This window comes from Pseudomonas sp. S60 (assembly GCF_016647865.1).
GTDB classification, from domain to species: domain Bacteria; phylum Pseudomonadota; class Gammaproteobacteria; order Pseudomonadales; family Pseudomonadaceae; genus Aquipseudomonas; species Aquipseudomonas parafulva.
Window position 1 is genome coordinate 1 of sequence record NZ_JACVVH010000001.1, and the last position, 115,343, is coordinate 115,343.

The 115,343-nt window shown below is 64.0% G+C and carries 92 protein-coding genes, 1 pseudogene and 1 riboswitch (1 of these 94 running past the window's edge); of the genes and pseudogenes, 51 read left to right on the plus strand and 42 right to left on the minus strand.

Features of this window, described 5'->3' with window-relative positions; all coding sequences use genetic code 11:
- Window positions 1-83: 83 nt before the first annotated feature.
- The 5 genes from IAE33_RS00005 to IAE33_RS00025 all read right to left on the minus strand — a co-directional run bounded on the left by IAE33_RS00005 (window position 84) and on the right by IAE33_RS00025 (window position 6,794).
- The gene (locus IAE33_RS00005) at window positions 84-1,670 is read right to left on the minus strand and encodes an aldehyde dehydrogenase (NADP(+)) (protein ID WP_201161586.1); all 1,587 of its coding nucleotides are present in this window, start codon (window positions 1,668-1,670) and stop codon (window positions 84-86) included.
- Window positions 1,671-1,693: 23 nt separating this feature from the next.
- Window positions 1,694-3,247 (minus strand): galactarate dehydratase, encoded by a 1,554-nt coding sequence (garD, locus tag IAE33_RS00010; protein WP_201161587.1) that lies wholly within the window; start codon window positions 3,245-3,247, stop codon window positions 1,694-1,696.
- Window positions 3,248-3,325: 78 nt separating this feature from the next.
- Window positions 3,326-4,690, minus strand: coding sequence for an MFS transporter (locus IAE33_RS00015; protein WP_028633814.1), 1,365 nt, complete (start codon window positions 4,688-4,690; stop codon window positions 3,326-3,328).
- A 101-nt stretch (window positions 4,691-4,791) separates the two neighbouring features.
- Entirely contained in the window at window positions 4,792-5,703 is a 912-nt protein-coding gene (kdgD, locus tag IAE33_RS00020) for a 5-dehydro-4-deoxyglucarate dehydratase (RefSeq protein WP_201161588.1), read from the minus strand.
- Between the two features lie 281 nt (window positions 5,704-5,984).
- Entirely contained in the window at window positions 5,985-6,794 is an 810-nt protein-coding gene (locus IAE33_RS00025; RefSeq protein WP_028633816.1) for a gamma-glutamyl-gamma-aminobutyrate hydrolase family protein, read from the minus strand.
- 372 nt (window positions 6,795-7,166) lie between these two features.
- On the opposite strand from IAE33_RS00025, the gene IAE33_RS00030 reads away from it, so the two are divergent.
- The 9 genes from IAE33_RS00030 (at window position 7,167) to IAE33_RS00070 (ending at window position 23,089) form a co-directional block, all read left to right on the plus strand.
- Window positions 7,167-8,192, plus strand: coding sequence for an Ldh family oxidoreductase (locus IAE33_RS00030; RefSeq protein ID WP_201161589.1), 1,026 nt, complete (start codon window positions 7,167-7,169; stop codon window positions 8,190-8,192).
- 146 nt (window positions 8,193-8,338) lie between these two features.
- Entirely contained in the window at window positions 8,339-9,535 is a 1,197-nt protein-coding gene (locus tag IAE33_RS00035; RefSeq protein ID WP_201161590.1) for an amino acid aminotransferase, read from the plus strand.
- Window positions 9,536-9,744: 209 nt separating this feature from the next.
- Entirely contained in the window at window positions 9,745-11,025 is a 1,281-nt protein-coding gene (locus tag IAE33_RS00040) for a serine/threonine transporter (RefSeq protein ID WP_028633819.1), read from the plus strand.
- Between the two features lie 164 nt (window positions 11,026-11,189).
- Window positions 11,190-11,690, plus strand: a complete 501-nt coding sequence (tpx, locus tag IAE33_RS00045; protein WP_201161591.1) for a thiol peroxidase — start codon at window positions 11,190-11,192, stop codon at window positions 11,688-11,690.
- Between the two features lie 221 nt (window positions 11,691-11,911).
- The gene (locus tag IAE33_RS00050) at window positions 11,912-13,177 is read left to right on the plus strand and encodes an MdtA/MuxA family multidrug efflux RND transporter periplasmic adaptor subunit (RefSeq protein WP_201161592.1); all 1,266 of its coding nucleotides are present in this window, start codon (window positions 11,912-11,914) and stop codon (window positions 13,175-13,177) included.
- Window positions 13,174-16,269 (plus strand): MdtB/MuxB family multidrug efflux RND transporter permease subunit, encoded by a 3,096-nt coding sequence (locus IAE33_RS00055; RefSeq protein ID WP_201161593.1) that lies wholly within the window; start codon window positions 13,174-13,176, stop codon window positions 16,267-16,269. Before IAE33_RS00050 ends, IAE33_RS00055 begins: the two co-directional genes overlap by 4 nt.
- Window positions 16,270-16,300: 31 nt before the next feature.
- Window positions 16,301-19,408 (plus strand): efflux RND transporter permease subunit, encoded by a 3,108-nt coding sequence (locus IAE33_RS00060; RefSeq protein WP_201161594.1) that lies wholly within the window; start codon window positions 16,301-16,303, stop codon window positions 19,406-19,408.
- Window positions 19,405-20,892, plus strand: coding sequence for an efflux transporter outer membrane subunit (locus IAE33_RS00065; RefSeq protein WP_201161595.1), 1,488 nt, complete (start codon window positions 19,405-19,407; stop codon window positions 20,890-20,892). Before IAE33_RS00060 ends, IAE33_RS00065 begins: the two co-directional genes overlap by 4 nt.
- Before the next feature lie 109 nt (window positions 20,893-21,001).
- Window positions 21,002-23,089 carry a putative bifunctional diguanylate cyclase/phosphodiesterase gene (locus IAE33_RS00070; protein ID WP_201161596.1) on the plus strand — a complete coding sequence of 696 codons (2,088 nt, stop codon included), beginning with the start codon at window positions 21,002-21,004 and terminating at the stop codon, window positions 23,087-23,089.
- Here the strand turns inward: IAE33_RS00070 and IAE33_RS00075 are convergent.
- Both IAE33_RS00075 and IAE33_RS00080 read right to left on the minus strand, forming a co-directional pair.
- Window positions 23,086-23,346: a DUF1652 domain-containing protein gene (locus tag IAE33_RS00075; RefSeq protein WP_028633826.1), complete on the minus strand. Its 261-nt coding sequence runs from the start codon at window positions 23,344-23,346 to the stop codon at window positions 23,086-23,088. The genes IAE33_RS00070 and IAE33_RS00075 overlap by 4 nt on opposite strands.
- Window positions 23,347-23,618: 272 nt before the next feature.
- Entirely contained in the window at window positions 23,619-24,266 is a 648-nt protein-coding gene (locus IAE33_RS00080) for a DUF1345 domain-containing protein (RefSeq protein WP_201161597.1), read from the minus strand.
- Between the two features lie 158 nt (window positions 24,267-24,424).
- Here IAE33_RS00080 and pgm point away from each other — a divergent pair, with 158 nt between their 5' ends.
- The 4 genes from pgm to IAE33_RS00100 all read left to right on the plus strand — a co-directional run bounded on the left by pgm (window position 24,425) and on the right by IAE33_RS00100 (window position 30,082).
- Window positions 24,425-26,062 (plus strand): phosphoglucomutase (alpha-D-glucose-1,6-bisphosphate-dependent), encoded by a 1,638-nt coding sequence (gene pgm, locus IAE33_RS00085; RefSeq protein ID WP_201161598.1) that lies wholly within the window; start codon window positions 24,425-24,427, stop codon window positions 26,060-26,062.
- A gap of 79 nt (window positions 26,063-26,141) precedes the next feature.
- Window positions 26,142-26,654, plus strand: coding sequence for a sigma-70 family RNA polymerase sigma factor (locus tag IAE33_RS00090; protein ID WP_201161599.1), 513 nt, complete (start codon window positions 26,142-26,144; stop codon window positions 26,652-26,654).
- On the plus strand, window positions 26,651-27,610 hold the full coding sequence (locus tag IAE33_RS00095) for a FecR domain-containing protein (protein WP_201161600.1): 960 nt from the start codon (window positions 26,651-26,653) through the stop codon (window positions 27,608-27,610). Before IAE33_RS00090 ends, IAE33_RS00095 begins: the two co-directional genes overlap by 4 nt.
- Window positions 27,611-27,676: 66 nt before the next feature.
- Entirely contained in the window at window positions 27,677-30,082 is a 2,406-nt protein-coding gene (locus tag IAE33_RS00100) for a TonB-dependent receptor (RefSeq protein ID WP_201161601.1), read from the plus strand.
- Between the two features lie 13 nt (window positions 30,083-30,095).
- On the opposite strand, the gene IAE33_RS00105 is transcribed toward IAE33_RS00100, so the two are convergent.
- The gene (locus IAE33_RS00105) at window positions 30,096-30,512 is read right to left on the minus strand and encodes a RidA family protein (protein ID WP_201161602.1); all 417 of its coding nucleotides are present in this window, start codon (window positions 30,510-30,512) and stop codon (window positions 30,096-30,098) included.
- Complete coding sequence (locus IAE33_RS00110) at window positions 30,512-31,831, minus strand: flavin-containing monooxygenase (protein WP_201161603.1); 1,320 nt, start codon at window positions 31,829-31,831, stop codon at window positions 30,512-30,514. Before IAE33_RS00110 ends, IAE33_RS00105 begins: the two co-directional genes overlap by 1 nt.
- Window positions 31,832-32,130: 299 nt before the next feature.
- Here IAE33_RS00110 and IAE33_RS00115 point away from each other — a divergent pair, with 299 nt between their 5' ends.
- Window positions 32,131-32,808, plus strand: coding sequence for a DUF1028 domain-containing protein (locus tag IAE33_RS00115; RefSeq protein WP_201161604.1), 678 nt, complete (start codon window positions 32,131-32,133; stop codon window positions 32,806-32,808).
- On the plus strand, window positions 32,801-33,979 hold the full coding sequence (gene argE / locus IAE33_RS00120; RefSeq protein WP_201161605.1) for an acetylornithine deacetylase: 1,179 nt from the start codon (window positions 32,801-32,803) through the stop codon (window positions 33,977-33,979). Before IAE33_RS00115 ends, argE begins: the two co-directional genes overlap by 8 nt.
- On the opposite strand, the gene IAE33_RS00125 is transcribed toward argE, so the two are convergent.
- The 3 genes from IAE33_RS00125 to IAE33_RS00135 form a co-directional block, all read right to left on the minus strand.
- Window positions 33,963-35,231: a carbohydrate porin gene (locus IAE33_RS00125; protein WP_201161606.1), complete on the minus strand. Its 1,269-nt coding sequence runs from the start codon at window positions 35,229-35,231 to the stop codon at window positions 33,963-33,965. The genes argE and IAE33_RS00125 overlap by 17 nt on opposite strands.
- 168 nt (window positions 35,232-35,399) lie before the next feature.
- Complete coding sequence (locus tag IAE33_RS00130) at window positions 35,400-37,817, minus strand: glucose/quinate/shikimate family membrane-bound PQQ-dependent dehydrogenase (RefSeq protein WP_201161607.1); 2,418 nt, start codon at window positions 37,815-37,817, stop codon at window positions 35,400-35,402.
- A 211-nt stretch (window positions 37,818-38,028) separates the two neighbouring features.
- Window positions 38,029-38,640 (minus strand): LysE family translocator, encoded by a 612-nt coding sequence (locus tag IAE33_RS00135; protein WP_201161608.1) that lies wholly within the window; start codon window positions 38,638-38,640, stop codon window positions 38,029-38,031.
- 102 nt (window positions 38,641-38,742) lie between these two features.
- On the opposite strand from IAE33_RS00135, the gene IAE33_RS00140 reads away from it, so the two are divergent.
- Window positions 38,743-39,711, plus strand: coding sequence for a GlxA family transcriptional regulator (locus tag IAE33_RS00140; protein WP_201161609.1), 969 nt, complete (start codon window positions 38,743-38,745; stop codon window positions 39,709-39,711).
- A gap of 31 nt (window positions 39,712-39,742) precedes the next feature.
- Here IAE33_RS00140 and IAE33_RS00145 read toward each other — a convergent pair whose 3' ends face one another.
- The 6 genes and pseudogenes from IAE33_RS00145 to IAE33_RS24835 form a co-directional block, all read right to left on the minus strand.
- The gene (locus tag IAE33_RS00145) at window positions 39,743-40,594 is read right to left on the minus strand and encodes a CAP domain-containing protein (RefSeq protein ID WP_201161610.1); all 852 of its coding nucleotides are present in this window, start codon (window positions 40,592-40,594) and stop codon (window positions 39,743-39,745) included.
- Window positions 40,595-40,840: 246 nt separating this feature from the next.
- Window positions 40,841-41,758: an AEC family transporter gene (locus IAE33_RS00150; protein WP_201161611.1), complete on the minus strand. Its 918-nt coding sequence runs from the start codon at window positions 41,756-41,758 to the stop codon at window positions 40,841-40,843.
- 86 nt (window positions 41,759-41,844) lie between these two features.
- Window positions 41,845-42,693 carry an ABC transporter permease gene (locus IAE33_RS00155; RefSeq protein ID WP_201161612.1) on the minus strand — a complete coding sequence of 283 codons (849 nt, stop codon included), beginning with the start codon at window positions 42,691-42,693 and terminating at the stop codon, window positions 41,845-41,847.
- The gene (locus tag IAE33_RS00160) at window positions 42,690-43,706 is read right to left on the minus strand and encodes an ABC transporter substrate-binding protein (RefSeq protein WP_201161613.1); all 1,017 of its coding nucleotides are present in this window, start codon (window positions 43,704-43,706) and stop codon (window positions 42,690-42,692) included. Before IAE33_RS00160 ends, IAE33_RS00155 begins: the two co-directional genes overlap by 4 nt.
- A 72-nt stretch (window positions 43,707-43,778) precedes the next feature.
- Complete coding sequence (locus tag IAE33_RS24830) at window positions 43,779-44,534, minus strand: methyl-accepting chemotaxis protein (RefSeq protein WP_371262495.1); 756 nt, start codon at window positions 44,532-44,534, stop codon at window positions 43,779-43,781.
- A 102-nt stretch (window positions 44,535-44,636) separates the two neighbouring features.
- Window positions 44,637-45,923, minus strand: a pseudogene (locus IAE33_RS24835) (PDC sensor domain-containing protein); the annotation flags it as partial.
- A gap of 214 nt (window positions 45,924-46,137) precedes the next feature.
- On the opposite strand from IAE33_RS24835, the gene IAE33_RS00170 reads away from it, so the two are divergent.
- The gene (locus IAE33_RS00170; RefSeq protein WP_201161615.1) at window positions 46,138-47,457 is read left to right on the plus strand and encodes a Na+/H+ antiporter family protein; all 1,320 of its coding nucleotides are present in this window, start codon (window positions 46,138-46,140) and stop codon (window positions 47,455-47,457) included.
- 9 nt (window positions 47,458-47,466) lie between these two features.
- On the opposite strand, the gene IAE33_RS00175 is transcribed toward IAE33_RS00170, so the two are convergent.
- Window positions 47,467-48,471 (minus strand): FecR family protein, encoded by a 1,005-nt coding sequence (locus IAE33_RS00175; protein ID WP_201161616.1) that lies wholly within the window; start codon window positions 48,469-48,471, stop codon window positions 47,467-47,469.
- Window positions 48,472-48,748: 277 nt separating this feature from the next.
- On the opposite strand from IAE33_RS00175, the gene IAE33_RS00180 reads away from it, so the two are divergent.
- The 4 genes from IAE33_RS00180 to IAE33_RS00195 all read left to right on the plus strand — a co-directional run bounded on the left by IAE33_RS00180 (window position 48,749) and on the right by IAE33_RS00195 (window position 52,868).
- On the plus strand, window positions 48,749-49,222 hold the full coding sequence (locus IAE33_RS00180; protein ID WP_028633847.1) for a MarR family winged helix-turn-helix transcriptional regulator: 474 nt from the start codon (window positions 48,749-48,751) through the stop codon (window positions 49,220-49,222).
- A gap of 30 nt (window positions 49,223-49,252) precedes the next feature.
- Entirely contained in the window at window positions 49,253-50,446 is a 1,194-nt protein-coding gene (locus IAE33_RS00185; RefSeq protein ID WP_201161617.1) for an HlyD family secretion protein, read from the plus strand.
- The gene (locus IAE33_RS00190; RefSeq protein WP_028633849.1) at window positions 50,443-51,978 is read left to right on the plus strand and encodes a DHA2 family efflux MFS transporter permease subunit; all 1,536 of its coding nucleotides are present in this window, start codon (window positions 50,443-50,445) and stop codon (window positions 51,976-51,978) included. Before IAE33_RS00185 ends, IAE33_RS00190 begins: the two co-directional genes overlap by 4 nt.
- Window positions 51,979-52,121: 143 nt before the next feature.
- On the plus strand, window positions 52,122-52,868 hold the full coding sequence (locus IAE33_RS00195; protein WP_201161618.1) for an SDR family oxidoreductase: 747 nt from the start codon (window positions 52,122-52,124) through the stop codon (window positions 52,866-52,868).
- Here IAE33_RS00195 and IAE33_RS00200 read toward each other — a convergent pair.
- The 4 genes from IAE33_RS00200 to IAE33_RS00215 form a co-directional block, all read right to left on the minus strand.
- Window positions 52,852-54,468 carry an ATP-binding protein gene (locus tag IAE33_RS00200; protein WP_442967325.1) on the minus strand — a complete coding sequence of 539 codons (1,617 nt, stop codon included), beginning with the start codon at window positions 54,466-54,468 and terminating at the stop codon, window positions 52,852-52,854. The two genes, IAE33_RS00195 and IAE33_RS00200, sit on opposite strands and share 17 nt — an antisense overlap.
- A gap of 511 nt (window positions 54,469-54,979) precedes the next feature.
- Window positions 54,980-56,389, minus strand: a complete 1,410-nt coding sequence (gene mapR / locus IAE33_RS00205) for a GntR family transcriptional regulator MpaR (protein WP_201161620.1) — start codon at window positions 56,387-56,389, stop codon at window positions 54,980-54,982.
- A gap of 50 nt (window positions 56,390-56,439) precedes the next feature.
- Window positions 56,440-57,843 (minus strand): cytochrome c oxidase accessory protein CcoG, encoded by a 1,404-nt coding sequence (ccoG, locus tag IAE33_RS00210; RefSeq protein ID WP_201161621.1) that lies wholly within the window; start codon window positions 57,841-57,843, stop codon window positions 56,440-56,442.
- Window positions 57,844-57,963: 120 nt separating this feature from the next.
- Window positions 57,964-58,203 carry a DUF3203 family protein gene (locus IAE33_RS00215; protein ID WP_201161622.1) on the minus strand — a complete coding sequence of 80 codons (240 nt, stop codon included), beginning with the start codon at window positions 58,201-58,203 and terminating at the stop codon, window positions 57,964-57,966.
- Window positions 58,204-58,372: 169 nt separating this feature from the next.
- Here IAE33_RS00215 and IAE33_RS00220 point away from each other — a divergent pair, with 169 nt between their 5' ends.
- On the plus strand, window positions 58,373-58,891 hold the full coding sequence (locus tag IAE33_RS00220; RefSeq protein WP_028633854.1) for an MgtC/SapB family protein: 519 nt from the start codon (window positions 58,373-58,375) through the stop codon (window positions 58,889-58,891).
- A 534-nt stretch (window positions 58,892-59,425) separates the two neighbouring features.
- Here the strand turns inward: IAE33_RS00220 and IAE33_RS00225 are convergent.
- The gene (locus tag IAE33_RS00225; protein WP_201161623.1) at window positions 59,426-60,325 is read right to left on the minus strand and encodes a hydroxymethylglutaryl-CoA lyase; all 900 of its coding nucleotides are present in this window, start codon (window positions 60,323-60,325) and stop codon (window positions 59,426-59,428) included.
- Between the two features lie 17 nt (window positions 60,326-60,342).
- Complete coding sequence (locus IAE33_RS00230) at window positions 60,343-60,741, minus strand: MerR family transcriptional regulator (protein ID WP_060481093.1); 399 nt, start codon at window positions 60,739-60,741, stop codon at window positions 60,343-60,345.
- 192 nt (window positions 60,742-60,933) lie between these two features.
- On the opposite strand from IAE33_RS00230, the gene ggt reads away from it, so the two are divergent.
- The 3 genes from ggt (at window position 60,934) to sodC (ending at window position 64,290) form a co-directional block, all read left to right on the plus strand.
- Window positions 60,934-62,724 (plus strand): gamma-glutamyltransferase, encoded by a 1,791-nt coding sequence (gene ggt / locus IAE33_RS00235; RefSeq protein ID WP_201161624.1) that lies wholly within the window; start codon window positions 60,934-60,936, stop codon window positions 62,722-62,724.
- A gap of 66 nt (window positions 62,725-62,790) precedes the next feature.
- Window positions 62,791-63,672, plus strand: a complete 882-nt coding sequence (locus tag IAE33_RS00240) for a LysR substrate-binding domain-containing protein (RefSeq protein ID WP_201161625.1) — start codon at window positions 62,791-62,793, stop codon at window positions 63,670-63,672.
- 102 nt (window positions 63,673-63,774) lie between these two features.
- On the plus strand, window positions 63,775-64,290 hold the full coding sequence (gene sodC / locus IAE33_RS00245) for a superoxide dismutase family protein (RefSeq protein WP_060481090.1): 516 nt from the start codon (window positions 63,775-63,777) through the stop codon (window positions 64,288-64,290).
- Between the two features lie 58 nt (window positions 64,291-64,348).
- Here the strand turns inward: sodC and IAE33_RS00250 are convergent, their stop codons facing one another.
- From IAE33_RS00250 to IAE33_RS00260, 3 genes are all read right to left on the minus strand, one after another.
- Window positions 64,349-65,185, minus strand: a complete 837-nt coding sequence (locus tag IAE33_RS00250; protein WP_201161626.1) for a bifunctional allantoicase/(S)-ureidoglycine aminohydrolase — start codon at window positions 65,183-65,185, stop codon at window positions 64,349-64,351.
- Window positions 65,186-65,291: 106 nt separating this feature from the next.
- A complete protein-coding gene (locus tag IAE33_RS00255; protein WP_201161627.1) occupies window positions 65,292-66,683 on the minus strand; it encodes an LLM class flavin-dependent oxidoreductase in 1,392 nt (463 codons plus the stop codon).
- Between the two features lie 17 nt (window positions 66,684-66,700).
- Window positions 66,701-67,681 carry an aliphatic sulfonate ABC transporter substrate-binding protein gene (locus tag IAE33_RS00260; protein WP_201161628.1) on the minus strand — a complete coding sequence of 327 codons (981 nt, stop codon included), beginning with the start codon at window positions 67,679-67,681 and terminating at the stop codon, window positions 66,701-66,703.
- Window positions 67,682-67,878: 197 nt separating this feature from the next.
- Between IAE33_RS00260 and IAE33_RS00265 the strand changes: the two genes are divergently transcribed.
- Complete coding sequence (locus IAE33_RS00265) at window positions 67,879-68,760, plus strand: hypothetical protein (RefSeq protein ID WP_201161629.1); 882 nt, start codon at window positions 67,879-67,881, stop codon at window positions 68,758-68,760.
- Between the two features lie 96 nt (window positions 68,761-68,856).
- Window positions 68,857-69,528 (plus strand): TetR/AcrR family transcriptional regulator, encoded by a 672-nt coding sequence (locus tag IAE33_RS00270; protein ID WP_060481085.1) that lies wholly within the window; start codon window positions 68,857-68,859, stop codon window positions 69,526-69,528.
- A gap of 26 nt (window positions 69,529-69,554) precedes the next feature.
- On the opposite strand, the gene IAE33_RS00275 is transcribed toward IAE33_RS00270, so the two are convergent.
- On the minus strand, window positions 69,555-70,562 hold the full coding sequence (locus tag IAE33_RS00275) for a GlxA family transcriptional regulator (RefSeq protein ID WP_201161630.1): 1,008 nt from the start codon (window positions 70,560-70,562) through the stop codon (window positions 69,555-69,557).
- A gap of 160 nt (window positions 70,563-70,722) precedes the next feature.
- On the opposite strand from IAE33_RS00275, the gene IAE33_RS00280 reads away from it, so the two are divergent.
- From IAE33_RS00280 to IAE33_RS00295, 4 genes are all read left to right on the plus strand, one after another.
- On the plus strand, window positions 70,723-71,196 hold the full coding sequence (locus IAE33_RS00280; protein WP_028633866.1) for a hypothetical protein: 474 nt from the start codon (window positions 70,723-70,725) through the stop codon (window positions 71,194-71,196).
- Between the two features lie 58 nt (window positions 71,197-71,254).
- The gene (locus tag IAE33_RS00285) at window positions 71,255-71,467 is read left to right on the plus strand and encodes a PLD nuclease N-terminal domain-containing protein (protein ID WP_028633867.1); all 213 of its coding nucleotides are present in this window, start codon (window positions 71,255-71,257) and stop codon (window positions 71,465-71,467) included.
- A 170-nt stretch (window positions 71,468-71,637) separates the two neighbouring features.
- Complete coding sequence (locus tag IAE33_RS00290; protein WP_201161631.1) at window positions 71,638-72,069, plus strand: RidA family protein; 432 nt, start codon at window positions 71,638-71,640, stop codon at window positions 72,067-72,069.
- A gap of 88 nt (window positions 72,070-72,157) precedes the next feature.
- A complete protein-coding gene (locus tag IAE33_RS00295) occupies window positions 72,158-73,030 on the plus strand; it encodes a DMT family transporter (protein ID WP_201161632.1) in 873 nt (290 codons plus the stop codon).
- Here the strand turns inward: IAE33_RS00295 and IAE33_RS00300 are convergent.
- The 3 genes from IAE33_RS00300 to IAE33_RS00310 all read right to left on the minus strand — a co-directional run bounded on the left by IAE33_RS00300 (window position 73,027) and on the right by IAE33_RS00310 (window position 76,587).
- Window positions 73,027-73,746 carry a TorF family putative porin gene (locus IAE33_RS00300; RefSeq protein WP_201161633.1) on the minus strand — a complete coding sequence of 240 codons (720 nt, stop codon included), beginning with the start codon at window positions 73,744-73,746 and terminating at the stop codon, window positions 73,027-73,029. The genes IAE33_RS00295 and IAE33_RS00300 overlap by 4 nt on opposite strands.
- Window positions 73,747-73,863: 117 nt before the next feature.
- On the minus strand, window positions 73,864-74,883 hold the full coding sequence (locus IAE33_RS00305; RefSeq protein WP_201161634.1) for a branched-chain amino acid aminotransferase: 1,020 nt from the start codon (window positions 74,881-74,883) through the stop codon (window positions 73,864-73,866).
- A gap of 126 nt (window positions 74,884-75,009) precedes the next feature.
- Window positions 75,010-76,587 carry an ATP-binding cassette domain-containing protein gene (locus tag IAE33_RS00310; RefSeq protein WP_201161635.1) on the minus strand — a complete coding sequence of 526 codons (1,578 nt, stop codon included), beginning with the start codon at window positions 76,585-76,587 and terminating at the stop codon, window positions 75,010-75,012.
- A gap of 203 nt (window positions 76,588-76,790) precedes the next feature.
- Window positions 76,791-77,001: riboswitch (cobalamin riboswitch) on the plus strand.
- 100 nt (window positions 77,002-77,101) lie between these two features.
- On the opposite strand from IAE33_RS00310, the gene cobW reads away from it, so the two are divergent.
- The 4 genes from cobW to IAE33_RS00330 all read left to right on the plus strand — a co-directional run bounded on the left by cobW (window position 77,102) and on the right by IAE33_RS00330 (window position 83,614).
- Window positions 77,102-78,169 carry a cobalamin biosynthesis protein CobW gene (gene cobW / locus IAE33_RS00315; protein ID WP_028633873.1) on the plus strand — a complete coding sequence of 356 codons (1,068 nt, stop codon included), beginning with the start codon at window positions 77,102-77,104 and terminating at the stop codon, window positions 78,167-78,169.
- Between the two features lie 3 nt (window positions 78,170-78,172).
- Window positions 78,173-81,934, plus strand: coding sequence for a cobaltochelatase subunit CobN (gene cobN / locus IAE33_RS00320; RefSeq protein ID WP_201161636.1), 3,762 nt, complete (start codon window positions 78,173-78,175; stop codon window positions 81,932-81,934).
- Between the two features lies 1 nt (window position 81,935).
- Window positions 81,936-82,946, plus strand: coding sequence for an ATP-binding protein (locus IAE33_RS00325; protein ID WP_201161637.1), 1,011 nt, complete (start codon window positions 81,936-81,938; stop codon window positions 82,944-82,946).
- A gap of 110 nt (window positions 82,947-83,056) precedes the next feature.
- On the plus strand, window positions 83,057-83,614 hold the full coding sequence (locus IAE33_RS00330) for a vWA domain-containing protein (RefSeq protein ID WP_328804739.1): 558 nt from the start codon (window positions 83,057-83,059) through the stop codon (window positions 83,612-83,614).
- Between the two features lie 95 nt (window positions 83,615-83,709).
- Here IAE33_RS00330 and IAE33_RS00335 read toward each other — a convergent pair whose 3' ends face one another.
- Window positions 83,710-83,976 (minus strand): hypothetical protein, encoded by a 267-nt coding sequence (locus IAE33_RS00335; protein ID WP_060481078.1) that lies wholly within the window; start codon window positions 83,974-83,976, stop codon window positions 83,710-83,712.
- Between the two features lie 341 nt (window positions 83,977-84,317).
- Between IAE33_RS00335 and IAE33_RS00340 the strand changes: the two genes are divergently transcribed.
- Entirely contained in the window at window positions 84,318-85,640 is a 1,323-nt protein-coding gene (locus IAE33_RS00340; RefSeq protein ID WP_060481077.1) for a sigma-54 dependent transcriptional regulator, read from the plus strand.
- 16 nt (window positions 85,641-85,656) lie between these two features.
- Here IAE33_RS00340 and IAE33_RS00345 read toward each other — a convergent pair whose 3' ends face one another.
- Complete coding sequence (locus tag IAE33_RS00345; protein ID WP_201161638.1) at window positions 85,657-87,657, minus strand: peptidase U32 family protein; 2,001 nt, start codon at window positions 87,655-87,657, stop codon at window positions 85,657-85,659.
- A gap of 102 nt (window positions 87,658-87,759) precedes the next feature.
- A complete protein-coding gene (locus IAE33_RS00350; protein ID WP_201161639.1) occupies window positions 87,760-88,140 on the minus strand; it encodes a RidA family protein in 381 nt (126 codons plus the stop codon).
- Between the two features lie 132 nt (window positions 88,141-88,272).
- Here IAE33_RS00350 and IAE33_RS00355 point away from each other — a divergent pair, with 132 nt between their 5' ends.
- A complete protein-coding gene (locus tag IAE33_RS00355) occupies window positions 88,273-88,965 on the plus strand; it encodes a tRNA (adenine(22)-N(1))-methyltransferase (protein WP_201161640.1) in 693 nt (230 codons plus the stop codon).
- Window positions 88,966-88,991: 26 nt separating this feature from the next.
- Window positions 88,992-89,924, plus strand: a complete 933-nt coding sequence (locus IAE33_RS00360) for a LysR family transcriptional regulator (RefSeq protein ID WP_201161641.1) — start codon at window positions 88,992-88,994, stop codon at window positions 89,922-89,924.
- 18 nt (window positions 89,925-89,942) lie between these two features.
- On the opposite strand, the gene IAE33_RS00365 is transcribed toward IAE33_RS00360, so the two are convergent.
- Together IAE33_RS00365 and IAE33_RS00370 are read right to left on the minus strand one after the other, a co-directional pair.
- Window positions 89,943-91,094 carry an acyl-CoA dehydrogenase family protein gene (locus tag IAE33_RS00365; RefSeq protein ID WP_060481075.1) on the minus strand — a complete coding sequence of 384 codons (1,152 nt, stop codon included), beginning with the start codon at window positions 91,092-91,094 and terminating at the stop codon, window positions 89,943-89,945.
- 16 nt (window positions 91,095-91,110) lie between these two features.
- A complete protein-coding gene (locus tag IAE33_RS00370) occupies window positions 91,111-92,181 on the minus strand; it encodes an enoyl-CoA hydratase/isomerase family protein (protein WP_201161642.1) in 1,071 nt (356 codons plus the stop codon).
- A 226-nt stretch (window positions 92,182-92,407) separates the two neighbouring features.
- On the opposite strand from IAE33_RS00370, the gene IAE33_RS00375 reads away from it, so the two are divergent.
- From IAE33_RS00375 to qhpG, 5 genes are all read left to right on the plus strand, one after another.
- Window positions 92,408-93,802, plus strand: a complete 1,395-nt coding sequence (locus IAE33_RS00375; protein ID WP_201161643.1) for a hypothetical protein — start codon at window positions 92,408-92,410, stop codon at window positions 93,800-93,802.
- 84 nt (window positions 93,803-93,886) lie between these two features.
- Entirely contained in the window at window positions 93,887-95,797 is a 1,911-nt protein-coding gene (locus IAE33_RS00380) for a sigma-54-dependent Fis family transcriptional regulator (protein WP_201161644.1), read from the plus strand.
- A 3-nt stretch (window positions 95,798-95,800) separates the two neighbouring features.
- Window positions 95,801-97,534 carry an ABC transporter ATP-binding protein gene (locus IAE33_RS00385; protein WP_201161645.1) on the plus strand — a complete coding sequence of 578 codons (1,734 nt, stop codon included), beginning with the start codon at window positions 95,801-95,803 and terminating at the stop codon, window positions 97,532-97,534.
- On the plus strand, window positions 97,524-98,201 hold the full coding sequence (gene qhpE, locus IAE33_RS00390; protein ID WP_201161646.1) for a subtilisin-like serine protease QhpE: 678 nt from the start codon (window positions 97,524-97,526) through the stop codon (window positions 98,199-98,201). The genes IAE33_RS00385 and qhpE overlap by 11 nt, the downstream gene beginning before the upstream one ends.
- Complete coding sequence (gene qhpG, locus IAE33_RS00395; RefSeq protein ID WP_201161647.1) at window positions 98,194-99,486, plus strand: flavin-dependent monooxygenase QhpG; 1,293 nt, start codon at window positions 98,194-98,196, stop codon at window positions 99,484-99,486. Before qhpE ends, qhpG begins: the two co-directional genes overlap by 8 nt.
- Window positions 99,487-99,531: 45 nt before the next feature.
- On the opposite strand, the gene IAE33_RS00400 is transcribed toward qhpG, so the two are convergent.
- On the minus strand, window positions 99,532-100,845 hold the full coding sequence (locus IAE33_RS00400; RefSeq protein ID WP_201161648.1) for a hypothetical protein: 1,314 nt from the start codon (window positions 100,843-100,845) through the stop codon (window positions 99,532-99,534).
- Between the two features lie 80 nt (window positions 100,846-100,925).
- A complete protein-coding gene (locus IAE33_RS00405; RefSeq protein ID WP_201161649.1) occupies window positions 100,926-102,419 on the minus strand; it encodes an aldehyde dehydrogenase family protein in 1,494 nt (497 codons plus the stop codon).
- Between the two features lie 409 nt (window positions 102,420-102,828).
- On the opposite strand from IAE33_RS00405, the gene peaA reads away from it, so the two are divergent.
- The 4 genes from peaA to peaD are packed head-to-tail and all read left to right on the plus strand — an operon-like array spanning window position 102,829 to window position 107,352.
- Window positions 102,829-104,394, plus strand: a complete 1,566-nt coding sequence (peaA, locus tag IAE33_RS00410; RefSeq protein ID WP_201161650.1) for a quinohemoprotein amine dehydrogenase subunit alpha — start codon at window positions 102,829-102,831, stop codon at window positions 104,392-104,394.
- 48 nt (window positions 104,395-104,442) lie between these two features.
- Window positions 104,443-105,873, plus strand: a complete 1,431-nt coding sequence (peaB, locus tag IAE33_RS00415; RefSeq protein WP_201161651.1) for a quinohemoprotein amine dehydrogenase maturation protein — start codon at window positions 104,443-104,445, stop codon at window positions 105,871-105,873.
- A gap of 1 nt (window position 105,874) precedes the next feature.
- Window positions 105,875-106,198 carry a quinohemoprotein amine dehydrogenase subunit gamma gene (gene qhpC, locus IAE33_RS00420; RefSeq protein ID WP_014590799.1) on the plus strand — a complete coding sequence of 108 codons (324 nt, stop codon included), beginning with the start codon at window positions 105,875-105,877 and terminating at the stop codon, window positions 106,196-106,198.
- A 32-nt stretch (window positions 106,199-106,230) separates the two neighbouring features.
- Window positions 106,231-107,352, plus strand: coding sequence for a quinohemoprotein amine dehydrogenase subunit beta (peaD, locus tag IAE33_RS00425; RefSeq protein WP_201161652.1), 1,122 nt, complete (start codon window positions 106,231-106,233; stop codon window positions 107,350-107,352).
- Window positions 107,353-107,423: 71 nt separating this feature from the next.
- Here the strand turns inward: peaD and mobA are convergent, their stop codons facing one another.
- The 3 genes from mobA to IAE33_RS00440 all read right to left on the minus strand — a co-directional run bounded on the left by mobA (window position 107,424) and on the right by IAE33_RS00440 (window position 112,364).
- A complete protein-coding gene (mobA, locus tag IAE33_RS00430) occupies window positions 107,424-107,996 on the minus strand; it encodes a molybdenum cofactor guanylyltransferase MobA (protein WP_201161653.1) in 573 nt (190 codons plus the stop codon).
- 61 nt (window positions 107,997-108,057) lie between these two features.
- Window positions 108,058-111,177, minus strand: coding sequence for an efflux RND transporter permease subunit (locus IAE33_RS00435; RefSeq protein ID WP_201161654.1), 3,120 nt, complete (start codon window positions 111,175-111,177; stop codon window positions 108,058-108,060).
- 11 nt (window positions 111,178-111,188) lie between these two features.
- A complete protein-coding gene (locus IAE33_RS00440) occupies window positions 111,189-112,364 on the minus strand; it encodes an efflux RND transporter periplasmic adaptor subunit (protein WP_028633896.1) in 1,176 nt (391 codons plus the stop codon).
- 260 nt (window positions 112,365-112,624) lie between these two features.
- On the opposite strand from IAE33_RS00440, the gene IAE33_RS00445 reads away from it, so the two are divergent.
- The 4 genes from IAE33_RS00445 to ilvA all read left to right on the plus strand — a co-directional run.
- Window positions 112,625-113,326, plus strand: coding sequence for a response regulator transcription factor (locus tag IAE33_RS00445; protein ID WP_201161655.1), 702 nt, complete (start codon window positions 112,625-112,627; stop codon window positions 113,324-113,326).
- A 6-nt stretch (window positions 113,327-113,332) separates the two neighbouring features.
- Window positions 113,333-114,628 carry an ATP-binding protein gene (locus IAE33_RS00450; protein ID WP_201161656.1) on the plus strand — a complete coding sequence of 432 codons (1,296 nt, stop codon included), beginning with the start codon at window positions 113,333-113,335 and terminating at the stop codon, window positions 114,626-114,628.
- Between the two features lie 74 nt (window positions 114,629-114,702).
- A complete protein-coding gene (locus IAE33_RS00455) occupies window positions 114,703-115,134 on the plus strand; it encodes a PACE efflux transporter (protein ID WP_201161657.1) in 432 nt (143 codons plus the stop codon).
- Window positions 115,135-115,314: 180 nt separating this feature from the next.
- Window positions 115,315-115,343, plus strand: the beginning of a protein-coding gene (gene ilvA / locus IAE33_RS00460) for a threonine ammonia-lyase, biosynthetic (protein WP_201161658.1). It continues 1,534 nt past the right edge of the window; only the first 29 of its 1,563 coding nucleotides appear in the window; it begins with the start codon at window positions 115,315-115,317; the stop codon falls past the right edge of the window.

The window sequence follows — 115,343 nt, forward strand, 5'->3', positions numbered from 1 at the left end:
GGAGCGAGCGCAGCTCGCGATGCGCCGCGCGGGCGGCGCTCGATCTCACAGACGCAATTTCACCCGCTTCCCAACAGCCTCACCTATTGCTCAAGACCTACCTCACACCACTCCCCATTCACCAGCCGACGCAACCCCAGCGGGTTGTCGTCACGCAGCGCCTCGGGCAGCAGCGCCTGCGGATAGTTCTGGTAGCACACCGGCCGCAGAAACCGGTCGATTGCCAAGGTCCCCACAGACGTACCCCGAGCATCCGAGGTGGCCGGGTATGGCCCACCGTGCACCATGGCGTCGCAGACTTCGACGCCGGTGGGGTAGCCGTTGACCAGAATGCGCCCGACCTTTTCCTCAAGTAGCGGCACCAGCCAGGCAAACGCGGCAAAATCCTCTGGCTCGCCGATCAACGTCGCGGTCAACTGACCCCGCAGGCCCTGTAGGGCACTGCGCAACTGCTCATTGTCACGCGCCTCTACCGCCACCGTCGTCGGGCCGAACACTTCTTCCTGCAGCAGCGGGTCCGCCTCCACCAGCAGGCCGGCTTCGGCCTTGAACAACTGCGCCCACGCCTGGTTGCCCGCCTGCGGCTGGCCGGCCAGGTGTTCGATACCGGCATGGGCGTGAAGGTGTTCCAGGCCACTGACGTAACTGCGCAAGCCCCCGGCATTGAGCATGGTCTGGCCGGCCTGTTGCTGAAGGTGGCCGCCAAGGTCCGCAAGCAGCTGGCTGTAGGCAGGCGATTGCAGGCCTATCACCAACCCCGGGTTGGTACAGAACTGCCCAGCCCCCATGCACACCGACCCGGCCAGCTCGCGCGCAATGGCTTCGCCACGCTTGGCCAGCGCACCCGGCAGGATGATCACCGGGTTGATGCTGGACATCTCGGCAAACACCGGGATCGGTTGCGGGCGTTCGGCGGCCATGCGACACAGGGCATCGCCACCCTTGAGCGAGCCGGTGAAGCCCACCGCCTGAATGGCCGGGTGCTTGACCAGCGGTTCACCCACGCCAGCCCCGAACACCATGTTGAACACGCCCTTGGGCATACCGGTGCGGGCCGCCGCGCGCTCAATGGCGCAGCCGACCAGGTCGGCAGTGGCCATATGGCCGCTGTGCGCCTTGAACACCACAGGGCAGCCTGCCGCGAGCGCAGCGGCCGTGTCACCCCCCGCGGTAGAGAAAGCCAGCGGGAAGTTGCTGGCGCCAAATACGGCTACAGGGCCTACGCCAATGCGCATCTGCCGCAAGTCCACGCGCGGCAGTGGCTGGCGATCCGGCAGGGCCAGGTCGATGCGCGCGCCTAGAAAGTCGCCCCGGCGCAGCACTTGGGCAAACAGGCGCATCTGCCCGCTGGTGCGGCCCCGCTCGCCCTGGATGCGGGCAGGCGGTAACGCCGTTTCACGGCACACGATGGCGACGAAGGCGTCATCCAGCGCGTCCAGCTCTGCGGCGATGGCGTCGAGAAATTCGGCGCGGCGGGCAGGCGCCAGCTGGCGGAACGTTACGAATGCGGCCTGTGCGGCCTTGGCCGCCTGGTCCACTTCGGCGTCCGTGGCCTGGGCGAAGCTGTAGGGCAGGGGCTCGCCCGTTGTGGCGTCCAGGCTTTGCAGACGCTGTAGGCCGGCGGCGCTGCGCTGCCCGGCGATGAAGTTGTGGCCAAGAATGTCCGGCATCTGGAACTCCTAGAGGGGAAGGGTCAGGTAATGGGTGCGGGGTTGAACAGGGTGATGTCGTTGTGCAGGCGGTGCCGTTCAGCCCAGGTGCGCTTGCGCCCGCTGGCGACGTCCAGGTAGTAGTGGAACAGCTCCCAGCCCAGCGCTTCGATGCTGCTGCGCCCCGTGGCGATGCGCCCGGCGTCGATGTCGATCAGGTCCGGCCAGCGCTGCGCCAGCTCGGTGCGGGTGCACACCTTCACCACCGGCGCCATCGCCAGGCCATAGGGAGTGCCGCGGCCTGTGGTGAATACGTGCAGGTTCATGCCGGCGGCCAGTTGCAGGGTGCCGCAGACAAAGTCACTGGCTGGGGTGGCGCAGAAGATCAGCCCCTTGCCATTGACGCGTTCACCGGGGCCAAGCACCCCCTGGATCGCGCCGCTGCCAGACTTGACGATCGAGCCGAGTGCTTTCTCGACGATATTCGACAAGCCACCTTTCTTGTTGCCCGGTGTGGTGTTGGCGCTGCGGTCGGCTGCCCCCTGTTGCAGGTAGCGGTCATACCAGTCCATTTCGCGCACCAGGGCATCGGCAACCTGAGGGTCTTGGGCCCGGGAAGTCAGCATGTAGATCGCGTCACGTACCTCGGTCACCTCCGAAAACAGCACGGTGGCACCGGCCCGTACCAGCAGGTCTGCCGCGTAGCCTAGCGCCGGGTTGGCGGTGATGCCCGAGAATGCATCACTGCCACCGCACTGCATGCCCAGGATCAACTCACTGGCCGGTACAGCCTGGCGCCGGCGTTGGTCGAGTTTTTTCAGGCGGATTTCGGCCAGCGCCATGATCTGCTCGATCATTTCGGTAAAGCCCAGGCTTGCGTCCTGCAGGCGGTACAGCCAGGGTTCGCTCAGGTCGACGGAAGGGTCGTTGTCGTGCATCACCTGCCCGGCCTGGAGCTTTTCACACCCCAGGCTGATGACCAGCGCTTCGCCACCCAGGTTGGGGTTGCGCGCAAGGTTGCGCACCGTGCGGATCGGGATGTAGGCATCGCGGGCATTGATCGCCACGCCGCAGCCGTAGCTGTGGGTGAGGGCGACCACGTCGTCCACGTTGGGGTAGCGGGGCAGCAACTCGTCGCGGATACGCTTCACCGCATGCTCCAGCACCCCGGTGACGCACTGCACGGTGGTGGTGATGCCGAGGATGTTACGGGTGCCTACCGTGCCGTCGGCGTTGCGGTAGCCTTCGAAGGTATAACCTTCCAGGGGCGGCTGCGGCTGGGGTACGGCGTCGCAGCGGGGCAGGCTGGCCAGCTCGGGCGCGGCCGGCATGGCCAGCTGGCTTTCCTGCACCCAGCTACCCTGGCGCAGGTCCTCCAGGGCATAGCCAATGACCTGGCCATAGCGCCTCACCGCGTCGCCCCGGGCAATCGGCACGGTGGCCACCTTGTGGCTCTGCGGCACGGCTTCGACCAGGGTCAGGCCATCGGCAAAGCGTGCGCCTTCGCCCAGGCCACCGTCGTTGACCACCACCACGACATTGTCGTCGTCGTGCAGGCGCACGTAGCGGGGCGATTCAGAGTGTTCGATCAGCTGCATGTTCGGGCCCTACTGTTCAGGTTCTCAGGCTTTTGTACATCCGCCCGCGCCGGCATTGGCCGGCCCGGGCGTGTTCGCTCAGTGCGGCGGGCTGGCCAGTTGCGGATTGGCCGCAGGCTCTGGGCGTGGCTTGGGTGGGTCTTCGCGCAGCTCGATGCGCTTGATGGGGCCGACGATCACCAGGTAGCTGAATACCGCCACCAGTGCATTGGCCCCCACGTACACCAGTGCCCACTTGAACGAGCCGGTGGCGCTGATGATGTAGCCGATAACGATGGGGGTGGTGATCGAAGCGATGTTGCCAAACGTGTTGAACAGCCCGCCAGACAGCCCGGCGATCTGCTTGGGCGAGGTGTCGGCCACCACCGCCCAGCCCAGTGCACCAATGCCTTTGCCGAAGAAGGCGAGGGTCATGAAGCCCACCACCATCCATTCGGCGTCAACGTAGTTGCAGAACACCATGGTGGTCGACAGCAGCAGGCCACAGACGATGGGCAATTTGCGTGAAAAGGTGAGCGAGTTGCCGCGGCGCAACAGCCAGTCCGAGATTACCCCGCCCAGTACCCCGCCAATGAAGCCGCAGATAGCCGGTAACGACGCGATGAAGCCCGCCTTCAGAATGGTCATGCCGCGCTCCTGCACCAGGTACACCGGGAACCAGGTCAGGAAGAAGTAAGTGATGGCGTTGATGCAGTACTGGCCCAGGTACACGCCCAGCAGCATGCGGCTGGTGAGCAGTTGCTTTACGTAACCCCATTTAGGCCCGTCATTGCCACGCTTCTGGTCCATGTCCACCAGGCCGCCGTTCTGCTCGATGTGCTCCAGTTCGGCAGGGCTGATACGCGGGTGCTGGCGCGGGTTGTAGATGGTCTTGAGCCACACCATGGAGAACACGATACCCAGGGCACCCATGACCACGAACACGTGCTCCCAGCCGAAACTGAATACGATCCAGCCCATCAACGGCGCGAACAGTGCAGTGGCAAAATACTGCGCCGAGTTGAAGATCGCCGAGGCGGTGCCTCGTTCCTGGGTCGGGAACCAGGCCGCGACGATCCGCGCATTGCCCGGAAACGACGGCGCCTCGGCAAAACCGACCAGAAAGCGCAGGGTGAACAGGGTGACAACGGCCCAGGCCACCGGCAAGCCGCCGACAAACCCCTGCAGCAGGGTAAACAGTGACCAGGTGAAGATACTGAACGCATAGACGTTCTTCGAGCCGAAGCGGTCCAGCAGCCACCCCCCCGGGATCTGCCCGGCCACGTAGGCCCAGCCGAATGCGGAGAAAATATAACCCAGGGTAACGGCGTCGATGCCGAGGTCTTTCTGCAGGCTGGAGCCTGCGATGGCAATGGTGGCGCGGTCTGCGTAATTGATCGTGGTCACCAGAAACAGCATGAACAGGATCAGGTAGCGCACATGCGTCTTTTTAGTCGCTTGCATGCAGTTGTACTCCCACTAATTATTGTTGTGCGGGGTATTGAGATGTAGCCGGAGCGAGGTGTGCTCACTCCGGGTGCGGCGGAGGCAGGCCGCTAACGGGGTTACTGTGGTCCCATCTTGTCCATCAAGGCTGCCAGCATTTCATACTCGTCGGCGCTCAGGTCGGTCAGCGGTGTACGCACCGGGCCTGCGTCGTAACCGGCAATACGGGCGCCTGCCTTGACGATGCTCACGGCATAGCCGGCCTTGCGGTTGCGGATGTCCAGGTAAGGCAGGAAGAAGTCGTCGATCAGCCTGGCCACGGTGGCGTGATCTTCGCGGGCGATGGCGTGGTAGAAGTCCATCGCGGTTTTGGGGATGAAGTTGAACACCGCCGATGAATAAACCGGTACGCCCAGCGCCTTATAGGCCGCGGCGTACACCTCGGCGGTCGGCAGGCCGCCGAGGTAGCTGAAACGCTCGCCCAGGCGGCGGCGAATCGACACCATCAACTCGATATCACCCAGGCCGTCCTTGTAACCGATCAGGTTGGGGCAACGCTCGGCCAGTTGCTCGAGCAGTGTGGCGTTGAGGCGGCAGACGTTGCGGTTATAGACCACCACGCCGATGTTGACCGATTTGCACACGGCTTCGACATGGGCGGCTACCCCATCCTGACTGGCTTCGGTGAGGTAGTGCGGCAGCAACAGCAGGCCCTTGGCCCCCAGGCGCTCGGCTTCCTGTGCGTATTCAATCGCCTGGCGGGTGGCACCACCGACGCCGGCCAGAATAGGTACCGACGTTGCGCAGGTGTCCACGGCAGTTTTGATGACCTGGCTGTATTCACTGGCCGCCAGGGAGAAGAATTCGCCCGTACCACCCGCAGCGAACAGCGCGCTGGCGCCATAGGGCGCCAGCCATTCCAGGCGTTTGACATAGCCGGCCTGGTTGAAGTCGCCATGGGCATTGAAGTCGGTGACGGGGAAGGAGAGCAAGCCGTGGGAGAGGATGGATTTCAGTTCTTGTGGGTTCATTGTTATTGGCATCCAGACGCTTGGGTGAAAGAGGTGCTGTTTGTGAGAGGTAAGTTATCGTACAACCTAAACGATGACCAGTCCTTCTTTTAGATTTTCTCAGGCGGGGAGTGCGCGTCTTTTAGAACGCTCAGTGGACATGCGCTGGATGGGCGGGAGTAATTGGATACGCGGGTTCACCTGTGGTCAGGTGATCGTATGTCTATCAGCGTGGCAGCGAATCAAACGAACGGGGCGGCATTGCGCCGCCCCATGGTCATGTCCGAGCAGGATGCAAGTGCTCAGGCAGCCTGCTGACGCTTGCCCTGAGCTTTGCGTACCTGGGCGCGGCATGCATCACCGAACGCCTGGAAGATCTTGATCGAATCAGGGTTTTTCGCCGCCTGCCATTCCGGGTGCCATTGCACGGCGAACAGGAAGGGCGACAGGCTCGGTGCATGGATGGCCTCCACCAGGCCGTCTTCAGCCTGGGCAATGGCCTCTATACCCTCACCCAAATTGCGCAGGCCCTGGCCGTGCAGAGAGTTCACGCGAATTTCATCGGTGCCCAAGGTGTGCTGCAGCCAGCTGCCTGGCTGAATCTTCACCCCGTGTACCTGGGCGTATTGCACTTCAACCGGGTCTTCCGGGTTTTCCCGGTGATCGTTGAAACCAGGTTCTGCGTACACCTTCTGGTAGATGTCCCCACCCAGGGCAACGTTGATTTCCTGCATGCCGCGGCAGATACCGAAGATGGGCAGCCCGCGCTTGATGGCGGCTTTGACCAGGGGGATATCGAACAGGTCACGGTTCGGGTCCTGGCCTTTCCCCGGTGTTTCGTTCTGCTGGCCATACAGCGCCGGGTCGATGTTGCTGCCCGCGCCAGTCAGATAGACGCCGTCGGCCATGTCCAGGTAGGTGTCCAGGGCATCGGTACCGCAGCAGGTAGGTACCAGCACAGGGACGCAGCCTGCAAACTCAACCAGCGGGGTGATGTATTTATGGGTCATGACCTGGTAGTCATGGCCTTTGCGCTCTTGGGTACCCATGGTCATCAGGACGACGGGCTTGCGCAGGGAGGGTTGCTTGTTGCCAATGTTGCTGTTGGACATATGTCACCTTGGGACAGGCTGAACCTGTCGTTGTTGTGCAGGCGCACAGCGCGGGGCCTTGGGTGCAGCCTGTGGCCCCGAGCACTGCCGGCTCGTCATGGGCGACGATGCCGGTCGGGGCCTGTGGCTAGAGTGCCAGAGCCGTTCAATATGTCAAACGACCGATAAGGCGCATACCGCCCGTAATCGCGGGTCCAAGCGGTGTGAAAACGATCTAAACCCTGTGCCTGTGAGGGTTTTCCAGCTACGGAGGTCAATAATATTTAACGATGCAGTCGGCTCATTGCAGCCATGCAAAGAAGCCTGCCTGTGCATTGACCCACGCGCTGCGCCGCGCCAGCATGGCCTGACAATACCCACCAGGAGGTTCTGATGTCCGCACCCTCAGGCGGCGCCGTTGCGCGCATTCCGTTTACCGAGCTGCAGGCACTGCTGCAGGGCATTTTCGAGCGCCATGGGTGCAGCCAGGCGGTGGCGCAAGTACTGGCCAGCAACTGCGCCAGCGCCCAGCGTGATGGCGCCCATAGCCATGGCATCTTCCGCATGCCCGGCTACGTATCGACCCTGGCCAGCGGCTGGGTGAACGGCCGCGCCACGCCTCAGGTCAGCGACCTGGCGGCTGGGTACGTCAGCGTCGACGCCGGGGGCGGCTTCGCGCAACCGGCGCTTGCCGCTGCGCGGGAACTGCTGGTGAAAAAAGCGCAGACGGCCGGTATCGCCGTGCTTGCCATCCACAACTCCCACCATTTTGCAGCGCTGTGGCCTGATGTAGAGCCGTTCGCCGAACAGGGCCTGATCGCCCTGAGCGTGGTCAACAGCATGACCTGCGTGGTGCCCCATGGCGGGCGCAAGCCGCTGTTCGGCACCAACCCCATCGCGTTCGCCGCGCCCTGCGCGGGGCACCCGCCGATCGTCTTCGACATGGCCACCAGCGCCATGGCCCATGGTGATATCCAGCTTGCCGCCGCCGCAGCGCAGCCGTTGGCCGCGGGGATCGGCGTAGACAGCCAGGGCGACCCTACAACCGATGCCAAGGCAGTACTGAACGGGGGCGCCTTGCTGCCCTTTGGTGAGCACAAGGGCTCGGCCCTGTCGATGATGGTGGAGTTGCTCGCTGCGGGCCTGACCGGTGGGCATTTTTCGTGGGAATTCGACTGGGCACAGCATCCGGGCGCCAAGACCCCTTGGACTGGCCAGTTGATTATCGTCATCAACCCAGGCCTGGGCGCAGGCCGACCGTTTGCCGAGCGCAGCCGGGTGCTGGTGGAGCAGATGCAGGCGGCGGGCTTGACGCGCATGCCGGGCGAGCGGCGCTACCGTGAGCGCGAGGTGGCCGAGCGGGAAGGGGTGGCCATGACCAAGCAGGAGTTGCAGGGGCTGAAAGCCCTGCTTGGCTGACCCGGCCACCTCGCGGGCGAAAGCGCAGCGATAACATGCAGGGGTGCACACACAACCGTGCACGATAGTGGATGTTCCTGAGCACGCACTCCGGGTATGCTCAGGCCTGCCTTTTCGAACTGTCCTGATCCAAGGAGCTGCACGCTGTGTTCAAACATGTCGATGCCTACGCCGGCGACCCGATCCTCTCGTTGATGGAAACCTTCAAGGCCGACCCCCGCGCCGACAAGGTCAACCTGAGCATTGGCCTTTATTACGACGAGGCCGGCGTGGTGCCGCAGCTGGCTGCCGTGGATGCCGTCGAAAAACGCCTGGCCGGGCAGGACCACGAAGCATCGCTGTACCTGCCCATGGAAGGCCTGGCCAGCTATCGCCAGGCGATCCAGACACTGCTGTTCGGTGCCGACCACCCGGCGGTCACGGGCGGGCGCGTGGCTACCGTGCAGACGGTCGGGGGCTCCGGTGCACTGAAGGTTGGCGCGGACTTCCTCAAGCGCTATTTCCCTGAGGCTGAAGTGTGGGTCAGCAACCCTACCTGGGACAACCACCGCGCCATTTTCGAGGGTGCAGGCTTCAAGGTGAACAGCTACCCGTATTTCGACCAGAACACCCGCGGCGTCGATTTCGACGGCATGCTGGCCACCCTTCAGGGCCTGCCGGCCCACAGCGTCGTACTGCTGCACCCGTGCTGCCACAACCCGACCGGTGCCGACCTCGACCAGCGCCAATGGCAGCAGGTGGTTGAAGTGGTCAAGGCGCGGCAACTGATCGCGTTTCTCGACATTGCCTACCAAGGCTTTGCCGAAGGCCTGGTAGAAGACGCCCACGCCATGCGTGAAATGGCCAGCGCCGGTGTACCGTGCCTGGTCAGCAATTCGTTTTCGAAGATCTTCTCGCTGTATGGCGAGCGCGTAGGCGGGCTGTCGGTGGTTTGCGAAGACCAGGCCACCGCCCAGCGCGTGCTTGGCCAGCTCAAGGCCACTGTTCGCCGCAACTATTCCAGCCCGCCCAGCTTCGGCGCCCAACTGGTGGCCGGTGTGCTCGGTGATGCCGCGCTCAATGCCCAGTGGGTGGCCGAAGTAGAGGTCATGCGCAAGCGTATCCTCGACATGCGTCAGGCCCTGGTGGATGCCTTGGCCGTGCTGTTGCCCGGCCAGGACTTCCAGTTCTTCTTGCGTCAGCGTGGCATGTTCAGTTACACCGGCTTCAGCGTCGAGCAGGTACGAAGGCTGCGTGACGAGTTCGGTGTCTACCTGATCGACAGCGGCCGCGTGTGCATGTCTGGCCTGCGCCCGGCGAACCTGCAGCGCGTTGCCGAGGCGTTTGCTGCTGTGCAGAAGTAACGTTGCGGCGGGCGGCTCTGAAGTCTGCACGATCAGAGCCGCTCGCTACTGCGCTTGTACAGACAAGTGCAACCGCCCCTCCGAAAAAGGCTTCGCAAGTGCAACCTTTCAGTGCACAATCGCGCCCCTCTTTTCCGGTTGAGTTGGGCGGAGCCGACATTTCGCCATTCTCAGCCTGTTACAGTCTTGCGAGTGGAGCTTCACCCGGAATGAATGAGCAGGCCCAAGGCGTTCAGCAACGCCATGCAGAATCGACCGCCGCCACTCTTGGCAACTGGTCGCGTCACGACACTACCTGGATGCTGGGCCTGTTCGGCACAGCCATTGGCGCCGGAACCCTGTTCCTGCCCATCAATGCCGGTTTGGGCGGCTTCTGGCCGTTGCTGGTGCTGGCCGCACTGGCCTTCCCGATGACCTATTATGCCCACCGCGGGCTGACCCGTTTCGTGCTGTCCGGGCGCAACGGCGGGGACATCACCGAGGTGGTCGAAGAACACTTCGGGATCAAGGCCGGTGCCTTGATCACCGTGCTGTACTTCTTCGCCATTTTCCCCATCCTGCTCATCTACAGCGTTGCCCTGACCAACACCGTCAGCAGCTTCATGGAGCACCAACTGCACATGGCGCCGCCGCCCCGCGCCGTGCTCTCGCTGGTGCTGATCCTTGGCCTGCTGGCGATCGTGCGCTGCGGCGAGCAAGCCACGGTGCGCATCATGAGCCTGCTGGTGTACCCCTTCATCGTCGCCCTGGCGCTGCTGGGCCTGTACCTGGTGCCGCACTGGACGGGCGGCATCCTCGACAGCGCCCACCAGGTGCCGAGCGGGTCGGCGTTCTTGCACACCGTTTGGCTGGCTATACCGGTGATGGTGTTCTCGTTCAACCATTCACCGATCATCTCGGCCTTCGCCGTCGACCAGAAGCGCCGTTACGGTGAGCATGCCGACGCCCGCAGCGGCCAGATCCTGGCACGTGCCCACCTGCTGATGGTGGCGATGGTGCTGTTCTTCGTGTTCAGCTGCGTACTAACCCTCGACAGCGCACAGTTGGCCGAAGCCAAGGCCCAGAACCTGTCGATTTTGTCGTACCTGGCCAACCACTTCAGCAACCCGACCATTGCGTTCGCGGCACCACTGATTGCCTTCATTGCCATCGCCAAGTCGTTCCTGGGGCACTACATCGGCGCCAGCGAAGGCCTGAAAGGCATCTTCGCCAAGTCGGGTGCGCGCCTGGGCAGCAAGGCGCTGGACCGTGTGGTGGCCGCACTGATGCTGGTGGTGTGCTGGATCGTTGCCACGCTCAACCCGAGCATTCTCGGCATGATCGAGTCGTGGGGCGGCCCGGTGATCGCCGTGCTGCTGTTCCTGATGCCGATGTACGCCATCCGCCGCGTGCCTTCCATGCGCAAGTACAGTGGGGCGTTGTCCAACGTGTTTGTCACGGTCATCGGCCTGGTGGCGCTGACCTCGGTTGTGTACGGCCTGCTGGGCTAACCAGTACGCTGTAACCGTGCCTGGGCTGCTACAAGCGGCCCGGGCATTTTTTTGCCCGTACCCTTTGTGCGGCTATCGAACATTTTCAAGCCAACCCATAGGCACTCGGCTGCCTTCATGCTTAACTCACTGTCCTTTACACACCCTCCACAAAGGATTTCGTCATGGCTCAAGTGACTCTCAAAGGCAACCCGGTCCAGGTCAACGGCAACCTGCCACAAACTGGTGCCCAGGCGCCGGCGTTCTCCCTGGTCGGCGAAGGCCTGGCTGACAAGTCGCTGAAAGACTACGCTGGCCAGCGCAAGGTGCTGAACATCTTCCCAAGCGTTGACACGCCAACCTGCGCGACCTCGGTGCGCAAGTTCAACGCGCAGGCCAATGACCTGAACAACACCGTTGTGCTGTGCATCTCCGCCGACCTGCCATTCGCCCAGGCGCGCTTCTGCGGTGCCGAGGGCCTGGAAAACGTGAAGAACCTGTCGACCTTGCGTGGCCGCGAGTTCCTCGAGCAGTACGGCGTAGCCATCGCTGACGGCCCGCTGGCCGGCTTGGCCGCCCGCGCTGTGGTGGTGCTGGATGAAAACGACAAGGTGCTGCACAGCGAGCTGGTTGCCGAAATCGGCAACGAACCCAACTACGAGGCCGCTCTGGCTGCCCTGAAGTAAGGGGGCAGGGCAGGGTGGCTGCGCTTGTGCTGCCACCCTGCGCCACACGCAATACCCTGTAACGGCCCGGACCGCTTTCCGGGCCGTTTTCATTTAAAGTTCAGGGCCTTGCCAACGTCAGGCAAAGGTAAACCTCTGGTAAAGGCCCTTTGCTTAGTCGTCGATAGTGCTTATCGTTCACCCTCTCCAAGTCGTCACTCCGAACAAGGCTCGTTCAACCCATGCAAGCGCCCAAATCCCGCTCCTCCCGTCGCTGGCTCGTCGGCCTGCTGATCGTGTTGCTGATCGCAGCCCTGGCCTGGTGGCTCTGGCCAGCCTCGAGCGCGCCCGGTAAAGACGCCGGTCGGCAGGGCGGGCGCCCTGGCTTCGGTGGTTCCAGCGACCCGGTACCGGTACGTGTCGAACCCGTCAAGGTGGGTGATTTCCCGCTGTACTACAAAGCGTTGGGCACGGTTACGGCCACTAATACGGTCAACGTGCGCAGCCGCGTGGCCGGGGAACTGGTGAAGATTCACTTCAAGGAAGGGCAGCACGTCAAGGCAGGCGACCTGCTGGCCGAGATCGACCCACGCCCCTACCGCATTGCCCTGCAACAAGCCGAAGGTACGCTGGCGCAAAACCAGGCCCAGTTGCAGAACGCCCAGGTTGACCTGGCCCGCTACAAGGGCCTGTTCGCCGAGGACAGCATCGCCAAGCAGACGCTCGATACCGCCCAGGCACAAGTGGCGCAGTTTCAGGGCTTGGTCAAGACCAACCAGGCGCAGGTCAATGACGCTCGGCTGAACCTCGACTTCACCCAGATTCGTGCGCCCATCAGTGGTCGCGTCGGCCTGCGCCAGCTCGACCTCGGCAACCTGGTGGCGGCCAACGACTCCACCGCGCTGGTCATCATCACCCAGACTGAGCCGATCAACGTCGCGTTCACCTTGCCTGAAACCGAGCTGGGCACGGTGCTGGAACGCTACCGCAGCGGTGCCAGCCTGCCCGTGGAGGCTTGGGACCGCGGTGACAGCAAGCTGCAGGCTACCGGTGTGCTGGGCAGCATCGACAACCAGATCGACACCACCACTGGCACCTTGAAGTTCAAGGGCCGCTTCGAGAACAAGGACATGGCCCTGTTCCCCAACCAGTTCGTCAACGTGCGCTTGCTGGCCGACACACTCAAGCAAGTGGTAATGGCGCCTGCCGCGGCCATTCAGTTTGGCACCGACGGCACGTTTGCCTATGTGGTCAATGCCGAGAACACCGTGAACATCCGCAAGCTGAAAGTGGGCCCCAGCGACGGGGAGAACAGCGTGGTGCTCGAAGGCCTCGCCGCCGGGGACCGGTTGGTGCTGGAGGGCACCGACCGCCTGCGTGAAGGCACCAAGGTGGAAGTGGTTGACGACAGTTCCCAGGTACCGGCCACGCCTGGCCAGCACCTGCAGGGCCAGGACACCAAGGGTTCGGCGCAGTCCGCTGACACGGCAGGCAAGGCGGGCGCATGAACCTCTCGCGCCTGTTCATCCTGCGGCCGGTCGCCACCACCCTGAGCATGCTGGCCATCGTGCTGGCCGGTTTGATTGCCTACCGCCTGCTGCCGGTGTCTGCCTTGCCGCAAGTGGATTACCCCACCATCAGGGTCATGACGCTGTACCCTGGCGCCAGCCCACAGGTGATGACCAGCGCGGTCACCGCACCGCTGGAACGGCAGTTCGGCCAGATGCCGGGCCTTGAGCAAATGGCGTCGACCAGCTCCGGTGGCGCTTCGGTGCTTACCCTGCGCTTCAACCTGGACATGAACATGGACGTCGCCGAGCAACAGGTGCAGGCGGCCATCAACGCGGCCAGCAACCTGCTGCCGAGCGACCTGCCGGCACCGCCGGTGTACAACAAGGTCAACCCCGCCGACACCCCGGTGCTGACCCTGGCCATTTCCAGCAAGACCATGCCGCTGCCCAAGCTGAACGACCTGGTCGATACCCGCGTCGCGCAAAAGCTGGCGCAGATCAGCGGGGTGGGCATGGTGAGCATCGCCGGGGGCCAGCGCCAGGCCGTGCGCATCAAGGTCAACGTCGATGCCTTGGCTGCCAACGGGCTCAACCTGGAAGACGTGCGCACCCTCATTGGTGCCTCCAACGTCAACCAGCCCAAAGGCAACTTTGACGGCCCTACGCGGGTGTCCATGCTCGACGCCAACGACCAGCTGCGCTCGCCTGCCGAATACGCCAACCTTATCCTCACGTACAAGAACGGCGCGCCCCTGCGCCTGAAAGACGTCGCCGAAATCGTCGACGGCGCCGAAAACGAGCGCCTGGCCGCCTGGGCCAACGAAAACCACGCAGTGCTGCTGAACATTCAGCGCCAGCCCGGTGCCAACGTGATCGAGGTGGTGGACCGCATCAAGAGCCTGCTGCCGTCGATCACCGACAACCTGCCTGCCGGCCTGGACGTGTCGGTGCTCACCGACCGCACCCAGACCATCCGCGCCGCCGTGCGCGACGTGCAGCATGAGCTGCTGATCGCCATTGCCCTGGTGGTGATGGTGACGTTCCTGTTCCTGCGCCGGGTCAGCGCAACCCTCATCCCGTCGATTGCAGTGCCGTTGTCGTTGGTCGGCACCTTCGGGGTCATGTACCTGGCAGGGTTCTCGGTGAACAACCTCACCCTGATGGCCCTGACCATCGCCACCGGCTTTGTGGTGGATGATGCCATCGTCATGCTGGAGAACATTTCCCGGCACATCGAAGAAGGCGAAACGCCGATGCAGGCGGCCCTGAAGGGTGCCCGGCAGATCGGCTTCACCCTCATTTCCCTGACCTTCTCGCTGATTGCCGTGCTTATCCCGCTGCTGTTCATGGCCGATGTGGTGGGCCGCCTGTTCCGGGAATTCGCCATCACCCTGGCAGTGGCGATCCTGATTTCCCTGGTGGTGTCGCTAACCCTCACCCCGATGATGTGCGCACGGCTGCTGAAGCGCGAGCCCACGCCCGAGGAGCAGGGGCGCTTTTACCGTGCCAGCGGCGCCTGGATCGACTGGCTGATCAAGCACTACGGCAACGCCCTGCAATGGGTGCTCAAGCGCCAGCCGCTGACCCTGCTGGTGGCCGTGGCCAGCCTGGCGCTCACCGTGATCCTGTACATGGTGGTGCCCAAGGGCTTCTTCCCGGTGCAGGACACCGGCGTTATCCAGGGCATCTCCGAGGCACCGCAGTCCACCTCGTTCGCCGCCATGAGCGAGCGTCAGCAAGCCTTGAGCCGGGTCATCCTGCAGGACCCTGCGGTGCAGAGCCTGTCGTCCTACATTGGCGTGGATGGCGACAACGCCACCCTCAACAGCGGCCGCTTGCTGATCAACCTCAAGCCCCACGGTGACCGTGACGTCACCGCCAGCGAGGTGATCAGCCGCCTGCAGCCCCAACTCGACAAGCTGGTGGGCATCCGCCTGTTCATGCAGCCGGTGCAGGACCTGAGCATCGAGGACCGGGTTAGCCGTACCCAGTACCAGTTCACCCTGTCTTCACCGGATGCCGACCTGCTGGGCCAGTGGAGCGGCAAGCTGGTGCAGGCCTTGCAGCAACGCCCGGAGCTGGCCGACGTGGCCAGCGACCTGCAGGACCAGGGGCTGCAGGTGTACCTGGTCATAGACCGGGACCTGGCCAGCCGCCTGGGCGTAAGCGTGTCGCAGATCACCAACGCGCTGTATGACGCTTTCGGCCAGCGGCAGATCTCCACCATCTACACCCAGGCCAGCCAGTATCGGGTGGTGTTGCAGGCTGAGAACGCAGCGGTGATCGGCCCGCAGGCCCTGGAGTCGATTCACGTGAAGGCCAGCGAGGGTGGCCAGGTGCGGCTCTCGGCGCTGGCGCGCATCGAGCAGCGCCAGGCACAGCTGGCCATTTCCCATATCGGCCAGTTCCCGGCGGTGACCCTGTCGTTCAACCTGGCCCATGGCGCCTCGCTAGGCGAAGCGGTGCAGGTGATCGAGCAGGTGCAACAGGCCATCGGCATGCCCTTGGGCGTGCAAACCCGTTTCCAGGGCGCCGCGCAGGCGTTCCAGGCTTCGCTGTCCAGCACTTTGCTGCTGATTCTGGCGGCGGTGGTGACCATGTACATCGTGCTGGGCGTGCTGTACGAAAGTTACATCCACCCGGTGACCATTCTTTCAACCTTGCCCTCGGCGGCAGTTGGGGCCCTGTTGGCCTTGCTGATCAGTGGCAATGACCTGGGCATGATTGCCATCATCGGTATCATCCTGCTGATCGGGATCGTCAAGAAAAACGCCATCATGATGATCGACTTTGCCCTGGAGGCCGAGCGGCATCAAGGCATGGCCCCGCGCGACGCTATCTATCAAGCGGCGCTGCTGCGTTTCCGGCCCATTCTGATGACCACCCTGGCCGCGCTGTTCGGCGCAGTGCCGCTGATGCTGGCCACAGGCTCCGGTGCCGAATTGCGCCAGCCGCTGGGCCTGGTGATGGTCGGCGGGCTGTTGGTCAGCCAGGTGCTGACACTGTTCACCACGCCAGTCATCTACCTGTACTTCGACCGCCTGGCACGCCGTTTCGGCAGGCAGCGCCCGGTGCAGGAGCCGGCATGAGCGCCCTGACACCAGTGCCCGGGAGTGGCCGATGAACCTGTCTGGTCCTTTCATCCGCCGGCCAGTGGCGACCATGCTGCTGAGCCTGGCCATCATGCTGCTGGGCGCCGTGAGCTTCGGCCTGCTGCCGGTGTCGCCGTTGCCGCAGATGGACTTCCCGGTAATCGTCGTGTCGGCCAACCTGCCCGGTGCCAGCCCGGAGGTCATGGCATCCACGGTCGCGACCCCGCTGGAGCGAAAACTGGGCAGTATCGCGGGCGTCACCACGCTCACCAGCAGCTCCAACCAGGGCTCAACCCGGGTGATCATCGGTTTCGAGCTAGGGCGCGACATCGATGGCGCGGCCCGCGAAGTGCAGGCGGCCATCAACGCCACCCGTAACCTGTTGCCCAGCGGCATGCGCAGCATGCCCACCTACAAGAAGATCAACCCGTCCCAGGCACCGGTGATGGTGTTGTCGCTGACCTCGGATGTGTTGCAGAAAGGCCAGCTGTACGACTTGGCCGACACGATCCTGTCCCAGAGCCTGGCCCAGGTGCCTGGGGTAGGGGAGGTGCAGATTGGCGGCAGCTCGTTGCCGGCCGTGCGTATTTCTGTGGAGCCACAGTTGCTCAGCCAATACGGCCTGTCGCTGGACGAGGTGCGTACTGCGGTCGCCAACGCCAACCAGCGCCGGCCCATGGGCTTCGTCGAGGATGCCGAGCGCAGTTGGCAGGTGCGCGCCAACGACCAGCTGGAGCGTGCGCAGGATTACGGGCCGGTGGTGATCCGCCAGCAGAATGGCACCATCCTGCGGCTGTCCGATGTGGCGACCATCACCGATGGCGTGGAAAACCGCTACAACAGTGGCTTCTTCAACGATCAGAGCGCGGTACTGCTGGTGGTCAACCGCCAGGCCGGGGCGAACATCATCCAGACCGTGGACCAGATAAAGGCGCAACTGCCCGCCTTGCAGTCGCTGCTGCCGGCAAGCGTGCAACTGAACGTGGCCATGGACCGTTCACCGGTGATCAAGGCCACCCTCAAGGAGGCCGAACACACCCTGCTGATTGCCGTGGTGCTGGTGATCCTGGTGGTGTATTTGTTCCTGGGTAGCCTGCGCGCTTCGCTGATCCCTAGCCTGGCGGTGCCGGTGTCCCTGGTAGGTACCTTCGCGGTGATGTACCTGTGTGGGTTCTCGCTCAACAACCTGTCACTGATGGCGCTGATTCTGGCCACTGGTCTGGTGGTGGACGATGCCATCGTGGTGCTGGAGAACATTTCCCGCCACATCGAGGGCGGCCAGCCACCGATGAAGGCGGCATTCCTGGGTGCCAAGGAAGTCGGCTTCACGCTGCTGTCGATGAACGTGTCGCTGGTGGCCGTGTTCGTGTCCATCCTGTTCATGGGTGGCATCGTGCGCAACCTGTTCCAGGAGTTCTCGATCACCCTGGCAGCGGCGATCATGGTCTCGCTGCTGGTGTCGCTGACCCTCACCCCCATGCTCTGCGCCCGCTGGCTCAAGCCGCACCAGGCCGAGCAAACCCGCCTGCAGCGCTGGAGCGATGCGGTGCACCAGCGCATGGTCGGCGCCTACGACCGTAGCCTGGGTTGGGCCCTGCGCCATCGCCGCCTGACCTTGCTCAGCCTGCTGGCCACCATCGGCGTGAACATCGCGCTGTACGTGGTGGTGCCCAAGACCCTTATGCCGCAACAGGACACCGGTCAGCTGATGGGCTTCATCCGTGGGGACGACGGCCTGTCGTTCAGCGTGATGCAGCCAAAGATGGAAACCTACCGCCGCGCCTTGCTCGCCGACCCGGCGGTGCAGAGCGTGGCCGGCTTTATCGGCGGCAACAGTGGCACCAACAACGCCATGGTACTGGTGCGCCTGAAGCCCATCGGCGAGCGTAAGCTCGATGCGCAGAAGGTCATCGAGCGGCTGCGCAAGGAAATGCCCAAGGTACCGGGCGGGCGGTTGTTCCTGATGGCCGACCAGGACCTGCAACTGGGCGGCGGTGGCAGGGACCAGAGCTCTTCCCAGTACCTGTATACCCTGCAGAGTGGCGACCTGGCCGCCCTGCGCCTGTGGTTCCCGAAGGTCGTCGCGGCGCTGCGCGCCTTGCCTGAACTGACGGCTATCGACGCCCGCGACGGTGCTGGCACCCAGCAGGTGACCCTGGTGGTCGACCGGGACCAGGCCAAGCGCCTTGGCATCGACATGCAGATGGTCACCACGGTGCTGAACAACGCCTATAGCCAGCGGCAGATCTCGACCATCTACGACAGCCTCAACCAGTACCAGGTGGTGCTGGAAATAAACCCCAAGTATGCCTGGGACCCCAGCACGCTGGAGCAGGTGCAGGTCATCACTGCAGACGGCGCGCGGGTGCCGCTGTCGACCATCGCCCATTACGAGAACAGCCTGGCCAACGACCGTGTCAGCCACGAAGACCAGTTCGCTTCCGAGGACATCGCCTTCGACGTGGCCGAAGGGTTCAGCCCCGACCAGGCACTGTCCGCCGTGGAGCGTGCAGTAGCGAAACTGGGCTTGCCAGAGGGTGTGATCGCCAAGCTGGGTGGCACGGCTGATGCCTTCGCCAAAACCCAGCAAGGCCAGCCGTTCATGATTCTCGGTGCACTGGTGCTGGTGTATCTGGTGCTGGGCATTCTCTACGAAAGCTACATTCACCCGCTGACGATTCTGTCGACCTTGCCGTCGGCCGGCGTCGGCGCGCTGCTGGCGCTGTACCTGACCGGTGGCGAGTTCAGCCTGATCTCGCTGCTGGGGTTGTTCCTGCTGATCGGCGTGGTGAAAAAGAACGCCATCCTGATGATCGACCTGGCGCTGCAACTGGAGCGGCACCAGGGCCTGTCGCCCGAAGAGTCGATCCGCCGGGCCTGCCTGCTGCGCCTGCGGCCAATCCTCATGACTACGCTGGCCGCCATACTCGGTGCGCTGCCGTTGCTGCTGAGCCAGGCCGAAGGTGCGGAAATGCGCCAGCCCCTGGGGCTGACCATCATCGGCGGCCTGGTGTTCAGCCAGATTCTGACCCTTTACACGACGCCGGTGGTCTACCTGTACCTGGACCGCCTGCGCCACCGCTTCAACCGTTGGCGCGGTGTGCGCACCGACGCGGCACTGGAAACCCCGCTATGACTTTTGCCAAGACTCCACTGCACCGTGCCTTGCAGGTGCTGACCCGAGGGCGCGGCTCGCGCCTGCTGGGTGCCGCATTCAGCGTGGCGCTGCTCAGCGCCTGCACCCTGGCGCCCGACTATCATCGCCCTGAGCTTGCCGGCACTGCGCAATTCAAGCACGCCGACGGCTGGACCCTTGCCAAGCCTGGCGATGCCATCGCCCGGGGCGCCTGGTGGGAGATCTACGGCGACACCCGGCTGAATGCGCTGGTGGCGGAACTCAACAGCAATAACCAGAGCGTCGCCCAGGCCGAAGCCCAGTATCGCCAGGCCCAGGCGTTGGTGCGCAGCAGCCGCGCCGGCTTGTTCCCCAGCCTGAACCTGAGCGTTAACAAAAACCGCTCGGCCCAGGGCACCGGCAGTTCCAGTTCCAGCTTGTCTACCAACAGCAGCGGCATCCGCAATACCTACAACGCCCAGTTGGGCGTCAGTTGGGAGATCGACCTGTGGGGCAAGCTGCGCGAAACGCTCAATGCCAACGAAGCCAGCGCCGAAGCCAGCCTGGCTGACCTTGCGGCCATGCGCCTGAGCCAGCAGTCCGAGCTGGTGCAGAACTACCTGCAACTGCGGGTGATCGATGAACAGAAACGCTTGCTGGAGGCCACCGTCGCCGCCTACGAGCGGTCGCTGCGCATGAACCAGAACCAGTACCGTGCTGGTATTGCCGGCCCCGATGCGGTGGCCCAGGCGCGTACCCAGCTCAAGAGCACTCAGGCCGACCTGATCGACCTGGCGTGGCAGCGTGCCCAGTTCGAGAACGCCATCGCTGTGTTGCTGGGCAAGACGCCAGCGCAGTTTGCCTTGGCCGATAGCAAGGACATCCCGGCCTTGCCGCAGATACCCGTGGCGTTGCCGTCACAGCTGCTCGAAAGGCGCCCCGACATCGCAGCCGCCGAGCGCAACGTGATGGCGGCCAACGCCAATATCGGTGTTTCTCGCGCCGCGTACTTCCCAGACCTGAGCCTGAGCATGAATGGCGGTTACTCCAGCAGCAGTTTCAGCAACTGGATCGAATTGCCCAACCGTTACTGGTCCGTTGGCCCGCAACTGGCGCTCACACTGTTCGATGCCGGCAAACGCAGCGCCGAGGTCGACCGTACCGTGGCGGTGTATGACCAGACCGTGGCGCAGTACCGGCAGACGGTGCTGGACGGGTTCAAGGAGGTGGAAAACCTGCTGGTGCAGTTGAAGGTGTACGGTGACGAGGCGGTCGTGCGCCAGGAAGCCCTGGAAGCGGCCCGCGAATCCCTGCGCCTGATCGAGAACCAGTACCGCGCGGGGCTGATCGGCTACCTGGATGTGGTCAACGTGCAGGCTACCGCCCTGAGCAACGAACGCAGCGCGCTCAACCTGCTGCAAGGGCGCCTGGTGGCCAGTGTGCAACTGGTGGCAGCACTGGGCGGCGGCTGGCAGGCGCAGCAGGCGTTCAGCGAGCAGGAATGACCCACCGGGCGGCCCATTTTCGTTAGCAAAAACCCCGTGCGTTTCGCCAAAGCTTGAGTACAATCGTCAGCTTTTTCCGGGCCGCCCCGGCCCGTCTCCGGAAACTCAAATGCTGACCGCTAGCTATTCCTCTTCGCTGGTGTTGATTTCGCTGTGCGTGGCAATCCTGGCGTCCTATACCGCCCTTGACCTCACCGGCCGCATCGCCACGGCCAAAGGCCGTGCGGCTGCCGTGTGGACGGTGGGCGGCGCGCTGGCCATGGGGACCGGGGTGTGGTCCATGCATTTTGTGGGCATGCTTGCCCTGAGCCTTCCGGTCGACCTGGGGTATGACCTGCCCCTGACCGCGCTGTCGCTGCTGATTGCAGTGCTGTCCTCAGGCTTTGCCCTGTGGCTGGTCAGCCAGCCACGCCTGCCCTGGCTACAGCTGGCGTTTGGGGCGCTGATCATGGGCGGCGGCATTGCCAGCATGCATTACACCGGCATGGCGGCGCTGCGCATGCTGCCGGGGATCGACTACGACCCCTCACTGTTCATGGCATCGCTGCTGATTGCCGTGGTGGCGTCGGCTGCCGCGTTGTGGATCGCCTTCCGGCTGCGCAGGCAAACGCCGTATGTCAGGCAGGTTCGGGGCCTGGCTGCGGTGGTGATGGGCCTGGCGATCGTCGGCATGCACTACACGGGCATGGCCGCGGCAAGTTTCCCGGTGGGTAGCTATTGTGGCGCCTTGCCTGGTGGCCTGCAGGGCGACGGGTTGGTCTACCTGGTATTGATCCCCACCCTGGCTGTGCTGGCGGTCGCCTTGCTGACGTCGGTGCTGGACGCCCGCCTTGAGGTACGTACCGCGGAGCTGGCCAGGTCGCTGACCCTGGCCAACCAGGAGCTTACCCAACTGGCGCTGCACGACACCCTGACTGCGTTGCCCAACCGCAGCCTGTTGGCGGACCGGATCGAGCAGGCGATTGCCAAGGTGGCGGAGCAGGGCGGGTGCTTTGCATTGATGTTCATCGACCTGGACGGTTTCAAACCGGTGAACGATGCCTTTGGCCACCACATTGGCGACTTGTTGCTCAAGGCGGTGGCCGCTCGCCTGCGCGGTCACTTGCACAGCCAGGACACCCTGGCGCGTATCGGCGGCGACGAGTTCGTGCTGCTGGTTGAGCTGCAGACTCCAGCCGATGCCATGGATGTGGCAGTCAAGCAGGTTAACCTGGTGTCCCGACCCTTCCAGGTGGCCGACCACGAGCTGCAATTGTCGGCCAGCCTGGGCATTGTGCTGTACCCAGGCAATGGCCTTGACCAACACGAACTGCTGCGCAATGCGGACGCTGCCATGTACCACGCTAAGAGCGCGGGCAAGAACGGCTACAGTTTTTTCGACGTGTCGATGAACAGCAACGCCCGCCAGCAGTTGCAACTGCTGCAGGACCTGCGCCATGCCGTGGAGCGCCGGCAGTTGCGCCTGCATTATCAGCCCAAGTTCGACGCCAGGGCCTGCCAGCCGATCGGTGCCGAAGCCTTGTTGCGCTGGGAACACCCTCAACACGGCCTGCTGTTGCCCGACCGCTTCATTGGCCTTGCGGAGAAGACCGGGCTGATCTTGCCCATTGGTGAGTGGGTGCTGGATGAGGCCTGCCGGCAGATGTGCCAGTGGTTGAACGAAGGGCATGTCGGCTGGCGTATTGCGGTGAACCTGTCGGCGATCCAGTTCTGCCATGCGGGGTTGGTTGACAGCGTGGCCAGCGCCCTGGCGCGCAACCACCTGCCGGCCAACTGCCTGACCCTGGAAGTGACGGAAACCACCGCAATGCATGACGCTGACGTCAGCCTGGCCGTGCTGCGACGGCTTTCCGAGATGGGGGTAGACCTGTCTATCGACGACTTTGGTACGGGCTACTCCAGTTTGCTGTACCTCAAGCGGCTACCGGCCAACGAATTGAAGATCGACCGTGGCTTTGTTCGTGAACTGGAGCAGGACAGCGAGGATGCGGCCATCGTTTCTGCCATTGTGGCGTTGGGCCAGGCATTAGGCCTGCGCATCGTTGCTGAAGGGGTAGAGACCGGGGGGCAGCAGGCGTTTCTCACGCGCCTGGGCTGTGATTCGCTGCAAGGGTACCTGCTGGGCCAGCCGGTGCCGGCCGAGCAGTTCATGAGCGGTTTGCAGGCCATGGGCCCGGCCCTGGCTGCAGTCGGCTAGCCTGCGTCGCGCAGTGTGAAGGCTGGCTGGAACGCATCGATTTCGGCTTCGACCGCCTCGATGATGCGCTCGACGTCCGCTGCCGCCATGATGGCCGTGCAGGGGATGCCGGCAATGGCCAGCAGTGTTACACCGGTGCCACGGTCGAACAGCCGCGCGACCATGCTGCGAGGCGCATCCATGCTGGCTTCGAAGCCAAGCGGATGGAAGTGCCAGCGCATCACCTGGCAGGCGTTGGGGAACGTCATCTTGTTCATGCCAGCCTCCTTGTCCTTGCCTGGACGATGGTGATGGGCGGCCGCGTCATGCGACCGCTGGGAAGGTAACCATAGCACTTGCACCGAGCGATTCTCGTTCACAAATATGACAAATGTATCAATGGATGACCCAAGTCACAGACGGGGATGCCGACGGCCTGAACAGCCGGAGCGGGGCAAACGTTTTCCTGGCCCAGATGCCTCGAATTGTGGGCGCCCTGGGGCAGCGCTGCATTCCACGCCTGCATGAGGGTTTCGGACAGGCGGTAGCCTCAATTCAACAGCCCTGCCGCGATGTTTATGGTGAACCCCAGGATGGCCGTGTTGAACACGAACCCTACCAACGAGTGGGCCAGCACCACCCGGCGCAGGTTGCGCCCGGCTACGCCCACGTCCGAGGTTTGCACCGCCACGCTGATGGTGAAAGAGAAGTAATGGAAGTCCCAGTAGTCAGGTTTGCATTCGTTATCGGCGAACCGCAGCGGCGGCTCGGGGTGCTGCCCGGCATAGAACAGCCGAGCATAGTGCAGGCTGAAGATGCAGCCGATCAGCAGCCAGGAGCCGGCAATCGTAAGCCCAGTGTACAGGTAGTGCACCGCCAGGGCGTCGCCGTGCAAGCCACGGCTCGAAACCAGCTGGAACGTCACTGCCACCAGGCTGGCAATGGCGGCCACGCACACGGTGAGCAACACCAGCCCGGCGTTTTCGTCCTCGGTGCGGGCCACCTTGCGTACTTTGTCCGGGCTGGCGTTCCAGCTCAACCACAGCACCAGGAGCAAGTACAGCCATACCCCCAGGTTCCAGCCGGTCAGAATGCGCTGCACGCTGTCGCCGCCTGGGATCAACCAGCCACCCAACAAGCCGACGATGGCAGCGATGGTCAGCCTGGGGTGGGTACGGGTGAGACGATGAAATGCCATGGGGCCTCGCAGGCAGTGGCTGATGGGCTTCACTCTAGACCGCCCAGAAGCTGGCGGGTTGCCAGGTTGTTTGTTGACTGGCCCCATCGCACCGTCATGCAACTCTCAGTACACTGCACGTTCCAACACCCACCATTCGTTGAACTCGAGGTTTATGCATGACGCTCAGTCCTTTGGCAGGCAAGCCGGCACCGGCCAGCGTGCTGGTTGATATCCCCCGCCTGCTCACGGCCTATTACACCGGCCGCCCGGATGCGGCCGTGGCGACCCAGCGGGTGGCCTTTGGTACCTCAGGGCACCGGGGCACCTCTTTCGAGTTGAGCTTCAACGAGTACCATGTGCTGGCGATCACCCAGGCCATCTGCCTGTATCGCCAGGAAAAGGGCATCGACGGCCCGTTGTTCATCGGCGCCGACACCCATGCCCTGTCGGCACCCGCTGCCGCCAGCGCCCTGGAGGTGCTGGCCGCCAACGGCGTGCAGGTGATGCTGTCCAAGGACGACGAGTACACCCCGACACCCGCCATCTCCCACGCCATCCTGTGCTACAACCGCGGGCGCGAGCAGGGCCTGGCCGACGGCATCGTCATTACCCCGTCGCACAACCCGCCCCAAAGCGGTGGGTTCAAGTACAACCCCACCAACGGTGGGCCCGCCGACAGCGACGTCACCAAGTGGATCGAAAACAAGGCCAACGAACTGCTGGCGGCGGACCTTGCCGGGGTCAAGCGCATTGACCATGCCCAGGCGCTGCTGGCGCCGACCACCCACCGCCACGACTATGTCAGCCATTACGTGGCCGACCTGGAGAACGTGATCGACTTCGACGTGATCCGGGCCGCCAAGCTGCGCCTGGGCGTCGACCCGCTGGGTGGGGCAGGGGTGCGCTACTGGTCGGCCATTGCCGAACACTACAAGCTCGACCTGGAAGTGGTGAACACCGAGGTAGACCCAACCTTCCGCTTCATGAGCGTGGACTGGGACGGCCAGATCCGCATGGACCCTTCCTCGCCTTACGCCATGCAGGGCCTGATCGGCTTGCGCGAGCGTTTTGACGTGGCCTTCGCCTGCGACCCGGACCACGACCGCCACGGTATCGTCACCCCTGAAGGGCTGCTGCAACCCAACAACTACCTGGCCGTGGCCATCGATTACCTGTATCGCCACCGCCCGCAATGGCGCAGCGACGCAGCGGTGGGCAAGACCGTGGTGTCCAGCGGTTTGATCGACCGTGTCACCGAGCGGCTGGGCCGTGAGCTCTACGAAGTGCCGGTGGGCTTCAAATATTTCGCCCAGGGGCTGTTCGACGGCTCGTTGGGTTTTGGTGGCGAAGAAAGCGCCGGGGCCTCGTTCCTGCGCCGTGATGGGTCGGTCTGGGCGACCGACAAGGATGGCCTGATCCCTGCGCTGCTGGCCGCTGAAATGACTGCCCGTACCGGCCGTAACCCAGGCCAGGCCTACGCGGACCTGACTGCAGCCCTTGGCAAACCTTACGCCACCCGGGTAGAGGCCAAGGCGGATGCCCGCCAGAAGACGCTGCTTAGCAAGCTGGCGCCCGAGCAGGTGAAGTCCACGGAACTGGCCGGCGAGCCGATCGTGCAGGTGCTGAGCCATGCGCCGGGCAACGGCCAGGCCATTGGTGGCCTCAAGGTGATGACCGCCAATGGCTGGTTTGCGGCACGCCCATCGGGCACTGAAGACATCTACAAGATCTACGCCGAAAGCTTCATCGACGAAGCGCATCTGCAGCGCCTGGTGCAAGAAGCCCAAGTGCTGGTGGACGCCGCCATTGCCTGACAGGTGATAAAGGGGTTGGTCCTGCTGTGCGATGTAAATTAGAATTAATCCTATTTACGTCCACTGCAGGGCCATCCCCATGATCGATGCCGCGCCGCCGCCCCCGCCCAGCCTGCCTGCGTTCTACCGCGAGCATCGTGGCTGGCTGGAAAACTGGCTGCGCCGGCGCATGGGCAATGCCTGGGATGCTGCCGACCTCAGCCAGGACACCTTCCTGCGCGTACTGGCCAGTGCTCAGCCGCTTGCCGACATTCACGAACCGCGTGCCTACCTGTTGACGGTGGGCAAGCGCCTGCTCAGCAACTTCTATCAGCGCCGCAGCCTCGAACAGGCCTACCTGGATGCCCTGGCGCACCTGCCCGAGCAACACGTGCCCTCGCCCGAGCAGCGCTGGGTGTTGCTGGAAACCCTGCAGGCGCTGGACGAACTGCTCGATGGCTTGAAGCCTGCGGTGCGCAAGGCGTTTCTCTGGAGCCAGCTCGAGGGCCTGGGCTATGCCGAAATCGGCGTGCGCCTTGGCGTATGCGAGCGTTCGGTAAAGCGCTACATGGCTCAGGCCTACGAACATTGCCTGCTGGCCGAGCTCGAATGAACCCGCAACCCCCAGAAATGCGCGATGCCCTGCGTGGCGCCGCGCGCTGGCTGTCGCTGCTGGACTCGGGCAGTGCCAGCGATGCGGACCTGTCGCGCCTTGAGCAGTGGCGGGCCAGCAATCCTGCCCATGAGCACGCCTGGCAGAAGGCACTGCTGCTGCGCCAGCGCTTCAGCAGCTTGCCCGGCAGCCTGGCCATGGCAACCCTGGACCGACCGGATGCTGGCCGCCGGGCGTTGCTCAAGCAGGCACTGGGCGTGGCGGTGCTGTTACCGTCGGCCTGGTTGATCAGCCGCGAACTGCCTATCGACGCCTGGGCTGCGGACGTACGTACCGGGGTGGGTGAACGCCGCGAATTGCGGCTGGCCGATGGCACGTCGGTGCAGTTGAACACCGACAGCGCCGTGGATATCGACGGCCCAGGCCGGCGTATCACACTCAGGCGGGGAGAGGTGGCGGTGAAGACCCCTGGCAACCTCGACCTGCGCGTGCAGGTGCCTACCGGCCAGGTACAGCTGGGAGGCCAAGGGTCAGGCGCCGCCGATGTCTGTCTGCGCCTGCTGGACCCAGGTTGCCGAGTGTCGGTGACGGGTGGCCGCGTGCGCCTGCAGCCCGGGCATGGCTCGCTGGTGGTCCTCGAAGCTGGGCAGCAGGCTACCCTGCTCGATGGCGGGGTGGATGTCGTGACCACTGTGGAACCCTGGCTGCTGGGCTGGCGCGAGGGCGTGCTGCGCCTGGATGATCGCCGCCTGGGGGAGCTGCTGGCCGAGCTGCGCCGGTATCGCCCCGGCGTGCTGCGCTGGTCACCGGCCATCGACGGGTTGCGGGTGACCGGCACCTTCCGCCTGGACGACACGGACCAGGTACTGGCCCTGCTCGCCGCCAGCCTGCCGGTGCAGGTGCAGGCCCGTACCCGTTACTGGGTCACCCTGGCCCCACGAGAAAATTCCGCATGAGGCTGTCCCCTTTTTTTTGCTCACCGGTCATTACCGGTAGAAGACCATGAAGGGGAGCTTTTTCAGATGCGTGCAGTAAAGTCCAACCGTGTGCGCCCGCTGGTGCGCGCCGTGCGTCCGTTGTTTGCCATGAGCCTGCTGCTGAGCCTGCCCACCTGGGCCGAGGAGCCCGTGCGGCGGGCTTACCAGGTACCTGCCGCCAGCCTTGGCGCGGCCTTGACCGGCTTTGCCGACCAGGCTGGCGTGAGCCTCTCGCTGGACCCTGCGCTGGTGCGTGGTTTGAACAGCGAAGGGTTGTCTGGCCGCTACAGCGTGGATGAAGGCTTCATGCAGCTGCTGCGCGGCAGTGGCCTGCAACTGCTGCCGGTGGGCGAGGGCGCCTTTACCCTCATGCCGGCACCGCAAGCGGGCGCTGCCCTGGAAATCGCCCCCACCAGCATCATCAGTGGCCTGCCGGGCGGCAACGACGCGCAGCCCTACGCCGGCGGCCAGGTGGCGCGGCAGGGTGCCCAGGGCCTGCTGGGGGCGCGGGACTTCATGGAAACGCCGTTCAGTATCACCAGTTACACCAGCGACCTGGTCAAGAACCAGCAGGCGCGCACCTTGGGTGAGCTGGTCGCCAGCGACCCTTCGGTACGTACCACCAACCCGGCGGGCGGGCGCTTCGAGCAGTTCACCATTCGCGGTTTCAGCCTGTTCAACAGCGACGTGGCCTACAACGGCCTGTACGGCCTGCTGCCGACCTATTCCATCGACATGGAAATGGCCGACCGGGTGGACATCATCAAGGGCCCCAGCCAGCTGATCAACGGCATCGCCCCGCGTGGCAGCGTAGGGGGTGGCATCAACGTGCAGCCCAAGCGCGCCACCGACAAGCCCATCACCGAGTTCACCGGCAGCTATGCCTCGGCAGGCCAGGCCGGCGGCGCGGTGGACATTGGCCGGCGCTTCGGGGAAGGGCAGCAGTTCGGCGTGCGCTTCAACGGTGTGAAGCAATCGGGCGACACCGAATGGGACCACCAGAGCGTCGACCGTGAAATGGCGGTGCTGGGCCTGGATTTTCGCGGCGACCGCCTGCGGCTGTCGGCCGACCTCGGCCATACCGAGCGCGATACCGACGCCCCGCAGGAGCGGGTGCTGGTAGGCGCGCGCGCCAAGGTGCCGAAGGCCAGCGATGTGCACCGCAACTACGCCCAGGCCTGGAGCAAGGCGCGTACCAACGATACCTTCGGTGCCGTGCATGCCGAGTACGACATCAGCGAATCGCTACTGGCCTACGGCGCTGTGGGCGCGCGCAAGAGCAACCATGACTTCCTGCGCCACAACGTGTCGATCATCAACGATGCGGGCGACTTCACTGTGCAGCCACGTGATTTTACCCGTGACGAGTCGGTGCGCACGGCCATGGCCGGGTTACGCAACTGGTTCCACACCGGCCCGGTCAGCCACGAGGTGAACCTGGCCGCCACCTACTACTACATGGACTTCACCAACGGTGGCGCCCGCTATGCGTCGTCGCCCAGCAACCTGTACCACCCGGCCGCAATACCGGCCCCTGGCACACCCACCCGGCGCGACTCCAAGGACTACACCGAGAACCGCTTCTCGGGCGTGGCCCTGGCCGACACGTTGGGCTTTTTCGACGACAACCTGTTGGTCACCCTGGGCCTGCGCTGGCAGCGCGTGCAGGTGGACGACTGGAGCGATGGTGTGAAAGGCGACACAGCCTACGACGAAGAAAAGGTCTCGCCGTCGGGCGGTGTGCTGTTGAAAGTCACCGACCAGCTGTCGTTGTACGCCAACTACATGGAGGGCTTGAGCCAGGGCAAGATCGCACCTTCGACCTCCATCAACGAAGATGAAATCTTCCCGCCGTTCACCAGCCGCCAGGTGGAAGTGGGCGCCAAGTACGACCTGGGCAAGGTCGCGTTCACCGCCAGCGCGTTCCGTATCCGCCAGCCGGCCTACGAAACCAACCCCGGCTCCCGCGTGTTCGGTGCCAATGGCAAGCGCAATAACCGTGGCATCGAGCTGAGCGTGTTCGGCGAGCCGCTGGACGGGGTGCGGCTGCTGGGCGGGGTGATGTACATCGACAGTGAACTGACCGATACCGTGGGCGGTGCCTATGACGGCAACCGCGCCCCCGCCACCCCGGAATACAACGTCAACCTGGGCGCCGAATGGGACGTACCCGGGGTGGACGGCCTGACGCTGACAGCGCGCGGCACCCACTCCAGCTCCCAGTACCTGGACCAGAACAACAGCAAGAAGATCGACGGCTGGGAGCGCTATGACCTGGGTGCCCGCTATGCCTTCAAGGTGGACGCCACGCAGGTCACCCTGCGCGCCAGTGTCGAGAACGTGCTGGACGACCGCTACTGGAGCTCGGCCGGCGCGCCCGATGACGCCGAGCCGGGGCTCACCTTGTCCACCCCGCGCACCTACCTGCTGTCGGCCACCGTGGGCTTCTGAGCCCCGGCGGCTGCTATGCCGGGTCGGGAATGACGGCGATCACGTCGATCTCCATCAGCCACTCCGCCTGGGCAAGCCCGGCAACCACCAGGCCGGTGGAAATGGGGAACACCCCCTTGAGCCATTTGCCGACTTCCTTGTACACCGGCTCGCGGAAACGCGGGTCGGTGATGTAGGTGGTGGTCTTGACGATGTGCGACAGGTCGGAACCGGCTTCTTCCAGCAATTGCTTGACGTTCTTCATGGCTTGCTCGGCCTGCGCCCGGGGGTCGCCCAGGCCTACCAGGTTACCTTCGAAGTCGGTGCCTACCTGGCCGCGAACATAGACCGTGTTGCCGGCGCGCACCGCCTGGCACAGGTCGTTGTCCAGGGTCTGGTTGGGGTAGGTGACCTTGGTGTTGAACATGCGGATGCGGGTGTGGGTAGGCATCAGTGGGCTCCTAGGGTGCTGACGGTGCTGAGCTTGGGGTGTGGCTGGTCATCAGCGGCGCGCTGCTTGCGGTCGCGGTAGGCCAGGTAGGTGCGCTGGGTGGCGATGTGGCCAGCGACGTGCTTGGCGTCGTGCCATACGCCCCAGATGAACGAGGAGCCACGGCGCGACAACCAGGGCAGGCCGAGGAAGTACACGCCGGGCTCGCGGGCGACACCGCGCTGGTGCTGGGGCTTGCCGTTGGCATCGAAGGTGTCCACCTGCAGCCAGCTGAAGTCCACGCCGTAGCCGGTCGCCCAGATGATGGTGCCCACACCGGCCTTGGCCAGGTCCAGTTGGCGCAGCGGGGTGCGCATGCAGGCCGGGTCGGGCAGGCGTTTGCGGGCGTCGGGCTCTTCGGGCAGGTCCAGGCCGTTGCGCGCTACGTAGGCATCGGCAGCATCGAGCAGGGCCAGGTAGTTTTCGTCGCCGCGGTTGATGTTTTCTACCAGGTTGTCCTGGAAGTGCGCTACGCCATCGCTGAACGACTGAGTCAGGCCGACCAGGGTCATGCCTTGGTGGGCAAGGGCGCGAAAATCGACGGTATGGCCGCCACGGGCACCACTCACCGCGATGGTGACGTGTTCGCGCCCAGGCTTGGCGATTTCGGCATCCCATTCGCCCAGCACCCCCAGCCACCAGCAGAAGTCGCGGTTGCGGTAGGCGCGCGGTGGGCGGTCGTGGGCCCCCACCGAGAGGTACACCTGGCGCCCGGCGCGCATGAGTTCTTCGGCAATCTGCACCCCGGACGACCCGGCGCCCACCACCAGCACGGCACCTTCTGGCAGTTGCTGCGGGTTGAAGTAGGCCGCCGAGTGGATCTGATGCAGGTTGGTGTCCTTGGGGGCGATGGCCGGGATCACCGGCTTCTGGAACGGCCCGGTGGCAGCCACCACCCGGTTGGCGCGGATCACGCCCTCGTTGGTTTCGATGGTGAAGCCGGGGCGGTCGCTGTTGCGCACTACTTTGCGCACTTCGATGCCGGTGCGCACCGGCAGGTTGTACTTGCGTACGTAGTGTTCGAAGTAGTCGGCTACCTGGTCCTTGCCGGCAAAGGCATCGGCGTCCATGTCGAACGCCAGGCCCGGGAAGCGGTCGTGCCATACCGGGCCGTTGGCCACCAGCGAATCCCAGCGGCCGGTGCGCCAGGCTTCGGCAATGCGGTTGCGTTCCAGTACCAGGTGCGGCACGCCCAGCTTGCTCAGGTGTTCGCTCATGGCGACACCGGCCTGGCCGGCGCCGACGACGAGGGTGTCAATTTCGAGGTTGTTCAGTGTCATGTCCGAGCCCTTGTTCAGGCGGTTTTTGTGAGGTCGGTTGGAAGACCGCCGTTTACCTGGGGCCAGACTAGGGATGCCCGGACAATGGCGAAAATAGTATTTAGCTGGTGCTTGCCGATAAATTGGCGAAGGCCCCGTCCGGCCGGGGGTGCACCGTGCGTGGTGGCCGTTCAGGCGTGGTAGCGGGGGGCGAAGGGTTAGTTTTTTGTTGCTCAAGGCCTCGGAAAAAGGTGGTTTCCTGGGCCGCGGGCTTGCTCGCAGAATGCCTTCCAACCGCATAGCACAACAGGATCCATGTCATGACCTTCTCCATCATCGGGCGCTGCCAGGAAACCGGCCAGGTCGGTATCGCCATCAGTTCTTCCAGCATCGCGGTCGGTGCCCGCTGCCCCTGGGTCAGGGCCGGGGTAGGCGCGGTTGCCACGCAGAACATCACCTTGCCCGCCCTCGGGCCGCAGATTCTCGACGCCCTTGAGCGCGGGCAACTGCCACCGGCCAACGCCCTGGAGCAGGTGCTGAGCGCCAATGGCTGGAGTGAATACCGCCAGGTCACGGTGATCGACAGCCACGGCCAGGTGGCGCTGTTCACCGGGCGTGAAGCCCTTGGCACCCATCATGCCGTGGCCGGGGAGCAGTGCGCGGCAGCCGGTAACCTGTTGGCCTCGGCTGCCGTGATAGAGGCCATGGTGCAGGCATTCGAGCAGGCCAGCGGGCACCTGGCTGACCGCCTGCTGGCCGCCATGCACGCGGCGATGGCGGCAGGCGGTGAAGCCGGGCCGGTCCATTCTGCCGCGCTCAAGGTTGCCGGCGAGCTGACCTGGCCGCTGGTGGACCTGCGGGTAGACTGGGCCGACAACGACCCCATCGGCGCCCTGCAGGGCTTGTGGCGGGCCTATCGCCCGCAGATGCAAGACTATGTGACCCGCGCCCTGGACCCGACCGCAGCCCCCAGCTACGGGGTGGCGGGCGATGAGTGAGTTCGCCAGCCGCACGCTGTTGGCCCGGTTGGTGGGCTTTGCCACGGTCAGCCGCGACTCCAACCTCGACCTGATCGGTTTCGTGCGCGACTACCTGGCCAGCCTGGGCGTTGCCAGTGAGCTGTTCCTCAACACCGAGGGCACCAAGGCCAACCTGTTCGCCACCATCGGCCCCACAGACGTCGCGGGTATCGTGCTGTCGGGGCATACCGACGTGGTGCCGGTCGATGGCCAGGCTTGGACGGTAGCACCCTTCACGCTCAGCGAGCACGACGGCCGGCTTTATGGGCGGGGCACCGCCGACATGAAAGGCTTCATCGCCTCGGTGCTGGCGGCAGTCCCGGCATTGCTGGCCGAGCCGCTGCGCATGCCTGTGCACCTGGCGTTTTCCTATGACGAAGAGGTGGGCTGCCTGGGGGTGCGCTCCATGCTGGCCGCCCTTGAGCAACGCCCGCTCAAGCCCCGGCTATGCCTGATCGGCGAGCCTACCGAACTCAAGCCAGTGCTTGGGCACAAGGGCAAGTTGGCCGTGCGCTGCCAGGTGCAGGGTGCAGCCTGCCACTCGGCGTACGCCCCGTATGGGGTCAATGCCATCGAATATGCAGCCAAGCTGATTGGCAAACTGGGTGACCTGGGTGAGGCGCTGGCCAGCCCCGAACGGCATGACTGCCGTTTCGACCCGCCGTTTTCCACGGTGCAGGCCGGCGTGATCAAAGGGGGTACGGCGCTCAATATCGTGCCGGCGCATTGCGAGTTCGATTTCGAAGTGCGGGCCTTGCCAGGCTTTGATGCCGCCACGGTCGCCAGCGAGTTGCAGCAGTATGCCGACGCCGAGTTGCTGCCACGGATGCGCAAGGTCAACCGCGAGAGCGCTATCCGCCTGCAACCCTTGAGTGCCTACCCTGGGCTGGCGACTCCGGCAGGCAGCGAGGCGGCGCAGTTGCTGGCGTTGCTCAGTGGCTCGGAGGCATTCGGTACGGTGGCGTTTGGTACCGAAGGAGGGCTGTTCGACCAGGCCGGTATCCCGACCGTGGTGTGTGGCCCTGGTAGCATGGACCAGGGCCACAAGCCCGACGAGTTCGTCAGCGTCGAGCAGTTGCGGGCGTGTGACGCGATGTTGGCCAGGCTGGTGGCCTACCTGCGCCAGGTGCCTGTCAGAAGCTGGCCTTGACCTGCAGCCCGACCACCAGGGCGTTGTCGATGGCTTTGCCCGAGAACGCGCCTGGCTCGATGATGTACTGCACATCCGGCCGCAGGTTCAGCCACGGTGTGGCCTGGTAGCCGTAGCTCAGTTCGATCAACTGCTCGGCGCTGTCGATGTCCGGGTAGGGGCGGCCGGCATCGAAGGCAGTCGCTTGCTGGACGTCCCGGCTGCGTGGGTTGGGCACCGCACGGCCGTAGCCCAAGGCCACGGTATCCCGTGGGCGCCCCTGGAACGGTTGATACAACACCACGCCTGCGCCATACCACTTGGTGAAAGGCGAGGCCGCCTTGCTGGACGCCGAGTACTGGCCAAACGTATGCAGGCTGCGCCCTGGCAGGCCAGGGTCGTTCCACACGGTCTGGTCGATCAGCAGGTAATGGCCGCCACGGCCCGCCACCTGCTTGTCGCTGCCGATACGCTTGGCGTCGGAGCTGTCGTAGTAGTAACCCAGCTTGTACTCGCCGGGCAGCTCGCCCTGAAGCTTGTAGACCAGCTCAACCGGGACCACGGTGCCGGTGGTGTGCTTGGGCCCCAGGTGCCAGGCCCGGCTGGAATTGCCGTTGCTTTCCGGGTCGACGTTGAAGGCGGCAACCCGCAGTTGCCAGGCGGGCGACAGGTCGTACTTCACGCGCATGCCAAGGCGGGCGTTGGGGTAGTTGGTCCAGCCGCTACCACCGGAGATGTTCAGCGGGTGGCCGCAGAAACCGGCATTCATGAAGTTGCACAAAATGCCACTGTCCAGGCCGCCCAGGTCGTTGCCCATGGCCATGTAGCCGAGCTTCACGTTCAGCGCCGGGGTAAACAGGGTGCGCTCGTAGCTCAGTTCGGTCAGGCGGGTGTAGAGGCCGCCGTAGTTTTCCTGAATCGGCAGTCGGTTGCCTACCAGGTCTTCGGAGGCGCTGTTGCCTCGGCGATCGTTGATGGTCAGCTGCACTTTGCCGCCATTGTCCAGGCCATACAGCTTGGACAGGTCAAACTGGACGCCCAGTTTGACGTTTTGCGAGTAACGCGCCGAGCGGTGCAGGCCGCCGTGAGCGTTGTAGGCGGTTTCACCGCTGTAGTCGGCGGTGAAGCGGATGCCGTCTGCCTCAAGCTGGTGGCGCAGGCCGCCCCAGTCGCCTGTTAGCGTGCTGCGGGTCATCAGGCCGCCGTCGGCGAGGGCAGGGGTGCTGGCCAGGGCCAGCAGCAAAGCAGGAGTCATGCGGGTTGCGGATAGCATTGCGGGGGTCTCGGGGAGTCTTTCAGGGCCTCTGGGCGGGTAAAACCGCCCCCCACGCAGGCGGGTAGCACACCCGCCTGAACTAGCCGGCGCACCGGGCCGGCTGTGGGGTTGGGCTCACCTGAACCTGGCGGGAACAGGTGAGCCCGCGCCAAAGGCGTCACGGTCTCAAGGCAGGGCGTAAGCGATCACATAGTCGCCCCGGTCAGTCGACTGGCGTGCGCCGCCCGCGGTGATCACCACGTACTGCTTGCCGGTCTTGGGCGACACATAGGTCATCGGGCCACCCTGGCTACCCACCGGCAGGCGTGCTTTCCAGATCTCGTTACCGTTGCTGCTGTCATAGGCGCGCAGGTAGAAGTCCTGGGTGCCGGCAATGAATACCAGCCCGCCTTGGGTCGACAGCGTGCCACCGAGTGTCGGCAGGCCGATCTTGATGGGCAGGTGCAGGCGGATGCCCAGTGGGCCGGTGTCTTCCACGGTGCCAACCGGGACCTGCCAGGCCACCTGGCGGGTTTTCATGTCGATGGCGGTGAGGGTGCCGAACGGCGGAGCCTGGCACGGAATGCCGGCCACCGACAGGAAGCGGTTCTTGTTCACTGCATACGGCGTGCCTTTGAGCGGTACCGCGCCCATGCCGGTGTTCAACGACTCGCCACCGGAGGCTGCCTTGCCCTGGTTCTGCGACGGGATCATCTGGATCCACAGGCCCAGGCGCATGTCGTTGACGAAGATGAAACCATGCACCGGGTCGGTGGAAATACTGCCCCAGTTCATGCCGCCCAGCGAACCGGGAAAGCTCAGCGACAGGTCCGTGCCTGGCGCGGTGTACAGGCCGTCGTAGCGCATTTTCTTGAAGTCGATGCGGCACAGCAGCTGATCGTACGGGGTAGCCCCCCACATGTCCGACTCGGTCAGGGTCTGCGCACCGATCTGCGGCATGCCCACCGATTTAGGCTGGGTTGGCGAGTAAGGCTCGTTGGGGATGTTGCTCGGCTTGACCGGCACTTCGTCGACCTGGGTCAGCGGCTTGCCCGTGGCGCGGTCCAGCACGTAGATCTGCCCGGCCTTGGTGCCGATCACAACCGCAGGCACCGACTGGCCGTCGTCCTTGGTGAAGTCGATCAGGCTTGGCTGCATCGGCAGGTCGAAGTCCCACAGGTCGTTGTGGACAGTCTGATAGACCCACTTCTGGTTGCCGGTAGTCGCGTCCAGGGCCAGGACCGAAGCGCCATAGGTGTGGTCCAGCTTGTTGCGTTCCACACCGTAGATGTCGGTGGAGGACGAGCCCATGGGCAGGAACACCGTGTTCATCGCCGGGTCGTAGGACATCGGCGCCCAGCTGTTGGGGGTGCTGCGCACGTAGGTGTTGTCACCCTGTGGCGCCTGACGGTCCTGCGGGTTGCCCGGGTCGAACGCCCAGCGCATGGCCCCGGTGTATACGTCGAAGCCACGGATCACACCGCCTGGCATGTCGGTTTGCACGTTGTCGGCAACACGCCCGCCAACCACCACGGTGGTGCCGGCCATCAGCGGCGCCGAGGACAGCTGGTAGTAGGAGTCTGGAACATCGCCCAGGCCAGCCTTGAGGTCGACTTGGCCATTGTTGCCAAAGCCCTGGCAGAACTCACCGTTGTCGGCATCCACGGCAATCAGGCGGCCGTCGATGGTGTTGGTGAGCAGGCGGCGCTGGCAGTTGGCACCCGCAGGCACGCTGGCGACGCTGACCGGGGTGCTGTTGGGCTGGGTAGGCTGGGCCACGGCCGTGGTGGCGTCGAAGTAAGCCATGCCACGGCAGCGCTGCCAGACCTTGGACTGGGCGTTGATGGCGTTCTTCCACAGCTCCTTGCCGGTATCGGCATCCAGCGCGATCAGGTTGTTGTGTGGGGTGCAGATGAACACCTTGTTGCCAATCTGCAACGGGGTGAGCTGGTCTTCGGCACCGTTGCCGTCACTGATGGCCACGTCGCCGGTGTGGTAGGTCCACGCCACTTTCAGTTTGTCGACGTTGTCACGGCGGATCTGGTCCAGCGCTGCGAAGCGGCTGCCACCTTCGGTATTGCCATAGTGGGCCCAGTCTTTCTGTGCGGTGCCGGGCTCCACCGGGGTCAGGCCAGGGCCGTTGCCGGTGGGCGCAACGCTGGGGTGGGCGACGAACATGTTGCCGGCGGCAACCGCCAGCACTACGCCCATGACCGCGGCCACGCCATAGGCGCTGCGGCCTGCGCTGGCACCGCCAGCCCGTGCCAGCATCGGGTAGGCAAGGGCGACGACCGCGCCGATGGCGCCGAACATGAACAGGCGCGAGAACAGCGGCCAGAACACCAGGCCGGCGTCAGCCACGGCCCACAGCACGGTCCCCAGCAGGAACACGGCATACAGCCAGGCCCCGGCCCGCTTGCGCCGGGCGATGAGGATGCCGGCCAGGGCCATGGCCAGGCCGCCGATCAGGAAGTACCAGGAACCGCCCAGGCCGGCGAGCTTGAAGCCGCCGGCGGCCAGCAGAAGGCCAAGCAGGGCAATGATGATGCCCAGCCCGCCCAGGACGAGGGTTGAGGCGCCAGAAGTGCGCGGAGTGTGTGTCATGCCAGGGATCTCAGCAGGTGGAATGCGCCGAGTTTAAACGCTTAGCTTGCTAATTAACAAGTTGGTACAAAATATTCTGAGGCTGATTGTCGCAGGCCTGGAACTTATAAAACGCTGCCAAATACCGGCAAATGGCTCGCAAATACAAGTTAACTTGCGGCTAAAAACGTTATTGAATCCAGGTGTAGACTTTCGTAGAACCCGTTGATAGCTAGGCGCCAAGCGGCAGCAGTAAACCAATCACCACGAACAGCCCACCGCAACAGCGGTTGAACCCGGCGCCGCCCTGGTTCAGCCACGGCCGGATGCGAAACGCCAAGCGGGCCAACAGGTACTCCACCGCAAGCTCGACACTGGCAAAGGTGGCTGCCATCACCGCGAACTGCACGGGCAGGTCGCGCTGCGGGTCGATGAACTGCGGCAAGAAGGCGCCGTAGAACAGCAGTACCTTGGGGTTGGCCAGGGCCGACAGCAGGCCTTGGAGAAACAGGCTGCCATTGCCCTGTACAGCCCCATGCCCGGCTGCTGCGAGGTGAAGCCCCGGGCTGCGCCACAGTTGAATGCCCAGCCACACCAGGTAGGCACCGCCCGCCCATTTCAGCCCGCTCAACGCTGACGGGTATGCCTGCAACAGCGCACCGATGCCGAACATGGCCAAGGCGATCAGCGCAACGAACCCCACCACGCCGCCGAGAATGGTGAACAGGGTGCGACGTGCGCCATAGAGTGCGCCGTGGGTGAGGGCCAGCAGGCTGTTTGGCCCAGGGGTAACGGCCAGCCCAGCACTGGCCAGCAGGTAGATAAGCCAAGTTTCGATTGCCATGCTGCGAGCACCAGTTGCCGGAGAGAGCGTCAGTTTAGGAGGCCTTGTTGACGGGTGCAGGGTAGTATCTGGTCATTCCATGGTCATATCTGGACAGCCTGTATGCACCCCGACATTCGCTTGCTGATCGTACCGATGCCCGATTTTGCCCTGCTGCCTTTCGGTGCTCTGCTCGACAAGCTGCGTTTCAGCGCTGACGACGAGGATTACAGCCGCCAGCGTTATTGCGCCTGGACAGTAGCCGGGCTGACGGCAGAGCCGGTAGCCTCCAGCTGCGGTGCAGTGGTGCAGGTGGAGGGTGCAGTCGATCAGCTGGAATTGTCTGGTTTTGACTACCTGGTGTTGTTGGGTGGCCGAGGCGCCATGGCAACGGCGGCCAAGGCGCCAGACTACGCAGGGCTGCTGAAAAAAGCCGCCAGGGCAGGGGTGAAGTTGGTGGGCGTGGACAACGCAGCTTTTTTGCTGGCAGCGTGCGGCCTTTTGCAAGGGCGCAGGGCGGTGATCCACTGGCGCCACCAAGCTGAATTTCGCGCTGCTTTCCCTCACCTGCAGATGGTCCCGGAACAGCTGTTCTGCATCGATGGCGACCGCATCACCTGCGCGGGGGGTACCGCGGTTGTCGACCTGGTTGTAGCCTTGCTGGCAAAAGCGTGTGGGCGAGCCCGAGCGCTGAAAGGGCTGGCAGACATGCTGATGGATGAACCCCGAGACAGCCACCACGCATTGCGAACGCTGGAGCCTGGGCCCGGCGCAGGTCGGCTGGTGGCACGCGCGCAGGCGCTGATGCGCCATCACCTGGGCACGCCATTGCCTGTGGAGCACCTGGCGGCTGAACTGGGGATCAGCAGGCGGCAACTGGACCGGCAGTTCCAGGCCAGCCAGGGCATGAGTGCCAAGGCCTGGTGGCACGAGATGCGTCTGCAACAGGCGCGCTGGCGCCTGCTCAACTCAAGCCACAGCCTGGCGCAGATCGCCTACGAGGTGGGGTTGGGGGACGCCAGCCACCTGGGCAAATGCGTGCGCAAGCGTTTTGCTTGTACGGCGCAGCAGTTGCGCGCAGGAGGCGGGTAGGCCTGACGCCTGTCAGGCCGGCCTGGCCCGATTACTGGGGGGTGCCGAACAGGCCGGTCCAATAAATGCCAGCATCGCTTTTCGGGTCGGTGGCATAGGCGGCGCCCAGGTCGCGGAAGTCCGGGTTCATCAGGGTTGCGCAATGCCCAGGGCTGTCGAGCCAGCCTTGAACCACTTTTTGCGCAGTGTCGCGGCCAGCGGTGATGTTCTCGCCAATCTGCTGGTACAGGTACCCGGCCAGTTCGGCGCGATCACCCGGCGTACGGCCATCCTTGTCGATATGGTCGAAGAAGTTCTGGTTGGCCATGGCCCGCGTATGGTTGGCAGCCACGCCAGCCAGCACGGCGTTCCAGGTAAGTGGCGGCGCGGCGGCGAACGGCTGGCCACCGCACTGGCGCGGCTGCTGGCGTGCTGCATTGATTGCCTGCAGTACCTTCTGCCCTTCGGCCTGCCAGTCACCCAGGCGACCGCTTAGCAGAGGGCGCGCCAGCACGATCCGCCAGTCTCGCCCTTCCTGGCTGACGCCGATGTCCACGAACTGCGGGTCGAGCACCACCTGACAAAAGCTTTCTTCGATGGCATGCATGGCCGCACGGGCATCGCGCGGGCCGGACAGGCTGATGGCCTGCACGTTGACCATGGGGTAGGCCGCACGGGTCATGGCCTGCTGCAGGTCGCGGGTGCCCTCCGGCGACAACGCCAGGCGTGTATCGCTGTTGAGCGGGGGAAGCTCCAGCGAAGCCTCCGTGCCACAGGACTGTGCCGTGCTGCGGTAGACATTGATCGAGTCGATCAGCTGCGCCTCTTCGCCGGTTACCGCCAGCGCTCCAGTCGAGACAAGCAGGCCCAGCGAAAAGGCAGCAACGGATGGCAGGACGCGCATGTGGATCTCCCTGTAACTGGCAGCGTCGTGGTTCGCGCTGCTCATCCTACACAAGCCCGGTGGTTTACGCCCGAGCCTGTGCAACCCATTGAACGGGTTGGCATGCACCGATGTGCCGTGAGTTTTACCCTAAGCGGCAATTGACCGCAGCCAGAGGCAAAAGTGCGATTGGGTGATCTGAAGGCGGCCGAGCTTGTGCAACGATTCAGCGCGGTAGCACGTTCCCTCAAGCGTCGGCCCAGCGGTTTAGTCGAGCGTCAGCATCAACACCAAAGGCAGGGTCGCTGCAGCCGCCACTGTCTGCAGCGCGATGATGGTTGCCATCAGCGGTGCGTTGCCGCCCATCTGCCTGGCCATGACGTAGGAGGACGATGCGGTGGGTAGCGCCTGGAACAGCACCGCGACCACCGCCGCCTGGCCACTGAGGCCAAGCAGCCGGCACAACGCCCACGCCAAGGTCGGCATGACCAGAAACTTGAAGCCCGACGCGGCCATCACAGGCCGCACCTGCTGGCCCACGCGCGCGCCGCCCAGCGCCGCGCCCACGCACAATAGCCCGAGTGGCAGCGCGGCCTGGCCCAGCGCCTTGACCGTAGGCTCGATGCCAGCGGGCAGGCCCAGGCCGGTGACCCGCAGTAGCAGCCCGCCAGCGCAGCCGATGATCAGCGGGTTGGCGAAGATCGCGCGCAGCACCGTAAGGGGCGAGCTGTGGCGCGCGCTGAAGCGCGCGAACACCAGCACGCAAAGCAAGTTGACCAGGGGCACGATGGCCGCGTTGGCTACCGCCGCCAAGGCAATGCCGGCCGTGCCGTAAATGCCGGCGGCCAGGGTCGCCCCAATGTAGTTGTTGAAGCGCACCCCGCCCTGAAAGACAGACGTGAAGTCAGCGCCGTCGTGCTGGCTGATGCCTTGGTACAGCATCAACAGCCCTGCGCCGGCTACGGTCGAAAGCATCAACACCGCCACCATGCCCAACACCGGCACGCCATCAAGGTTGGCGGTGGCCAGCCCATGTAGAAACAGCGAGGGCAGCAGTACGTAGTAGCTCAGGCGTTCGGCACCCGGCCAGAAACCGTCGGCCAGGAACCCCCTGATGCGCAGAAAGGTGCCCAAGGCGATCAACAGGATGATCGGCAACAGCGTGGTCAGCAGCAAGTGCAGCATGTTCGGTGATCCGTGGCCGGGTACGGCGCATAGCGTACCGGTTGCGCGCAGGCTTTAGAAACGCCGAAAACGCTTTGGTCGCTGCGTCAGCGCCGCCCGCGGCCGTAAGCCTGGCTGATGCGGTCGATCACCATGGCAAGCGCCACAATGGCCAGCCCCGCTTCCATGCCCTGGCCAACGTTCAGCGTCTGGATGCCCGCCAGCACGTCCTCGCCCAGCCCCCGTGCACCGATCATTGAGGCCACCACCACCATCGACAGGGCCATCATCACCGACTGGTTGAGGCCGGCCATGATGCTCGGCAGTGCCAGCGGCAGTGCGATGCGCCGCAACCGCTGCCAGCGGCTGGCGCCCAGCCCATGTGCGGCTTGCAGCAGCGAAGGGTCGATCTGGGCCAGGCCTAGTTGGGTCAGGCGCACCAGCGGTGGCAGGGCGTAGATCAGGGTGGCGAACACCGCAGGCACTTTGCCCAGGCCGAACAGCATCAGCACGGGGATCAGGTAGACGAACGCCGGCAGTGTCTGCATCACGTCCAGCACCGGCATGATCAGCCGCCGGGCCAGTGGGCGTGCGGCCAGCAGAATACCGAGCGGTACGCCGATCAGCACGCACAGGCCGGTGCTCACCAGCACCAGGGCAAGGGTTTGCAGCAGCTTGTCCCACAGCCCGAGCATGCCTATCAGCGCCAGCAACGCCACAAGCACCAGGCTTCGCACACCGCTGCGGGTGGCGTGCCATGCCACCAAGCCCACCAGTGACAGCAGCAGCCACCAGGGCACCAAACGCAGTAGGTTTTCCAGCCCGACCAGCACCTGCAGCAGTTGGTCGGACACCGCGCGCAGGTGGTCGCCATAGTTCAGTACCAGCCAGTCCACCAGCCTGTTGATGCCGTCGGCAAATGAGAACTGCAACGCTTGTGGAAAGCCCTCACTCACAGGCTGGCCTCGACCTTGGCCGCGATGTCTGCAGGCAGCCACGCTTTCCACACTGCCGGGTTGTCGCGCATGAACGCCAGTGCAGCTTCCCGTGGTGGTGTGCGTTTCTCGCTCATGCTTGCCAGGGTGCGGTTAAGCAGGTCAATGGGCAAATCGACCTGCTCGAACACCTTCACCAGGTCGGGGTAGTTGTCACGGAACGCCTTGGACACCCCGATCGACAGCTTGGCCGGCAATGAACTGCTGCCCTTGGGCGCCGGGTTGGCGGCATCGGTGAGCGTTGCCCAGGCCTGGGCGTCGAATGGCGGTTCCTGTAGCCGAATGAGCTTGTACCGGCCCATCAACGGGGTAGGGTTCCAGTAATAGAACAGCACCGGCTGGCCACGGCGGATCGCCGAGCCGATTTCGGCATCCATCGCTGCGCCCGAGCCGCTGCGGAAATTGCTGTACAGGTCGTTCAGGCCGTAGGCCTTGAGCTTCTGACTGTTGACGGTTTCAGACGTCCAGCCGCTGGGGCTGTTGAGGAAGCGCCCCTTGCCTGGCGCCTCGGGGTCGCGGAACACCTGAGGGTACTGTTTCAGGTCCTCGACACTGCGCAACTGTGGCGCCAGGGGTTTGATATTGCGTGCGGTGTCACCTTCGACCACATAGGCCGGTACCCACCAGCCTTCCTCGGCATGCTTCACGGTGTCGCCCAGTGCGAACACCTGCCCGGCCTGCTCAGCCTTGACCCAGGCCGGGCTACGGCCAGCCCATTCTTCGGCGATCACTTGCAGGTCGTTGCGCGCCAGGGCCACTTCCATGCTGACGGTACTGCCGGGCAGGGTGTCGGTGGCATGGCCGTAACCACGCTCGGCGATCACGCGCAGCAATTCGGTGGTGAATGCGCCGCTTTCCCAGCCAATGGCGCCGAAGTGGATCGGTGCTTGCGGTGGCGCTGCCGCTGCACTGTCTGCACTGGCCAGCCCTAGCGCCAGCAGCGCCCCCAATAGCAGCGTTGGGCCTTTCTTCATGAACACCTCGTCGTCTACGGCACCTTGGGAATGGGGCAAGTGTAGACGACGAGATGAACAGCCCTGGCAGGCTTAGACGCGGAACTGGTCCATCAGCGCCTGCTGCTGGTTGGCCAGGCTGTTGAGCGATTGGCTCACGCGGGCTGATTCGTTGGCCTGGCCAGACAGCGATTCGGTGACGTCGCGAATGGTCGCCACGTTGCTGTTGATTTCCTCAGCCACCGCACTTTGCTCTTCAGCGGCCGAGGCAATCTGCAGGTTCATGTCGGTAATCACCGTGACCGCCTGGCCAATGCGCTGCAGCGCGGTAACCGCCTGGCCCACCTGCTGCACACCGCTTTGGGCCTGGCGATGGCTATTGTCCATGGCGCCTACCACCTCACGGGTGCCGTCCTGCAGCGCTTCGATCACCTGGCGGGTTTCCTCCACCGACTGCTGGGTGCGCTGGGCCAGGTTGCGCACTTCGTCGGCGACTACGGCAAAGCCACGCCCGGCCTCGCCGGCGCGTGCGGCTTCAATGGCGGCGTTGAGCGCCAGCAGGTTGGTCTGCTCGGCAATGGAGCGGATCACTTCCAGCACTGAGCCAATCTTCTCGCTGTTCTGCGCCAGGCCTTGCACCTCGGCCATGGCGCCGCTCATGTCCGATGCCAGGGCATCGATGCTGTGGGTGGTGCGCTCGATCACCGCCAGGCCCTCGCGGGTGGCCTGGTCGGCCTCGCGTGCAGCCTGGGCGGCCTGCGCAGCGCTGCGCGCCACATCCTGGGCGGTTGCGCTCATCTCGTGGGAGGCGGTGGCCACCTGATCGACCTGACGATACTGCTGCTCCATCCCGGCGCTGGTTTCAGTGGCGATGGCCGACGATTGGTCGGCGGTGGAACGGGCAGCATGTACCGACTCCTTCACCTCGGCGATGGTCGGCTGCAACTTGTCCAGGAACCGGTTGAACCAGCCGGCCAGTTCCCCCAGTTCATCCTGCTTCTGGTAGGTCAGGCGGCGGGTCAGGTCACCCTCGCCGCTGGCGATGTCCTTGAGCATCGCGGCCACGCCCAGAATCGGCCGGGTCACCCCGCGTGCCATCAGCCACACCAGCAGCAACCCCAGAATCGCGGCGGCAAGGCCCAGGCCGAGTTCCAGCAGGGTGCCGCTGGTATTCAGCGCATCCAGCTCCTGCTTCAGGGTTTCGGCGGGGCCGGTCAGGGCGTTTTCGGGCACATCCAGCAGCACGCCCCAGGGCTTGGCGTCGGGGATGGGGCGGAAGGCCGCCAGCACCTTGAGGCGCTGGCGGTCGTTGAGAATGACCATCTTGCCATCGGCCAGCTTGCGTACCAGTTCGGCGCCCTTGGCGGTATCAACCTGGTCGAAGCGCTGGGCCAGTTTGCTGGCGTCGGCGCTGTAGCCGGCCAGCAAGCCCACAGGGCTGAGGATACCCACCGTGGTACGGCCTTCGTAGAGGCTGGCACTGGCTTCCTGGCTCAGCGCCTGCAAACTGTTCAGGTTGATGTCGGCCGAGAGCGTGGCGATGATCTTGCCGTCTACCGTGAGCGGGAACACGATGCTGGTCATCAGCACCTGCTGGCCGTCGATATCGTAGAAGTAGGGCTCTACCACGCAGACCTTGCCGGTGGTGCGCGGGCACACCCACCAGGTATTGGCGGGCTGGCCGCTGGGGCCGATGTCGGTGTCGGCCATGTCGTGCTCCGGGAGCGCCATGGACGTCAGCTGACCGGCGCGCGGCTGCGACCAGTACAGGGCAAAGCGCCCGGTTTCGTTGCTGCCCAGCTCCGGCTTGCCGGCAAACAGGCTGTCCTTGTTGTCCAGCGCATTGGGCTCGAACACCAGTGACAGCCCGAGCAGTTCAGGGTTTGCCTGCAGCGCGGCGCGTACCTGGCGGGTCATGTCCTCACGCAGGTCGAACGCATCAAGGAAGCGCTTTTCCGCCTGCTCGCGCAGGAACAGCACCTGGCGGGCAAACCCGGCGCCGTATTGGTAGGCGTCCATGAACTGGCGGCGGATGTTGAGTGCCTGCACTTCACCCTGGGACTCGATGCGCGATTGGGCCGACTCGGTCAGCATCTGCATGCTGCTGGCCTTCACCAGGTCGGAGCTGTGGTCCATGCGGTACAGCGACAGGCCGACGAGCAGGGTGACGATGCCTGCCAGGCACAGGCCGGCAAGCAGGGTGATCTTCCATTGGATGGAAAGTTGTCGCAAAGGCATGGGGCGTGTCCCTTTTCTAAGAGTAAGGGTTATGGCTTCGAAGGGGCGCTTCGCAGCCCCACAGGGCTATCGGCGTCAATAGCGCTTTCTTTATTCAAACGTTCAATTTAACCGAATGGCCGCGGGTAAAACGCCGCAACATGGCGTTTTTGACATCTGCGGCTCACTGCTTCAGAGTGCGCGCTTTTTTTCCGTCGTTATGAGGTAAGCCAACATGAATGCAGTGATCGCCGCGGTCGGCATCATGCTGATACTCAGCCTGTCCCGCGTGCACGTGGTCATCGCCCTGATCATCGGTGCCCTGGTGGGCGGGCTGGTCGGTGGCCTGGGCATCGACGGTACCCTCAAGGCCTTCAACGGTGGCCTGGGGGGAGGGGCCACGGTGGCGTTGTCGTATGCCTTGCTCGGCGCCTTTGCCGTGGCCATTGCCAAATCCGGGCTGGCCCACGCGCTGGCCGACCGGGCACTGGCCATGATCGACCGGCAGGGGCATGCCAATGGCGGCAAGGTAAAGTGGCTGATGATCGGCCTGATGCTGGTGGTTGCCGTGTGTTCGCAGAACATCCTGCCCATTCATATTGCCTTCATCCCCCTGCTGGTGCCGCCGCTGCTGTATGTGCTTACCCGCCTGCGCATCGACCGTCGGCTGATTGCCTGCGTCATCACCTTTGGCCTTATTACCCCTTACATCTTCCTGCCCGTGGGGTTTGGCAACATCTTCCTCAACCAGATTCTGCTGGCCAACGTGGCCCGCGCCGGCGTGGACATCACTGGCCTCGATGTCACCCATGCCATGGCCATCCCAGCGGCAGGCATGCTGGTAGGCCTGTTGACGGCAGTGTTCATCAGCTACCGCAAGAAGCGTGACTACGACCTGGCGCGCATCGAGCAGGTGGAGCAGGTGAGCGTGCAGTACAACCCCATGACGCTGCTGGTCGCCGGGGTGGCGATCGTCGCCGCCTTCATCGTGCAACTGGTGCTGGACTCGATGATCATCGGGGCCATGGCAGGCTTCCTGATTTTCTCGCTGTCAGGCATCGTCAAATGGCGGGATACCGATGACCTGTTCACCGAAGGCATGAAGATGATGGCCATGATTGGTTTCATCATGATTACGGCGTCGGGCTTTGCCGATGTGATGAAGGCCACCGGGGAAGTGAAGAGCCTGGTGGAAGCGGCGGCGCAGTGGATCGATCACAGCAAGGGTATCGGTGCCCTGCTGATGCTGTTGGTTGGCCTGTTGGTCACCATGGGCATTGGCTCGTCGTTTTCCACCGTGCCGATCCTGGCAGCGATCTTCGTGCCGCTGTGTGTTCAGTTGGGGTTCGACCCACTGGCCACGGTGTGCATCGTGGGCACCGCCGGGGCCTTGGGAGATGCTGGCTCGCCGGCCTCCGACTCAACCCTGGGCCCGACCTCGGGGCTGAATGTGGACGGGCAGCACCATCATATCTGGGACACGGTGGTACCGACCTTCATCCACTACAACTTGCCGCTGCTGGCATTCGGCTGGCTGGCGGCAATGACGTTGTAGGGGAGGGCGTCAGCCCTTGCGCGGGGGTGGCGAAATGCGGTTGAGCACGGTGCTGCCATCCTTGCTGCGGGTCAGGTAAACCGGCAGCACTTTGGGCAGGTTATTGACCAGTTGCCCGACTTCGCGGGTGTTGTACACGCCGCTGATGCGGATGTGCCCCGTACCGGCATCGGCAAGGCGCAACGGTTTGTCCAGGTAGCGGTTGATCATGGGCAGCGCCTGCTCCAGGCTGATGCTGTCCAGTACCAGCTTGCCGCTGCGCCAGGCCAGCGTGTTGGCAAAGTCATCAGGCTGCTCCAGTTGCGGCTCGAAGTCCCCCTGGCGGTAATTGGCCTGCATGCCTGGGCCCAGGCGGTAGCCGCCGCTGCCGTCGCTGGATACCAGCACCGAACCTTCCACCAGGGTCACCTTCACCTGATCCTGATACTTCCATACATTGAATTGAGTGCCGGTGACGCGAGTCTGCCCGTTCCCCGCACGTACGATGAACGGGTGGCTGCTGTCGTGTTGCACGCTGAAGAACGCTTCACCACGCTTGAGGGTGACCTGACGCTGGTCCTTGAAGTTGAGGTAGGTCAGTTCGGTGTTGAGGTTGAGCTGCACCGTGCTGCCGTCGCTCAACTGCACGGTCTGCATGTGATCGCCAGCCTCGAGGTGCTGGTAATGGTTGGGCAGCCAGCCTTGCTCCCAGCCCATCCACCCGGCCAGCGGCAGCGCCGCCAGCGCGATGGCCGCTGCGCAGGCCTGGGTTCGCCAGCGGCGTACCCGTGCTGGCCGGCCTGATCGGTTGGGTGATGCCGCTACATCGTCCCTGCGGGGCAGCAGGTCAGCGGTTTCCCAGATCTCCAGCATTGCCTTGTATTCCACAGCGTGCCGTGGGTCTGCCGCCAGCCAGTGGGCGAATGCCTCCCGCTCGGCGGCCTGGCAATCATCGGCATGCAGGCGCATGCACCAGTGCGCCGCAGCATCGGTGATGGCGTCATCAGGGCGTTTATTGGGGAGGTCTTGGTTCATTGCAGCTCCGGGTTTTGCGCATTCTAACCTTGCGCTGGGCTAGACGAGAACCGGAGTAATGGCGAATCAAAATCATTTATTTCGATTTTTCGCCGAATCTGACGATATTTACCGCGTTTGAGAACCCTTCGCGTGGAAAAAGCCCATCGCATGCAGGGGTATAAGACGCTATCCGCGCGTACCCGCAAAAATGAAATTTACGTAGCTCGCTAATCAAGGCTTTGACATTAACTGCCTAGGCAGTAATATTTTCACATAATTGCCCGAGCGATCACCCATGGCTCATTTTTCACCAGAAAATTTCCAGACCTGTGCCATCGGCATGCTGCTTGGCCGATCGGCCATTCTCAAGGACCGCATCCTCGACTGGCACCTCGAGTCAGAAGGCGTGACGGCTGCACAGTTCAAGGTGCTGATCATCGTGACCCAGTATCAGGTCGATACCCCGGCTGAGTTGTGCCGTTACCTGGGGCTGGACAGCGGGTCGATGACCCGCATGCTCGACCGGCTTGAGCAGAAGGAGCTGCTGATGCGCACGCGCTGCCCGGACGATCGTCGCCAGGTGCGCATCGCCCTGACCGAAGACGGCCAGCGCCTGGCCGACCGCCTGCCGGAGATTGGCGCCGCGGCCATGAACGAGCTGTGCGGCGTGCTGGCGCCCAACGAGCTGAAAACGCTCGAAAGCCTGCTGGCCAAGATTCTGCTGAACGCTGGCGACCCATTGACGGTCCGTCGCTTTGGCGACCGTTGAACCCTGCCACCTCTTCTTCAAGGTACCGTCATGGAAACCTCCACAGACACCCAGAACCCTCCCGAAGCGCCCCAGTCGTCGCGCAAGCGCAAGGTCTGGCTGTTGGGCCTGTTGCTGTTGGTCATACTGGCTGGCCTGGGGACCTGGGCGTGGTACAGCCTGGTTGGCCGCTGGTACGAGAGCACCGATGACGCCTACGTCAACGGCAATGTGGTGGAGATCACACCACTGGTCACAGGCACTGTCACCAGCATCGGGGCCGATGACGGTGACCTGGTGCACGCCGGCCAGGTGTTGCTGCAGTTCGACCCGTCCGACAGCGAGGTCGCGTTGCAGTCTGCTCAGGCCAACCTGGCGCGCACCGTTCGCCAGGTGCGCGGCCTGTACAGCAACGTCGATTCGCTCAAGGCCCAACTGGACACCCGCCAGGCCGAGCTGCGCAAGGCCCAGCAGGATTTCAACCGGCGCAAGGTACTGGCTGACAGCGGCGCCATCGCCGCTGAAGAGCTGTCCCATGCCCGCGACGACCTGAGCGTGGCCCAGGCCGCGGTCAACAGTGCCCGCCAGCAGCTCAGCACCAGCACGGCGTTGGTGGACGACACCGAGGTGGCTTCGCACCCCGAGGTCATGGCCGCCGCCGCCGACCTGCGCAAGGCCTACCTGGACCATGCCCGTACCACGCTGGTGGCGCCGGTCACCGGCTATGTGGCCAAGCGCACCGTGCAGTTGGGGCAGCGCCTGCAGCCGGGCACCGCCACCATGGCGGTGATACCGCTGGACCAGGTGTGGATCGATGCCAATTTCAAGGAAACCCAGCTGCGCCAGATGCGCATTGGCCAGCCGGTGGAAATCAGCGCCGACCTGTATGGTGGCGCGGTCACCTACACAGGCACTGTGGACAGCCTGGGCGCTGGCACCGGCAGCGCCTTTGCGCTGCTGCCCGCACAAAACGCCACGGGCAACTGGATCAAGATCGTTCAGCGCGTGCCGGTGCGCATTCACATCAACCCCGAACAGCTCAGGGATCACCCGCTGCGCATCGGCCTGTCCACGGTGGCCGAGGTCGATCTGCATGACCAGAGCGGCCCCGCCCTGGCCCAGCAACCGCCGCAGCAGGCCAGCTACACCACGCAAGTCTACGATCGCCAGTTGGGAGAGGCAGACAAGCTGATCGCCCAACTGATCCGTGACAACAGCGCACCTGGCAAGACGGCCCAGCGATGAGCAATAACGCCGCGGCCCAGTTCACCCCGCCCAGCCTGTTGCTGACCACGATCGGGCTGTCGCTGGCAACGTTCATGCAGGTGCTTGACACCACGATCGCCAACGTTGCCTTGCCGACCATTTCCGGCAACCTGGGGGTCAGTTACGAGCAGGGCACCTGGGTCATCACCTCGTTTGCGGTGAGTAATGCGATTGCCCTGCCACTCACCGGCTGGCTAAGCCGCCGGTTCGGCGAGGTGAAGCTGTTCCTGTGGGCGACGCTGCTGTTCGTGCTGGCGTCGTTTCTGTGCGGCATTGCCCAGTCGATGCCTGAGCTGGTGGGCTTCCGGGTGCTGCAGGGGGTAGTGGCAGGGCCCTTGTATCCGATGACCCAGACGTTGCTGATTGCAGTCTACCCGCCGGCCAAACGGGGGATGGCACTGGCACTGCTGGCGATGGTCACGGTGGTGGCGCCCATCGCCGGGCCCATACTGGGTGGCTGGATCACCGACAGTTACAGTTGGCCGTGGATCTTTTTCATCAATATACCCATTGGCCTGTTCGCGGCGGCAGTGGTGCGCCAGCAAATGCGCACCCGGCCGGTGGTGACCAGCCGGCAACCGATGGACTATATCGGCCTGCTGACGTTGATCGTGGGTGTCGGGGCGTTGCAGGTGGTGCTGGACAAGGGTAATGACCTGGACTGGTTCGAGTCATCGTTCATCATCATCGGCAGCCTGATTTCGGTGGTGTTCCTGGCGATTTTTGTCATCTGGGAGCTCACCGACCGGCATCCGGTGGTCAACCTGCGCCTGTTTGTGCACCGCAACTTCCGCGTGGGTACTATCGTGCTGGTGGGGGGGTATGCGGGGTTCTTCGGTATCAACCTGATCTTGCCGCAATGGCTGCAGACGCAGATGGGCTACACCGCGACCTGGGCGGGCCTGGCGGTGGCGCCTATTGGCCTGTTGCCGGTCATCATGTCGCCGTTCGTGGGCAAGTATGCGCACCGTTTTGATTTGCGGGTACTGGCGGGGCTGGCGTTTCTGGCCATCGGCGCCAGCTGTTACATGAGGGCGGGGTTCACCAGCGAGGTGGACTTCCAGCACGTGGCGCTGGTGCAGCTGTTCATGGGGATTGGGGTAGCGTTGTTCTTCATGCCGACGTTGAGCATTTTGTTGTCTGACCTGCCGCCGCACCAGATCGCCGATGGGTCGGGCCTGGCGACGTTCCTGCGCACGCTGGGGGGGAGCTTCGCGGCGTCGTTGACCACCTGGATATGGATCCGTCGGGCGGACCAGCATCATGCTTATCTGAGTGAGCACATCAGCCAGTTCGACCCTGCCACGCGGCATGCGCTCGAGCGGTTGGGAGGGGCGGATTTGCACAGCTATGCCCAGTTGGAGCAAATTCTCAATGGCCAAGCTTACATGATGTCGACGGTGGATTACTTTACGTTGATGACGTGGGTGTTTGCGGGCCTGATTTTGTTGGTATGGTTCGCCAAGCCGCCGTTTACGGCGAAAGCGGGGCCGGGAGCTGGTGGGCATTGATAGGCTTGACGACTCAAGGTGCCCGCCTGATGACCGCTTCGCAAGTGAGACCGAGCACCGCCCTAACCCACATCCAATATGCTTGAAGCTTGAAGCTTGAAGCTTGAAGCTTGAAGCTTCCCGCTCAACCCTACGGTGATCCCATGGACAACGTCATCGTCATCACCGGCGCCAGCCGCGGCATAGGCGCTGCCACCGCACTGCTCGCCGCTCGGCACGGCTACCGCATCTGCATCAACTACCATGCCGACGACCAGGCCGCCGAAACCATCCTTGGCCAGGTCCTTGCCCTGGGCGCCAAGGCCATTGCCGTGCGTGCCGATGCCAGCGTCGAAGACGAAATCATCCAGCTGTTCAGGCGTGTCGACCATGAACTGGGCCCGGTCACCGCACTGGTCAACAATGCTGGCACCATTGCCCAGCAGAGCCGCGTGGAGGACATGTCTGAATTCCGCCTGCTCAAAATAATGAAAACCAACGTGGTCGGCCCCATGCTGTGTGCCAAGCACGCGGTCCTGCGCATGGCGCATCGCCATGGCGGGCACGGGGGCGCGATCGTCAATGTGTCGCCCATGGCAGCACGCCTGGGCTCCCCAAACGAATACGTGGATTACGCCACCTCCAAAGGTGCGCTGGACACCTTCACCATTGGCCTGGCCAAGGAACTCGCGGGGGAGGGGGTAAGGGTTAACGGGGTTAGGCCGGGTTATATACACACCGGCTTTCACGCGCTGTCTGGCGACCCCGAGCGGGTCAGCAAACTTGAGCACAGCCTGCCCATGGGCCGCGGTGGGCAGCCTGAGGAGGTTGCTGAGGCAATCCTCTGGCTGCTGTCAGACAAGGCCTCCTACTCGACAGGCACTTTCGTGGACCTCAGTGGCGGCCGCTGATTGGCCCCCGGTCTGCCAACAGCAGCCCGACCTGTTCGCTGAGCGCCGTCAGGGCGAAGGGTTTGCACAATATGGCGCCGCGCTGCGAAGGCGCAAGGCTGACCTGCTCGCTGGTGTAGCCTGTAATGTACAGCACGGCTGCGTCACCGGGCATCGCCATCGCCAGCTGCTTACCGTCTACGCCGCCGGGCAAGCCGATGTCGGTAATCAGCAAGGCTGGCTGCAGCCCACCCTGCAGGGCGGCTAGCGCATCCCGCCCGCTGGAATAGGTATAGACCGTGTGCCCCTGGTGATCGAGCAATTCCTCGATCACCAGGCGCAACGTGTGCTCGTCCTCCACCAACATGATGAGGTGGTTAGGCGCAGGGCAGTGGGATTGCGCAGGTTCCGGCGTAACCGCCATTGCCAGGGTGGCCTCGTTGTCCTTGGGCAGGTAGATGTCGATGCAGGTGCCTGACCCCACCACACTCTTGATGTTCATCTGGCCGCCAGACTGGCGGATGAAGCCATACACCATCGACAGCCCAAGCCCAGAACCCTGGCCCAGCGGCTTGGTGGTGAAAAACGGCTCCAGGGCGTGTTCGAGCACTTCGCTAGACATCCCGATACCACTGTCGCTGACCCGTATCTGCACGTAATCGCCGGTGGGTAGGTGCAGGCGTTGGGCTTGCAGTGCATCGACCGCCGTATTGGTGCTGCGGATGGACAACCGGCCACCCAGCGGCATGGCATCGCGGGCGTTGATGCACAGGTTGAGCAACGCGTTTTCCAACTGAGGCGGGTCGATGGAGATCAACCACTGATCGGGGCAGGTGCTGTCCTCGAAATCGATGTTGGCGTGCAGCGAGCTTTTGATCAGGTCATGCATGCCAACGACCAGTTGGTGCACGTCCACAGGTTGCGGCATGAGGGTTTGCTGGCGTGCAAAGGTCAGCAGCCGTTGCACAAGGGCCGCGGCGCGTTGGGTGTCCTGCCTGGCCAGGCCGATGAGCCGCGAGGCGTCGGGGTAACGGCCTTCATCCTGACGCTGTGCGGCAATTTCCAGCGCGCCGGTAATACTGCCCAGCAAGTTGTTGAAATCATGGGAAATACCCCCGGTCAACTGGCCGACTGCCTCAAGCTTTTGTGAATGGCGCAGGGTTTCTTCGACCTGGCGCAGGCGCGCCTGCTCGGCAACGCGCTCGGTGATGTCATAGGCAAATAAAAAACCGCCCTGGATGGCGTTGTCGGCGTCACGCAGCGGGTTGTAGCGCACCTCGTAATGGCGCTGGGCGTCGGGCTGCCCTATGGCCACCGTGTCGACGAACGATTCGCCGGCGAGAATCCTCGGCCACAACAGTTTCAACCGGCTGATGATGTCAGGCTGATGGGCAAGAAAGCGCGGGATATGTTCACCGACCTTGGGCACCACGCCGCGCCAGCGCATGAAGGTCTCCTGCGCCGTGCGGTTGATGGCCAACAGCCGGAAGGTCCGGTCCGCAGCAAACACGTTGGCGACACTGTGGTCCACCAACTCACCCAGCAATTTGCTGTTGGCCTGCGCCCTGCCGACTTTCTGGGCCAGCTCCTTGTTGAGCGCCTGTAATTGGTCAACCGCCATCTGCTCGCCTGGTGTGCCGGTGAAAATCACCAGCACGCGCTTGCTGCAGGCAGGCTCCAGGCGGTGCACCGACAGGTTGAGCCAGCGGTCCGACACGGCAAGCCGCTCCACGAAGCGCACAGACTGGCCGGACCGGGCCACTTCTGCAAAATGAGGTAGCCAACTGTCCACCTCGTCGGGGATGGTTTCGCGGGCCGTCAGGCCAAGGTGCTTGGGGTGATTGGTGTGGCGCACGCACGCTTCGTTGGCCAGCACGTGCCGGTAGTCGTAGTACTGGCCGCGTTCATCCTCCAGCAGTTCGAGCACACAGAGGCCTTCGTCCATGTTGCCGGCAAGGGCGTCGAAGCTGGCAGCCTTGAGCCTGAGTTGCTCATTTTCGGCCTCCAGTGTGTGCAGCCTTGCTTGCAGCTGCTCCATACAGCCCATGGCGTTATCTGCTGGCATGCTAAGTGTCCGGCCGGTTAAGTCAGACAACTATAGCTGGCCGCCACCCCACCATGGGCTGCCTGTATCAAAACGAGGCGATGATGCGGCCCAGGGTGGCCATGGCCTGCTCGGCATCGTCACCCCAGGCGCTGCCGTAGTTCAGGCGTATGCAGTTGCCGAAGCGCCGTGTGGGCGAGAATATCGGCCCTGGCGCAATGCTGATGCCTTGGGCCAGGGCCATGTGGAACAGCTTCAGTGCGTCTATCTGCTCAGGCAGTTCCAGCCACAGGAAATACCCGCCTGCCGGCTGGCTGACCCGCGTCTGGGCTGGGAAGTAGCGCCCAATGGCTGCCAGCATGCTGGCTTGCTGGCCCTCCAGTGCGTAGCGCAGCTTGCGCAGGTGACGGTCGTAGCCGCCATGCTGCAGGTAATCGGCAATCGCCGCCTGGGCAGGCATCGAGGCGCACAGCGAGGTCATCAGTTTCAGCCGCTCGATCTTCTGCGCGAAGCGGCCGGCTGCCACCCAGCCGATGCGGTAGCCCGGGGCCAGGCTTTTGGCGAACGACCCGCAGTGCATGACCAGGCCCTGAGTGTCGAAGGACTTGGCCGGCTTAGGTGCCTGCTGTGCGTAGTAGAGTTCTGCGTAGACATCGTCCTCGATCAGCGGTACCTGGTGGCGGGTAATCAGTTCCACCAACGCCTGCTTCTTGGCCTCCGGCATGCTGGCACCTACCGGGTTCTGAAAGATGGTCATGCACCACACCGCCTTGACCGGGTGTTTTTCCAAGGTCTGGGCCAAGATCCCGAGGTCCATGCCCTCACGCGGGTGCACCGGGATTTCCACCGCTTTGAGCTTTAGCCGCTCCAGCACCTGCAGGCAGGCGTAGAAGGCGGGGGCTTCGATGGCGACCAGGTCACCCGGCTGGGTGACTGCCTGCAGGCACAAATTCAGGGCTTCCAGGGCGCCATTGGTGATCAGCAGCTCTTCCATGGGCAGCATCAGGCCGCCGACCATGTAGCGCAGGGCGATCTGCCGGCGCAATTGCGGGTTGCCCGGTGACAGGTCGGTCACCACCATGCGCGGGTCCATGCTGCGGCTGGCGCTGGCCAGTGAGCGTGACAGACGTTGCAGCGGGAACAGTTCGGGGCTTGGGAACGCCGACCCGAACGGCACGGTGTGCGGGTCCTTGATCGAATCGAGGATCGAGAACACCAGCCCACTGACGTCCACGTCGGTGGACTCGCTGGCCGGTTGCAATGCCTGCGGCTCGTTGAACTGCCGCGGGGCGTGGGCGTTGACGAAGTAACCGGAGCGCGGCCGGGCACGAATCAGCCCGCGGCGCTCCAGCAGGTAATAAGCCTGGAACACCGTGGAGGGGCTTACCCCGTGGGTCTGGCTGGCATAGCGTACCGAAGGGACGCGCTGGCCGGGGCCCAATACCCCGGAGCGGATCAGTTCGGCAATATCGTCGGCGAAGCGTTCGTAACGTTTCATTCTGGCCTTCTGTCGAAGCCTGGCAGGCAAGGTGATATCAGTTTAAGGGATCAACGGTTCATGGGGGCGACGAAGCGGCTGTGGGCCACGCTGTTGATGGCGGGGTCGTCCTGGTCGCTGATTTCGAACGCCAGCGGCTGCGAGCTACTGACGGGGCGGTCGGCGAGCATTGCTACCGACACCGGCAGCTCGCTCATGTCCCCCGCAGCGACCGTGAACAGGGTCTTGCCCTGCAGGCTGAAACCATCGGCGTCCAGCAACTGCAAGCGGTAGTGCCCGGTGCGTTCGGTCTTGTTGATGATCTTCAACAGGTAGATGTTCTCGATCTGGCCCAGGGCGTTTTCGCGGAACAGGCCACGGTCCTTGATCACATCCAGCGACACCATCGGCCGCAGATACAAGGCCATCCCCAGCGCACCGAACATGACCAGCAGTGCCAGCGCATAACCGGCCAGGCGTGGGCGCAGCCAATGGGTGGTGCCGCCTTGCAGGCTGTGTTCGGACTTGTAGCCGATCAGCCCGCGCTCATAGCCCATCTTGTCCATGACACCGTCGCAGGCGTCAATGCACGCGGCGCAGCCGATGCAGGCCATTTGCAGGCCGTCACGGATATCGATGCCGGTGGGGCACACCTGCACGCACAGGGTGCAATCGATGCAATCACCCAGGCCCTGGGCGTGGGCGTTGCTGCCTTTCTTGCGCGGGCCGCGGCTTTCCCCACGGCGGGGGTCGTAGGCCACCGCCAGCGTGTCCTTGTCGAACATCACGCTCTGGAACCGCGCGTACGGGCACATGTGCAGGCACACCGCCTCGCTCAGAAGGCCAGCATTGATGTAGGTGGCGGCAGTGAAGAACAGCACCCAGAACAGCGCCACGCCGCCCAGTTGCAGGGTCAGCAGCTCTGCCGCCAGTGGGCGTATCGGGGTGAAGTAGCCGACGAAGGTCAGGCCGGTGACCAGGCCGATCGCAAGCCACAGGCTGTGCTTGGCCAACCGGCGTACCAGCTTGTTGGCGCTCCACGGCGCTGCAGCCAGTTTGATGCGCTGGCTACGGTCGCCCTCGGTGACCTTTTCGCACCACATGAACAGCCAGGTCCATGTGCTTTGCGGGCAACTGTAGCCGCACCACACGCGCCCTGCGTAAACGGTAATGGCAAACAGCCCGAACGCGCAGATGATCAACAACGCGGACAGCAGGATGAAGTCCTGAGGCCAGAACGTGGCACCAAAGATGTGGAACTTGCTGTTGCCCAGGTCCCACAGCACAGCCTGGCGCCCGTTCCACTGGAGCCAGGCTGTACCGAAGAACAGCAGAAACAGCGCCCCGGCAAAGCCGATGCGCAGGTTTCGAAAAACGCCGCTGAAGCTGCGGGTATGGATACCGGCCTCAATGGGCCTTGCTTGCAGCTTGGCTGGAACTACCGCGATCTCTGCATAAGGGATTCTATCGTTCATGGCTCCGTGCTCATCAGGCCTCGATCAGGCATGAGCACTATGGCCCTGAGGCTGTTATCGGCACAGGCTCAGATTTTTAGATAAAAACCATATCAGATACCCAGCCATGAGCTGCAGGCCTCAGATTATCGAGCCTGGAGCGGTGGTCTTCAGATGCCTGCGGCTATCGACCGCACCTGCAACGGTGAGGGCGTCGGCCTCCGCTTCGGTGATCGGCACACGGTGATCTGCCAGGGTCGCAACGGACATGCGCAGGCGCTCGTCGGTGATGATTTCAATGTCAGGGCCTTGGGCCTCCAGCCGCACGCCGTCCGAGACGAGCAGGCAGCGCTGGGTTTCGGGGTTGGTTTCAACAGGCATGGGATGTCCTCCTTGGTAGGTGATCGGTGGACCTCCAGCGCAGGCGGGTTACTGCAACTACCCGCCGGCCGGCACTTTGTGCCCTGCTTCACGGTCCACACTGCACTGGCTGGCTCGCGCAGAGGCGGCCGCCGTCCAACAAAACGCTATCAGTGAGGGCACACGCGACGTGGAGATTATCTGGCAGGCAATCATGATCGAATTTGCCGATGTCACTGACGCGCGTGAGGTGACACGCATTTTAGTGCGCCTGTTGATGGCAGCGCTGTTGGGCGCCGTGCTGGGGTTCGAGCGTGAGCACAGGGGCAAGTCGGCGGGGGTGCGTACGCACATGCTGGTTTCTCTGGGCGCCGCATTGTTCGTTCTGGCACCGAGCATGGCGGGCGCTGACGAGCAGGCCATGAGCCGGGTCATCCAGGGGATAGTCGCGGGCATTGGTTTTCTGGGCGCGGGTACCATCCTGAAGGGCAACGGCCGTGACACCAGCCACGTCAAGGGCCTGACCACGGCTGCGGGGCTGTGGATGACAGCGGCGATTGGCACGGCTGCCGGCATGGGGCGGGAGGCCACAGCGCTGATCAGCACGGTGCTGGCATTACTGGTACTGGGGTCGATGCCGGTGCTGGTAGAAAAAGCCGAGGGGCAGGATGAGGAGAAACGCGAGGAGGAGGAGGGCAGGAAGCACTGAGGGGAGCCGAAGCTCCCCTCAAAGCGTTGTTGCCTGCTCTTTGTTTCTTATTATTGGGACCGGCCTGTTGTTGTTTTTGTCAGCCTGCCCTGGTGGAGCGGGTGGCCCCCACCCGGGGCCAAGAGCAAACGTATTTTTTTGAGCGCTGACCTGCTTTCATCATTGCTGATACGAACCTGGCTGCGGCTACCTGAAAGTAGTTTTATTGTTCTGTGCCAGACCGCGGGGGCGTGCCCCGAAAAGCCTATCGACTCCAAAAAGATCTGCTTGCTACGCCTCTGCCGTGTTGTTCTTGTTATGTCAGAGCCGTTACCTGTTGTTCTTATTGATCGCTGCTTTGTTGTTCTTGTTGTACGAAAGATATAGCAGGGTGCGTGCCAACTTTTAAAAAGCTTTATAAATCAATGGTTTGAAAATATGGGCCTGAGCTGGCAGCACAAAATGCTGTCGAGATGTTTCCCTGATACCCGCTTTTTCACGTCACCTGCACAGGCCGGTAACACTCGACGCACACCTGCGTGACACCTTGATGAATCACTGCGCACTGCGGGCGCGTGCCACCCGCGAGCCATTCTGCCGTCCGAGGATGCCACTGATGCGCTCACCCGCTGCAACCAGGCGGCCCAGATCGATGCCGGTGTCGATACCCAACCCCTGCAGCAGGTAGACCACATCTTCTGTGGCCACATTGCCGGTAGCGCCCTTGGCATAGGGGCAGCCACCCAAGCCCGCTACCGAGCTGTCGAATACGCTGATACCTTCCAGCAGGCTGGCATAGACATTGGCCAGGGCCTGGCCACAGGTGTCGTGGAAATGCCCGGCCAGCCGATCGCGGGGCACTTGCGCCGACACCACCTCGAACAGCCGCCGGGTATCGCCTGCTGTGCCGGTGCCAATGGTGTCGCCCAGCGAAACCTCGTAACAGCCCATGTCGTACAAGGCCTTGGCAACGGGCGCTACCTGCTCGGCCAGGACCTTCCCTTCATAGGGGCAGCCAAGCACGCATGAAACATAACCACGTACCCTGATGCCCTGAGCCCGGGCAGCCTCCATGATCGGCTCGAAGCGTTTCAGGCTGTCACTGATGGAGCAGTTGATGTTGCGCTGCGAAAACGCTTCGGAGGCGGCAGCGAACACCGCCACCTCCCTGACACCCGCAGCAACCGCATCTTCGAAGCCCCGCAGGTTCGGTGCCAGGGCCGCATAGGTGACACCCGCGCGTTGGCCGATGGCGGCAAACACCTCGGCCGAGCCTGCCATCTGGGGTACCCATTTTGGCGACACGAAGCTTCCCACTTCGATGTAGCTCAGGCCCGCATCGGTGAGGTCGTCCACCAGCCTGACCTTGTCTGCGACGCTAATGGGCTGCGCTTCGTTCTGCAGCCCGTCACGGGGGCCTACTTCAACCAGTCGGGCGTATTGGGGCAATGGCATGGCGGGGTTCCTGTGGGTCAATGGCTGGCGTTGTTGTCGAGCGTGGTGGCCAGCGCTTGCTCGCAGCGCTCCTGGGCGGTGTCCAGCTCAAGCTGCATCTGATGGATATCGAGCATCTGCTGCTCCAGCTGCGCGCGGCGTTCGGCGATTTTGGCCAGCATGCTGGTGAGCTGCTTGAGGTTGCCGCCCGACGGGTCGTACAGCTCGATCAGTTCACGGCACTCGGCGAGGGAAAACCCGATGCGCTTGCCGCGCAGGATGAGCTTGAGGCTGACCTTGTCACGTGCCGAATAGATGCGTTCAAGGCCCCGTCGCTCCGGGCGCAGCAGGCCCTGTTCCTCATAAAAGCGGATGGCGCGGGTTGTGATATCCAGCTCGCGGGACAGGTCGGAGATGCTGTAGGTCTGGGTACTCATGCGGTGACTCTGGATGGGGTACGGGGTAATCCTGAAGGCAGGTTGACGTTTACGTCAAGTGCAAGCGAAGGGTCTGTGGTTGGCAGGGTTGAGATAGCCGCGGTTTTGTTCGGACTGCGTGAGGCCTGTATCCTCTGCGCTTTTGCCAAAGGGGGCTTGGCTGGCTTGGGGCCCCGCGCAGGAGGCGACTACGTGAAACCTGGAACCCCGTTGATCGGCACGCTGTGCCTGCTCCTGGCGTCTGCACCAACGTGCGCCGATCAGGTGCTGCCTGCACCACCGGAGCTCAGCTCCGGCTACCGCGGCGGCCTGCAACCGGTCACCGCGAGCAAGCACATGGCGGCGGCTGCCAACCCGCTTGCCAGTGAGGCAGGGCGGGCGATACTGCGTGCAGGTGGCAGCGCCATCGATGCTGCAATTGCCATGCAAATGGTGCTGACTCTGGTCGAGCCTCAATCCAGTGGCATTGGCGGTGGCGCGTTCATCCTGTACTGGGATGGCCAACAGGTGCAGGCGTTCGACGGCCGCGAAACAGCGCCGGCAGCGGTGAGCGAGACGCTGTTCCTCGGCCCTGATGGCACGCCCATGCCGTTCCGCGAGGCGCAGATCGGTGGCCGTGCCGTCGGCGTGCCGGGTGTGCTGCGGGCCTTGGAACTGGCCCATGCCCAGCATGGCAAGCTGCCTTGGCGCGCGCTGTTCGCGCCAGCCATTACCTTGGCCCGCGACGGTTTCCCGGTATCGGAACGGCTGCACACGCTGTTGGCCGGCGACCCCTATATTGCCCACTCACCGGCCATGGCCCGCTACTTCCTCGATGAGCATGGGCGGCCGCTGGCGGTCGGGACCCTGCTGCGCAACCCAGAGCTGGCGCACACCCTGGAGCAGATCGCCGAGCAAGGAGCCGGTGCGTTCTACCAGGGCGACATTGCCCAAGCCATCGTCACAACTGTGCAGGCACACTCCAATGCGGGCTACCTGACACTGCAGGACCTGCAGCACTACCAGGCCAAGCAGCGCGAGCCGGTGTGTGGCCCCTACAAGGCGTGGCGTATCTGCGGCATGCCACCGCCGTCTTCAGGTGGGGTAGCGGTGCTGCAGACCTTGGGCATCCTCGACGCGCTGCAAACAACATCGTCAGCCAATGACCTAGCCCGCCTGCCACCGCAGCCTGTGCCGTCCGCTGCCCAATTGGAGGCAACGCCCCGCGCGGTGCACCTGATCGCCGAAGCTGAGCGCCTGGCCTATGCCGACCGCGCGCAATACCTGGCCGATAGCGATTACGTACCGGTACCGGTGAAGGCCATGACCGACCCTGCCTACCTGAGCCGCCGTGCGGCGCTGGTGGGGGAGTACAGCATGAAGCGGGCCCGCCCGGGGCAGCCTCAGGGCGCCAGCCTGGCACTGGCGCCTGACCGTTCACCGCTGCGCATCTCCACCTCGCACGTCAGCGCTGTCGATGACCGTGGTCAGGCCCTGGCCATGACGACGTCGGTTGAGGCGGCGTTCGGTTCACACCTGATGGTCAAAGGGTTCTTGCTGAACAATCACCTTACCGACTTTTCATTCATCGCCCAGGAGCAGGGCAGGCCAGTGGCCAACCGTGTGCAACCCGGCAAGCGGCCATTGTCAGCCATGGCGCCGACGCTGGTGTTCGCGCGCGGCAGCGGCGAATGGGTGGCAAGCCTTGGCTCACCTGGCGGTTCGCAGATCATCGGCTACGTGAGCAAGGCCCTGATCGGCCTGCTGGACTGGAAGCTGAACCCGCAAGAGGCTGCCGGCCTGCCCAACTTCGGCAGCCGTAATGCGGGCACTGAAGTGGAGGCCGGCCTGACCAGCCCGGCGCTGATACGGCAACTGGCGGCCTGGGGGCACGACGTGACGCCCATGGCGATGACCAGCGGGTTGCAGATCATCCAGCGCAGCGCAGCGGGCTGGGTGGGCGGTGCGGACCCGCGACGCGAAGGGGTTGCGGTCGGTGACTGAGTGCTTTGCAGGCTTTGGGCGAGCGTGCTAGAACGCAGCCTCTGCATTTGGGAAATGAATGTCACCATGACCGTCGGCGCCAAATCGAATACAGCCTTGTTCGACCTCGACCTGCTGCGCGCCATCGTGGTGGTGGCCGATTGCGGCAGTTTCACCACGGCGGCCACACGGCTGCACTCCACCCAGTCGACCATCAGCCAGAAGGTGCGGCGCCTGGAGGATATGGTCGGGTACCGCTTGCTGGTGCGTGGCAACCGCGACGTGCTGCCCACTGACGCCGGGCAGACGCTGCTGGGCTATGCCCGGCACATGTTGGCCCTGAATGACCAGATGCTCGAAGCCCTGGCCGGCGCCCTGGTCGGCACCACGGTGCGCTTGGGCGTGCCCGAGGACTTTGTCGGCGGGCGCACCACCAACGCCTTGTCGGCCTTCAGCCGCCAGCACCCGCAGGTGAAGCTGGAGGTGACCAGCGGCTTGTGCCGCGACCTGAGCCAGGCCTACGACAACGGCGAACTGGACCTGATGCTGCTCAAGCAGCGGCGGGGCACCCGTGAAGGCATCGCCTCCTGGCCAGAACGCCTGCAGTGGATAGACAGCGCACGGCAACCTGCTTTCGAGCTGGACCCGGTGCCACTGGTGACGTTCCCGCCACGCGGCCTGTACCGCGAGGACATGATCAACGCCATCGAGAGCACTGGCAGGCGCTGGCGCATCAGCTTCACCAGCTCAAGCCTCAGTGGTATCCAGGCAGCGGTGGCCGATGGCATGGGCATCAGCCTGCTGCCACCCCGGGCGGCCACGGCTGACCACCAGATTCTCGGCGCCGGGCAAGGGCTGCCAGAGATAGACAGCTATGAAATCGTCATCGTCCACCGGCCGGCAGCGGACACCATGGTCAAGGCATTGGCCGGTGTGCTGCAGCAGTTGCTGGCAGGTGGCAGCCTCTAACAAGTGTTTCAGGCTGTGGCAGGATGGAATGACTGGCATGGGGCGTAGTCCCATGCTTTACGTGGGTACGACGCCCGCCCTTTTCAGCCAAGGAGAACCCCTATGAAAGCAGCTGTATTCGCCGCATTGCTGGCCACTACCGGCCTTGCCCAGGCCGCGCAGACGGTGGAGCTGAAGCTCGCTGGCCCCGACGGCCCAGGCAAGTCGATCGGCACCATCAGCATCGAGCAGAACAAGTATGGCACCTTGCTCACGCCTGATCTGAAAGACCTGCCGCCTGGCGTGCACGGTTTCCACCTGCATCAAAATGCATCCTGCGCGCCGTCTGAAGACGCCGGCAAGACCGTACCGGCGGGGGCTGCCGGTGGGCACTGGGACCCAGACAAGACCAATGCACACAAAGGCCCGTACGATGACAGCGGCCACCGCGGTGACTTGCCTGCCCTTTATGTAGGTGCAGATGGCAAGGCGACCTACCCGGTACTGGCGCCGCGCCTGAAGGCAGAGGACTTCAAAGGCCATGCCTTGATGGTGCATGCCGGCGGCGACAACCACAGTGACCACCCTGAGAAGCTGGGTGGCGGTGGTGCGCGGATGGCGTGCGGGGTCGTTCAGTAACCCCGCCGCCAAACGGGCGCTTCTCGCGCAGTCGGGGCCGGCAAGCGGCCCCGATGCCTCAGCGCTTGGGGTTCAGCGTCAGGTGGACGTGGCGGTTCACGTCCTTGTACAGCAGGTAGCTGAAGTTACCTGGGCCACCGGCATAGCAGGCTTGCGGGCAGAAAGCGCGCAGCCACATGAAGTCGCCAGCTTCCACCTCGACCCAGTCCTGGTTCAGGCGGTAAACCGCCTTGCCTTCCAGCACGTACAGGCCATGTTCCATCACATGGGTTTCGGCGAACGGGATCACGCCGCCTGGCTGGAAGGTAACGATGTTCACGTGCATGTCATGGCGCATGTCGGCCATGTCCACAAAGCGCGTGGTGATCCAGCGGCCTTCGGTGCCGGGCATTTCAATGACGGTGGCGTTGTCACTGTGGGTCACGAACGATTCAGGCACGTCCAGGCCTTCCACCTTCTGGTAGTGCTTGCGCAGCCAGTGGAATGTGACATTGGCCTCGCTGTTGTTGCGCAGGCTCCATTCGGCACCCGGGGCCAGGAATGCATACCCGCCCGGCAGCAGGGTGTGGTGCTTGCCTTCCACGGTGATGTCCAGTTCACCTTCGACGATGAACACCACGGCTTCTGCGTTGGCGTCCAGTTCAGGCCGCTCGCTGCCGCCTTCCGGTGCAACTTCGACGATGTACTGGGAGAAGGTTTCGGCAAAACCGGTCAAAGGCCTGGCGATGACCCACATGCGCATCTTGTCCCAGAACGGCAGGTGGCTGGTGACGATGTCACGCATTACGCCTTTGGGGATTACAGCATAGGCTTCGGTGAACATGGCACGGTCAGTCAGCAGCTCGGTTTGAGCCGGGTGCCCACCGTGGGGGGCAAAGTAGGTGTGTTTCGACATGGACGATCTCGACTTGTTGTTCTATCCCCATGCCGTGAACCGCACCGGCCGGTGCGGCGCAGGGGACGTGGCGACAGAATAGGGGCGAGCCGGGCGCATCCACAAATTAAATGTTGGAATACCCGGTATTTGCTGGCTGAATACCGGTGCGCTGCCCCGCGTGCTGGCCGGGCAGCCTGTCACCGTTGCCGAACAGCTTGTTGCGCAACGTACCGTCGGCATATTGCAGCGGATAGCGGCCGCGCCGCTGCAACTCCGGCACCAGCAGCTCCACAACGTAGGTCAGGTCGTCTGGCTGCACGGCATAGGTCAGGTTGAAACCATCGATACCGGTCTGGTCCATCCAGTGCTCCAGCTGGTCGGCCACCTCTGCCGGCGTGCCGAGCAGTACCGGGCCGCGCCCACCCAGGCCAATGAACCGTGCCGCTTCCGCAACCGTCCAGCGGCGCTCGGGGTCGGCCGCCGTGAAGGCCGCCAGCGCCGCACGGCCGGCGTCGTTTTCCACATATTCTATGGGCGCGTCAGGGTCCAGGCCTGCGAAATCGATGCCCGTCCACCCGGACAGCAGCGCCAGCGCAGCATCCAGGTCCACGTACCGGCGGTATTCATCGAAACGGGCTTGGGCCTCGTCGTGGGTGGGCGCAACGATCAGCAGCGCCTGGGCGTAGATCAGCACCTGATCACGGCCACGACCCACCGCCGCACCGGCCTGGCGCACGCCTTCGGCGTAGCGGCGCAGCACCGTCGGCGTCGGCCCGCTGATGAACACGCATTCGGCATGCCGCGCTGCAAATTGCTGACCGCGTGCCGACGCACCGGCCTGGAACAGAACCGGTGTACGCTGTGGCGATGGCTGGCACAGGTGCATGCCTGGCACCTGGAAGTGCTCCCCTGCATGTTCAATGGGGTGCACGCGCGAGGGGTCGATATATCGGCCGCTTTCACGGTCCAGCACCACGGCATCATCCTCCCAACTTTTTTCCCACAGCTTGTACAGCACCTCAAGGTACTCTTCAGCCAGGTCATAGCGTTCATCGTGCCCCAATTGCCTGGGCAGCCCCAGGTTGCGGGCGGCGCTGTCCAGGTAGCCGGTCACGATGTTCCACCCCACGCGCCCATTGCTCAGGTGGTCGAGCGTGGACATGCGCCGTGCGAACGGGTAGGGGTGTTCATAAGTGAGGGAGAAGGTCACGCCAAAGCCCAGGTGCTCGGTAACGCCGGCCATGGCAGGCACCAGCAGTAACGGGTCATTCACCGGCACTTGCACGCCACCGCGCAACGCCGCATCCGCGCTGCCTTGGTAGACATCGTAGATACCCAGCACGTCGGCGATGAACAGCGCATCGAACAAGCCCTTTTCCAGCAGCCGGGCCAGGTCGGTCCAGTAGCTCAGTTGGTTGAAAGCCACGCTGGTATTGCGCGGGTGGCGCCACAGGCCGGGGGATTGATGGCTGGCGGCATTCATGCTGAACGCATTGAAGCGGATAGGGCGGGGCATGGCAGGCAGGCTCCGGTTCAAGGCAGCACGGAAGCGGGATAGACGGCATCGGCCACCTGCAACTTGCGCGGGATCAGGCCAAGCCCCTGGAAGGTATCCGCCAGCTTCTGCTGTTCGGCAACGATCTGTGGGGTGATGGGCACGGCATTGTAGTTGCGCCGTTCGCTGGCCACCTCCAGCACGCTGGCGCTGATACCCAGCTGTGGCGCCAGCAAGGCCGCGACGTCGGCCGGCTTGGTATTGGCCCACTGGCTGACCTTGGCCAGCTCGGTGAAGAACGTTTTGAGCAAGGCGCGGTTCTGGTCGGCAAATGGGGCAGTGGCGAGGTAGAAGGTGCGGTTGTTGGACAGGCCGGTGCCATCACGCAGGTTTTTCAGGCCGGGCTGGCTTTCGGCGGCAGCCAGGAACGGGTCCCACAGTGTCGCCGCCTGTACGCTACCTGATTGCAGCGCCGCCACAGCATCGGCGGCGTTGTTGACGTAGGCGGGTGTGATGTCCTGGTAGTTCAGGCCGGCCTGCTCCAAGGCGACAGCCAGCAGGTATTGGGCGTTCCAGCCGCGGCCGGTGGCAACGCGCTTGCCCTTGAGGTCTTGCACCTTGGTCAGCTGGTCCTGTTCGCGCACCACCAGGCCGATGCCACGTGGGTAAGGCTGCTCGGCAGCCAGGTAGACCACCGGCTTGCCGGCAGCCTGGGCGAATACCGAGGGGGCATCCGCTGCATGGCCGAGGTCGATGGCGCCTGTGCTAAGGGCTTCGAGCAACTGTGGGCCGGCGGCGAACTCATGCCAGCTCACTGTAACGCCTTGGGGTGCCAGGGCTTTTTCCAGTGCGCCACTGCCTTTGAGAATGTTGATGCTGTTGAACTTCTGATAGCCGATACGCATGGTTTTGGCCTCATCGGCCACGGCTGACGAGGTGGAGAGCAGGGCGCTGGCAAGGCCTGCCAGCAGACCGCCCACCAATAGGCGGCGCAGGGGTGAAAAAACGCGATTGGGCATGGCAGGTCTCCTGGGGCGAGGGGTAGTGAATGCCTTCAAACCTAAGCAGCCAATCACAAACTTTCAATTTTTATATTTCTAATGGCTATATCATTTTGTTATTTATATATCCTTTTGTTTTGTGATGATCGTCCTTCGCTCGACATTTTTTTCACATCTGGTTGGTAGCATCACGCGCAGAATAATGGAGCCCCTGTATGCCGCTGACCCTGCGCAAGCGCAGCACCCGCCTGGCTTTTGCCGCCACCTCTGGCTTGGTGATCGCCACCCTCGGCTTTTTTGCCTGGCAAAGTTTCTACCCCGTACAAGCCGCACCTGGCTGGGATGTAGACGTGCTGCATACGGATGTCGCCAAGGCGGCATCGCTGTTGCCCCAGGCCGACGGCAGCCTGCTGGTCAGCCGTGAACTGGATGACGGCCGCGGCAGCATCTTGCGGATCACCGCCGACGGCGAGCGCAAAGTGCTTATCGATAAATTGTCCAAACCGGACGGTATGGTCGCCGCGAGAGGTGGCTGGGTGTTCAGCCAGGAAGGAGGGCTTGCGCCGGTCAGCCTGGCCCGTAACGGCCAGGTAACGCCGTTGTTCGACGGCATCGCCGTACAGGGCCTGTGGAATGAGGGTGACCACCTGTACGCTGTTGAAGACCGCAAGGGCGATGGCCGCCTGATGCGCTATGACTGGCGTAACGGGCAAGTCGATGTGCTGCGCTCGGGTTTGACCGAAGCCGAGGGCCTTACTCGGTGCGACGGTCGCCTGTTGTACACCCAAAAAGCCGATGGCCGGGTGAGGGCATTGTCCAGCGATGGCAAAGACCCGGTCGTGGTCGAGGGCCTTAGCAACCCCACCTTCCTGTACTGCGACCAGCGTGGCCTGTGGATCAGCGAAGACAACACCCATCGGGCCCGGCTGCTGCGCATTCGCCCCGATGGCACGCAGCAGACCGTGCTGTCGTTCCTCAAGGCGCCCCAGTCCATCGTGGCCGACGGCAAAGGGGGTTATCTGCTCGCCGAAGGTGGGCGCAACCGCGTACTGCACCTTGCACCGCCCGCCGAGCCCACCCAGGCCGCCCACCAGTGATGGCAGGCGGCAGCCCTGCGACCAACGCCACGCTTCCCTGCACCGCCCGGCTCACGGATAATCCGCGCACATTCCAATAAAGAGCCTGTGAGTGGTATGAGTGATTCCGTAGTCAGCCCCGGCCCGCACGAACAAGAACGGGGGCGCCGCACGCGCAAGAACAACCCCGAAAAAACCCGTGAGGACATCCTGCAGGCCGCCATCATCGAGTTTGTCCAGCAGGGCCTGGCTGGGGCACGGGTGGATGCCATTGCCGAGCGCACCGCAACCTCCAAGCGCATGATCTACTACTACTTCGGCAGCAAGGAGCAGCTGTATTGCGAGTGCCTGGTCAAGCTGTATGGCGACATTCGCAAGACCGAGCAAAGCCTGGACCTGGAATCGTTGCCGGCCGAGCAGGCCATCCGCCGGCTGGTGGAGTTCACCTTCGATCACCATGACCGCAATGTCGACTTCGTGCGGATCATCTGCACCGAAAACATCCATTACGGTGAATACGTCAAGCAGTCACCGGTCATTCGCGAAATGAGTAGCCTGGTGCTGCAGGCGCTGGGCAACACCTTGCAGCGGGGCGTGCAGGAAGGCGTGTTCCGCGCAGGCATTCAGGTTATCGACCTGCACATGCTGATGAGCGCGTTCTGCTTCTACCGGGTGTCCAACCGGCATACCTTCGGTGAAATCTTCCAGATCGACCTGCTGGACGACGACATCAAGCAGCGCCACAAGGCGATGATCTGCGACGCAGTATTGGGGTACATCCGCGCCTGAGCCGGCCCACCTGTGCAATGGGGTGCTCAGTCCCCCAGCCGCTGTTCACGTGAAGGCGGGTAGCCAAAATACGCTGCGTAGCATTTGCTGAAGTGGGACACCGACACAAAGCCACAGGCCACGGCCACCTCCATCACCGAGAGGTCGGAATACTGCAGCAGCCGGCGGCTCTTGGTGATGCGCAGCTCCATGTAGTACCGCCGTGGTGACGTCCCCAGCTGCGCCTGGAACAGCCGGTCGATCTGCCGCCGCGAGCGGCCGCTGTAGGCCGCCAGCTGGTCGAGGCTGAGGGTTTCCTCCAGGTTGTTTTCCATCAGCTCGACAATGGTGCGCAGGTGCAGGCTCATCGATTTTTTCGCGCCTGGGCCAACCTGCCTGTAGCGGGCGCCCGAGAACGACAGGATCTCCTCTACACCCTCGGCGAGGCCGTCACCGTACAGCCTGCGCACCAGGCCCAGCATCAGTTCCATGGCCCCATTGGGGCTGGCGGCGCTGAGGCGGTCGCGGTCGAGCGTGAAGCTGGCCGGGGTGATGCGTGTCTGCGGGCTGCGTTCCGACAGGCTGGCGCGTTGTTCGGGGTGGATACTGCAACCATAATCGTCCAGCACCCCGGCGCGGCCGAGAAACCAGGCGCCGTTCCACAGGCCGCCAAGGGCCATGCCCTGGCTGGCGCAGTCGTCCAGCAGGCGGTCCAGCTCCGGGTATTTCAGGGGGGTGCGCAGGCCGCCGCAGATCACCAGCAGGTCCAGGTGTTTGAGTGCCTGGGGCGACAGTTCGGTGGCCACCAGTTCCAGCCCCAGGTCACTGAGTACCCGGTCACCGTCGAGGGACAGCGGGGTGAACTGGAAGCTGTCAGCGCGCAGCAGGTTGGCCGTGACCAGCACGTCCATGGCCACGGTGAAGCTGGCCATGGAGAAGTGTTCGAGCAGGACGAAATCAACCCGGTAGGGTGTCAGCGCGCTGGCGCTGGCAGACTTCAGCCTCAGCATGTTGCTGGTACTGGTCTTCTTGCTGAACTGACGTGCTGTGGCCACTCTGGACTCCGCTTGCTGGCTGGCCCGCTGAGTGTGGCCGGTGCCCCGGCGAAAGACAATCGCCTGGGTGGGCGTGTCTATGTGCAGGTCGCGTACAGGCACGCTGTCTGGCGGCACGCATTGTGGTTATGCTGGCGTCCCCGCCACTGAGGACGCCCTCATGAAATACGCCGTTGCCCTTCTGTTTTGTCTGTTACCGCTGTGGGCGCAGGCTGCCGAGCCGGGCAGCAAGCTGGCACCCTGGACCTTGCTGGACCAATATGACCGCCCGTACACCCTGGATGCTGACACCCGCATCCTGCTGGTGGCGCGTGACATGGACGGCGCCAAGCTGGTCAAGGCCGCCATGGCTGAGCTGCCCAAGGGGTATCTGGAGGCCCGGCACGCAGTCTTCGTGGCGGATATCCAGCGCATGCCAGCCCTGATCAGCAAGCTGTTCGCCGTCCCCGCAATGCGCGATTACACTTACCGTGTACTGCTTGACCGAGAGGGGCAGGTAGCCAGCCGATACCAGGGTGAGGCAGGGCAGGTGCAGTGGTTGCAACTGGACCGCGGCACATGGGTCAGCCAACGCAGCTTCGCCGACGCGCAAGCATTGCGCTCGGCACTTGAGCAGGCACAGGCCACACAATGAACGGAACCCTGAGCCCTCGGCGTGCACCAATACAGTAAGTGCCATTGGGAGGATGCTCATGGAAATCGGAACAATGTGGTTCTTCGTCGCAATCTTCGTGGTCCTGCTGGAGACGTGGGCCATCTGGCACATCATCGGCAGCGACCGACGCGCAGAGCGCAAGATGCTCTGGGTGATCGTTGTAGTGTGGTTGCCTGTGCTGGGCCTTCTGGCCTGGGCGGTACGCGGGCCACGCGCCGTCAAGGGGCGTTCGGTGCTTGAGGAGAAGTAGTCAGCATCTGGTAGCGCGCCCCTGTTCAAACACTGAACGCTGTGATTGCCGCCCGTGCCAAGGCAAAGTGTCCTAGCACGGGCGCTTTCGTTTGGGCACGATCAGGCTTGACCTTAAGCGAGCTTGAGGTCTGATACTCCCGGCTCACATCAAATGACCGAGGGCGCACCGTGACTCACCCAGCTACCGTTGTTCTGAGCAATCCCCAAGGCCTCTACGACCCAACTGGCAATGGCTACTCCCATGTTGCGCAAGTGCCTGCGGGCAGCCGCTTGCTGTTCATTGCAGGCCAAGGGGGCGAAAGCGCGGAGGGGGTATTGTCAGCCAATTTCCAGGACCAGGCGCGGCAGGCGCTGGCCAATCTGGAACTGGCACTCGCATCCGGTGGCGCCGGCTGGGGGCAGGTGTGCAAGCTGACCTTGCTGATCGTCGACCACTGCCAGGAGCGCCTGGCTGAGTGGGTGGCAGAAGCGGACCGGGCGTGGGGTACGGCCATGAAGCCAACCTGCACGTTGATCCCCGTGCCGCGGCTTGCCCTGGATGGCATGCTGATTGAGATCGATGCGGTGGCAGTAGCGCCAGCCTCCTCCCAAGGTAGGTAGCGGCACCGTCATACTCTGCGGTATACCCCTCTGCAGAAGCCAGCTGCCGCTGGCATGACCGCAAACCGTTCTCAGAGGTGGCCACACCATGGGTTCAGGCACTACCACGCGCCCGGGCGACCAGATCGTAGCCTGGCTCGGGCCAGCACTGTTCAGCCTGGTGGCATTTGCCGCCAATTCCGTGCTTTGCCGCCTCGCGTTGAAGGGCGGGGCAGCCGACCCCGTGAGCTTCACCGTCATCCGCCTGGTCGGCGGTGCCTTGTTTCTGTTACTGCTGACCCGTCTGCGCAAGCCCGCCCTGAGCCTGGGTGGCAGCTGGCGTGGGGCGCTCGCGCTGTTCCTGTACGCCTTTCTGTTCTCTGCTGCCTATGTGCAGCTCAGTGCCGGCGCTGGCGCGCTGCTGCTGTTTGGCGCCGTGCAAATCACCATGTTCGGCTTTGCCTGGTACAGGGGTGAGCGGATAACGCTGCGGGTGCTGACCGGTATGGCATTGGCCTTCGCGGGGCTGCTGGTGTTGTTGTTGCCTGGTGCGGCGGCGCCAGGGTTGTCCAGTGCCTTGTTGATGGCGCTTGCAGGGGTGGCCTGGGGCATCTACACCTTGCTGGGCAAAGGCTCACCACGGCCATTGGCTGACACCGCAGGCAACTTCGTGCGCAGCTTGGCCTGCCTGGTGCTGCTGGCCCCGATGCTGTGGATGGGCAATGGCCTGCAATTGTCGCTGGCGGGTTTTGGCTACGGGCTCGCTTCTGGCGCCATTGCGTCGGGGGCGGGCTATGCGGTGTGGTACAGCGTGGTACGGCGGATCAGTGCGCAGCAGGCCGCCACCCTGCAACTCAGCGTGCCGGTTATCGCGGCCTTGGGCGGGGTATTGCTGGTCGGCGAGCCGTTGTCCCTGCGCTTGGCGCTGGCTTGCGCAGTCGTGCTCGGCGGCATCGCCCTGGCCCTGAGCCCGCGCCGCTAGAAGAAACTGCGCTGCGCTTTGAGCGTGACCACGCTTTCGCAGTAGGTATTGATGCCGGCATAGGCATCACAACCGCCACCGTTGAGGTTGGAATTGCTGTAGATCAGGTTGAGATCGATGCCAAGCCAGGGGCGGGAGAGCTCCAGGGACCAGTCGGAAAACGCGCTCACCTGGCTGCCGTCACCAATGGTGAAGGGTGTTCCCAACTGATGGTGGGCCAGTTTTACGGTCAGGTCGGCGTTCAGCAGGGGGATCTGCCCGAAATCAGCGAACAGGGTGCCGGTACGGTTGCTGGGGTTGTCGCGCAGCGCCCCGCCGAAACGGCTGCCCAGAACCGAAATGCCGCCATACAAGGCGTGGCTGTCGGCGCCCGCGATGTTGGGTTGGCTGTAATGGATCAGGCCCACTTCGTAGCCCAGGGTGCTGTCGAAGTGGTGCTTGTAGCCGATGTAGCTGTCCAGGCGCAGGGTGGAGCCGGGCGCTACGCCCATGCTGGGTGCGTACTGGCCGATGTACCAGCCATTGGCATGGCTGAGGTCCAGCCCGCCATGAAAGGCGCCGGTGGCGCTGGGGGAGATCAGCCCTTGGGCCATGCTGCGCGAGGGTGTGGTACCGAGCGTGAAGTTGAAGTCGCCCAGTTCACGTTTCATCTGCTGGGCCATTAGCGCCGGGCTGAACAGCAATGCAGCGCCTAGCAACAGAAGGGGCCTGGTCATGGTCTTCGTCCTGGGAGGCTTGCGTTGGAGCGGCCAAGGATACCTGCACGGGGCGTGCAGGAAAACCGTTGTGAAGCGGTGCTGCTGCGCAGCCCTGGCAGGCTGCGCAGCCGCGGATCAAGCGACTTTGACGATCCAGCCTGCAGGGGCTTCCACGTCACCGCTCTGGATGCCGGTCAGCTCGTTGTAGAGCTTCTGGGTAACCGGGCCGACCTTCTCCAGGTCGTGGAACACATGCAGCTTGCCGTTGTACTCGATGCCGCCGATGGGGGTGATCACCGCAGCGGTACCGCAGGCGCCGGCTTCGACGAAACGGTCCAGGTTGCTGATCTCCACATCGCCTTCGACCACCGTCAGGCCCAGGCGCGATTGCGCCAGTTCCATCAGCGACAGGCGGGTGATGCCAGGCAGTACCGAGGCCGATTTCGGGGTGACGAATTCGTTGTTGTCGGTAATGCCGAAGAAGTTGGCAGAACCCACTTCCTCGATTTTGCTGTGGGTCAGCGGGTCGAGGTAGATGGCATCGGCGAAGTTTGCCTTTTTGGCTTCCGCGCCAGGTTGCAGGCTGGCCGCGTAGTTGCCGCCGACCTTGGCTGCGCCGGTGCCTTGGGGGGCCGCACGGTCGAAGCTGGAAATCTGGAAGTTGTGCGGCTTCATGCCACCTTTGAAGTACGAGCCCACCGGGATGGCGAACACCGAGAAGATGAATTCCGGTGCAGTGCGCACACCAATGTTGTCACCGGTGCCAATCACGAACGGGCGCAGGTAGAGCGCACCTTTGCCGTGGGGCGGCACGAACTTTTCATTGGCCTTGACCACCTGCTTGCAGGCCTCGATGAACACCTCGGTGGGTACATGGGGCATAAGCAGGCGCGCACAGCTGCGCTGCATGCGGGCGGCGTTCTGATCCGGGCGGAACAGGTTGATGGAGCCGTCCTTGCAGCGGTAGGCCTTGAGGCCTTCGAAGCACTGCTGGCCGTAGTGCAGGGCGGTGGAGCCTTCACTGATGTGCAGCACGTTGTCGTCGGTCAGGGTGCCTTTGTCCCACTCGCCATTGCGCCAGACAGACAGGTAGCGTTTGTCGGTCTTGATGTAGTCGAAGCCGAGCTTGTCCCAGTTAATGCTTTCGTTGCTCATGACACCCTCGTTGTCTTGCTAGTGCCCGATCGCTCGGGCTGCTGTTATATGCGCACCTCGCCACCATAATACATCCGCAGCGGATCGGGAACGGCCAGTCGGAAAATGCCGCGTTGTCGGCCGCCTCTACAGTTTCAGGTACTCATCCAGGGCCAGCTGCTCAAGCAAGATGGCATCGTGCGAAGCGATGATCAGGGCCCCGCGATACTGCCCGAGCATCGCCTGCACGGCCTCGAGCGAAGGGAGGTCCAGGTGGTTGCCGGGCTCGTCCAGCAACAACAGGTCCAGCGGCTGCTGGCGATAAAGGATCGCCGCCAGTGCGGCCTTCATGCGTTCACCTCCGCTGAGCAGGCTGCTGGGCAGGCCCACGCGGGTGGCGTCCAGGCCCAGTTGCGCCAGCCGGCTGCGCAGCTCGCCCTGGTCGAGTGCCGGGTTGGCCCGTTGCAGGTGTTGCAGCGCACTGTCGGTGGCGTAAAGCAGGGTGCAATGCTGGTCGAGCAGGGCGGCTTCGCCAGTGAGCACCAGGCTGCCCTCTGGTGAGGGCAGTTGCCCGTCGATCATGCGCAGCAGTGTGGACTTGCCGCTGCCGTTGGCCCCCACCAGGCCCAACCGCTGGCCTACCTGCATGCGCACTGTGACGGGCTGCTGGGTACCGTGGGGCAAGCGCAGGTCTTGCAGGGCCAGCACCTGCCGGCCGGCATGCCGCTGCGGGGTAGGGGTGTGTAAGTGGATGGCGCTGCACTGTTCGATATCACCCGCTGCTGTGCGGATTTCAGCCTGCATCGCCTGCTCGGCACTCAGGTGCTGGCGGCGCTGTTTGCCAAGCGTGGCCTGGCTCACCTGCTGGCGGCGGTCGACAATGATCTTGGCCTGGTTGGCAACCTTGGCGGTGCGCCCCGCCCGGGCCTGGGCCTTCTCAAGGTTTTCGCGCTGCTGCTGGCGGTCACGGGCCTGGCGAAGTTGTTGCCGTTTAAGGTGCGCCAGATGGTGCTCGGCGTGGGTTGCCTCGGCACTTTTCTGCGCGAGGTAGTGGTTGTAATCCCCGCCGTACGCCCGCAGGCCCAGGCTGGACAGCTCAAGGATACGCGCCATGTGCCCCAGCAATGTGCGGTCGTGGCTGATGACCAGCATGCCGCGGTCCCAGGCGTTGATCATGCCCAGCAGCTCGGCGCGCGCAGGGCCGTCGAGGTGGTTGCTGGGCTCGTCGAGTATCAGGTAGTCCGCGTCACTCAGCCAGGCCCCGATCAGCGCCACGCGCATGGCCTGGCCACCACTCAGGCAGCGCGCAGGCATGCGCCAGTCGAGCTGGCCCAGGCCATGGCGTTGCAGCAGTGCCTGCAACTGCTCGCGGACGCCCCAGCGCTCGCCCACGGTGTCGAAGTCTGCGGCATCTACGCTGCCTTGTTCGATGCGTTGAAGGGCTGCGATCACCGGGCCGACCTGGGCCAGGTCGGCAACAGTGGCACTGTGCTCGATTACCTGCTGGCCCAGCAGATGCACGTGGCCCTGGCGCTGGCAGGTACCGCTGCTGGGCGCGCGCTGGCCGGCCATTACCTGGGCAAGCAGGCTCTTGCCCACGCCATTGCGCCCGACCAGGCCGGTGCGGCTGCGGTCGAAAGTGGCGTTGAGGTTGTCGAACAACAGCCTGCCATCGGGCAAGGCCAGGGTGACGCTGTCGAGCGTCAGGATGGATGGGTCGGTCATGAGCAACTCCACGAATGCCGCGACATCTCCGGAGCGAACCGGAGGCTGAAGGCTGGCCGTCGGACAGACGGCGGCATCAATGGCGCATTGGACGAACACCTCGTGGCAGGGGAAAGGCCACCCTAGCGGAGAATCGGCAGAGGGTAAAGTGCATCGACACGCCAGCAACGGCTGGCAGTGGTTGACCACCTGCCAGCCACTGCGTAGCCTTGCCGGTTCGAGGTTCTTCGGCCAGACCGAAGCTAAGACGGGAACGCGGTTCAAGCCGCGGCTGCCCCCGCAACTGTAAGCACCTTACGGATCGACACAGCCACTGCGCCACTGCGCGGGAAGGCGTCATCCCCCCAGCCTGTTCGCATTGCAGAGCGCTGGAACGGTGCAAGCCAGGAGACCTGCCTCGACACGTTTTCGACTTTAAACCGGGCGGGGTGATCCGGTGGCGAACACGCCCGGCCAGCATGGCCGCGGGCTGTCGTCCTGCATGCCCGCGCCACTCTGCCAAGGGCAACGCGACATGAAAACACTGGCCAAGCTACCTGTCACCATCGTCACCGGCTTCCTCGGGTCGGGCAAGACCACGTTGCTGCGGCACATGCTCGACAACGCCCAAGGCCGCCGCATTGCGGTCATCGTCAATGAGTTCGGCGAGCTGGGCATCGACGGCGACATTCTCAAGCAGTGCAGCATCGGTTGCACCGAAGAAGAGGCCACCGGCCGGGTTTACGAACTGGCCAACGGTTGCCTGTGCTGTACCGTTCAGGAAGAGTTCTTCCCGGTGATGCGCGAACTGGTGGCGCGGCGCGGCGACCTGGACCACATCCTGATCGAAACCAGCGGCCTGGCCTTGCCCAAACCGTTGGTCCAGGCCTTCCAATGGCCAGAAATCCGCAACGCCTGCACCGTCGATGCCGTCATTACCGTGGTCGACAGCCCGGCAGTGGCTGCCGGCACCTTCGCCGCCTACCCGGAGCAGGTTGACGCCCAGCGCAAGCTCGACCCTAACCTGGACCACGAATCGCCACTGCACGAGCTGTTCGCCGACCAGTTGGCCAGCGCCGACCTGGTGGTCCTGAACAAGGCCGACCTGATCGATGCCGAGGGCCTGGCCAAGGTCCGCGCCGAAGTCGCCGAAGAGCTGCCAGCGGCAGTGAAGGTCGTCGAGGCCAACAGCGGCAAGCTGCCGCTGGAGGTACTGCTGGGCATGGGCGCGGAGTCCGAAGTGCACATCGACGGCCGCCGCACGCACCATGACAGCCACCACGACGGCGATGACCATGACGACCATGACCACGATGCCTTCGACTCCATTTCCATCGACTTGCCTGAAGCCGATGAAGCCTTGCTGCTGGGGGCCCTGACTCAACTGGTGGTGGAGTTCGGCATCCTGCGTGTCAAAGGCTTCGCCGCCGTACCTGGCAAGCCGATGCGCCTGCTGGTGCAGGGGGTGGGTACCCGTTTCGACAAGCACTTTGACCGTGCGTGGCGCGCTGATGAGCCGCGGGTCACGCGCATGGTGCTGATTGGCCAGGAACTGGATGCAGCCCAGCTGGAAGCCCGCTTGCGCCAGGCCCTGGGCGCCTGACCCATGCACTTGCTGCGGACCCAGCCCGGCGGCTTCGTGCCGGACGACAGCATTGCCGACCTTGGCCAGACACCTGCCGAGCTGGTGATTCTCTGCAGCGGCGATTCGCACCTGGCGTTGCTCGCCGACAGCGCCGAGCAACTGCCTGACGATTTCCCCACGCTGCGCCTGGCCAACCCCATGCAGGTGCAGAACCATGCGTCGGTTGACCTGTATGTCGATCAGGTGCTGCAGCACGCCAAGGTGATCCTGGTGTCGCTGCACGGCGGCGTCGGCTACTGGCGTTATGGTGTGGAGCAACTGGTTGGCCTGGCCGCCCGCGGCGTGCAGTTGATCCTGGTGCCCGGCGACGATCGCCCCGACCCCGAGCTGACCGGCCTTGGCACGGTGCAGGGCGAGCAGGCCGAGCGCCTCTGGCACTACTTGCGCCAGGGCGGCAAGGCCAATGCCCTCAACCTGTTCCACTGCCTGGCCAGCCAATGGCTGGGCCGCGAGTATGCCTGGGATGAGCCACAACCCCTGGCACGCACCACGGTGTATCACCCGGCCAAGGGCAGCGCCGCGCTGGAGGACTGGTACCCGCACTGGCACCCTGAGCACCCGGTCGCGCCGTTGCTGTTCTACCGCTCTCACTTGCAGGCGGCGAATACCGCGTTCATAGACGTGTTCTGCCAACGCCTGCAAGCCGCCGGCCTTAACCCGCTACCCATCGCCGTTGCCAGCCTGAAAGAGCCCGCCTGCCTCGAGCAGGTGGAGGCATGGCTGGATGAGGTGGGCGCTGAGGTGGTGCTCAATACTACCGGGTTCGCGTTGTCCAGCCCGGAGCGGCCAAACCTTCGGCCACTGCGGCGCGACGTACCGGTGCTGCAGGCGATTTGCGCGCAGGATAACCAGCCAGGCTGGGAAGCCAGCGAGCAGGGGCTGGGGGCACGCGACCTGGCCATGCATATTGCCTTGCCTGAACTGGACGGTCGCATCATTACCCGCCCGGTCAGTTTCAAGGACATGGCCTGGCATAGCGAGCGCAGCCAGTCAGATGTGGTGTGCTACCGCGCCCACGCTGAGCGCATGGACTTTGTCGCCGAACTGGCCAGGCGCTGGGTGGCTTTGGCGCGTTTGCCCAACGGCCAGAAGCGTGTGGCGCTGATACTGGCCAACTACCCGACACGCGATGGCCGCATCGGCAACGGCGTAGGCCTGGACACGCCCGCTGCCGCGCTTACTATCCTCCAGGCGCTGCGCGCCGAGGGCTACCCCCTGGCGGATCTGCCCGGCAGCGGCACACAACTCATTCATGCGCTGCTTGGCGGCGTCACCAACGACCTGGACCAGCTCGACATGCGGCCCTGCGCGCAGAGCCTCGGCATGGCCGACTACCTGGCCGCGTTCGAGCGCCTGCCCGAGGCCAACCGGCAGGCTGTGCTGGAGCGTTGGGGCCCACCCGAGCAGGACCCGATGTACCGCAGCGGCCGGTTGATGGTGGCCGGCCTGCGTTTTGGCCTGACCTTCGTCGGCATCCAGCCGGCGCGGGGCTACCAAGTGGACCCCAGCGCGGTGTACCACGACCCAGACCTGGTGCCCCCTCATGGTTACCTGGCTTTCTACTTTTGGCTGCGTCACGTCTACGCCGCCGATGCGGTGATCCACGTTGGCAAACACGGCAACCTCGAGTGGTTGCCTGGCAAAGGGGTCGGGCTGTCGGCAACCTGTTGGCCAGATGCCTTGCTCGGCCCGCTGCCGAATGTCTACCCGTTCATTGTCAATGACCCGGGCGAGGGCGCCCAGGCCAAGCGCCGCACCCACGCGGTGATCATCGACCACCTGATGCCGCCCCTGACCCGGGCCGAAACCTACGGCCCGCTGCGCCACCTGGAACAATTGGCGGACGAGTTCTACGAAGCGCAGTTGCTGGACCCTCGCCGGGCGCGGGAGCTGCAGCGCGACATCCTCCAACTGGTCAAGGCCAACCACATCGACCGGGAACTGCAACTGGAGGGGCAACTGGACGATGCGGCCGTGTGGTTGCCGCGCCTGGACACCTACCTGTGCGACCTCAAGGAGTCGCAGATCCGCGATGGCCTGCATGTGTTCGGCCAATCGCCTCAGGGCCGGCTGCGCCTGGACACACTGCTGGCGCTGCTGCGGGTGGAACGCGCAGATGGCCGGGGTGGCAACGCCAGCCTGTTACGGGCCCTAGCCAAGGTGCTGGTCCCGGGGTTCGACCCGCTCGACTGCGACTTGGGTGAGCCCTGGCAGGGCCCGCGCCCAGCCCAGTTGCAGGGCATTTGCGAGGCGCCGTGGCGCACCTGCGGCGACACCCGCGAGCGCCTGGAATTACTGGCGTTGCACATGATCGAGCAAGCGCTGGAAGGCGTAGTCCCCTACCCGGATGTGGACCTGTGGCAACCCGTGCATCAGGTGATCCAGGCCCTGCGCGAATCAGTCGCGCCATGCTTGGACGCCTGCGGCGCAGCAGAAGTGCATGGCCTGCTGGCGGCACTGGCCGGCCGCTTCGTGCCGGCCGGGCCCAGTGGCGCGCCCAGCCGTGGCAGGCTCGACGTGCTACCAACGGGCCGTAACTTCTATACCGTGGACGTGCGCAACCTGCCCACCACGACGGCCTGGCGCCTGGGCTTCGCGTCCGCCAACCTGATCCTTGAGCGGCACCTGCAGGAGCATGGCGACCACCTGCGCCAGTTGGGCCTGTCGGTTTGGGGCACGGCGACCATGCGCACGGGCGGTGACGACATCGCCCAGGCCATGGCACTGATGGGCGTGCGGCCCGTGTGGGCCACGGGCAGCCAGCGCGTGGACGATTTTGAAATCCTGCCCCTGAGCCTGCTGGACAGGCCGCGGGTTGACGTCACCCTGCGCGTGTCAGGGTTTTTCCGCGATGCGTTCGGCAACCTTATCCGCCTGTTCGACGCCGCGGTGCAAGCGGTGGCCGGGCTGGACGAACCCGACGACCTCAACCCGCTGGCGGCCCGCGTGCGCAGCGAACGGGCAACCTTGCAGGCGCAGGGCGTGGGCGCCGAGCAGGCGGCACGCCAGGCGGGCTGGCGTATATTCGGGGCCAAGCCCGGTGCTTATGGCGCCGGGGTGCAGAACGCCATTGACGGGCAGCTGTGGCACACCCGCGAAGACCTGGCCGAGGTGTACCTGAACCACGGCGGGTATGCCTATGGCGCCAGCGACGAAGGCACGCCAGCCCGGGCGCAGTTTGCCCAGCGGCTGGCACGTGTGCAGGCGGTGCTGCAAAACCAGGACAACCACGAGCACGACCTGCTCGATTCCAACGATTACTACCAGTTCCAGGGTGGCATGCTGGCGGCCTCCGAAACCCTGGTTGGGGCGCCGGTGGCCAGCTACCACGGTGACCACAGCCAGGTTGACCGGCCGCGTATTCGCACGCTCAAGGAAGAACTCAACCGGGTCATCCGCGCGCGTGCGTTGAACCCGAAGTGGATCGACGGCGTAAAGCGCCACGGCTACAAGGGTGCGTTCGAAATGGCAGCTACCGTGGACAACCTGTTCGCGTTCGACGCCACCACGCACCTGATCGACGACCACCATTATCAATCGCTGGCTGACGCCTATGTGCTGGACCCGGCAACCCGCGATTTCATGCGCGAGCACAACCCCGAAGCCCTGCGCGACCTCACCGAACGTTTGCTCGAGGCCCAGCAGCGTGGGCTGTGGCAGGCGCCGGGCGACTACCGCGAGGCTTTGGAAGAACAACTGCTCGATGGCGAGGAACAGGCTTGAAATGAGTGAACCCGTGCAATTTCCCCTGGCGGCCGTGGTGGGGGCCGACGACCTGAAGCTGGCCCTGTGCCTAACTGCCATCGACCCGAAGATCGGCGGCGTATTGATCGAAGGCCCGCGTGGCATGGCCAAGAGCACCCTGGCCCGTGGCCTGGCCGACCTGCTCGGTGAAGGGCCATTCGTGACGTTGCCGTTGGGTGCCAGTGAAGAGCGCCTGGTTGGCACGCTGGACCTCGATGCGGCACTGAGGCAGGGCAAGGCGCAGTTCTCGCCGGGCGTGCTGGCACAGGCCGACGGTGGCGTGCTGTACGTCGATGAAGTGAACCTGCTGCCCGACACCCTGGTGGACCTGCTGCTCGATGTGGCAGCCAGTGGCACTAACCGTGTCGAACGGGACGGTATCTCTCACCGCCACAGTGCCCGTTTCGTGCTGATCGGCACCATGAACCCGGAAGAAGGCGAGTTGCGGCCGCAGTTGCTCGACCGCTTTGGCCTGAACGTGGCCCTTGAAGGGTTGCCGGAGCCCCAGGCACGCCAGCAGATCATCCGTCGGCGCCTGGCATTCGACAGTGATCCGCAGGCTTTTTGCAGCCACTGGGCGCAGGCTCAGATGCAGTTGCGCGAGCGCTGCCAGGCGGCGCGCCAGGCCCTGGCTGCTATCCCGCTTGACGACCACGCCCTGGCGCTGATTACCGAACGCTGCTACGCCGCCGGGGTCGACGGCTTGCGTGCCGACTTGGTGTGGCTGCGCGCTGCCCGAGCGCACAGCGCCTGGCGGGGTGGCCAGGCCATAGAGCAGGTAGACATCGAGGCGGTCGCGGAATTTGCCCTGCGCCATCGCCGCCGCCACGCCCCCCAGGCCAACCCCCCCGCAACGCCACCGCAGCCTGAGGTGGCAGGCGCCAGCCAGCCTGGGGAAAAGGGCGGCCAGGGGGATTGGGGCGCCATGCCGCCCCAGCCTGTGGCGGCTGGGCCAAGGCGCGAGGTGCCGAACTGGGCAAAAAAGCCCTGAGCATCCGTCAATCACCTGCCCGGGTGGCGGATGCCGGTGCCGGTAAAGGGCAGCAGGCTGGCGCCAGCCGCGGCCGCGCCGTTGAGCAGGCCAGCGGCCGCGTTGCCTGGGTGCCGACGTTGCTCAAAGGCCGCCCGCGCAAACGTCATGATGTGTGCTGGCAGGTACGTCGGGGCAAGCCGGCTCAGCTGTGGCTGGTGATTGTGGACGCCTCTGCCTCAACCCGCCGAAACCAGGCACTGGGCCAGGCGAAAGGGGTACTGGCAACCCTCTTCGACCAGGCCTACCGCCAGCGTGCACGCCTTGCGCTGCTGACTGCCAGCGGCCACGCACCTCAATGGCAACGTCACGGGCTGAAGGCCTCAGCAGCATTGCAACCCTGGCTACAGGCGCTGGGAGCTGGTGGCGGCACACCGTTGCTACCCGCGCTGGAGCAGGCCAGACGATGGCTGATCGCCCGGCATAAGGCCCACCCCAGCGAACAGGTGCGCTGCCTGGTGTTCACCGACGGGCGCCTGCAGCAGTGGGAAGCCGTGCAGCCGTTGCCCTGCAGCACCGTGCTGGTGGACATGGAAATAACAGCCGTACGGTTGGGGCGCGCGCAGCAATTGGCCTTGCAGTTGAATGCTGAGTATCAGCATATACAGGCCATGAACGTCATTAAGTAAGTGCGAGGGTGCGGCATCAAGTCGCAATAAAAAACGTGCAACTTTTAGAGGGGCAAGTGCGTGGTGGGCCCACGCACCTGTTTAGGCAGCCGGTATTACCGAGGCATTGACCAAGGTTGCAGGCGATAGCCTTTTTCGCTGAGTTCGGCGCGCACTTCCTCGATCAGGCTGGCCCACTGGGCTTTATCGGAATAGATGCGCGAGGATACTTGTTTGCTGCCGATACGGGCATTGGTGCGGTCAACCACGGCCAGGCTAAGTTCGCCTGTACCATTGGGGGCATCCCAGGCCACGCACTGGAAGGGTTCGAAGGCGTGGTCGGCAATCAGCAGTGCTTCGTTGACACGGAGCGGGGCATTCATGAGTCGGTCTCTCTGTGGTCGCAAACATCCAGGTGAAGTCCGCGTTGCTTCCAGGTCGCCTCAAGGATCGCGATATGCAGCGCGGGGTTATCAGTACTGATGCTCTGGTCGGGGGTTCAAGTCACACGTTTACAATAAAAAAGTTCACAGGCGTTTAATCAATTGATCACCTGCGCCCATGGGAGGGCGCTTTAAACAGAAAATTCCCGCCGTGCGATCTAAAAAGCGCGGCCAGTAGACGGACGGTCATGGAAACCGTCAATTGAGTTGCTAGTGTTAATCGGGCGCCACAACTTGCTGTTTTATCTCAAAAAACCAAAATCTGGCGCCAAGGATCGGTCATGCAGCAACCCACCGCGCAACGCCGCTTGCTCATCGTCGACCCTTGCGAGGCATGCCATCAGCTGCTGCCTGGGCTGCGCGAAGCGGGTTGGGATGTCGACAGCTGTGTACTCGCCCACGCCCAGGATTATCCGTGCGATGTGGGCTTGCTGCGCCTGGAGGCCTCGCACCTCAAGCAGCCAGATGCCGTAAAGGACATGATAAAGCGCAGCAATACCGAATGGATTGCGGTGCTGAGTGCCGAGCAACTGCGCATGCCGGCGTTCGGGGATTTTGTCTGCGAATGGTTTTTCGACTTCCACACCTTGCCCTTTGACGTCTCGCGGGTGCAGGTCATGCTGGGGCGGGCATTCGGCATGGCGCGGTTGCGGGGCAAGGGCACCAACAAGGTTGACGACCCCAACGACGAACTCCTGGGGGAGAGCCGGCCCATCCGCGAGCTGCGCAAGCTGCTGGGCAAGCTGGCGCCCACCGAATCACCCGTGTTGATCCGCGGCGAAAGCGGCACGGGCAAGGAACTGGTGGCGCGTACACTGCACCGTCAGTCGCAACGCAGCGAACAACCGTTCATTGCGATCAACTGCGGGGCTATCCCCGAACACCTGATCCAGTCTGAGCTGTTTGGCCACGAGAAGGGCGCGTTCACCGGCGCCCACCAGCGCAAGGCGGGGCGTATCGAGGCGGCCCACGGTGGCACGCTGTTTCTGGACGAGATCGGCGACCTGCCGCTGGAGCTTCAGGCCAACCTGCTGCGATTTTTGCAGGAAAAACACATCGAGCGCGTTGGCGGCAGCCAACCGATCCCGGTGGATGTGCGGGTGCTGGCGGCCACACACGTGGACCTGGAAAAGGCCATTGAGCTGGGTCGCTTTCGTGAAGACCTGTACTACCGGCTGAACGTGCTGCAGGTGGTGACGGCCCCCCTGCGTGACCGGCATGGCGACCTGCCGATGCTGGCCAACCACTTTGCCCATTTCTACAGCCTGGAAACCGGCCGCCGGCCACGCTCGTTCAGCGAACACGCACTGGCTGCCATGGGGCAGCATGACTGGCCAGGCAACGTGCGCGAACTCGCCAACCGGGTGCGTCGCGGCCTGGTGTTGGCTGAAGGGCGGCAGATCGAAGCACAGGACCTGGGGTTACAGGCCCAGGGGCAGCAGCAACCGCTGGGCACGCTGGAGGAATACAAGCACAGGGCCGAGCGGCAGGCCCTGTGCGATGTGCTCGACCGCCACAGTGACAACCTGAGCGTGGCGGCGAAGGTACTGGGTGTTTCACGGCCTACCTTCTACCGCCTGTTGCACAAGCACCAGATACGCTGAGGTGCCGCCTAGGCCCTTAGTGGGGGGCACGCACGATGGTTTTGAGCAGGTCCTCAGGGCTGATGTGCCCGACCACTTGCGACACGGCGCTGCCAGGGGTTGGCAGGTCGATGATGTGGTTTTTCATCTTGCCGATGACATGCATCTCGCAGGGTTTGCAATCGAACTTGAGCGTCAGCACTTCGTCCCCCTGAATCAGTTGCATGGGCGCCACCTTGGTGCGCACACCGGTCACACCCTTGGCCTGCTTGGGGCACAGGTTGAACGAGAAGCGCAGGCAGTGCTTGGTGATCATCACCGGTACCTCGCCGTGCTCCTCGTGGGCCTCGTACGCGGCGTCGATCAGTTGCACGCCGTGACGGTGATAGAAGTCCCGGGCCTTCTGGTTGTACACGTTGGCCAGGAACGACAGGTGCGACTCGGGGTAGACCGGTGGCGGCGTGGTCTCGGGCTTGCGGTAGCCGTGAGGGTGAGCCTGGATGCGCAGCGTGGTCAATGCCTCGATGGCCTCGCGGCGCAGCGCCTTGAGCTGCGAATTGGGGATGAAGTACGCCTGCGGGGCGTCCAGCTCGATGCTGTCGGCGTGGTACAGGGTGGTCCCCAACTGACCCAGCAGGTCGTGCAACTGATCCAGTGCCTGCTGGGGCTTGTTGGCCGGGCCAAACGGGCCGTACAGTGTCACGTGCGCACTGACGCCTTCTTCGCTGGTCACCACCAGCGTCAGGCACTGTTCGCGCAACACCGCCTGCCAACGCACGCCAATGCGGCGTTCGGCAGAGGTGCGTTGCAGGGCCTGCTGCCAGTTGTGGTCCAGGTTGCGCGACAGCGGGTGATTAGGCCTTAGCTTGTGCAGGCCTTCGGGCATCTCGTTGGGTTCAACGCGGTGACGGTAGCGGGTGTGGCCGTCTTCCTCGAACTGGCCACGGGGCTCGGCGATATTGGCCCGGAACCCGACCACCTCGCGCTTGACCAGCACATTGAGGCCGTCGCCATTGGTCAGCGGTACGTCGGTGACCACTTGCAGGTCGCGCTTGCCGACCTTTTCCACCACGCCAACTGGCAGGCCGGTGAAGGTGGGCGAATCGAAGGCACCGATGTCGACCTTGCGGTCGGTGACGAAGTAGTCGGTGCTGCCGCGGTGGAAGGTCTTGTCCGGGTCAGGGATAAAGAAGTGCTCGGTGCGGCCGCTGGAGGCGCGGGCCAGGCCTGGGCGATCTTCCAGAATGGCGTCGAGTTCCTTGCGGTAGTGGGCGGTGATGTTCTTCACATAGCCCATGTCCTTGTAGCGGCCTTCGATCTTGAACGAGCGCACGCCCGCATCCACCAGGTCGCGCAGGTTGGCGGTCTGGTTGTTGTCCTTCATCGACAACAGGTGTTTCTCGAACGCTACTACCCGACCCTGATCATCCTTGAGCGTGTAGGGCAGGCGGCAGGCCTGGGAGCAGTCGCCACGGTTGGCACTGCGACCGGTCTGGGCATGGGAAATGTTGCACTGGCCGGAGAACGCCACACACAGGGCGCCGTGGATGAAGAATTCGATGGCGGCATCGGTCTCGGCGGCGATGGCGCGAATTTGCTGCAGGTTCAGCTCGCGGGCCAGCACCAGTTGCGAGAAGCCTGCCTGGTCGAGGAAGCGCGCGCGCTCCAGGGTGCGGATGTCGGTCTGGGTGCTGGCGTGCAGCTCGATGGGTGGGATGTCCAGCTCCATCACCCCCAGGTCCTGCACGATCAGGGCGTCGACGCCGGCGTCATACAGCTGGTGGATCAGCGCACGTGCAGGTTCCAGTTCGTTGTCGTGAAGAATGGTGTTGATGGTGGTGAACACGCGTGCGTGATAACGGTGCGCGAACTCGACCAGTTGGGCGATGTCGGCGACCTCGTTACAGGCATTGTGGCGTGCGCCGAAGCTTGGGCCGCCGATATAGATGGCATCCGCGCCATGCAGGATCGCTTCACGGGCAATGGCCACGTCGCGGGCAGGGCTGAGCAGTTCCAGGTGATTCTTGGGAAGGGACATGTCGTTATATTTTCGGGCTGTCACGGTTAGGCGCGCATTGTAGCGGCGAAACCGCCGGGCAGCACCCTTGGCCTGCCCGGAGGTGAATGGGCCGTGCGCAGATCAGCGCTTGGCGGCCATTGCCGTCACTTCCACCCGCATGCCTTCGAAAGCCAGGGCGGCAACGCCCACGGCGGCGCGCACAGGCCAGGGTTTGCTGAAGAAACGCTGGTACACCTCGTTGAAGGCGGCGCGGTCGGCCATGTCGGTGAGGTAGATGGTCAGGTGCAGCACCCGGTCCATGCCGCTGCCGGCGTTCTCCAGTGCCACTTTCAAGGCCTGCAGCGTGCATTCGCTTTGCTCGACGATGCTGCCCAGTGCCAGGCTGCCGTCGGGGTGGGTAGGGATCTGGGTGGTCACCAGCACGCCGTTGTACTCGGCGACGTCAGACGAGATGGCGTCTGCATCCGGGTCCGGGGTGTAGGTGATATCTGCGTTTGCCATGGTCAGGTTTGCCTTGCGACGGTGGAAAACAGCAAGCGTACGCCACCCGGCCGTGCGGGTCGAGGTGGCCCCCGTGTTTGAATTACGGGGCGTTCACCGGCAGAATCGCGCCCCACTGCAAAGGGGTTGACCGTGAACGAACACACATTGTCCATGCGCCTGGAACGGGTAGCCGCCTACGTGCCACAAGGCGCGCGCCTGGCCGACATCGGGTCGGACCACGGCTACCTACCCGTGGCGCTGATGCGCCGCGGGCTCATCGCCTGTGCGGTGGCCGGTGAAGTCGCGCCCACACCGTATGCGTCGGCCCAGCGTAATGTGCGCAAGCACGGCTTGCAGGCGCACATCGCCGTGCGGCTGGCCGACGGCCTGGCAGCCATCGAAGCGGATGACAGGGTGTCGGTGATCAGCCTGTGCGGCATGGGCGGTGAGACCATGTGCGAGATTCTGCAGGCCGGCAAGGCGCGGCTTGCGGGGGTGACACGCCTGGTGCTGCAGCCCAACGGTGCAGAGCCGGAGCTGCGCCAGTGGCTGATGGGCAATGGTTACCGCATCGTGGCCGAAGAGGTGCTGCGCGAGAACCGGTTCGATTACGAAATCATCGTCGCCGAGCCAGGTGCGGCAGCTTACAGCCCTGAACAGCTGTATTTCGGCCCGCTGCTGATGCAGGAGAAGGGCCCGGCATTTCGGGTGAAATGGCAGCGCATGCTGAAACAGAAACAGCAGACCTTGGCTAATTTCCAGCGGGCCCGTGACACTGTGCCTTTGGCCAAGGTCGAAGCGTTCAACCAGCAGGCCACCTGGATCACTCAGGTGCTGGCCTGAATCCCCCCTTCTGAGGAGCGTCCCCCATGGACATGCTGCAGGCCATGCGTACCTTCACCCGGGTGGTGGAATGCGGCAGTTTCGCGGCGGCGGCCACCGCGCTGGACATCTCCGCTGCCCAGGTTTCGCGGATCGTCGCCGAGCTTGAGAACCAGTTGCAGACACGGCTGTTGCACCGCACCACCCGGCGCTTGCGCATGAGTGAGGCGGGTGAGCGGTTTCTGGAGCGGGCCCGGCAGATCCTGCAGTTGACCGAGGAAGCCATGGGCGAAGCGCGCGGTGCGCACCTGATGCCGCGCGGGCGTTTGCGCCTGCATTGCCCCCATGGGCTGGGCTTGCTGCTGATGCCCCTGGTGGCCGGCTACAACGCGCTGTGCCCGGAGGTGGTGGTTGAACTGACCTTGTCCCAGCGCAACCCGGACCCGCTCGCCGAAGGCCACGACGTGGTCATCACCGTGGACCAGGCCTTGCCCGACTCGCAGTTGATCGCCGTACCGCTGGGCACCATCTTCAGCATCGCCTGCGCGGCGCCGGGTTACCTGCAGGCCCACGGCGTGCCTAACCGGCCTGAGGACCTGCATGGGCATCGCTGCCTGCGCATGGCGTACCCGTTGTACGAAGGCGACTGGGTGTTTACCCAAGGCGAGGAGCAGTGCGTCATCGCCCCGCAAGACAGCTTCCAGACCAACGTAGCGGACGCCATGTTGGTCGCTGCCGAGCTAGGCATGGGTATTGGCCTGCTGCCGTTCTACACCGCCAGCCAGGCCATCGAGCAGGGGCGCCTGTGCCGGGTACTGGCGCCCTACAGGTTGCGCGAAAATGCGTTGTACGCCATCTACCCATCCCGCCATTACCTGGATGCCAAGGTACGCACCTGGATCGATTACCTGAAAGAGCAACTGCCCGCGTTGTTCGAGGGGCATGCCCGCGTGGTGGATGATGCAAGGTACTGGCAATAACCCGGGGGTAAGCGCGCTTCAAAGGGGGTAATGCTTCAATTCCCGCGCAATCAGCATGCGCTGAATCTCGCTTGACCCTTCATAAATTTGCGTAATGCGCGCATCGCGGTAATGGCGCTCCACCGGGTAATCCTCAAGGTACCCGTAGCCACCGTGCACCTGGATAGCCTTCGAACACACCCGCTCGGCCATTTCCGAGGCGAACAGCTTGGCCTGCGAGGCTTCCGACAAGCAGGGCTTGCCTGCGCTGCGCAGGCGGGCGGCGTGCAGGATGAGCAACCGTGCGGCGTTGATCTGCACCTGCATGTCGGCCAGCAGGTTGGCAATGCTCTGGTGTTCGTTGATCGGCTTGCCAAACTGCACGCGCTCACGGGAGTACGCCAGGGCCGCCTCGAACGCCGCGCGAGCGATACCCAGTGCCTGGGCGGCGATGCCGATGCGCCCGCCCTCCAGGTTTGACAACGCGATCGCCAACCCCTTGCCTCGCTCGCCCAACAGGTTGGCTGCAGGAATGCGGCATTGCTCGAAGGTGACCGCGCAGGTATCGGACGCACGGATGCCCATCTTGTGCTCACTGCGGTCTACCTTGAACCCTGGGTTGTCCGTTGGTACCAGAAATGCCGACAGGCCCTTCTTGCCAAGCTCCGGGTCAGTGACCGCGAACACGATGGCCAGGCCCGCGCGCCGCGCATTGCTCACAAACTGTTTGGCACCGTTGATCACCCACTGGCCGTCTACCAGCTCTGCCCGGGTGCGCAGGTTATGCGCCTCAGACCCAGCCTGTGGCTCGGTCAGGCAGAAGCAGCCGATAACTTCGCCACTGGCCAGGCGCGGCAACCAGTGCTGTTGCTGCTCATCGGTGCCGTAGGCCAGCAGCGGCCCGCAACCCACCGAGTTGTGGATGCTCATCATCGCGCCCGTGGCGCCGCACCCTGCGGATATTTCCTCCACCGCCAGCGCGTAGGCCACGTAGTCGGTGTAACTGCCGCCAAAGGTTTCAGGTACCACCATGCCCAACAGGCCCAGCTCGCCCATGTTGCGCACCACACCGTCATCGATCCAGCCGGCTTTTTCCCACGCCTGGGCATGGGGGGCGAGCTCGCCCCGGGCGAAATCCCGGGCCATGTCGCGGATCATGACTTGTTCTTCGCTCAGTTCAACATCTTGCATGTGCGTGCTCCCAGGCTCACAGGCCTTCGAAGAATTGGTCGACACGCTGGCGCTGCAGCCCCTGCAGGGTCGGCGGGTTCCAGCGGGGCTGCTTGTCCTTGTCGATGATCAGGGCGCGGACCCCTTCGATGATGTCGCCATGCTGGAACCACTGGCGGTCCAGGTGCAGCTCCATGGCGAAGCAGTCTTCCAGCGAGCAGTGGCGGGCACGGCGCAGCATCTCCAGGGTTACCGCCATCGCCAGTGGGGAGCGGCTCTGCAGCACATCCGCCGTGGCCAGCGCCCACGCATGGCTGTCGCCGATGCTGACCGTGCGCAACTGCTCGACGATGGCCTGCAGGTCCGGCAGGGCGAAGAAATGGTCGATCACTGGCCGCAGCTGCGCCAGAGGCGCACCGTCCACTGCCTGAGTGCCAAGGCTCGCCAGCAGGCTCTGCAGGTCTTTGAGCGGGTGGTCGCCAAAGCGCAGCGTGTCCAGACCCTGCTGCAGTGCGGTTAGCGCGTCGCTGTGGACGTGCCAGTTTGCCAGGCCGCAGTAGAGGGCGTCTGCGGCCTGGATCTGGTTGCCGCTTACGCCCAGGTAGGTGCCCAGCTCGCCCGGGATGCGCGAAAGGAAGTAGCTGCCGCCCACATCGGGGAAGTAGCCAATGCCCACCTCCGGCATACCCAGGCGGCTGCGCTCCGTGACCACACGCAGGTCGCAGCCTTGGGCCAGGCCCATACCACCGCCCAGGGTGAAACCGTCCATCAAGACCAGGGTCGGTTTGCGGTAACGGTGGATGACCAGGTCCAAAGCATATTCTTCGACGAAAAACGCTTCGTGCAGGGAGTCACCTGCCTTGAAGCTGTCGTACAGCGAACGGATGTCCCCGCCCGCGCAAAATCCTTTAGGGCCCTCGCCATTGAGCACGACTGCGACCACTTCGGGGTCGTCTGCCCACAGGTCCAGTTGCCGGCGCAGGCTGCGCACCATGTCCAGGGTCAGGGCATTGAGGCCAGAGGGTCGATTCAGTGTGAGATGGCCGACTCGGTTGCGTACCTCGGCCAGCACAGGTTCGGAAGCCGAAGCGTGAGTGTCTGCAAGCATTGCGTTCTCCCTGCTTTGTTATTGATTTCCATGTGAAAACTGGAGTTCGCTGGAGGATCACAGAATCCTGTCACGCGAATTTGCCCTGCACAATCGACAATTGTGCAGGGCTAACGTGCATTTTTGCGGCTCGCCTGGCAGTTCTGCCAGTAGCCCGGTAGTGAAGACTCGGGCAAACATCATCGCACCGGGGTTTCTACCCCAACTTCATACAGGGGCTGATGCGATGCGCAAAAAACCAATACTCGCCAAGACACTGTTCGGCATGAGCCTCACGGCGCTAGTCACTGCCACATCGGCTTCTGCCGCACCACAGGCCGGGGCGCAAGCCGAAGACACGGGGGCGCCGGCGTCGCCCCTGATCGGCTTCCTGAACCAGCGTGGGCGTGAGTCAGTCGATCAACTCAAGACGTGGTACAACGCGGTTGCCGATGACTGTGGTGGGCCCAGCAAGCCTGCCTACCTGTGCAGCGGCATCCATGTGCGGACCACGACCACCAGTACTCAGTTTTTGCCGTGGGAACCCACCCAAAGCCAGTTGACGAAGGGCAGCGTGGCGTTCTCGTGGCTGCGCCAGGACAACAACTTCGGCAAACCCTTTGGCAACCAGAACGGCCTGATCCTGCCACCCGTGCAGGCTGTGCCGCCCGGCAAGAACAACAAGCTGGAGGTGCTGTGCAGCTTCCCGATCAACGCCAACACCAATCAGCGCCCCAGCTTGCAAGGGTGTGGCCCTATTACCGGTTACGAAACCACCACGGCCAGCTGCCAGACCCTGGGCGTGTCGACGGCGCAGCAATGGCTTGAACGTTACCCCAACGCCGGTAACTACCGGGTGTGCGGGTGGGACATGCGCGAGCCCTCGCAGCCACCCGCCAGGGCTTTCCAGGCTGCCATACATGCACGCGCCGGGCTGGCGGATGCGCTGTGGCATGTCAATAACGAGGTCTTGCTCCCGGTATGGAGCGCAGGCAGTGGGGGTGAGCTTCCGATACAGGCGTTCTTTTTTGTCAGCGGCGAACCCCAAGCACTGGTCAAGGCGCAGTTCGACCAGATCCGTTACTACCAGGCGTACCACCAGTTGGTGCCGGTCGTCAGCCTGGCGTTCCCCTCGGCCAAGGGTGGCGTGATGACCTTCGGCTATGACGCTGATGGGCAGGCGGTCGGGCGCCCAACGCCGCTTCCCGACATTGATTTCGAGCAGCTCGCCGTAGGCGATGTCGCCAAGGTCACGGTAGACGGGGTGGTATTCGAAATGGGCCCTCGCAGGCAGGGCGTCAGTGATGCGGCCCATGACAGCGGCGGCCTGATTGCGGGTAAACACCTGCAGGCGGATGGCACCATCACCTTTTCGGTGCCCGGGGCGGGCCGTCGCCTGGTCAGTTTCTCCTGGGGCAGCAACAGCTATACGGGGTTGGGCCTGAGCATCTCAGGCGAACAGATTGAGCTTTCAGAGGATGACGCGGGCCCCATGCGTTACGGTCGGCAGGAGCTGATTATTGAAGGCCCAGAGGTGTTCGCGCTGACTGTGGACTCTACAGAGGACGATTCGCTGCTGGTGCTGGACAACCTGAAAGTCAAGAAACTGCCGGATCACCCGCTGGCCCCATCCGCCAGATGACGGTTTGCCATTTATCGCGCACACTGCATGAAAAATTCCCAAGCCCGTTCCCCGCTGCTCGGCGGGGCACAGCCGGAGTAGCACATGGCGCGACAATCCATAACAAACGCCCAAGACGCCCTTCACGAAACCCGCCAGGCCCGTTTGAAACTGGCCAGCGAAGGCGAGCTGCCGCTGGGCATGCTGCGCGACGAGATCGACGCCTCGTGGCGCCGAAGCCTTGGCCATGGGCTCAATTGCCTGCAAGGCGAGCAGGTGGGCCTGGGCCTGCAGCAGGGGCAGGACCTGCGCGCGTTGCTCGAACGCAACCGCCTGCTGCTGGACGCCGTCACCCCTGAACTGGACTACCTGGTTGCCCGCCAGGGTAAAGGTGGCATCGTCATCCTCGGCGATGCCCAGGCCAACGTGCTGGCCATCGAAGGGCAGACCCATGTGCTGAGCCGTGAAGGCCTGCGCGACCTGCACCCGGGCAGTTGCTGGAGCGAGTCCTTGCGCGGTACCAACGCCATTGGTACTGCCGTAGTGGAGGGCCGCCCGACGCTGATCAACTGCGGCGAACACTACCTGGACCGCCTCAGCCCCTTCTCCTGCACCTCTGTACCCCTGCGTGACCCCGGTGGCGAGGTGATCGGTGTGCTGGACATCACCCGTGAAGGGGTCATGGCGCAACCGCAGGACAACCTGACCGCACTGATGCTGGCTGCTGGCACCATCGAGAGCCGGCTGTTCGGCCTGTGTCACCCGGGCCATCTGGTACTTGGGTTTCACGCCCGTGCGCAGTACCTCAACAGCGCCTGGCATGGCTTGCTGGCGCTGAACCTGGAGGGCGAAGTGGTCGGGGTAAACGACAACGCCTGCCAGTTGATGCGCATGTCGCGCCAGGAAGTGATCGGCAGACGCAGCAGCGACCTGCTGGGGGAGCGCTCCCCAGCCTTTATTGCACGCCTTTGGCAAGGCGGCGTGAGCAGTGTGCAAACGGCCAAAGGCGAGTTTTTCGTGCGTGCCTTGCAACTGCCCCGTCATGGGCGGGTAACGGGTCACCCGCTGCCAGGCAAACCGGCCCAGCCCACCCAGGCCCCCGGGCTTGAGGCCTTGGCCGGCGCTGATTCGCGCCTGGCCCGCAACCTGCGCATGGCCCGGCAAGGCCTCGGCAATGGTTTGCCGGTGCTGCTGCTGGGTGAGACTGGCACCGGCAAGGAGGTCGCCGCCCGCGCCCTGCATCACGCCAGTTCACGTGCCGACAAGGCATTCGTGGCGGTCAACTGCGCGGCCATCCCTGAGGGGCTTATCGAGTCGGAACTGTTCGGCTACCGCGAGGGGGCGTTCACCGGCTCGCGGCGCGGTGGCATGGTCGGGCGGCTGATGCAGGCGCATGGCGGTACCTTGTTTCTGGACGAGATCGGCGACATGCCCCTTGCCTTGCAGGCACGCCTGTTGCGGGTGCTGCAAGAGCGGCGGGTGGCACCGCTGGGTGCCGGTGACGAACAGGACATCGACGTTGCGTTGATCTGCGCGACCCACCGCGATCTCAAGCGCCTGGTCCACGACCAGCGCTTTCGCGAAGACCTGTACTACCGGGTCAATGGCGTGTCGCTGCGCCTGCCGGCCCTGCGCGAACGCGAAGACCTTACCGCGATCATCCAGCAGGTGCTGGACAAGTGCGCGGCTGCGGCCGTCACCCTCGACCCCGCGCTCGACGCAGTGCTGCATGGCTACGACTGGCCGGGCAACATTCGCCAGCTGGAGATGGTGTTGCGCACGGCGCTGGCCATGCGCGAACCGGGTGAACAGGTGTTGACCCTCGACCACCTGACCGATTGCCTGCTGGAAGAACTGGCCAGTGCCAACCCGCCGTCAGGCAGCCTGAAAGACAACGAGCTGGAGCTGATGCGCAGCGCACTGGCCCGCCACCAGGGCAACGTTTCGGCCGCTGCCGAGGCACTGGGCATCAGCCGGGCGACCTTGTACCGCAAGCTCAAAGCCCTGCGTTGCTGAGCCGTGGGCAACCTGTTCGCAAGGCTGGTGGAGTCCAGCGACCCCGTACTGATGCGCCAGGCCCTGGCTTGGCTGTACAGTTTCGTGCGGCCACATGGCCGCGCCATCGGCGTGCTGCTGGGCCTCTCGCTGAGCGCCTCGCTGCTGGCCCTGATGCAACCCTGGCTGGTCAAGACGCTGATCGACGAGGGCCTGCTGGCGCGGGATTACCAGACGCTTTGGCACATTGCCGCCATCATGATCGTTACGGGCCTCTTGGGTACGGTGCTGGCCGGGGTCAACCGCTACCTGCACACGCGGTTGTCTGGGCGCATTCTGTTCGCGCTGCGTGACGACCTTTACCGCCATTTGCAGCAGTTGTCGCCCACCTTCTACGGGCGCCGGCGCATGGGCGATATCCTGTCACGCCTGGACGGCGATGTGGCGGAGATCCAGCGTTTTGCCGTGGACTCTTTGTTCTCGGCGGTGTCGGCTGTGATCGGCCTGGTAGGTGCGGTGGCCCTGATGCTGATGCTGTCATGGCAGCTGTCACTGCTGCTGGCACTGCTGGTGCCGGTAGAAGTGCTGTGGCTGCGCTGGATGCGACGCAAGGTTGAGCGTGAAGTACGCAACCTGCGTGAACGCTCTGCCGATGTGTCATCGTTCCTGGTCGAAACCCTGCCGGCGATGAAGTTCATCCAGGCGGCCGGCCAGCAACGCCGTGAGGCTGGGCGGCTCGACCAGTTGGGCAAAGGGTACATGAGCCAGTTGCTGAAGGTGCAGGTCACCGAATTCTTCACCCAGGCGATCCCCGGCACGCTGACGTCGTGGTGCCGCGCCTGCGCGTTTCTGGTGGGGGGCTGGTGGGTGATTCAGGGCACGTGGCAGCTGGGAGCGTTGATCGCCTTTTCCACCTACATGGGCATGGCGGTGGGCCCCGTGCAGAGCCTGCTGGGGTTGTACGTGGCGGTGCAGCGCATGGCTGTGAGCCTGGGCCGGGTGATGGAGCTGAAGCAGGAGACGGTGGCTGTGCTTCCGGCGCGCCACCCCCGGCCCATGCCTGATGGCCCTGGCGAGCTGCGGCTTGAGGGTGTGAGCTTTGCCCACCAAGGGCGTCACGGCGCCGTGCTGGACGGTGCGCACGTGTGCATACCGGCCGGTATGAAAGTGGCCATCAGTGGCCCATCGGGGGTGGGCAAATCGACCCTGATCGACCTGCTGCAGCGTTTCTACGACCCGGACGCGGGCCGTATTCTGCTGGATGGCGCGGACCTGCGCGATCTGGACCTTGCTGCCCTGCGCAGGCGGGTGGCCGTGGTCAGCCAGGACATCGTGCTGTTTCGCGGAACCCTGGCACAGAACCTGGCCTATGGCGTGCCTGAGGCGTCCCGCGCCGAACTGGAGCGGGTGGTACACCTGGCACGCCTGGGTAGCCTGGTTGACAGCCTGCCGCAGGGCCTGGACAGCCTGCTGGGCGAGCGTGGCCAGCAGTTGTCTGGCGGCCAGAAGCAACGCATTGCCATCGCCCGCGCAGTGTTGCAGGCGCCGGCTATTCTGGTGCTGGACGAAGCCACCTCGGCGGTGGACGAAGCCACCGAGCGCGAAGTGATCACCGCGATCGACCAGCTGTTTGCGGGCCGCACGCGCATCCTGATCAGCCATCGGGCATCGACACTGGCCGATGCCGACTTGCACGTGCAATTGCGTGATGGCCAATTGGAGGTTCTTTTGCAGGAGGCAGCAAAGCATGACAACTGAGGTACGTATGGGTGTGATCGACAGCGGCTGCTCGCCCGCTCAGGCACAGGGCCTGCTGGCCACACGCCGTTTCTGGCTGGAGCGGGCCGACTTGCGTGACGCTGAAATGGCCGTTGACCAACTGGGGCACGGCACGGCTGTGCTCGCGGCCGTACAGCGCGAGGCCCCGGGGGTGTCGCTGCTGATGGCCCAGGTGTTCGACACCCAGCCCAGCACCAGCGCCCTGCAGGTGGCAGCTGCGTTGTTGTGGCTGGTAGAGCAGGGCGCAACGGTGGTCAACCTGAGCCTTGGCCTGCAGCAGGACCGGCCCGTGCTGCGCGAGGCCTGCGCCGAGGCCCAGGCGGCAGGCGTGTTGTTGTGTGCATCGAGCCCCGCCCGCGGGGCGCCGGTATACCCGGCCAGTTACCCCGGGGTGATCCGCGTGACCGGGGATGCCCGCTGCGCCCCTGGCCAGTGGTCATGGCTGGGTAGCCGTCAGGCGGATTTTGGCGGCCATGTGGGCAGTGGTTCTGCCGCGGGTGCCAGCCTGGGGTGCGCTGCATTGAGCGGCAGGGTTGCGGCGCTGCTGCGTGATGAGCCTGGCATGCACCCTCAGCAGGTGCGGGACTGGTTGCGCAGCCAGGCGGCCTTCAAGGGGCCGGAGCGGCGAGGCGCCAGGCATGCATGAGCCCCGCATCCTCGTGCTGGGTGCAGGCCCTGCGGGGGCTGCCACCGCCATTGGCCTTGGTCGCCTGGGGTACCCGGTAACGGTCGTGTCCGAGTGGCGCCGCTTCTCGGCAGTGGAGGGTGTGTCGCAGCGGGTGCTGGAAGGTTTGCGCCATGCTGGTTTGGGCGGTGCGTTGAACCAGGCTGCCACGTCGGCTACCCGACAGGTGCACTGGAACGGCCAGCACTTGCAGATGAACCAGGAGTACCTGCTGGACCGGCAACGTTTCGACCATGCCCTGCGCGATGACCTTCTGCAGGCCGGCATCACGGTTATCGAAGGGCGGGCGCGGCAGATCGAGCACGACGTCAGCTACCAGGTTCACCTGGATGACGGCCAGGTGCTGGAGGCCGATTTCCTGGTAGAAGCCCGTGGCCGACAAGCCCCCCTGGCGGCGGACCGCCTGCGTGGCCCTGAAACGGTCAGCCTGCTGGCGAGCTGGCAGGGTGCCCCTGGCGAGCCTGCTTCGGCGATCGAAAGCCTGGACGGCGGCTGGGCATGGATGGCGCGGCTGGCGGATGGGCGCGGTTACTGGCAGATCACCCAGGACGCCGAAAACCTGCCAGCCAAGGCAGCCCTGGCCGGCTACTGCGCGGTGTTGCGTGAGCGCAGCGCGCTGGCGGCGGAGCTGTTTGGTAACCAGGCATCGCTGGCGGCGCCCGTCCATGCTCGCAGCAGCACGCCTATCCTGGCAGGGGATTGCGTAGGCATGGACTGGATCCGGGTGGGGGATGCCGCAATGGCCGTGGACCCGCTGTCTGGCAATGGGATCTTCCAGTCCTTGTCTTCGGCATTGCAGGCGCCGATGGTGATCAACACCCTCTTGCGCAGGCCAGGGCGGGCAGGGCTGGCCCGCCAGTTTCACCAACAGCGGGTGGCAGAGTTGTTCATGCGTTTCGCGCGTACCGGCCGTGACTTCTACGCGCAGGAACAGGCCCGCAGCGGGCAGCCATTCTGGGGCCGGCGCCAGGGCTGGCCCGACACCCAGCCACTGCACCTGGCAGCGGACAACCAGGCGGTGCAGGTGGTGCGCCGGCCAGTGCTGTGTGACGGGCTGGTGGAGGAGGCGGAGGTGGTGGTAACAGCGGACCAACCACTGGGCGTCTGGCACTTGCAGGGGGTGCCCTTGGCGCCGATCGTGCGGGCGGCGCAGGCGGGTGAAGGGCTGGATGCCGTTCTGGCGGGGCTGGAGCACCACCAGCGGCTGCAGGTGATGCGATGGCTGCGCGAACAGCGCATCACCTGAGCTGCCTTGGCCTGCTTTGCCGAGCCCAGACCACGCCGGGTCGGCTTAGAAGAAGGTTCCGACGATCAGTTGCAGATAGGTGCCCGTATCCCGCCCGCCCAATTGCGTGCCGCCGTTGGCAGCGCTCCGCTCGGGTTTGTAGAAGCCTACTACCGGGCTGATGAGGAGATGGTCGTTGACCATCCATTCTGCGTACAGGTCCAGTTCACGCCCGCCCAGGTTGCCCCGGGCGGTATCGAGCGTATCAAAGTCGAAGTACAGCGCACCCACGGTCAGGTTGTCATGCGGCTTGCCTTTGACCGCTACATGATGCACCTGGCTGTTCTTGTTGAACGGCCCTGCATAGTTGGCTGCCACCTCCCCCTGGAACCAAGTGCCGTAGCCCCGGCTCAGGCCGTAGAACAACGGGTCGAAGCCCTCGGAGAACCGGCTGTAGCGGTAGGTGGCAGTGGGTGACCAGGGCAAGGCAGTAAACGTCCAGTTGCCCTCCAGGTACCACGCATTCTCGTGCCCGCCAGTCTGGTCCTGTGTGACGTACTCGGCGGCGACCTCAAGGCCTTCAACGCCCAGGTTACCTCGCCCGCGCAGGCTTGCAGTATCCATGCCGTCGCGGTGTTGCAGGCCCATCAGTTGTGCGTATCGGTCGTCCACATCCAGGCCGCGGATCCAGCTGAGGCCCACGGTACCTGTGTCAGCGACATGCTCCAGGTTGGCCACTGCCAGCGAGGTGTCGGCCTGGTAATGGTTATCGGACTTTAGCCACATCAGGTCGCCACGCCAGCCTTGCTTCCCGCCCAGGCGCAACACGGCCGTGCGGTCGAAGGCTTTGCGCGCTGCCAGGTAGTAGGCGCCGCCACGGTTGAAGTTCGCGCCCAGGTCCGCTTTGCCCAGGTTTACCGGGTCGCCTTGAATCAGGAAACCGTCGCCTAGCGTCACCACCTGCCGCCCGCCGGAGAGGTCGATGCCATCCTCGCCCAGGGCCGGAAACAGGTTCCCCGACCGCCAGCCCAGGTTCATGTCCTCGATGGCGGTGCGGCGTTCGTCGCCCAGGGTCAGCCCGGCAGCATCGCCATCGCCCCAGGTTGCGGAACTGACCAGGCTGAGCGCGCCGTAGAGGGTGCCGCTTGCGGCCAATGCCTGGGTGCCGGCGAGGCCGTACTTCGCATAACCTTCCTGCCACGCGCTGCTGCCAGCTTGGCGGTTGCCGGCCTGGTTGAAGCTTTCGTCGCTGTGGAAGGCGCCGAACAGTGCCTCGAGGTTGGCGTTCACCGTAGTGCCGTTCTGGTTGTACAGCTCATAGGCGTGGGTGAGCGGGGCAGTGAACAGCAGGGCCAATGTGCAGGCGAGTTTGTGCGTCATGGTGTACTCCATGGTCATTGTTGTTTTGAGAAGTGCTGCAGCGGCCCTGCCGCGATGGGGCAGGGCCAGGGGTGAAACGCTCAGAGCTTGATCAGTACTGACTTGAGCTCTGTGTAGTGGTCAATGGCAGCCGCGCCCATTTCACGGCCCACCCCCGACATCTTGTAGCCCCCGAACGGCAATGCCGGGTCCAGGGCGCTGTGGCAGTTGACCCACACCGAGCCTGACTTGATACGCGGGATCATGCGGTGTACCGCAGCCAGGTCGTTGGACCAGATGCTTGCGCCCAGACCGTATGGGTTGTCGTTGGCCATGGCGATTACTTCATCGACGTCGTCGAAAGGCATCGCCACCAGCACCGGGCCGAATATTTCTTCCTGCACCAGGCGATGGCGCTGGCCCACATCGACGATGACGGTGGGCTTGACGAAGTACCCTGGGCCGAAGCTTTCACCCCCACAAGCAATGGTTGCCCCGAGTTCGCGGCCCAGTTCGATGTAGCCGGTGACCCGGTCCTGCTGTTTGGCGGAAATCAGCGGGCCCATTTGCACCGTTGGGTCCAGGCCGCTGCCAAGTTTCATGCCGTTGGCGATGCTGGCGATATCACCCACCACATTGTCGAAATGCTTGCGGTGGACGTACAGGCGTGAGCCGGCGCAGCATACTTGGCCCTGGTTGAAGAAGATGGCGCTGGCGGCCCCGGCTGCAGCCTCCTGCAGGTTGGCATCGGGCATGACGATGGTAGGCGATTTACCACCCAGTTCGAGGGTGACCCGGGTCATGTTGTCCATGGCCGCCTTGCCGATCAACTTGCCCACCTCGGTGGAGCCGGTGAACGTCAGTTTGTCGACGCCGGGGTGTCGGCTGAGGGCGCCGCCGGCATTCAGGCCGGTGCCGGTGACCACGTTGAACACGCCCGGCGGGTAGCCGGCTTCGTCCACCAGTTCTGCCAGCTTGAGCACGCTCAGCGGTGTTTCGTCCGCCGGTTTGAGCACTACCGTGCAGCCGGTGGCCAATGCAGGGCCGAGCTTCCAGCACGCCAGCAGCAATGGGAAGTTCCAGGCAACGATGGCACCGACCACGCCCACCGCCTCCCGACGCACGAACCCATGAAACTGGTCGTTTGGCATCAGCGGCAGGGATGCATCCACGGTGCTGCCTTCGATCTTGGTCGCCCAGCCGGCCATGTAACGCAGAAAATCGATGGCCAGTTGCACGTCCATCACCTGCGCCACCGCAGCGCTCTTGCCGTTGTTCAGGCACTCCAGCTCTGCCAGCAGGCGGGCGTCACGTTCCATCAGGTCGGCCAGGCGCCACAGCAGGTTCTGGCGTTCGCGCGGGCGCAGGCGGCTCCAGGGCGAATCATCGAACGCCTGGCGCGCAGCGCGTACTGCCCGGTCTACGTCCTCGGCATCCGCGGCGGGCACTTCGCCCAGTATCTCGCCCGTAGCCGGGTTGCGAAAGGACAGGGTGCGGCCACTGGCGGCGTCCTGCCATTCGGCACCGATGCGCATCTTCAGTTTGCGTTCGATGAAGGCCTGGGTGGCAGGCAGGGTAGAGTGTTCGCTGGGCATGGGGCTTAGCCTCTTGTCATTGGATGTGACAGGCTTTGGGCAATGGCCGTGCCAAGGTTGCACCGGGGCTGTAGGGCCTTGAATCGTGGGGCTTTGCGCGGCGGTATAGCCCTGAACAACGGTGCTGCGCTGTAGCACATTGAGACAGTGTGAGACGGGGATGCAACAGGGGTCAGCTGACCGCTGCCTCCCACGCGGGGCAGTGTCTCAGCTTGAAACACCCTGTCGCGAAATGGCACGCCGCTCGCGCTGGCACACACTGGGAAGGCACACCCAAAAACCTGTCAAGTCACTGAAAAGTAAAGAAGTTGGTGGAGCTGGCACGGTTTCTGTATCTGAGCCAGTCATTGCACCCGTGCTTCACCTGAGCGTGCGACACCATAAGAACAACAACCGTGGAGGTCTGACCTTGAAGACGACTCGACTCCGGCGACATGCTGGCAAGCTGGCGTTACTTGCCGCCGCGCTGCTGGGCACCCAGGCCATGGCGGCCGAACAGGGCCCGAGCCTTTTGCAGAACACGTGCATGGGGTGCCATATACCCGAAGGTACCGACAGTTACAGCCGCATCAGCCACCAGCGTAAAACCCCCGAGGGCTGGTTGATGAGCATCGCCCGCATGCAGGTGATGCACGGCTTGCAGATCAGCGACGATGACCGCCGTACCTTGGTCAAGTACCTGGCCGACAAACAAGGCCTGGCCCCCAGTGAAACAGACGGCGTGCGTTACGCGATGGAACGCCGCCTCAACACGGTGGAGCATTTCGATACCCAACTGGCCGAAACCTGCGGCCGTTGCCACTCCGGCGCGCGGGTGGCGCTGCAACGGCGCCCGGCGAAGGAATGGGAATACCTGGTCAACTTCCACCTCGGCCAATGGCCATCCCTTGAGTATCAGGCCCAGGCGCGTGACCGGGACTGGTTGCCGATCGCCCTGCAGCAAGTGGTGCCTGAACTTGCCAAGCGCTACCCGCTGGAGAGCTCGGCCTGGGCCGACTGGCAGAAGGCCAAACCTGATGCCAGCACACTGGCGGGGCAGTGGGCCTTCAGTGGGCACATGCTGGCCAAAGGCGATGTGCGTGGGGTGATGAGTATCACTGCCGAGCCGGGCGACACCTTCAAGGTCGAGGTCAAGGGCGCTTATGCCGACGGCACTCCATTCGACGGCAACGGCACGGCGATTCTGTACAACGGCTATGAGTGGCGCGCCAATGTGAAAGTGGGCGATACCTACCTCCGCCAGGTATTCGCAGCACTGGATGGCGAAATGAAAGGCCGCATGTTCGAAGCCGAACACGATGAGCGTGGCCTGGACTTCACTGCTGTGAAGGAAGGCAAGGCCCGCCTGCTGGCGATACAGCCAGGCTTCATCAAGGCCGGTGAAGAGGCCGAGATCAGCGTGGTGGGCAGTGGCCTGGACGGCAAGCCCGACCTGGGCGCCGGCGTCGAGGTGACCCAAGTGCTGGAGCAGACGCCAACCTTGCTGCGGGTCCAAGCGCGCGCGGCCCGCGACGCCCAGCCCGGCCAGCGCGACGTTGCCGTGGGTGCGCTGAAGGGGGCAACCCTGGCCGTTTACGACAAGGTCGAGGAGGTGAAGGTGGTCCCCGCGTTCTCCATCGCCCGCATTGGTGAAAACGGTGCATCGGTGCCCAAGGTGCAGGGGCGCTTCGAGGCTGAAGCCTGGGGCAAGGACGCCAGCGGCCAGCCGCTGCGCATTGGTTACCTCCCGGCCACATGGAAGGTCGAACCGTTCAACGAGCGTGCCGTTGAGGACGAAGACGTGAAATTTGCCGGGCAGATGCAGCCCGACGGCGTGTTCGTGCCCGGCGGCGCAGGCCCCAACCCTGAGCGCAAGATGATGACCAACAACGCCGGCAACCTCAAGGTCATCGCCACACTGGCCGACGGCGGCCAGACCGGGGAGGGGCACATGATCGTGACCGTACAGCGCTGGAACAACCCGCCATTGCCGTAACGGCGGGCTGCAACGGTTTTCCAACGGATCGATTATCGGGAGGTCGCCATGGGCGCACTACTGAACCTGGTCGAGCGTAACCTGCATGAAGTGCAGGTAGATGCCGACCGCATGCTGTTCCACATACCCAGCAGCTCGCTGTTTGCCACCGACGCCGTGACCGGCGGGATCATCGACAGCCTGCGCCAGCAGGGTTGTTCGGCCGAAGAGTTGATACAACGGCTTGGCCAGCAATTTGCCGGGCAGGACATCCAGGACACCCTGCGCGAGCTGATCGCCCTGGAACTGGTCAGCGACGGCTCGCCGCTGACCCCGGAGATCGCCCTCAAGCAGGTCGAACGCACCGCCCTGAACACGGTGGTGCTCAACGTCAACACCGGTTGCAACCTCAGTTGTACCTACTGCTACAAGGAAGATCTGGACAAGCCGTCTGCCGGCAAGAAAATGAACACGGCCACCGCCGAAGCCTCGGTGGAGATGCTGCTCAAGGAGTCCCCCGACGAGCAGCGTTACAGCGTGGTGTTCTTTGGCGGCGAACCGCTTTCCAACCGGCCGCTCATCGAGCACATGGTGGGCTATTGCGAACGCCGCTTCGCCGAGGCCGGCAAGCAAGTGGAATTCATCATGACCACCAACGCCACCTTGCTGACCGAAGAGGTAGTCGACTGGCTTGATGCCCACCGCTTCGGGCTGTCGATCAGCATTGACGGCCCCAAGACCGTGCATGACCGCAACCGCATCACCGTGGGCGGCCAGGGCACCTATGATGTGGTGCGACGCAAGGCAGACATGCTGCTGTCGCGTTACCGCAGCCGGCCCGTGGGTGCGCGCGTGACCCTCACCCGTGGCATCACCGACGTCGAAACCATCTGGAACCACCTGTTCAATGAGCTTGGTTTCGCCGAAGTAGGCTTTGCCCCTGTCACCTCCGGTGACATGGCCGCCTTCAACCTCACCGGCGAAGAGCTGGTGCAGGTGTTTGCCAATATGAAGGCCCTGGGGCGGCGCTACCTGGACGCTGCGCTGGAGCACCGCAACATCGGCTTCTCCAACCTGCACCAGCTGATTACCGACATCCACGAAGGCCACAAGAAGGCACTGCCGTGTGGCGCAGGGCTGAAGATGCTGGCAGTGGACCATGAGGGCGAACTCAACCTGTGCCACCGCTTCACAGGCTCCAGCCTGCCGACGTTCGGTAACGTACACCAGGGCGTCAAGCAGGTGCAGCTGAATGACTTTCTGTCACAACGCCTTGACCGCAGCAACACCGGCTGCGAGAGCTGCCGCATCCGCAACCTGTGTTCGGGCGGGTGCTACCACGAGAGCTACGCACGTTACGGCGACCCGCAGCACCCGACCTACCACTATTGCGAGCTGATGCGCGACTGGGTGGACTTCGGGATCGAGGTCTACAGCCGCATCATGGCCACCAACCCGGCCTTCATCGACCGCTACATCACCCCGCGGAAGGCGCACTGACATGAAGCATTTGAAACCGCTCAACAACAAGGCACGCATCCTGGAGCAGGCCGCCGCCGAGGACCGCGTCGAGGAAGTCATGGCCATGAGCGCGGTGGCCGGGTGCACCGCCACCACCGACCCTGGCTGGGAAGTTGACGCGTTTGGCGGTGTGAGCTCGCTGTGCCAGCCCATGGAGGCTGACCTGTACGGCTGCTCCGACCCCTGCTGGTGGCCGGCTCAGGTGCCGGACATGATGAGTACCTACCAGGACTGGAACGCTCAGGCGACCAACTCCGCTGAAGACTGGCGCAACCTGGGCACCGTGTTCCCGAAAGACAAGTGACCGGCCCAACAAGAACGACAAGGGGAAACCGCATGAATGCTGGACGCTGCGCACGCGTTGCGCTCACCATCGCCGCCATCGCCTGTACTGGCATGGCGCAGGCAGACGATACCGGGCCGGCCCTGAAGGCCGGGCATGAATACATGATCGTCACCAACTACCCAAACAACCTGCACGTGGTGGATGTGGCCACCGATACTGTGTTCAAAAGCTGCGCGATGCCCGACAAGTTTGGCCCTGGCACCGCCATGATGGCGCCGGACAAACGCACCGCCTACGTATTGAACAATCACTTTGGCGACATCTACGGGTTTGACCTGGACACCTGCAAGAACACCTTCCACGCCAACCTGTCCAGTGTGGCAGGCGAGGTGGGGCGCTCGATGTATTCGTTCGCGATCAGCCCGGATGGCGAGGAAGTCTACGCAACGGTCAACCCCACCCAGCGCCTGAACGATCACTACGTGGTCAAGCCGCCCAGGTTGGAGGTGTTCCGTACCCGTGACGGCCTGCAGGCCAAGCCGGTACGCACCTTCCCGATGCCGCGGCAGGTGTACCTGATGCGTACTGCCGATGATGGCAGCCTGTACGTGGCCGGGCCGGACCTGTACAAGATGGATGTGCAGACCGGCAAATACACGGTGGCCCTGCCGCTGCGCAACTGGAACCGCAAAGGCTACAGCGCCCCGGACGTGCTGTACTTCTGGCCGCACCAGAGCCCGCGTCACGAATTTTCCATGCTGTACACCATTGCCAAGTTCAAGGGCGGCAAGCAGGACCCGGCCACCGATGAGTACTTGTATGGCTACCTGAGCGTCGACCTCAAGACCGGCAAGACTCACACCCAGGAGTTCGCCGACCTGACGGAGCTGTACTTCACCGGCCTGCGCTCACCCAAGAACCCCAACCAGATGTATGGCGTGCTCAATCGCCTGGCCAAGTACGATATCAAGCAGCGCAAGCTGATGAAGGCTGCGAACCTTGAGCACACCTACTATTGCGTCACCTTTGACAGCAAGGGCGACAAGCTGTACCTGGGGGGCACGTTCAATGACCTGGCGGTATTCAACCCGGACACGCTGGAAAAGGTCGGCAACATCAAGTTGCCGGGTGGGGACATGTCCACCTCGACGCCTCAGGTATTTGTTCGGTAGAAGCAATGGCCTTGCACAACCCTCAAAGCTGGCGGAACACTTGGGCTTCCCAAGCAAGGGTGCGTGCCATTTTATGAGAGCCACTCCGGGCTGTTGAAGTTGCTCAGCCTGGGGTCATCATCTTCACATTCCAGCGCCTCAACCTGCGCGCGCAACAGCGCCTTTTGCAAACTGCGCTCGCCCTCGGCCCAGGCATGTTCCAGCGCCGGCAGTAGCCGGCGTGGGAGCACGCTGAACATGGGCTGCCAGTAACCACCCTGGCGCACCATGGCCGCAGCATCACGGGCATGCGCCAACCTGCGCAGGTCGTGGATCAAGGCCGGGTCTACCAGGGGCGCGTCGCAGGCCAGTACCACCACCCACCCATGCCTGGCCACCTTCAACCCGGCAATGACCCCGGCCAACGGCCCCGGGAAATCCGCTTCGGCATCGCTCACCAACTGGTCCGCGTAAGCCCGGTAGCGCAGCTGATTGCGGTTGCACGAGATTACCAGGTCATCGCTGAGGGGGCGCAGGGTGCGGTACAGGTGTGCCACCAGTGGTTCGCCGCGCCATTCCAGCAGCCCTTTGTCCCGCCCACCCATGCGCTGGCCGCGGCCGCCGGCAAGGATCAGGACGGAACAGGGGGGCAGGGTATCAGGCATGAAAAAGGGCTCCAGGCAGTCTATGCCAGGAACCCTCCCATTTAAGGCCGTTGTTGTCCAGTCAGCTGTCGTGGGCAACCTCGTTGGCGGGTTGCTTGCCGCGCCCGGCCAGGCGCATCACCACCACGAAGAATACCGGTACGAACACCACGGCAAGGGTGGCACTGAGCATGCCACCGATCACACCGGTGCCGATCGCCTGCTGGCTGGCCGAGCTGGCGCCGCTGGCGATGGCCAGCGGGACCACACCGAGGATGAACGCCAGCGAGGTCATGACGATGGGGCGCAACCGCAAGCGCGCGGCCTGTATCGCCGCCTCGGTGGCATCCAGGCCCTGGTCGACCAGGCTCTTGGCGAACTCGATGATCAGGATGGCGTTTTTCGCCGACAGGCCGATCAGGGTAATCAGGCCCACCTTGAAGAACACGTCGTTGGGCATGCCACGCAGGGAAACGGCCAGCACTGCGCCCAGTATGCCCAGCGGTACTACCAGCAACACCGCAGTGGGGATCGACCAGCTTTCATACAATGCCGCCAGGCACAGGAACACCACCAGCAGCGACAGCGCCATCAATACCGGGGCCTGGCTGCCCGACAGGCGCTCCTGCAGCGACAGGCCGGTCCATTCCAGGCCCATCCCGGTGGGCAGTTGCGCCACCAGCCGCTCCACTTCGGCCATGGCCTCACCCGAGCTGTAACCGGCGGCCGGTTCGCCCGAAATCGACACCGCCGGGTAGCCGTTGTAACGGGTGAGCTGTACGGGGCCACTGACCCACTTGGCTTGCACGAATGCCGCCAGCGGTACCATCTTGCCGCTGCTGTTGCGCACATGAATCTTCAGCAGGTCCTCGACCTGGCTGCGCTGGTCGCCCTCAGCCTGAACCACTACACGCTGCATGCGGCCCTGGTTGGGGAAATCGTTGACGTAGCTGGAGCCCACCGCCACATCCAGTACCGAGCCGATGTCAGCGAACGATACGCCAAGCGCGTTGGCCTGCCGGCGGTCGATCTCAAGCTGCACCTGCGGGCTTTCGGCCAGGGAGGCCTCGCGCACGTTGGTCAGCACCTTGCTCTTGCCGGCGTTGGCCAGCAGCTCGTCGCGGGCCGCCATCAGTTCTGCATGGCCCATGCCGCCACGGTCCTGTAGGCGGAACTGGAAACCGGTGGACTCGCCAAGGCCATCGATCGGCGGCGGCAGCACGGCAAACGCCACGGCATCCTTGAGCTGAGAGAGGGCCATGTTGGCGCGGTCGGCAATCGACTGGGCGCTGTCATCCGCGCCGCGCTCCGACCAGTCCTTGAGCGTGGTGAACGCCAAGGCCGCATTCTGCCCGCTGCCCGAGAAGCTGAAGCCAAGAATGACCGTGGTATTGCCCACGCCCGGCTCCGAGCCGTTGTGCGCCTCTATCTGTGCGGCCACCTGCTCGGTACGCATGCGCGTGGCACCGGGTGGCAGCTGGATGTCTGTGATGGTGTAGCCCTGGTCTTCGGTTGGCAGAAACGCCGTGGGCAGTTGGCTGAACCCGTAGCCCAGCACGCCCAGCAGCAAGGCGTACACCAACAAATACCGGCCACTGCGGCGCAAAGCGCCGGAAACCCAGCCCTGATAGCCGTTGCTCATGCCTTCGAAGCGGCGGTTGAACCAGCCAAAGAAGCCCTTGCGCTGGTGATGCTCGCCCTTGGCAACGGGTTTGAGCAGTGTCGCGCACAGCGCTGGGGTGAGGCTCAGGGCCAGGAAGGCCGAGAACAGGATCGACACCGCCATTGATACCGAGAACTGCTGGTAGATGACCCCGACCGAGCCTTGCATGAACGCCATGGGCAGGAACACCGCCACCAGTACCAGCGTGATGCCGATAATGGCACCGCTGATCTGCCCCATGGCCTTGCGGGTGGCCTCCTTGGGCGGCAGGCCTTCCTCGGCCATGATGCGCTCGACGTTTTCCACCACCACGATGGCGTCGTCCACCAGGATGCCGATGGCCAGGACCATCCCGAACAACGTCAGAACGTTGACCGAAAAGCCCAGGGCCAGCATCACCGCGAACGTGCCCATCAACGCCACCGGCACCACCAGCGTAGGGATCAGCGTGTAACGCAGGTTCTGCAAGAACAGGAACATCACTGCGAACACCAGCAGCATGGCTTCGAACAGGGTGGTGATCACCTGCTGGATGGACACCTTGACGAACGGCGAGGTGTCGTACGGGATGTCGTATTTGACGCCCTCCGGGAAGTAGCGCGCCAGGTCCTGCATCTTCGCCCGCACCAGCGTGGCGGTTTCCATGGCGTTGGCGCCAGGCGACAGCTGCACACTGAAGGCGGTGGCTGGCTTGCCATTGAGGCGGGTGCCGAACTGGTATTCCTGGGCACCCACTTCGACCCGTGCCACATCGCCAATGGTCACGGTGGAGCCGTCTGGGTTGGCGCGCAGAACGATGGCGGCGAACTCCTCGGGGGAGGACAACTGGCCCTTTACCACGACGTTGGCGGTGATCTCCTGCGTGTCGCGGCCAGGCAGGTCACCGATGCTGCCAGGCGCCACCTGGGCGTTCTGCCCGGCAATCGCGTTGGCCACATCGTTGGGGGTGAGGTTCAGGCCGACCAGTTTCGCAGGGTCGATCCAGATGCGCATGGCCCGCTCCGAACCATACAGCTGTGCCTTGCCCACCCCTTTGATGCGGCGGATTTCGTTCATCACGTTGCGAGCGAGGATGTCCGACAGGGCGGTTTCGTCGAGCTTGCCATCCTCGGAGGTAAGGGTACCCAGCAGCAGAAAACCAGTGGACAGCTTCTGCACTTGCAAACCCTGCTGGGTGACCGGCCGTGGCAGGCGCGATTCGACCACTTTCAACCGGTTCTGCACGTCAACCTGAGCCAGGTCCGGGTGGGTGCCGGGCTGGAAGGTCGCGGTAATGGTAGCGCTGCCCAGGCTGCTCTGGGATTCGAAATACAGCAGGTTGTCGGCGCCGTTGAGTTCCTGCTCGATCAGGCTGACCACGCTTTCGTCCATGGTCGCCGCCGAAGCGCCAGGGTAAACGGCATAGATTTCGATCTGTGGCGGCGCCACATTCGGGTACTGCGCCACTGGCAGTTGCGGAATGGCGAGGGCGCCTGCCAGCAGGATGAACAGTGCGACCACCCAGGCGAAAATCGGGCGGTCAATGAAGAATTGCGGCATGGGTCAGGCCCTCACTGGCCGGGGTGCTGTGCGACGGGCTTGGCCTGGGTGGCAGTATCAACCTGCACCTGGTCCCCGGCCTTGATGTGCTGCAGGCCTTCAACCACTACCTGCTCACCGGCAGCCAGGCCCTCGGTGACCACCCAACGGTCGCCCTGGGCGCTGCCCAGCACTACCTGGCGGTCGCTGACGCGAGACTGCGGGTCCACCACCATGACCTTCGGCACGCCGGCGCTGTCGCGTTGGATGGCGCGTTGGGGCACGCTGATGCCCTGGGGTTGCACCGCCTGCGCCAGGCGCACGCGCACATAGCTGCCAGGCAACAGGTCCAGGTTGGGGTTGGGGAATTCGCTGCGCAGGGTGATCTGGTTGGTACTCGGATCGACGCTGATGTCGGAGAACAGCAACTTGCCGGGTAGTGGATAGGCACTGCCGTCGTCCTGGATCAGGGTAACGCTGGCCTGGCCATCGCCGACCTGCTGCACCTGGCCAGCGCGCAGGGCCTTGCGCAGTGCGCTGATTTCGCGGGTCGACTGGGTAACATCGGCGTGGATGGGGTCCAGTTGCTGAATGGTCGCCAGCGGCGTGGCTTCGTTCTGCCCAACCAGCGCGCCTTCGGTTACCTGAGCCCGGCCAATGCGGCCGGCGATTGGCGCCGTGACCGTGGCGTAGCCGAGGTTCAGGCGTGCCCGTTGCAGGGCGGCCTTGGCTTCGGCCACAGCGCCGTCGGCCTGCAGGAAGCTGGCTTTGGCATTGTCGTATTCCTGGCGGCTGACCGCTTTGTCGCTGACCAGTTCGCGGTAGCGCTGCTCCTGCAGCCTGGCTTGGTATAGCGTGGCCTCGGCCTTGGCTAGGGCCGCCTTGGCGCTGTCGAAGTCTGCCTTGAACGGGGCCGGATCGATCAGAAACAGCACATCCCCCTGCTTCACATCGCTGCCTTCACGGTACACGCGCTTGAGCACCACGCCAGCCACCCGGGCGCGAACCTCCGCTGTGCGCGGTGCCAGAATGCGGCCGCTGAGCTCAGTGGTGACGGCCAGTGGCTGCAGTTGCAGGGTTTCTACCCGCACTTGGGGGGCAGGGGGCTGTTGGTCCTGGTTGTCACCTTCGCTACAGCCGCTCAGGCCAAGGCCCAGTAACGCCAGAAGCGCCAGGCGGCGCAGGCAGGGGGATGATGTGTTGGGCATACGGGTCTTCCGCTGATGATCCACACTATGCTACGGCAGTCGCTCTACGAATTGCTGTGAACAGCTGTAGGGCAGGTGTGAAAAAGTGTGAAGAATGATCCTGTAGGCGGGGTGGGTTCTATATTCTGCGTAGGCTTGTGCCGGTTTGGTCGCGGGTAGACCCGGCCTCACAGTCACCCATTGCCTGCGGCCTCTGTGTGAGCGGGTTTACCCGCGAAGAGGCCGGCACAGTTCCACTCCAATCCAGAACCCAAGCGCCTATGCCGAATATTTTCCTGGTCGAAGACGACAGTGCCCTGTCCGAGCTGATCGCCAGCTACCTGCAACGCAATGAATTCCAGGTACAGGTGATTGCCCGCGGCGACCATGTGCTCGACGAGTACCGTCGGCACAAACCTGACCTGGTCATCCTCGACCTGATGCTGCCGGGTATCGACGGGCTGCAGGTTTGCCGCCTGTTGCGTCAGCAGTCCCGTAACCTGCCGATCCTGATGCTTACCGCCCGTGACGACAGCCATGACCAGGTGCTGGGGTTGGAGATGGGCGCGGACGACTATGTCAACAAACCGTGCGAGCCGCGCGTGCTGCTGGCGCGGGTGCGCACCCTGCTGCGCCGCAGCAGCATCAACGAACCCCGCCTGGACCAGGATCTGATCGTTATCGGCGGCCTGCGCATCGACCTGGCCGAGCGTACGGTGACGTGGCGCGGTGAGGCGGTGGAGCTGTCCAGCGGGGAATACAACTTGCTGGTGGTGCTGGCGCGCAATGCGGGAGTGGTGCTGAACCGCGACCGCATTCTGCAGCAGTTGCGTGGCATCGAGTTCAACGGCACCGACCGCTCGGTCGACGTGGCCATCTCCAAGTTGCGGCGCAAGTTCGATGACAATGCCGGGGAAGCCCGCAAGATCAAGACCGTGTGGGGCAAAGGCTACCTGTTCAGCCGCGTCGAGTGGGAGTGCTGACCGCCCATGCTGAAAATTCTGGTGCGCCTGTACCTGGTCATCATCGTGGCGTATGCCGGCGCCTTGCTGTTCATACCCGACACCATCGTCGGGCTGTTCCAGGACCGCTTCATGGCCTACAACCTGGGGCAGACCAAGGGCGTGCAGTCGCTGATCGTGCGCCAGTTCCACCAGGTGCCCAAGGCGCAGTGGCCGGCGGTCGAGCAGGCACTGGCCGAGGATTTCGCGCCGTTGCAGGTGCAACTGCTGCGCTTGAGCGATGCCGGCTTGCGGCCGGCAGAGCGTTCGCGCCTGGAGCAGGGGCTGTACGCCGTGCGGTTGGCAGACTGGGGTTATTACCAAACGGTGCTGGCGCCCCTGGACAAGGACTGGCTGGTGCGTTTGCATTCGCCGCCAGACCCCTTGGACATCAACGTGCTGTCCTGGGGTGTCACGGTACTGATCGGCGCTGCCATGCTGGGTTGCCTGCTGCTTTGGGTGTGGCCGCACTGGCGCGACCTTGAACGCCTCAAGGAAACCGCCCGGCGCCTGGGGCAGGGCGAGATGTCGGAGCGCACGCATATTTCTGCACATTCCAACATCGGTGAGTTGGCCGGGGTGTTCGACACCATGGCCGGCGACCTGGAGCGCCACGTTAATCAGCAACGTGAACTGCTCAACGCCGTTTCACACGAACTGCGCACGCCCCTGACCCGCCTGGATTTCGGCCTGGTGCTGCTGTTCGATGAGGTGCCGGCGGCCAGCCGCAAGCGCCTGCTCGAACTGGTGGGCCATGTGCGGGAACTGGACGAACTGGTACTGGAGCTGCTGTCCTACAGCCGTTTGTACAATACCGACCAGGCGCGCGAACGGGTGGAAGTATCGCTGCTGGAACTGGTGGACAGCGTGCTTGGCAGTTTTGCCGAAGAGCTCGATGGCCGGGGCATCCAGTGGGAAGTGCGCGCCGGCAATGACATGCCGCGTTTCGTGCTCGACCCGCGGCTTACTGCGCGTGCGGTGCAAAACCTGGTGCGCAATGCCATGCGCTACTGCGACAAGCGCCTGCTGCTGCGCTTGAGCCTGGAAGAGGGGGCGTGCCTGTTGACCGTGGAGGACGACGGCATCGGTATTCCGGTGGAGGAACGCGAGCGGATCTTCCAGCCGTTCTACCGCCTGGACCGCAGCCGTGACCGCAGCACTGGCGGGTTTGGCCTGGGGTTGGCGATCAGCCGCCGGGCCATCGAGGGGCAAGGGGGAACGCTGACGGTTGCGCAATCTGCCCTGGGTGGGGCCCGGTTTACCATACGGCTGCCCGCCAGTTGAAAAAACCTGCTGCACCGCTTCTTCTAACCTTGCACTTCTTGTAGCGTTACAGGCTGTCCATCCGGGAGCTGAACATGCAAGGCAAGGCACGCAAGATCGTCCAGGTCGTGCTCTACGAGGCCATCGCCGTAGTGTGTGTAGCGCCCGCGCTGGAACTGGCTTTCGGTGCAGGCATGGCACAATCGGCCGTGCTGTCGGTGTTGATGTCTGGCATCGCCATGAGCTGGAACATGGCCTACAGCTGGGCATTTGAACGTTGGGAGGCGCGTCAGCCAGCGCGCGAGCGCACCTTGCTGCGTCGGCTGTTGCATGCGTTAGGCTTCGAAGGCGGGCTGGTCGTCCTTCTGCTGCCGGTGGTGGCTTACTGGCTGCAGGTAAGCCTCTGGGCGGCGCTGCTGACCAACCTGGCGCTGTTCGTGTTCTTCTTCCTATATGCGTTCTTCTTCCAGTGGGGGTTCGACAAGGTATTCGACGTGCCGCTGTCGGCCCAGCAGGCCAAGTGTTGACGTGCGACCGTGGCGCGGGATAACGTCGTGCCTATGCACACCCTCCCGCACGCCTTCGCCAGCATTATTACCGCCATTATCAGCTTGGCGGGCTAGCGCGAACGTGCACGAAACCCGCCCTGGAGGCGGGTTTTTCCATCTGACTCCTGGGCACCCTGAACAACCGCCAAGGAGTTACCGATGACCAGCCTCTGCGACAGCCCTCGTCT

Bases quoted from the DNA above. Each gene is read 5' to 3' on its own strand.
- IAE33_RS00335 (WP_060481078.1), bottom strand. From the start codon at position 83,976: ATGAATGCCCCGCTCCGTGTCAACGAAGCACTGCTGATTGCCGACCAC.
- IAE33_RS00305 (WP_201161634.1), bottom strand. From the start codon at position 74,883: ATGAGCAACGAAAGCATTAACTGGGACAAGCTCGGCTTCGACTACATC.
- IAE33_RS00090 (WP_201161599.1), top strand. From the start codon at position 26,142: ATGATCGATGCCGCGCCGCCGCCCCCGCCCAGCCTGCCTGCGTTCTAC.
- IAE33_RS00070 (WP_201161596.1), top strand. From the start codon at position 21,002: ATGCTGACCGCTAGCTATTCCTCTTCGCTGGTGTTGATTTCGCTGTGC.
- mobA (WP_201161653.1), bottom strand. From the start codon at position 107,996: ATGCCTGATACCCTGCCCCCCTGTTCCGTCCTGATCCTTGCCGGCGGC.
- IAE33_RS00075 (WP_028633826.1), bottom strand. From the start codon at position 23,346: ATGAACAAGATGACGTTCCCCAACGCCTGCCAGGTGATGCGCTGGCAC.
- IAE33_RS00265 (WP_201161629.1), top strand. From the start codon at position 67,879: ATGCCGCTGACCCTGCGCAAGCGCAGCACCCGCCTGGCTTTTGCCGCC.
- qhpG (WP_201161647.1), top strand. From the start codon at position 98,194: ATGCATGAGCCCCGCATCCTCGTGCTGGGTGCAGGCCCTGCGGGGGCT.
- IAE33_RS00100 (WP_201161601.1), top strand. From the start codon at position 27,677: ATGCGTGCAGTAAAGTCCAACCGTGTGCGCCCGCTGGTGCGCGCCGTG.
- IAE33_RS00440 (WP_028633896.1), bottom strand. From the start codon at position 112,364: ATGCCCAACACATCATCCCCCTGCCTGCGCCGCCTGGCGCTTCTGGCG.
- IAE33_RS00445 (WP_201161655.1), top strand. From the start codon at position 112,625: ATGCCGAATATTTTCCTGGTCGAAGACGACAGTGCCCTGTCCGAGCTG.
- IAE33_RS00170 (WP_201161615.1), top strand. From the start codon at position 46,138: ATGAATGCAGTGATCGCCGCGGTCGGCATCATGCTGATACTCAGCCTG.
- argE (WP_201161605.1), top strand. From the start codon at position 32,801: ATGAGTGAGTTCGCCAGCCGCACGCTGTTGGCCCGGTTGGTGGGCTTT.
- IAE33_RS00005 (WP_201161586.1), bottom strand. From the start codon at position 1,670: ATGCCGGACATTCTTGGCCACAACTTCATCGCCGGGCAGCGCAGCGCC.
- IAE33_RS00350 (WP_201161639.1), bottom strand. From the start codon at position 88,140: ATGGCAAACGCAGATATCACCTACACCCCGGACCCGGATGCAGACGCC.
- IAE33_RS00255 (WP_201161627.1), bottom strand. From the start codon at position 66,683: ATGCCCCGCCCTATCCGCTTCAATGCGTTCAGCATGAATGCCGCCAGC.
- IAE33_RS00175 (WP_201161616.1), bottom strand. From the start codon at position 48,471: ATGAACCAAGACCTCCCCAATAAACGCCCTGATGACGCCATCACCGAT.
- IAE33_RS00375 (WP_201161643.1), top strand. From the start codon at position 92,408: ATGCGCAAAAAACCAATACTCGCCAAGACACTGTTCGGCATGAGCCTC.
- IAE33_RS00030 (WP_201161589.1), top strand. From the start codon at position 7,167: ATGTCCGCACCCTCAGGCGGCGCCGTTGCGCGCATTCCGTTTACCGAG.
- IAE33_RS00195 (WP_201161618.1), top strand. From the start codon at position 52,122: ATGGACAACGTCATCGTCATCACCGGCGCCAGCCGCGGCATAGGCGCT.
- pgm (WP_201161598.1), top strand. From the start codon at position 24,425: ATGACGCTCAGTCCTTTGGCAGGCAAGCCGGCACCGGCCAGCGTGCTG.
- kdgD (WP_201161588.1), bottom strand. From the start codon at position 5,703: ATGAACCCACAAGAACTGAAATCCATCCTCTCCCACGGCTTGCTCTCC.
- IAE33_RS00130 (WP_201161607.1), bottom strand. From the start codon at position 37,817: ATGACACACACTCCGCGCACTTCTGGCGCCTCAACCCTCGTCCTGGGC.
- IAE33_RS00110 (WP_201161603.1), bottom strand. From the start codon at position 31,831: ATGACACTGAACAACCTCGAAATTGACACCCTCGTCGTCGGCGCCGGC.
- cobW (WP_028633873.1), top strand. From the start codon at position 77,102: ATGAAAACACTGGCCAAGCTACCTGTCACCATCGTCACCGGCTTCCTC.
- mapR (WP_201161620.1), bottom strand. From the start codon at position 56,389: ATGAAACGTTACGAACGCTTCGCCGACGATATTGCCGAACTGATCCGC.
- IAE33_RS00050 (WP_201161592.1), top strand. From the start codon at position 11,912: ATGCAAGCGCCCAAATCCCGCTCCTCCCGTCGCTGGCTCGTCGGCCTG.
- IAE33_RS00435 (WP_201161654.1), bottom strand. From the start codon at position 111,177: ATGCCGCAATTCTTCATTGACCGCCCGATTTTCGCCTGGGTGGTCGCA.
- IAE33_RS00215 (WP_201161622.1), bottom strand. From the start codon at position 58,203: ATGCCTGTTGAAACCAACCCCGAAACCCAGCGCTGCCTGCTCGTCTCG.
- IAE33_RS00200 (WP_442967325.1), bottom strand. From the start codon at position 54,468: ATGGCGGTTGACCAATTACAGGCGCTCAACAAGGAGCTGGCCCAGAAA.
- IAE33_RS00450 (WP_201161656.1), top strand. From the start codon at position 113,333: ATGCTGAAAATTCTGGTGCGCCTGTACCTGGTCATCATCGTGGCGTAT.
- IAE33_RS00055 (WP_201161593.1), top strand. From the start codon at position 13,174: ATGAACCTCTCGCGCCTGTTCATCCTGCGGCCGGTCGCCACCACCCTG.
- IAE33_RS00325 (WP_201161637.1), top strand. From the start codon at position 81,936: ATGAGTGAACCCGTGCAATTTCCCCTGGCGGCCGTGGTGGGGGCCGAC.
- IAE33_RS24830 (WP_371262495.1), bottom strand. From the start codon at position 44,534: ATGGAGCAGCAGTATCGTCAGGTCGATCAGGTGGCCACCGCCTCCCAC.
- IAE33_RS00405 (WP_201161649.1), bottom strand. From the start codon at position 102,419: ATGCCCAGCGAACACTCTACCCTGCCTGCCACCCAGGCCTTCATCGAA.
- IAE33_RS00360 (WP_201161641.1), top strand. From the start codon at position 88,992: ATGGACATGCTGCAGGCCATGCGTACCTTCACCCGGGTGGTGGAATGC.
- IAE33_RS00095 (WP_201161600.1), top strand. From the start codon at position 26,651: ATGAACCCGCAACCCCCAGAAATGCGCGATGCCCTGCGTGGCGCCGCG.
- IAE33_RS00240 (WP_201161625.1), top strand. From the start codon at position 62,791: ATGACCGTCGGCGCCAAATCGAATACAGCCTTGTTCGACCTCGACCTG.
- qhpE (WP_201161646.1), top strand. From the start codon at position 97,524: ATGACAACTGAGGTACGTATGGGTGTGATCGACAGCGGCTGCTCGCCC.
- ccoG (WP_201161621.1), bottom strand. From the start codon at position 57,843: ATGAACGATAGAATCCCTTATGCAGAGATCGCGGTAGTTCCAGCCAAG.
- IAE33_RS00365 (WP_060481075.1), bottom strand. From the start codon at position 91,094: ATGCAAGATGTTGAACTGAGCGAAGAACAAGTCATGATCCGCGACATG.
- IAE33_RS00160 (WP_201161613.1), bottom strand. From the start codon at position 43,706: ATGAAGAAAGGCCCAACGCTGCTATTGGGGGCGCTGCTGGCGCTAGGG.
- IAE33_RS00105 (WP_201161602.1), bottom strand. From the start codon at position 30,512: ATGCCTACCCACACCCGCATCCGCATGTTCAACACCAAGGTCACCTAC.
- IAE33_RS00285 (WP_028633867.1), top strand. From the start codon at position 71,255: ATGGAAATCGGAACAATGTGGTTCTTCGTCGCAATCTTCGTGGTCCTG.
- cobN (WP_201161636.1), top strand. From the start codon at position 78,173: ATGCACTTGCTGCGGACCCAGCCCGGCGGCTTCGTGCCGGACGACAGC.
- IAE33_RS00180 (WP_028633847.1), top strand. From the start codon at position 48,749: ATGGCTCATTTTTCACCAGAAAATTTCCAGACCTGTGCCATCGGCATG.
- peaB (WP_201161651.1), top strand. From the start codon at position 104,443: ATGGGCGCACTACTGAACCTGGTCGAGCGTAACCTGCATGAAGTGCAG.
- IAE33_RS00125 (WP_201161606.1), bottom strand. From the start codon at position 35,231: ATGCTATCCGCAACCCGCATGACTCCTGCTTTGCTGCTGGCCCTGGCC.
- IAE33_RS00280 (WP_028633866.1), top strand. From the start codon at position 70,723: ATGAAATACGCCGTTGCCCTTCTGTTTTGTCTGTTACCGCTGTGGGCG.
- IAE33_RS00140 (WP_201161609.1), top strand. From the start codon at position 38,743: ATGCACCCCGACATTCGCTTGCTGATCGTACCGATGCCCGATTTTGCC.
- IAE33_RS00370 (WP_201161642.1), bottom strand. From the start codon at position 92,181: ATGCTTGCAGACACTCACGCTTCGGCTTCCGAACCTGTGCTGGCCGAG.
- IAE33_RS00025 (WP_028633816.1), bottom strand. From the start codon at position 6,794: ATGTCCAACAGCAACATTGGCAACAAGCAACCCTCCCTGCGCAAGCCC.
- IAE33_RS00015 (WP_028633814.1), bottom strand. From the start codon at position 4,690: ATGCAAGCGACTAAAAAGACGCATGTGCGCTACCTGATCCTGTTCATG.
- IAE33_RS00310 (WP_201161635.1), bottom strand. From the start codon at position 76,587: ATGACCGACCCATCCATCCTGACGCTCGACAGCGTCACCCTGGCCTTG.
- sodC (WP_060481090.1), top strand. From the start codon at position 63,775: ATGAAAGCAGCTGTATTCGCCGCATTGCTGGCCACTACCGGCCTTGCC.
- IAE33_RS00250 (WP_201161626.1), bottom strand. From the start codon at position 65,185: ATGTCGAAACACACCTACTTTGCCCCCCACGGTGGGCACCCGGCTCAA.
- IAE33_RS00080 (WP_201161597.1), bottom strand. From the start codon at position 24,266: ATGGCATTTCATCGTCTCACCCGTACCCACCCCAGGCTGACCATCGCT.
- IAE33_RS00150 (WP_201161611.1), bottom strand. From the start codon at position 41,758: ATGCTGCACTTGCTGCTGACCACGCTGTTGCCGATCATCCTGTTGATC.
- IAE33_RS00340 (WP_060481077.1), top strand. From the start codon at position 84,318: ATGCAGCAACCCACCGCGCAACGCCGCTTGCTCATCGTCGACCCTTGC.
- IAE33_RS00040 (WP_028633819.1), top strand. From the start codon at position 9,745: ATGAATGAGCAGGCCCAAGGCGTTCAGCAACGCCATGCAGAATCGACC.
- IAE33_RS00115 (WP_201161604.1), top strand. From the start codon at position 32,131: ATGACCTTCTCCATCATCGGGCGCTGCCAGGAAACCGGCCAGGTCGGT.
- IAE33_RS00295 (WP_201161632.1), top strand. From the start codon at position 72,158: ATGGGTTCAGGCACTACCACGCGCCCGGGCGACCAGATCGTAGCCTGG.
- IAE33_RS00190 (WP_028633849.1), top strand. From the start codon at position 50,443: ATGAGCAATAACGCCGCGGCCCAGTTCACCCCGCCCAGCCTGTTGCTG.
- IAE33_RS00065 (WP_201161595.1), top strand. From the start codon at position 19,405: ATGACTTTTGCCAAGACTCCACTGCACCGTGCCTTGCAGGTGCTGACC.
- IAE33_RS00380 (WP_201161644.1), top strand. From the start codon at position 93,887: ATGGCGCGACAATCCATAACAAACGCCCAAGACGCCCTTCACGAAACC.
- IAE33_RS00230 (WP_060481093.1), bottom strand. From the start codon at position 60,741: ATGAGTACCCAGACCTACAGCATCTCCGACCTGTCCCGCGAGCTGGAT.
- IAE33_RS00455 (WP_201161657.1), top strand. From the start codon at position 114,703: ATGCAAGGCAAGGCACGCAAGATCGTCCAGGTCGTGCTCTACGAGGCC.
- peaD (WP_201161652.1), top strand. From the start codon at position 106,231: ATGAATGCTGGACGCTGCGCACGCGTTGCGCTCACCATCGCCGCCATC.
- qhpC (WP_014590799.1), top strand. From the start codon at position 105,875: ATGAAGCATTTGAAACCGCTCAACAACAAGGCACGCATCCTGGAGCAG.
- IAE33_RS00345 (WP_201161638.1), bottom strand. From the start codon at position 87,657: ATGTCCCTTCCCAAGAATCACCTGGAACTGCTCAGCCCTGCCCGCGAC.
- IAE33_RS00225 (WP_201161623.1), bottom strand. From the start codon at position 60,325: ATGCCATTGCCCCAATACGCCCGACTGGTTGAAGTAGGCCCCCGTGAC.
- tpx (WP_201161591.1), top strand. From the start codon at position 11,190: ATGGCTCAAGTGACTCTCAAAGGCAACCCGGTCCAGGTCAACGGCAAC.
- IAE33_RS00260 (WP_201161628.1), bottom strand. From the start codon at position 67,681: ATGCCCAATCGCGTTTTTTCACCCCTGCGCCGCCTATTGGTGGGCGGT.
- garD (WP_201161587.1), bottom strand. From the start codon at position 3,247: ATGCAGCTGATCGAACACTCTGAATCGCCCCGCTACGTGCGCCTGCAC.
- IAE33_RS00135 (WP_201161608.1), bottom strand. From the start codon at position 38,640: ATGGCAATCGAAACTTGGCTTATCTACCTGCTGGCCAGTGCTGGGCTG.
- IAE33_RS00185 (WP_201161617.1), top strand. From the start codon at position 49,253: ATGGAAACCTCCACAGACACCCAGAACCCTCCCGAAGCGCCCCAGTCG.
- IAE33_RS00270 (WP_060481085.1), top strand. From the start codon at position 68,857: ATGAGTGATTCCGTAGTCAGCCCCGGCCCGCACGAACAAGAACGGGGG.
- IAE33_RS00060 (WP_201161594.1), top strand. From the start codon at position 16,301: ATGAACCTGTCTGGTCCTTTCATCCGCCGGCCAGTGGCGACCATGCTG.
- IAE33_RS00400 (WP_201161648.1), bottom strand. From the start codon at position 100,845: ATGACGCACAAACTCGCCTGCACATTGGCCCTGCTGTTCACTGCCCCG.
- IAE33_RS00145 (WP_201161610.1), bottom strand. From the start codon at position 40,594: ATGCGCGTCCTGCCATCCGTTGCTGCCTTTTCGCTGGGCCTGCTTGTC.
- IAE33_RS00300 (WP_201161633.1), bottom strand. From the start codon at position 73,746: ATGACCAGGCCCCTTCTGTTGCTAGGCGCTGCATTGCTGTTCAGCCCG.